General features: G+C 56.7%; 93 protein-coding genes (1 of these 93 running past the window's edge). 46 read left to right on the plus strand and 47 right to left on the minus strand.

Features of this window, described 5'->3' with window-relative positions:
- Positions 1-139: 139 nt before the first annotated feature.
- From ACGS9J_RS00005 to ACGS9J_RS00020, 4 genes are all read right to left on the minus strand, one after another.
- Positions 140-607 (minus strand): class I SAM-dependent methyltransferase, encoded by a 468-nt coding sequence (locus ACGS9J_RS00005; RefSeq protein WP_442229948.1) that lies wholly within the window; start codon positions 605-607, stop codon positions 140-142.
- Positions 608-770: 163 nt separating this feature from the next.
- A complete protein-coding gene (locus ACGS9J_RS00010) occupies positions 771-3,878 on the minus strand; it encodes an efflux RND transporter permease subunit (RefSeq protein ID WP_442229067.1) in 3,108 nt (1,035 codons plus the stop codon).
- Positions 3,875-4,981, minus strand: coding sequence for an efflux RND transporter periplasmic adaptor subunit (locus tag ACGS9J_RS00015; protein WP_442229068.1), 1,107 nt, complete (start codon positions 4,979-4,981; stop codon positions 3,875-3,877). The genes ACGS9J_RS00010 and ACGS9J_RS00015 overlap by 4 nt, the downstream gene beginning before the upstream one ends.
- A 73-nt stretch (positions 4,982-5,054) precedes the next feature.
- Entirely contained in the window at positions 5,055-5,669 is a 615-nt protein-coding gene (locus ACGS9J_RS00020; RefSeq protein ID WP_442229069.1) for a TetR/AcrR family transcriptional regulator, read from the minus strand.
- 563 nt (positions 5,670-6,232) lie between these two features.
- Here ACGS9J_RS00020 and ACGS9J_RS00025 point away from each other — a divergent pair.
- The 3 genes from ACGS9J_RS00025 to tehA all read left to right on the plus strand — a co-directional run bounded on the left by ACGS9J_RS00025 (position 6,233) and on the right by tehA (position 10,113).
- On the plus strand, positions 6,233-6,700 hold the full coding sequence (locus ACGS9J_RS00025) for a DUF2946 domain-containing protein (RefSeq protein ID WP_442229070.1): 468 nt from the start codon (positions 6,233-6,235) through the stop codon (positions 6,698-6,700).
- Between the two features lie 243 nt (positions 6,701-6,943).
- Entirely contained in the window at positions 6,944-8,998 is a 2,055-nt protein-coding gene (locus ACGS9J_RS00030) for a TonB-dependent copper receptor (protein ID WP_442229071.1), read from the plus strand.
- Between the two features lie 128 nt (positions 8,999-9,126).
- Positions 9,127-10,113: a dicarboxylate transporter/tellurite-resistance protein TehA gene (tehA, locus tag ACGS9J_RS00035; RefSeq protein WP_442229072.1), complete on the plus strand. Its 987-nt coding sequence runs from the start codon at positions 9,127-9,129 to the stop codon at positions 10,111-10,113.
- An 18-nt stretch (positions 10,114-10,131) separates the two neighbouring features.
- On the opposite strand, the gene ACGS9J_RS00040 is transcribed toward tehA, so the two are convergent.
- Positions 10,132-11,028 carry a LysR family transcriptional regulator gene (locus tag ACGS9J_RS00040; RefSeq protein ID WP_442229073.1) on the minus strand — a complete coding sequence of 299 codons (897 nt, stop codon included), beginning with the start codon at positions 11,026-11,028 and terminating at the stop codon, positions 10,132-10,134.
- Positions 11,029-11,113: 85 nt separating this feature from the next.
- On the opposite strand from ACGS9J_RS00040, the gene ACGS9J_RS00045 reads away from it, so the two are divergent.
- Positions 11,114-11,887, plus strand: coding sequence for an NAD(P)H-dependent oxidoreductase (locus tag ACGS9J_RS00045; protein ID WP_442229074.1), 774 nt, complete (start codon positions 11,114-11,116; stop codon positions 11,885-11,887).
- 43 nt (positions 11,888-11,930) lie between these two features.
- Here ACGS9J_RS00045 and ACGS9J_RS00050 read toward each other — a convergent pair whose 3' ends face one another.
- Together ACGS9J_RS00050 and ACGS9J_RS00055 are read right to left on the minus strand one after the other, a co-directional pair.
- Entirely contained in the window at positions 11,931-13,385 is a 1,455-nt protein-coding gene (locus ACGS9J_RS00050; RefSeq protein WP_442229075.1) for an FAD-binding oxidoreductase, read from the minus strand.
- A 69-nt stretch (positions 13,386-13,454) separates the two neighbouring features.
- Positions 13,455-14,240, minus strand: a complete 786-nt coding sequence (locus tag ACGS9J_RS00055; RefSeq protein WP_442229076.1) for an SDR family oxidoreductase — start codon at positions 14,238-14,240, stop codon at positions 13,455-13,457.
- A 393-nt stretch (positions 14,241-14,633) separates the two neighbouring features.
- Here ACGS9J_RS00055 and ACGS9J_RS00060 point away from each other — a divergent pair, with 393 nt between their 5' ends.
- Both ACGS9J_RS00060 and ACGS9J_RS00065 read left to right on the plus strand, forming a co-directional pair.
- A complete protein-coding gene (locus ACGS9J_RS00060; RefSeq protein WP_442229077.1) occupies positions 14,634-15,917 on the plus strand; it encodes an MFS transporter in 1,284 nt (427 codons plus the stop codon).
- Between the two features lie 25 nt (positions 15,918-15,942).
- Positions 15,943-17,391, plus strand: coding sequence for an FGGY-family carbohydrate kinase (locus ACGS9J_RS00065; protein ID WP_442229078.1), 1,449 nt, complete (start codon positions 15,943-15,945; stop codon positions 17,389-17,391).
- Here the strand turns inward: ACGS9J_RS00065 and ACGS9J_RS00070 are convergent, their stop codons facing one another.
- Together ACGS9J_RS00070 and ACGS9J_RS00075 are read right to left on the minus strand one after the other, a co-directional pair.
- A complete protein-coding gene (locus tag ACGS9J_RS00070) occupies positions 17,392-17,961 on the minus strand; it encodes a glycerol-3-phosphate responsive antiterminator (RefSeq protein WP_442229079.1) in 570 nt (189 codons plus the stop codon).
- 93 nt (positions 17,962-18,054) lie between these two features.
- Positions 18,055-18,972 carry a LysR substrate-binding domain-containing protein gene (locus ACGS9J_RS00075; RefSeq protein ID WP_442229080.1) on the minus strand — a complete coding sequence of 306 codons (918 nt, stop codon included), beginning with the start codon at positions 18,970-18,972 and terminating at the stop codon, positions 18,055-18,057.
- A 239-nt stretch (positions 18,973-19,211) separates the two neighbouring features.
- Here ACGS9J_RS00075 and ACGS9J_RS00080 point away from each other — a divergent pair, with 239 nt between their 5' ends.
- The 4 genes from ACGS9J_RS00080 to ACGS9J_RS00095 are packed head-to-tail and all read left to right on the plus strand — an operon-like array spanning position 19,212 to position 23,612.
- A complete protein-coding gene (locus ACGS9J_RS00080; protein ID WP_442229081.1) occupies positions 19,212-20,573 on the plus strand; it encodes an MFS transporter in 1,362 nt (453 codons plus the stop codon).
- Positions 20,574-20,603: 30 nt separating this feature from the next.
- The gene (fae, locus tag ACGS9J_RS00085) at positions 20,604-21,107 is read left to right on the plus strand and encodes a formaldehyde-activating enzyme (RefSeq protein ID WP_442229082.1); all 504 of its coding nucleotides are present in this window, start codon (positions 20,604-20,606) and stop codon (positions 21,105-21,107) included.
- A gap of 10 nt (positions 21,108-21,117) precedes the next feature.
- Positions 21,118-22,164: an aldo/keto reductase gene (locus tag ACGS9J_RS00090; protein ID WP_442229083.1), complete on the plus strand. Its 1,047-nt coding sequence runs from the start codon at positions 21,118-21,120 to the stop codon at positions 22,162-22,164.
- Positions 22,161-23,612 carry an NAD-dependent succinate-semialdehyde dehydrogenase gene (locus tag ACGS9J_RS00095; protein ID WP_442229084.1) on the plus strand — a complete coding sequence of 484 codons (1,452 nt, stop codon included), beginning with the start codon at positions 22,161-22,163 and terminating at the stop codon, positions 23,610-23,612. The genes ACGS9J_RS00090 and ACGS9J_RS00095 overlap by 4 nt, the downstream gene beginning before the upstream one ends.
- Here ACGS9J_RS00095 and ACGS9J_RS00100 read toward each other — a convergent pair.
- The 3 genes from ACGS9J_RS00100 to ACGS9J_RS00110 all read right to left on the minus strand — a co-directional run bounded on the left by ACGS9J_RS00100 (position 23,584) and on the right by ACGS9J_RS00110 (position 26,881).
- Positions 23,584-24,549, minus strand: coding sequence for a bifunctional helix-turn-helix transcriptional regulator/GNAT family N-acetyltransferase (locus ACGS9J_RS00100; RefSeq protein WP_442229085.1), 966 nt, complete (start codon positions 24,547-24,549; stop codon positions 23,584-23,586). The two genes, ACGS9J_RS00095 and ACGS9J_RS00100, sit on opposite strands and share 29 nt — an antisense overlap.
- Before the next feature lie 110 nt (positions 24,550-24,659).
- Complete coding sequence (locus ACGS9J_RS00105) at positions 24,660-25,292, minus strand: helix-turn-helix transcriptional regulator (protein WP_442229086.1); 633 nt, start codon at positions 25,290-25,292, stop codon at positions 24,660-24,662.
- Between the two features lie 131 nt (positions 25,293-25,423).
- Positions 25,424-26,881: an amino acid permease gene (locus ACGS9J_RS00110; RefSeq protein ID WP_442229087.1), complete on the minus strand. Its 1,458-nt coding sequence runs from the start codon at positions 26,879-26,881 to the stop codon at positions 25,424-25,426.
- A 619-nt stretch (positions 26,882-27,500) separates the two neighbouring features.
- Between ACGS9J_RS00110 and ACGS9J_RS00115 the strand changes: the two genes are divergently transcribed.
- Positions 27,501-28,775, plus strand: coding sequence for a Glu/Leu/Phe/Val family dehydrogenase (locus ACGS9J_RS00115; protein WP_442229088.1), 1,275 nt, complete (start codon positions 27,501-27,503; stop codon positions 28,773-28,775).
- Positions 28,776-28,874: 99 nt separating this feature from the next.
- Here the strand turns inward: ACGS9J_RS00115 and mvaD are convergent, their stop codons facing one another.
- From mvaD to ACGS9J_RS00135, 4 genes are read right to left on the minus strand one after another with little or no spacing between them, the layout of a single operon-like run.
- The gene (mvaD, locus tag ACGS9J_RS00120) at positions 28,875-29,876 is read right to left on the minus strand and encodes a diphosphomevalonate decarboxylase (protein WP_442229089.1); all 1,002 of its coding nucleotides are present in this window, start codon (positions 29,874-29,876) and stop codon (positions 28,875-28,877) included.
- Positions 29,869-30,930 (minus strand): mevalonate kinase family protein, encoded by a 1,062-nt coding sequence (locus ACGS9J_RS00125; RefSeq protein WP_442229090.1) that lies wholly within the window; start codon positions 30,928-30,930, stop codon positions 29,869-29,871. The genes mvaD and ACGS9J_RS00125 overlap by 8 nt, the downstream gene beginning before the upstream one ends.
- Position 30,931: 1 nt before the next feature.
- The gene (locus tag ACGS9J_RS00130; RefSeq protein WP_442229091.1) at positions 30,932-32,164 is read right to left on the minus strand and encodes a hydroxymethylglutaryl-CoA reductase; all 1,233 of its coding nucleotides are present in this window, start codon (positions 32,162-32,164) and stop codon (positions 30,932-30,934) included.
- 15 nt (positions 32,165-32,179) lie between these two features.
- Complete coding sequence (locus tag ACGS9J_RS00135) at positions 32,180-33,775, minus strand: hypothetical protein (protein ID WP_442229092.1); 1,596 nt, start codon at positions 33,773-33,775, stop codon at positions 32,180-32,182.
- Between the two features lie 396 nt (positions 33,776-34,171).
- Between ACGS9J_RS00135 and ACGS9J_RS00140 the strand changes: the two genes are divergently transcribed.
- Positions 34,172-34,741 carry a DJ-1/PfpI family protein gene (locus ACGS9J_RS00140; RefSeq protein ID WP_442229093.1) on the plus strand — a complete coding sequence of 190 codons (570 nt, stop codon included), beginning with the start codon at positions 34,172-34,174 and terminating at the stop codon, positions 34,739-34,741.
- Positions 34,742-34,775: 34 nt separating this feature from the next.
- On the opposite strand, the gene ACGS9J_RS00145 is transcribed toward ACGS9J_RS00140, so the two are convergent.
- Complete coding sequence (locus tag ACGS9J_RS00145; protein ID WP_442229094.1) at positions 34,776-35,690, minus strand: LysR family transcriptional regulator; 915 nt, start codon at positions 35,688-35,690, stop codon at positions 34,776-34,778.
- 232 nt (positions 35,691-35,922) lie between these two features.
- Here ACGS9J_RS00145 and ACGS9J_RS00150 point away from each other — a divergent pair, with 232 nt between their 5' ends.
- On the plus strand, positions 35,923-37,119 hold the full coding sequence (locus ACGS9J_RS00150) for an MFS transporter (protein ID WP_442229095.1): 1,197 nt from the start codon (positions 35,923-35,925) through the stop codon (positions 37,117-37,119).
- A gap of 10 nt (positions 37,120-37,129) precedes the next feature.
- Positions 37,130-38,158 (plus strand): alpha/beta hydrolase, encoded by a 1,029-nt coding sequence (locus tag ACGS9J_RS00155; protein ID WP_442229096.1) that lies wholly within the window; start codon positions 37,130-37,132, stop codon positions 38,156-38,158.
- Between the two features lie 105 nt (positions 38,159-38,263).
- Here ACGS9J_RS00155 and ACGS9J_RS00160 read toward each other — a convergent pair whose 3' ends face one another.
- From ACGS9J_RS00160 to ACGS9J_RS00180, 5 genes are all read right to left on the minus strand, one after another.
- The gene (locus ACGS9J_RS00160) at positions 38,264-38,641 is read right to left on the minus strand and encodes a DUF1493 family protein (protein WP_442229097.1); all 378 of its coding nucleotides are present in this window, start codon (positions 38,639-38,641) and stop codon (positions 38,264-38,266) included.
- 180 nt (positions 38,642-38,821) lie between these two features.
- Entirely contained in the window at positions 38,822-40,276 is a 1,455-nt protein-coding gene (locus tag ACGS9J_RS00165; protein WP_442229098.1) for an efflux transporter outer membrane subunit, read from the minus strand.
- Position 40,277: 1 nt separating this feature from the next.
- Entirely contained in the window at positions 40,278-43,433 is a 3,156-nt protein-coding gene (locus ACGS9J_RS00170) for an efflux RND transporter permease subunit (protein WP_442229099.1), read from the minus strand.
- 2 nt (positions 43,434-43,435) lie between these two features.
- Positions 43,436-44,578, minus strand: a complete 1,143-nt coding sequence (locus ACGS9J_RS00175; protein WP_442229100.1) for an efflux RND transporter periplasmic adaptor subunit — start codon at positions 44,576-44,578, stop codon at positions 43,436-43,438.
- A gap of 148 nt (positions 44,579-44,726) precedes the next feature.
- On the minus strand, positions 44,727-46,241 hold the full coding sequence (locus ACGS9J_RS00180; protein WP_442229101.1) for an MDR family MFS transporter: 1,515 nt from the start codon (positions 46,239-46,241) through the stop codon (positions 44,727-44,729).
- A gap of 82 nt (positions 46,242-46,323) precedes the next feature.
- On the opposite strand from ACGS9J_RS00180, the gene ACGS9J_RS00185 reads away from it, so the two are divergent.
- The 8 genes from ACGS9J_RS00185 to ACGS9J_RS00220 all read left to right on the plus strand — a co-directional run bounded on the left by ACGS9J_RS00185 (position 46,324) and on the right by ACGS9J_RS00220 (position 57,152).
- On the plus strand, positions 46,324-46,989 hold the full coding sequence (locus ACGS9J_RS00185) for a TetR/AcrR family transcriptional regulator (protein ID WP_442229102.1): 666 nt from the start codon (positions 46,324-46,326) through the stop codon (positions 46,987-46,989).
- Positions 46,990-47,141: 152 nt separating this feature from the next.
- Positions 47,142-48,191: a type II asparaginase gene (locus ACGS9J_RS00190; protein WP_442229103.1), complete on the plus strand. Its 1,050-nt coding sequence runs from the start codon at positions 47,142-47,144 to the stop codon at positions 48,189-48,191.
- A 767-nt stretch (positions 48,192-48,958) separates the two neighbouring features.
- Positions 48,959-50,632, plus strand: coding sequence for a gamma-glutamyltransferase (gene ggt / locus ACGS9J_RS00195; RefSeq protein ID WP_442229104.1), 1,674 nt, complete (start codon positions 48,959-48,961; stop codon positions 50,630-50,632).
- 223 nt (positions 50,633-50,855) lie between these two features.
- The gene (locus ACGS9J_RS00200) at positions 50,856-51,467 is read left to right on the plus strand and encodes a tyrosine-type DNA invertase (protein ID WP_442229105.1); all 612 of its coding nucleotides are present in this window, start codon (positions 50,856-50,858) and stop codon (positions 51,465-51,467) included.
- Positions 51,468-51,802: 335 nt separating this feature from the next.
- On the plus strand, positions 51,803-52,534 hold the full coding sequence (locus tag ACGS9J_RS00205) for a fimbrial protein (RefSeq protein ID WP_442229106.1): 732 nt from the start codon (positions 51,803-51,805) through the stop codon (positions 52,532-52,534).
- A 17-nt stretch (positions 52,535-52,551) separates the two neighbouring features.
- Positions 52,552-53,076: a CS1 type fimbrial major subunit gene (locus tag ACGS9J_RS00210; protein ID WP_442229107.1), complete on the plus strand. Its 525-nt coding sequence runs from the start codon at positions 52,552-52,554 to the stop codon at positions 53,074-53,076.
- Between the two features lie 228 nt (positions 53,077-53,304).
- Positions 53,305-55,935 carry a TcfC E-set like domain-containing protein gene (locus ACGS9J_RS00215; protein WP_442229108.1) on the plus strand — a complete coding sequence of 877 codons (2,631 nt, stop codon included), beginning with the start codon at positions 53,305-53,307 and terminating at the stop codon, positions 55,933-55,935.
- A 20-nt stretch (positions 55,936-55,955) separates the two neighbouring features.
- The gene (locus ACGS9J_RS00220) at positions 55,956-57,152 is read left to right on the plus strand and encodes a CfaE/CblD family pilus tip adhesin (RefSeq protein WP_442229109.1); all 1,197 of its coding nucleotides are present in this window, start codon (positions 55,956-55,958) and stop codon (positions 57,150-57,152) included.
- 63 nt (positions 57,153-57,215) lie between these two features.
- On the opposite strand, the gene ACGS9J_RS00225 is transcribed toward ACGS9J_RS00220, so the two are convergent.
- Both ACGS9J_RS00225 and ACGS9J_RS00230 read right to left on the minus strand, forming a co-directional pair.
- On the minus strand, positions 57,216-59,159 hold the full coding sequence (locus ACGS9J_RS00225; RefSeq protein ID WP_442229110.1) for a DUF3857 domain-containing protein: 1,944 nt from the start codon (positions 59,157-59,159) through the stop codon (positions 57,216-57,218).
- A gap of 132 nt (positions 59,160-59,291) precedes the next feature.
- Positions 59,292-59,861 carry a helix-turn-helix domain-containing protein gene (locus ACGS9J_RS00230; RefSeq protein ID WP_442229111.1) on the minus strand — a complete coding sequence of 190 codons (570 nt, stop codon included), beginning with the start codon at positions 59,859-59,861 and terminating at the stop codon, positions 59,292-59,294.
- 129 nt (positions 59,862-59,990) lie between these two features.
- Between ACGS9J_RS00230 and ACGS9J_RS00235 the strand changes: the two genes are divergently transcribed.
- Positions 59,991-60,896, plus strand: a complete 906-nt coding sequence (locus ACGS9J_RS00235; RefSeq protein WP_442229112.1) for a DMT family transporter — start codon at positions 59,991-59,993, stop codon at positions 60,894-60,896.
- 9 nt (positions 60,897-60,905) lie between these two features.
- Here ACGS9J_RS00235 and ACGS9J_RS00240 read toward each other — a convergent pair whose 3' ends face one another.
- From ACGS9J_RS00240 to ACGS9J_RS00255, 4 genes are all read right to left on the minus strand, one after another.
- Positions 60,906-61,799, minus strand: coding sequence for a LysR family transcriptional regulator (locus ACGS9J_RS00240; RefSeq protein ID WP_442229113.1), 894 nt, complete (start codon positions 61,797-61,799; stop codon positions 60,906-60,908).
- Positions 61,800-62,032: 233 nt separating this feature from the next.
- A complete protein-coding gene (locus ACGS9J_RS00245) occupies positions 62,033-63,331 on the minus strand; it encodes a c-type cytochrome (protein ID WP_442229114.1) in 1,299 nt (432 codons plus the stop codon).
- Entirely contained in the window at positions 63,328-65,610 is a 2,283-nt protein-coding gene (locus ACGS9J_RS00250; RefSeq protein WP_442229115.1) for a molybdopterin cofactor-binding domain-containing protein, read from the minus strand. The genes ACGS9J_RS00245 and ACGS9J_RS00250 overlap by 4 nt, the downstream gene beginning before the upstream one ends.
- Entirely contained in the window at positions 65,607-66,080 is a 474-nt protein-coding gene (locus ACGS9J_RS00255; RefSeq protein WP_442229116.1) for a (2Fe-2S)-binding protein, read from the minus strand. Before ACGS9J_RS00255 ends, ACGS9J_RS00250 begins: the two co-directional genes overlap by 4 nt.
- Before the next feature lie 627 nt (positions 66,081-66,707).
- Between ACGS9J_RS00255 and ACGS9J_RS00260 the strand changes: the two genes are divergently transcribed.
- The 14 genes from ACGS9J_RS00260 to ACGS9J_RS00325 all read left to right on the plus strand — a co-directional run bounded on the left by ACGS9J_RS00260 (position 66,708) and on the right by ACGS9J_RS00325 (position 82,056).
- Positions 66,708-67,946, plus strand: coding sequence for an SfnB family sulfur acquisition oxidoreductase (locus ACGS9J_RS00260; RefSeq protein ID WP_442229117.1), 1,239 nt, complete (start codon positions 66,708-66,710; stop codon positions 67,944-67,946).
- A gap of 11 nt (positions 67,947-67,957) precedes the next feature.
- The gene (locus tag ACGS9J_RS00265; RefSeq protein WP_442229118.1) at positions 67,958-69,163 is read left to right on the plus strand and encodes an SfnB family sulfur acquisition oxidoreductase; all 1,206 of its coding nucleotides are present in this window, start codon (positions 67,958-67,960) and stop codon (positions 69,161-69,163) included.
- Positions 69,163-70,533 (plus strand): LLM class flavin-dependent oxidoreductase, encoded by a 1,371-nt coding sequence (locus ACGS9J_RS00270; protein WP_442229119.1) that lies wholly within the window; start codon positions 69,163-69,165, stop codon positions 70,531-70,533. The genes ACGS9J_RS00265 and ACGS9J_RS00270 overlap by 1 nt, the downstream gene beginning before the upstream one ends.
- A gap of 33 nt (positions 70,534-70,566) precedes the next feature.
- Complete coding sequence (locus ACGS9J_RS00275; protein WP_442229120.1) at positions 70,567-71,379, plus strand: MetQ/NlpA family ABC transporter substrate-binding protein; 813 nt, start codon at positions 70,567-70,569, stop codon at positions 71,377-71,379.
- 3 nt (positions 71,380-71,382) lie between these two features.
- Positions 71,383-72,474, plus strand: a complete 1,092-nt coding sequence (locus ACGS9J_RS00280) for a methionine ABC transporter ATP-binding protein (protein WP_442229121.1) — start codon at positions 71,383-71,385, stop codon at positions 72,472-72,474.
- A complete protein-coding gene (locus ACGS9J_RS00285) occupies positions 72,458-73,111 on the plus strand; it encodes a methionine ABC transporter permease (RefSeq protein WP_261463506.1) in 654 nt (217 codons plus the stop codon). The genes ACGS9J_RS00280 and ACGS9J_RS00285 overlap by 17 nt, the downstream gene beginning before the upstream one ends.
- 26 nt (positions 73,112-73,137) lie before the next feature.
- Positions 73,138-74,088 (plus strand): sulfonate ABC transporter substrate-binding protein, encoded by a 951-nt coding sequence (locus tag ACGS9J_RS00290; RefSeq protein ID WP_442229949.1) that lies wholly within the window; start codon positions 73,138-73,140, stop codon positions 74,086-74,088.
- A 448-nt stretch (positions 74,089-74,536) separates the two neighbouring features.
- Entirely contained in the window at positions 74,537-75,487 is a 951-nt protein-coding gene (locus ACGS9J_RS00295) for a 2-hydroxyacid dehydrogenase (protein ID WP_442229122.1), read from the plus strand.
- A gap of 91 nt (positions 75,488-75,578) precedes the next feature.
- Complete coding sequence (locus ACGS9J_RS00300) at positions 75,579-76,886, plus strand: MFS transporter (RefSeq protein ID WP_442229123.1); 1,308 nt, start codon at positions 75,579-75,581, stop codon at positions 76,884-76,886.
- Positions 76,887-76,974: 88 nt separating this feature from the next.
- Positions 76,975-77,709, plus strand: coding sequence for a MurR/RpiR family transcriptional regulator (locus ACGS9J_RS00305; protein WP_442229124.1), 735 nt, complete (start codon positions 76,975-76,977; stop codon positions 77,707-77,709).
- Between the two features lie 136 nt (positions 77,710-77,845).
- Positions 77,846-79,282 (plus strand): 6-phospho-beta-glucosidase, encoded by a 1,437-nt coding sequence (locus ACGS9J_RS00310; protein WP_442229125.1) that lies wholly within the window; start codon positions 77,846-77,848, stop codon positions 79,280-79,282.
- Between the two features lie 390 nt (positions 79,283-79,672).
- Positions 79,673-80,401, plus strand: coding sequence for a protocatechuate 3,4-dioxygenase subunit beta (gene pcaH / locus ACGS9J_RS00315; protein WP_442229126.1), 729 nt, complete (start codon positions 79,673-79,675; stop codon positions 80,399-80,401).
- Positions 80,401-81,024 (plus strand): protocatechuate 3,4-dioxygenase subunit alpha, encoded by a 624-nt coding sequence (pcaG, locus tag ACGS9J_RS00320; RefSeq protein ID WP_442229950.1) that lies wholly within the window; start codon positions 80,401-80,403, stop codon positions 81,022-81,024. Before pcaH ends, pcaG begins: the two co-directional genes overlap by 1 nt.
- Positions 81,025-81,120: 96 nt before the next feature.
- Positions 81,121-82,056 carry a LysR substrate-binding domain-containing protein gene (locus ACGS9J_RS00325; protein ID WP_442229127.1) on the plus strand — a complete coding sequence of 312 codons (936 nt, stop codon included), beginning with the start codon at positions 81,121-81,123 and terminating at the stop codon, positions 82,054-82,056.
- On the opposite strand, the gene pcaC is transcribed toward ACGS9J_RS00325, so the two are convergent.
- The 7 genes from pcaC to ACGS9J_RS00360 form a co-directional block, all read right to left on the minus strand.
- Entirely contained in the window at positions 82,053-82,442 is a 390-nt protein-coding gene (gene pcaC / locus ACGS9J_RS00330; RefSeq protein ID WP_442229128.1) for a 4-carboxymuconolactone decarboxylase, read from the minus strand. The genes ACGS9J_RS00325 and pcaC overlap by 4 nt on opposite strands.
- The gene (locus ACGS9J_RS00335) at positions 82,435-83,799 is read right to left on the minus strand and encodes a 3-carboxy-cis,cis-muconate cycloisomerase (protein ID WP_442229129.1); all 1,365 of its coding nucleotides are present in this window, start codon (positions 83,797-83,799) and stop codon (positions 82,435-82,437) included. The genes pcaC and ACGS9J_RS00335 overlap by 8 nt, the downstream gene beginning before the upstream one ends.
- Before the next feature lie 133 nt (positions 83,800-83,932).
- Positions 83,933-85,111 carry a 4-hydroxybenzoate 3-monooxygenase gene (locus ACGS9J_RS00340; RefSeq protein WP_442229130.1) on the minus strand — a complete coding sequence of 393 codons (1,179 nt, stop codon included), beginning with the start codon at positions 85,109-85,111 and terminating at the stop codon, positions 83,933-83,935.
- Between the two features lie 10 nt (positions 85,112-85,121).
- The gene (locus ACGS9J_RS00345) at positions 85,122-86,477 is read right to left on the minus strand and encodes an MFS transporter (RefSeq protein WP_442229131.1); all 1,356 of its coding nucleotides are present in this window, start codon (positions 86,475-86,477) and stop codon (positions 85,122-85,124) included.
- A gap of 413 nt (positions 86,478-86,890) precedes the next feature.
- Positions 86,891-87,310 carry a DoxX family protein gene (locus ACGS9J_RS00350; protein ID WP_442229132.1) on the minus strand — a complete coding sequence of 140 codons (420 nt, stop codon included), beginning with the start codon at positions 87,308-87,310 and terminating at the stop codon, positions 86,891-86,893.
- Between the two features lie 397 nt (positions 87,311-87,707).
- Positions 87,708-88,607: an ATP-grasp fold amidoligase family protein gene (locus ACGS9J_RS00355; RefSeq protein WP_442229133.1), complete on the minus strand. Its 900-nt coding sequence runs from the start codon at positions 88,605-88,607 to the stop codon at positions 87,708-87,710.
- 29 nt (positions 88,608-88,636) lie between these two features.
- Positions 88,637-89,953, minus strand: coding sequence for a lysine N(6)-hydroxylase/L-ornithine N(5)-oxygenase family protein (locus ACGS9J_RS00360; RefSeq protein ID WP_442229134.1), 1,317 nt, complete (start codon positions 89,951-89,953; stop codon positions 88,637-88,639).
- A 1,130-nt stretch (positions 89,954-91,083) separates the two neighbouring features.
- Here ACGS9J_RS00360 and ACGS9J_RS00365 point away from each other — a divergent pair.
- Both ACGS9J_RS00365 and ACGS9J_RS00370 read left to right on the plus strand, forming a co-directional pair.
- A complete protein-coding gene (locus ACGS9J_RS00365; RefSeq protein ID WP_442229135.1) occupies positions 91,084-91,713 on the plus strand; it encodes a TetR/AcrR family transcriptional regulator in 630 nt (209 codons plus the stop codon).
- Between the two features lie 22 nt (positions 91,714-91,735).
- Entirely contained in the window at positions 91,736-92,569 is an 834-nt protein-coding gene (locus tag ACGS9J_RS00370) for an IclR family transcriptional regulator domain-containing protein (protein ID WP_442229136.1), read from the plus strand.
- On the opposite strand, the gene ACGS9J_RS00375 is transcribed toward ACGS9J_RS00370, so the two are convergent.
- The 3 genes from ACGS9J_RS00375 to ACGS9J_RS00385 form a co-directional block, all read right to left on the minus strand.
- On the minus strand, positions 92,566-93,903 hold the full coding sequence (locus ACGS9J_RS00375) for a D-serine ammonia-lyase (RefSeq protein ID WP_442229137.1): 1,338 nt from the start codon (positions 93,901-93,903) through the stop codon (positions 92,566-92,568). The genes ACGS9J_RS00370 and ACGS9J_RS00375 overlap by 4 nt on opposite strands.
- Positions 93,904-94,064: 161 nt before the next feature.
- Positions 94,065-94,535: a VOC family protein gene (locus tag ACGS9J_RS00380; protein WP_442229138.1), complete on the minus strand. Its 471-nt coding sequence runs from the start codon at positions 94,533-94,535 to the stop codon at positions 94,065-94,067.
- A gap of 14 nt (positions 94,536-94,549) precedes the next feature.
- Complete coding sequence (locus ACGS9J_RS00385) at positions 94,550-94,903, minus strand: DUF1428 domain-containing protein (protein WP_442229139.1); 354 nt, start codon at positions 94,901-94,903, stop codon at positions 94,550-94,552.
- A gap of 271 nt (positions 94,904-95,174) precedes the next feature.
- Between ACGS9J_RS00385 and ACGS9J_RS00390 the strand changes: the two genes are divergently transcribed.
- Complete coding sequence (locus ACGS9J_RS00390) at positions 95,175-97,307, plus strand: TonB-dependent siderophore receptor (protein WP_442229140.1); 2,133 nt, start codon at positions 95,175-95,177, stop codon at positions 97,305-97,307.
- Positions 97,308-97,350: 43 nt separating this feature from the next.
- On the opposite strand, the gene ACGS9J_RS00395 is transcribed toward ACGS9J_RS00390, so the two are convergent.
- The 6 genes from ACGS9J_RS00395 to ACGS9J_RS00420 form a co-directional block, all read right to left on the minus strand.
- Complete coding sequence (locus ACGS9J_RS00395; RefSeq protein WP_442229141.1) at positions 97,351-99,045, minus strand: glycoside hydrolase family 13 protein; 1,695 nt, start codon at positions 99,043-99,045, stop codon at positions 97,351-97,353.
- Between the two features lie 20 nt (positions 99,046-99,065).
- The gene (locus ACGS9J_RS00400) at positions 99,066-100,181 is read right to left on the minus strand and encodes an ABC transporter ATP-binding protein (protein ID WP_442229142.1); all 1,116 of its coding nucleotides are present in this window, start codon (positions 100,179-100,181) and stop codon (positions 99,066-99,068) included.
- 63 nt (positions 100,182-100,244) lie between these two features.
- A complete protein-coding gene (locus tag ACGS9J_RS00405) occupies positions 100,245-101,606 on the minus strand; it encodes a family 4 glycosyl hydrolase (RefSeq protein WP_442229143.1) in 1,362 nt (453 codons plus the stop codon).
- A 32-nt stretch (positions 101,607-101,638) separates the two neighbouring features.
- Complete coding sequence (locus ACGS9J_RS00410; RefSeq protein WP_442229144.1) at positions 101,639-102,484, minus strand: carbohydrate ABC transporter permease; 846 nt, start codon at positions 102,482-102,484, stop codon at positions 101,639-101,641.
- On the minus strand, positions 102,481-103,473 hold the full coding sequence (locus ACGS9J_RS00415) for a carbohydrate ABC transporter permease (RefSeq protein ID WP_442229145.1): 993 nt from the start codon (positions 103,471-103,473) through the stop codon (positions 102,481-102,483). The genes ACGS9J_RS00410 and ACGS9J_RS00415 overlap by 4 nt, the downstream gene beginning before the upstream one ends.
- A 46-nt stretch (positions 103,474-103,519) precedes the next feature.
- The gene (locus ACGS9J_RS00420; protein ID WP_442229146.1) at positions 103,520-104,785 is read right to left on the minus strand and encodes an ABC transporter substrate-binding protein; all 1,266 of its coding nucleotides are present in this window, start codon (positions 104,783-104,785) and stop codon (positions 103,520-103,522) included.
- 123 nt (positions 104,786-104,908) lie between these two features.
- On the opposite strand from ACGS9J_RS00420, the gene ACGS9J_RS00425 reads away from it, so the two are divergent.
- The 4 genes from ACGS9J_RS00425 (at position 104,909) to ACGS9J_RS00440 (ending at position 109,353) form a co-directional block, all read left to right on the plus strand.
- On the plus strand, positions 104,909-105,844 hold the full coding sequence (locus tag ACGS9J_RS00425) for a LysR family transcriptional regulator (protein WP_442229147.1): 936 nt from the start codon (positions 104,909-104,911) through the stop codon (positions 105,842-105,844).
- 91 nt (positions 105,845-105,935) lie between these two features.
- Positions 105,936-106,802, plus strand: a complete 867-nt coding sequence (locus ACGS9J_RS00430) for a class I SAM-dependent methyltransferase (RefSeq protein ID WP_442229148.1) — start codon at positions 105,936-105,938, stop codon at positions 106,800-106,802.
- Between the two features lie 105 nt (positions 106,803-106,907).
- The gene (locus ACGS9J_RS00435) at positions 106,908-107,951 is read left to right on the plus strand and encodes a GNAT family N-acetyltransferase (protein WP_442229149.1); all 1,044 of its coding nucleotides are present in this window, start codon (positions 106,908-106,910) and stop codon (positions 107,949-107,951) included.
- Between the two features lie 25 nt (positions 107,952-107,976).
- Complete coding sequence (locus tag ACGS9J_RS00440; RefSeq protein WP_442229150.1) at positions 107,977-109,353, plus strand: FAD-binding oxidoreductase; 1,377 nt, start codon at positions 107,977-107,979, stop codon at positions 109,351-109,353.
- 24 nt (positions 109,354-109,377) lie between these two features.
- Here the strand turns inward: ACGS9J_RS00440 and ACGS9J_RS00445 are convergent, their stop codons facing one another.
- Positions 109,378-109,647, minus strand: coding sequence for a PTS transporter subunit EIIB (locus ACGS9J_RS00445; protein ID WP_442229151.1), 270 nt, complete (start codon positions 109,645-109,647; stop codon positions 109,378-109,380).
- A gap of 173 nt (positions 109,648-109,820) precedes the next feature.
- Between ACGS9J_RS00445 and ACGS9J_RS00450 the strand changes: the two genes are divergently transcribed.
- Positions 109,821-109,994, plus strand: a complete 174-nt coding sequence (locus ACGS9J_RS00450; protein WP_442229152.1) for a hypothetical protein — start codon at positions 109,821-109,823, stop codon at positions 109,992-109,994.
- 84 nt (positions 109,995-110,078) lie between these two features.
- Here the strand turns inward: ACGS9J_RS00450 and ACGS9J_RS00455 are convergent, their stop codons facing one another.
- Positions 110,079-112,505, minus strand: a complete 2,427-nt coding sequence (locus ACGS9J_RS00455) for a DUF3772 domain-containing protein (protein WP_442229153.1) — start codon at positions 112,503-112,505, stop codon at positions 110,079-110,081.
- Positions 112,506-112,982: 477 nt separating this feature from the next.
- Between ACGS9J_RS00455 and ACGS9J_RS00460 the strand changes: the two genes are divergently transcribed.
- The gene (locus ACGS9J_RS00460; protein ID WP_442229154.1) at positions 112,983-114,716 is read left to right on the plus strand and encodes an ABC-F family ATP-binding cassette domain-containing protein; all 1,734 of its coding nucleotides are present in this window, start codon (positions 112,983-112,985) and stop codon (positions 114,714-114,716) included.
- A 51-nt stretch (positions 114,717-114,767) separates the two neighbouring features.
- Here the strand turns inward: ACGS9J_RS00460 and ACGS9J_RS00465 are convergent, their stop codons facing one another.
- Positions 114,768-115,343 carry the 3' portion of a TetR/AcrR family transcriptional regulator gene (locus ACGS9J_RS00465; protein WP_442229155.1) on the minus strand. 72 nt of this gene lie beyond the right edge of the window, so only the last 576 of its 648 coding nucleotides appear in the window; its start codon lies off the right edge, out of view; its stop codon occupies positions 114,768-114,770.

The following is a 115,343-nucleotide window of genomic DNA, read 5'->3' on the forward strand; positions in this document are numbered from 1 at the left end:
ATACACAATTTAAATTACAGTCTCCATGGACATTTGAACTTTGCCCCACCCCGGACATCTCTACTTAGCCTTGACATAGATAAGGTTATGTGGAATCTGAGGCTTTGGCCGTTATCATGGGCCTGATCTGCATTCTGTCTCAGATCGTGCTTTGCGCCAGCCACACTGTTCGTCCGCGGCATTCCGGATCTTCTAAAACCATCTTCACAACGCGAAAACTATTCTCGTGCAGCAATTGTCGATACTCTGCAGGCGCCAGGCTCGAATGATACAGTGCCTCTCCTTCAAATGTGCCAATCGCTTCGCCATCACTTGTGCCACTGGTAAACATCAATGCTGCTTTGCTGCCAGCATGCTTGCGGAAAACTTTGAACATCTGACGTTGGTCATTACGAGTAAGATGAAAGAAACTGTCCCAGGCAATCAGCCCACCAAAGGTTTCATCCAATGCCAACTCTCGCATATCTGCCACGCGCCACTGTTGCTGCGGAAATGTCTTCAAGCATGAGCCGATCATCGATTTTGAGCTATCAATCCCCAATACGCCAAAACCTTGTCTATTCTTTTTGATCGCGCTACGTGAAATCTGATAAGACCAGCACTCCATGAACCTTACAGATTTCATCAGAATGCATCGTTTAAAGGTCAAAAATTCACTCTTCTGGCCCCATTAGGTGACGTTGTCACCCATGATCACTCGTAGCAAGACAAAACCGAAACCACAGACCATCGCCATGCGACGACAGTCTGTGGTGAGATTAAATCTCCCGTTACTCCTCCAGAATTGGCTTGGCCGAGGCCGGCCTTTCGTTCCGCTGTTGTTGTTCAGGACGTATCTTGAACCAGATAGCATACATTGCGGGCAGGAATACCAACGTGACTATGGTGCCGCCAAATGTTCCGCCGATCAGCGTATAAGCCAGCGTTCCCCAGAACACGGAGTGCGTCAGCGGGATAAACGCCAGAATAGCGGCCATTGCCGTGAGCAATACCGGCCGAGCGCGCTGCACTGTAGCTTCGATCACCGCATGGAACGGCGCCAACCCATCTCGTTCGTTATGATGGATCTGTCCTATCAGGATCAAGGTGTTACGCATCAGAATACCTGACAGCGCAATCAGGCCCACAAGCGCATTGATACCAAACGGCTGGTTGAACAGCAGCAATGTCGGTACTACCCCAATCAACCCCAGCGGCGCGGTCAGGAACACCATCACCATCGCCGACATCGAGCGCACTTGCAGGATGATGATCAACAGCGTCATGGCAATCATGATGGGAAACAGCGGCACCATTGCCCCGGTGGCTTTTGCTGATTCTTCAATTGGCCCGGCCTGCTCAATACGATATCCGGCCGGTAATGTGTCGATAACGGGTTGCAACTGTTTCAGGATCGCCGTCGATACATCCGGCGGTTGCAGGTTTTCGGCAATATCACCGCGAACGGTTATTGTCGGGGTACGATCACGACGGCGTAAAATAGGGTCTTCCATTTGAACGCCAACATCCCCTATCTGTGATAAAGGAATACGCTGCCCGGCAGAGCCAACCAGGGTGAAGCCGGCTATTTTTTCAGGATCGAGCCGGATATTCCCCGCAGCGCGCCCCATAACCTGTACCGAACGGATATCTTCACGCACAGAGGTGATCGGAACGCCCGAGAGCAGGAACTGAAGCTGCTGCGCGACGGCATTTGATGTCAATCCTACCGCTTGAAGCCGGTCCTGATTGAGCGAAAAATGCAGCGTCGGCACCTTCGGCCCCCAGTCGGTATTGACGGTTCTCATCATCGGACTGCCCTGCATCACCTTTTCTACTTTGCCCGCAATCTCGCGGAGCTGAACCGGATCCGGCCCCATGATACGGTAAGCCACCGGATAGGGTGAGTTAGGACCAAACACCAGTTGAGTTACGCGAACCATAGCTTCGGGAGCCAGGCCCTCGGCAGCGACTTCACGAAGTCGGAACTTCAGCGCCTCACGCGCTTGCGGGGTATCCGTCAGTACAACAATTTTTGCAAACGACGGATCGGGCAGCTCTGGCGCCATGGCCAGGAAAAAACGGGGGGAACCTTGGCCAATGTACGACGTAACGATTTTGGCCTCTTTCTGCTTTCTCAACCAGTCTTCTATCTTCGCCGTGGCCGCACTGGTTTGCTCAATGGAAGTTCCATAAGGCATCTGCACTTCTACCAGTACCTCGGGGCGATCGGAGGTCGGGAAAAATTGTTTTTTCACCAGTCCCATCCCCAGGATCGCGACCGCAAAAAGGGTTATGACTGTGCCCGCCACCATCCACTTACGGGCAATGACGTACGTCAGCAATCGCCGAAAGCGGTTGTAATGGCGGGTGTTGTAGATGGCCGCGTGCCCACCCTCAACCTTTTTGATGTTCGGCAACATTTTCACGCCCAGATAAGGCGTAAACACCACTGCCACCACCCAGGAAGCAATCAGGGCGATGCCCACGATCCAGAACATGTTGCTGGTGTATTCGCCGGCGGTAGACTGCGCAAACCCGTTGGGCATAAAACCCACGGCCGTCACCAGAGTCCCGGCCAGCATTGGCGCCGCCGTGTGGCTCCAGGCATAGGCCGAGGCTTTGATACGGTCATAGCCCTCTTCCATTTTCACCACCATCATTTCGATGGCGATGATCGCATCATCGACCAGCAACCCAAGCGCCAGGATCAACGAACCCAGGGTAATGCGGTCAAAGTTTTTACCGGATGCCTCCATCACGACAAAAACGATAGCCAATGTCAGCGGCACTGCCGCCGCAACCACCACCCCTACGCGCCACCCCATGCTGACAAAGCAGACCACCATCACCACGAGCAGCGCGACGAAGAATTTGATCATGAATTCGTCGACGGACGAACTGATGTTTACTGATTGATCTGTGACTTTCGCAAGCGTCATACCAAGAGGCATACCCTCATTGATTTTGACCGTCTCGGCGTCCAGCGCCTTGCCCAAATCCAGCCCGTTCCAGCCCTCACGCATCACGATGCCCAGCAACAGCGCAGGTTCTCCCTGGTTGCGTACCAGAAAAGTCGCAGGATCTTCATAGCCACGCTCTACCGTCGCGATGTCCGAAAGCTGCAGGGTCCTGCCCTGAACGACGATCGGCGTCTCGCGAATTTTTTCCAGTTTGTCGAAGGCTCCCTCCAGTCGCAGGAACACCTGCGGTCCGTGGGTGTCAATCGAACCGGCAGGCGTCAGGACGTTCTGACTGTTCAACGCCGCGAAAATATCCTGTGGCGAAACGCCCAGCGTCGCCAGTCGATCATGCGAGAAGGAGACAAAAATACGTTCCGGCTGTTCACCGATAATATTGACCTTTTTCACGCCAGGAACGTGCAACAGACGCTGACGCAACTTTTCGGCATCGCGGACCAGCAAACGCTGCGGTTCCCCTTTCGCCTTCAAAGCAAAAAGGGCAAAGGTTACGTCGGAGAATTCATCGTTGACCATCGGCCCAATCACGCCAGTCGGCAGGTTTTTGGCCTCATCACCGAGTTTCTTGCGCGCCTGATAAAACTCCTCCTGCACTTGTGAAGGCGGTGTACCGTCCTGCAATGACAACTGGGTAAAAGCCAGGCCGGGACGCGTGTAAGTCTCACTGCGATCGTACCACCTGAGCTCCTGCATCCGTTTTTCCAATGGCTCGGCCACCTGATCCTGCATTTGTTGCGCGGTCGCACCCGGCCAGGCAGAAACAATGGTCATCTGTTTGACCGTAAAGGGGGGATCTTCTGCCCGTCCCAATTCAAAGAACGAGAGAATGCCGGCAACGGCAATCAAGAGGATTAGGAACAGCGTGATTGAACGCTCGCGGACGGCGAGCGCCGAAAGATTGAACCTGCCTTCGCTCATGGCTGGCTCCCTGAATCGCCGGCATCACTTTGAGCCAGTCGAACCCTTTCACCCTCATGCAGCAGATGCGCCCCCAGGGCTACCACCTGTTCCCCTGGGTTGAGGTTACCCGTCACCTTTGCGGTGTCGTCACTCAGGCCAAGCAACTGTACGGGGTGCCATAACACCTTGGCCGGCTTGCCTGAAATTCCCCAGACACCCGGCCCTTTGCCTGGGTCGTAGATAGCCGCCAAAGGCACCTGCAGTATCTGGCCCGATAAGTTATTTTCGGCAATATGGAGCGTCACGGTGGAGCCGAGCGGCGCGTTCGCCAGCGCCCCCTCAAGCACATATCGGGCTTCAAAGGTGCGCGTCAAAGGATCCGCGGCGTCGGAAAGCAGGCGTAGTGTCGCAGGAACCGGCTGTTTATCGGTGCCGTAGAGCGTTGCCCTGGCCTCGCTTCCGACTACAGGCCGCAACGTCTCGGGCAATTGTACGATGGCTTCACGCTGTCCTGCTCTGGCCAATCTGACTACGGCCTGCCCTGCACTGACTACCTGGCCGGGCTCGGCCAGCGTATCCATTATCACGCCATCCGCATCGGCAAGCAGCACGGCATAACCCGTTGCGTTTTGCGACACGTTTGCCTGCGCCTGGGCGGCGCTGAGTTCCGCTTTGGCCGTATCCGCTGCGGCCTTGATCTGATCGTAGGCTGATGCAGAGACTGCACCTGTCGCCACCAGGCCGCGATAACGAGCTTCATCCGAAGCCGTCTGTCTGGCTCGTGCCCGGGCCGCCGCGACGCCCTGCTGCTGTGCTTGCGCCTGAAGGCTCAAGTCAACGGGATCCAAACGCATCAATGGCTGACCGCGCTTCACGGTCTGGCCAGCATCCACCAGCCGTTCAAGAATTTTTCCTTGAACTCTAAAGCCAAGATCGCTTTGCGTTCGGGCGACTACAGTACCGGTGAATGCGCGGGCGGCATCAACAGCACTCGCCACGATTGCAGTCCTCACCAATGGAGGTTGACTACGAGGATCATCTACGCCGGAAGCGTCGCCACAAGCCGCCAGGGCGAGCGGGAACAGGCAAACAGCAAAGGAGACAGGTTTAAGCCTGAGCATGGGTTTCCTTGAACATTTAACAGAACAGTACCCGCATACTCATTCAAGTGACCAATTAAGTCAATAGTCACTACTATGGTGATAAGCTTCTCAGGATTAATGATGACAGCAGCACGGCCGCTGATGATGCCGTTTCCAGGTTATATTGCAGCTGTAAAGGGCAAATATAAGGCCGCATCACCAGGAAAATCGCCTCTGCCGTCTCATCCAGCGGAGTTTTTCGTTCAAACTCACCGGCCTGCCGACCTTCATGAATGATTTGCTGTATCAATTGACGAAGTCGCTCCTGATACGCCGCTGCTGAAGGCCAGTGCTCTCGGGATGCCACGGCAGCAATGTCATAAAGCTTGCGATCGTGAAAAAACAAATCACTACCGGCTTCAGTCAGTGCCCTGAATAAACGTCGCAGTTTTTCAGACGCAGTGGGTACATCGGCGAGTTCCTGATAAACAATCTCCGAGATGGTGGCCAACCTGTTGGCGCAGATAACCTCCCCAATAGCCTGCTTGGAATCGAAAAATTTATAGATATAGGCTTTGGAGAAACCTATAGCCTTGGCCAAATCGGACACGGTGGTTTTTTCGTAACCAAAATGGCTAAAGTGCTCGGTGGCGGCCTCTACAATCTGGTCACGAACATTATGGTCAGAAGGGCCTCGTGACAGGCTATCGTTTGTCTTTTTAGTCATTATACCAGCTTAGCTCAATGAGCCTTGATTGACAACGAGTGACCAATCGGTAATTGGGTCACAATTAAAATTCCACTATCAAGGCGATACCATAACTCATCAGGAATACTGATCGCGAATTTGCCGCCAAACTTGTGATGGTTTCCCCCTTCGAGACCAACATTCCTGACTCGCCGTGGCATGCTCCCTTCGGTGCGGGCGCTGATTGATTTCCTGTCCGAAAGTTTACCCTTGGTAGCGGTACATGAATCACCCTATTAATTAAAATAATCATTATTTAATCATGCCGGCTCAAAATACGTACTGAAAGCGTTATTATCTCATCGGCATGGTCGATAATATTCTCATCGAACCATCAAACTTTGTTGATATAACACCAGAGTTACCGATGGGGTTATTTACCGTCATGACGAAAATATATCCGAAGGGTTAAAATGGTTGATAATGTGAGACGAATGGTCACTCCCTTTATCAATAGCCTAACCAGGCATAAAATGTTTTAACATTTGCTGCATAAAACAGTACAATTCAATCCGTTAATTTCGCCCTGTTTTAGGATATATGTGTCGTTAATTCGGACTGCCACATCGCGAAGCCATCTTCCGGCCTGTTTGGGGATTTTTGCGATACTGATGTTGTTCATTGCCCCGGTGATCTCTCGATCGCTGGAGCATGCACGTGTCGGACAGTCTGAAACAACCGCCATGGCGGACTGCGGTATGGATATGTCTGCGCATCGGCATCACCAACCGCCGTCGGAGCCCGTCGGCAAGGCCAGTACGCAAAGCATGACCATGGCCATGCAGACCGGCAGCCATAACATGGCGATGATGATGGACGACAGCGCCTGTGGCTATTGCGTATTGCTGATCCATGTACCGCTGTTGGACTTAGCCTCTGCGCCGTTATTCTGGTCTGGTTCGCTGTTATCGCGTGCTCCGCCAACGCATTATATCTTCCCGTTATTCGCCCGTGTGATCCACTCTGAATCTCAGCCCCGCGCGCCTCCGGCATCACTTCCTCTGATTTAAAAATTAATCGACTGTAGTCAAATTATTCCTGTTGAGACTATTCAACCAGGCGGTTTACTCACGCCCGTCGGAATTTGACACTGCTTTCAATAAGCATCGCAACCCTACAGGCATTATTTTCGTGCCTTGCCTGGGCAATGCATTTATTAACGGCGGCATTATGCTCCGGGATTGGCTGCGCCTAAATCACCGCCGGTTGCGATGTGAAGCTATTTTTAGCGTCAAAATTTACATTAAGGAACGATGATGTTCGGAAAAACCAGGAACTATAAAAAACGCCCTCTGTCCCTGCATATCACGGCGGCGATGCCGCTGTTTGTCCTGACGGCCTTCAACGCCCACGCGGCGGAACAACACCAGCATGATGTTGCGGTGAAAGCCAACGACGGCGACGTGATCACCGTGACGGCGCCGCTCTACTCGCCGATGACCATAGTGACGTCACCGAAAACCCCGCGCCAGCCGGTACCGGCCAGCGACGGTTCGGATTATCTGAAAACCATTCCGGGTTTTTCGCAGATCCGTAACGGGGGCACCAATGGCGATCCGGTGTTTCGCGGCATGTTTGGCTCCAGGCTGAAAATCCTGACCGACGGCGGCGAAATGCTGGGTGCCTGTCCTTCCCGCATGGACGCCCCCACCTCCTATATTTCACCGGAAAGTTACGATCTGCTGACCATCACCAAAGGCCCGCAAACCGTGCTTTGGGGCGCAGGCTCCTCAGCCGGCACGGTGCGCTTTGAACGAGAACGTCCACGCTTTGATCAACCCGGCATTAAAGGCAATGCCAGCCTGTTGGCCGGTTCCAACGGCCGTTGGGATGAGAACATCGATGCCAGTCTTGGCGGCGAGCAAGGCTATCTGCGTCTGATGGGCAACAAATCGCGTTCTCACGATTACCAGGACGGTAACAGCGATCGCGTGCCTTCACGCTGGGACAAATGGAACGGTGATCTGGCGCTGGGCTGGACGCCAGACAGCGATACGCTGCTGGAAGTGACCATGGGCCGGGGTAACGGCGAAGCGCGTTATGCCGGCCGCAGCATGGATGGCTCGCAGTTCAAGCGTGAAAGCCTGGGGATGCGGGTAGAAAAATCCAACCTTGGCGAGGTGCTGGATAAGCTCGAAGCGCAGGTGTATTACAACTACGCCAACCACATTATGGATAACACCACCCTTCGCTCTCCCGGCCAAGGCGGCATGGCGATGGGACACATGGGGATGCCCATGCATGCCGGTATGACGATGCAACTGGATCGCCGTACCGTCGGTGGCCGCGTGATGGGCACCTGGCTGTGGCAAGATTTCAAACTGGAAAGCGGTATGGATACGCAAACCAACACCCATCGCAATAAACAGGGCAATGCCTGGCAAGAGGATGCGCAGTTCCATAACTACGGCGCTTTTGGCGAGCTGACCTGGACCGCGACCGAACAAAGCAAAGTCATCAGCGGCGCCCGTCTCGATCGCACCCTGGTGGATAACTATAAATCCGGCAACGATACCGAGCGCTCCGACACCCTGCCCAGCGGCTTTACCCGCATTGAGCATACGTTGGCGGGCATGCCGCTGATGGTCTATGCCGGGATCGGCTATACCGAACGTTTCCCCGACTATTGGGAGCTGTTTTCGCCGACGTTCGGGCCTGGCGGCAGCAAGAGTCCGTTTGACAGTGTGAAGAGTGAAAAGACCACGCAGATCGATATCGGCGCCCAATATACCGACAAGCGCTTTAACAGCTGGGTGTCGGCTTATGTTGGCCATGTGAATGACTTTATCTTGTTCAAATACGATCCGCACCACGCCCGCATCAGCCAGGCCGATAACGTCAACGCCACCATTATGGGCGGTGAAATGGGCATGGGTTATCAACTGGCCGAACACTGGAAGACCGATGCCAGCCTGGCTTATGCCTGGGGCAAAAATACCAGCGACAACCAGCCCTTGCCGCAGATCCCGCCATTGGAAGCCCGCCTGGGCCTGACTTACGAGCGCGGCGACTGGAGCGGCACCGGCCTGTGGCGACTGGTCAGCAGCCAGCACCGGGTGGCCATCAATCAGGGCAACGTGGTAGGCAAAGACTTTGCGGATAGCCCGGGCTTTGGCGTGCTTTCCGCCAATGTGGCGTACAAGGTTAGCCCGCAGGTTAAACTCAGCACCGGGCTGGATAACATCCTCAATAAAACCTACAGCGAACACCTGAATCTGGCGGGTAACAGCACCTTCGGTTATTCGTCGAATACCTCGGTGAACGAGCCGGGCCGCACCCTGTGGGCCAAGGTCAATATCACCTTCTAAACACTCGCGGGCGGTGGTGACACTGCCCGCAAACCACCCCATCGAAGATGACCCTCCCCTGGGTTCTATTGCGCCTGCCCGCCAAACTCGCTAAGATCGTTTAAAATATATTTTAAACTTTAAACAAAATGAATAATTCTACTCTGAATGATAACCCCCGCTTTCTTGATTTACCTGCGGGGTATTTCGGTATGGTGTTAGGCACCATTGGCTCGGGGTTTGGCTGGCGTTATGCCGCCACTATCTGGCCGGTCTCTCCGCTTATCGGTGAAGGCTTGGTGGCGATTGCCATCCTCCTGTGGTTACTGCTGGCCAGTGCTTTTTTGTACCGTTTACTGCGTTTCCCCCACAGTGTAAAAGCTGAAATCGAACATCCGTTAATGAGTAGCTACGTCAGTTTATTTCCAGCGACCACGATGCTGGTCGCCATTGGCGTTGCGCCCTGGTGGCGTTCACTTGCCGTGGCACTGTTTATTTGCGGTGCCGTGGCGCAGCTGAGCTATGCCGCCTGGCAAAGTGCCGGCCTGTGGCGTGGCGCACATCCTGTTGAAGCCACTACCCCCGGGCTTTATCTGCCTACGGTCGCCAATAACTTTATCAGTTGCATGGCCTGCGGCGCTTTGGGGTACCACGATCTGGGCCTGCTGTTTCTGGGAGCCGGCATCCTGTCCTGGCTGAGTCTGGAACCTGCTATCTTGCAAAGGATGCGCAACCAGGGGGAAATGCCTGCACCGGTCAGACTGTCCCTCGGCATACAACTGGCGCCGGCGCTGGTCGCTTGCAGTGCATGGCTGGCAATCAATGGCGGTGAAGCGGATGTGCTGGCAAAAATGCTTTTTGGCTATGGCCTGTTGCAGCTTTTGTTTATCATCCGCCTGCTTCCCTGGTATCTGAAAGGGCCTTTTAATGTCTCATTCTGGAGTTTTTCATTCGGACTATCCGCCCTTGCGACTACCGCTTTGCATCTGGGCCATGAAAGCCACGGGGGAATTCTGGCCACACTCGCGTTGCCACTTTTTGTCTTCAGCAATGCCCTGATTGGCTTGTTATTGATCCGTACGCTGAGGTTGTTATTCACGGGCAAGTTACTCAAATACAGCCGGTCGCGTAACTGAGCGCCGGGCTAAAATGACTTAGGCGACCGACGCAACAATATGCTCTCGCAGCCATTGATGCGCCGGATCGCGGTGGGCACGCTCATGCCAAAGCATGGTCATTTCGAAGCCCGGCAGCTCAATGGGCGGCTCCACCACCTGCAAGGCGTTGTTGTTGCGCACCAGACGTGAAGGCAGCATGGCCACCAGCTCTGAATTTGCCAGCACCGACATTACAAACAGGAAATGCGGTACCGAAAGCACCACTCGCCGGGTCAAACCCGCTTCTGCCAGCACTTTGTCGGTGATCCCAAAAAATCCCCCGCCGTCCGGCGAAACCATCACATGTTCCAGCTCGCAAAACTGAGCCAGTGACGGCGGCTTTTGCAAGCCAGGGTGCCCTGCACGCCCGACCAGGACATAGCGTTCACTGAACAAAGTGCGTTGCCGCAAATTGGGCGGCGCACCTTCACGCGTATGAAAGGCCAAGTCTATCTCACCCTGTTCCGCCTGTTTGGCGATGTGCGAAGGCACCGTCTCAATCACCGCCAGTCTGCTGTGCGGTGCTGCCGCACGTAGCCCGATCAGCGCCGGTTGAACAATGGTCGACTCACCATAGTCGAAAGCCGCTACGCGCCAGGTATGGTCGGCCAACTTGGGATCGAAGGGATCGGAAGGTGACACCGCACGTTCCAGTGCTTCAAGCGCCAACCGCAATGGCTCGCGCAACTCGTCGCCGCGTGCGGTGGGCCGCATTCCTCGTGGCCCCGGCAGCAGCAAAGGGTCGTTAAAAATGTCCCTGAGTTTGGCCAGATGCACGCTGACCGAAGGCTGCGAGAAGTTTAAGCGCTGCGCCGCCCGGGTCACATTGTGCTCAGAAAGCAAGGCGTCCAGCGTCACCAGCAGGTTGAGATCCAGCCGTCGGATATTATTCATGCTAATACCTGTAATATTAGAAATTCATTTCTAATATACCTGACAACCCCCTAACCTGCCTTTATCAATCAATGGAGGTCCCGCTATGAATGTTTTACTGGTCTATGCCCACCCTGAACCGCAATCATTGAATGGTTCACTCAGGGATTTTTCAGTGCAGCGGCTGGAAGCCGCCGGCCATGTGGTCCAGGTATCCGATCTGTATGCCATGCAATGGAAAGCCACGCTCGACGCTAACGACAGCACGGCACAGCCAGGCGCCCGCTTCGATCCTTCGCTCGATTCCCAACAGGCTTTTGCTCAGGGTTTGCAGAGCAAAGATATTGAACTCGAGCAGGAAAAGCTGCTCTGGGCCGATACGGTGATCCTGCAGTTCCCGCTGTGGTGGTTTTCGATGCCGGCCATCCTTAAAGGTTGGGTAGAACGCGTCTACGCCTACGGATTTGCCTATGGCGTCGGCGAGCACTCTGATTCACATTGGGGAGATCGCTATGGTGAAGGCACTCTTGCCGGCAAACGCGCGATGCTGATTGTCACCACCGGCGGATGGGAATCGCATTATGCCGCGCGCGGCATCAATGGCCCGATTGATGACATTTTGTTCCCTATCCAGCATGGGATCCTGCATTACCCCGGTTTCGATGTGCTGCCGCCCTTCGTTATTTATCGCACCGGACGGGTCGATGAAGTGCGTTATGCCGAGGCCTGTAACGCGCTGGGCCAACGCCTTGACGAGCTGGAGCACACTGCGCCCATTCCCTTCCGCCGGCAGAATGCGGGCGAGTACGAGATCCCGGCGCTGACCCTGAAACCCGATGTTGCACCGGGACGTATAGGCTTTAGTGCGCATATCGAATAAGTATCCTGATACCAAGGCCCGGCGAACCGGGCCAAAGGCAAGATTACTTCTCCAGAGGATAAATGGTGCCGGCGTTCATGATGCCGTTCGGATCGTAGACCTCTTTCAACGCCTTAAGGATGTAATAAGCGCTGCCGTGCTCCTCCTGGGTCCAATGTGTACGATGCTTGCCGATACCGTGGTGATGCACCATTGAACCGCCCTGTTTAAGGGTTTCTTCGACGATAATCTTGTTCAACGGATTATGGTACTTGTCGATCTCCTCTTCCGGTTTGCAATCCACCACGTTGTAATCGTAAACGAAGTACATATTGGTGCCATTGATGTAACTGTGGGACGAATGCCCGCCCAGCATGGTGATGTCATCGACATGCTGGAATTCCGCCCGTATCCGGCGGATCACGTTCTCATAAATGGCATGAATACTCGCCCAGTCGCTGGAAACCTCGGTGGTGAACCCCATATTGTTGGTTTTCATGATCTGCAAGCGTTCCGCCGCCACCTTCTCCGGCCCCCAGTTCAGGTTATTGAACCATTGCTCGATCAGTTTACTGTCCACTTTATGGCATTCGGCATGGCGCTGCACAATCGCCTCAATACCCGCACCTGTAGCCTGCGCAATACCCTTTGCCCCTTCGGCCATAAAGATCAGCACGCATTTACCCTCGGCAAAGTGGGTAAAATGCTGGGTGCCGTCCTCGGCGTCGTACAGACGGGCAATCGATGGGCGATAGCCATCCACCATCACCTCCCGCAGAATATCGAAGCCGGTTTGCATATTGTCTAGGGTATAACCGTAGAACAGGTTATTTTCCGGCGTGTATTTGAAAATCTTCACCGTCACTTCGGTAATGAAGCACAGTGCCCCTTCGTTGCCGATGATCACGTGGCGAATATCCGGCCCGGCTGCCCGGCGCGGCACATTTTTGATCCGCGTAATGGTTCCATTAGGGAAGACGGCCTCCAGCCCGACCACCATATCTTCGATTGCCCCGTACAGCGTAGAGAGCTGGCCGATACTGCGCGTCGCGACCAGCCCCCCCATTTGCGCCAGCGGTTTGGACTGTGGCGAATGCCCGGTGGTGTAACCCTGAGCCCGCAGTTGGTTCTCCAGCACTTCCAGCGACACGCCGCACTGGGCCGTGGCCTGCATATTGCGAATATCGATGTTGATGATCTGGTCCAGGCCCGAGCCATCGAGCACCACCGAGTTTTTGATTACTGTCTCCAGCCCGCCTTCGGTGGCGGAAGCCCCGGTGCGCGGCACGCAATTGATGCGATGCTGGTTCATAAATTTCAGCACGTCCGCCACCTGCTGGGTATTCTCCAGCTTTACCACGGCGGCCGGTAACGGCAGGGTGAAAACACCGTGAATATCGGCATATTTACGGAAACGGTCCACACTATTCTTTTTCAACGTTTCTTCGTCGGTAATGACCCGTGCCGGGCCCAGGATTTCTTTTAAATGAGTGACAATAGCTTCACGAGTCAGAGACATGATTACTCCTTCCTGATAATAAGAATATAAAAAGTGTTGTTGAGATAGCACGGGGAATACCCCGCTTATTTAACGAACCAGATACCCGCCATCCACCACCAGCAAATGACCATTAACATAATTGGATGCCCTGCTGGCTAAAAATACCATTGCCCCCATTAAATCTTGTGTGTCACCCCAACGGTTGGCCGGAATATGTTCCAATACACGCCGATTGGTTTCCGGATTGCTTCGGGTTTCTGCGGTAATATCGGTAGCATAATAACCCGGAGCAATACCATTGACCTGAATATTATATTGGCCAAGTTCATCGCAATAAGCCTTGGTAAAACCGGCCAGAGCATGTTTAGTGGCGGAATAAGCCGGTGACCATTGCCCGCCGAGGTAAGAAAAGAGCGAGCAGATATTGATGATTTTACCCTGTTGGTTGGGGATCATCACTTTGGCGGCTTCGTAGCTCATTTCAAAGGCGGCGGTCAGATTGATGTCGATCATCGGATCCCAGTCACCACGGCCAAAATCCAGTACCTTATTCAGTTTGCAGATGCCTGCATTGTTAACCAAAATATCCACGGAACCGAAGTCTGCCAGGCATTGGGCGATCACCCGCGCCGGAGCGCCTTTCTCGGTGATATCCACCTGCATAAACTCCACGCGCACACCCTGCTGCTCAATGATTTCGCGGGTTTGCCCCTGATCCATCACGAAGCTGGGAATAAAAAGATTCGCTCCGGCCTTGGCCAGCGCCACGGCAAACGCCTGCCCCAGGCCACTGTTGCCGCCGGTGACAATGGCCGTTTTCCCCTTCAGTGAGAAGAAATCCAGTGAGAACGCATTCAACGCATCTAGTGACATGTCCTGACTCCTTAGCCTGGAAAAAATGCAAAAAAAATGAGAAAAGTAAGCTCCTCTGCGCTTGGCAAAGAAGTTACTTTTCTCATCGGCTCTAGTAACTGAGAAGCAAGCTAACATGTCCACTCCGTGCTGTTCCGTGATTGACTTCACAAAATCATTTTATGCTAAAAATACCGCAATAATAAAAAACTCATCTCCCTGGTGAATTAGTTTACGATAAATCTCAGTAAATCCTCATTTTAGACTTTTGTGATAATAATCACGGATATTATTCCCGACGCCGTGCTATTTGTTAGTGCAGTTACTGAATGAGCCCAAGAGAAAAGTAACTTCCCGTTCTGCGGGGAGCTTGCTTTTCTCTTTTTTTGTTTGACAATTTAACGGGAATGCCGCATGAAAAAATCCAATTTCCACCGTTGGTTAACCTTGGCGATAATAAGCATTAGCGGCGGCGTTAGTTTTGACTTGGCCTATTTACGTTATATCTATCAAATTCCCATGGCGAAATTTATGGGTTTCTCCAATACCGAAATTGGGTTGATTATGAGCACCTTCGGTATTGCCGCCATTATTCTTTACGCCCCCAGCGGCATTGTCGCCGATAAATTCTCCCACCGTAAGGTCATGACTTTCGCCATGATCGCGACCGGCTTGCTGGGCGGGTTGATGGCGTTTTATCCCCCTTTTTGGGTGATGATCCTGATACAGGTAGCGTTCGCCATCACCACCATTTTGTTGCTGTGGTCAGTCTCCATCAAGGCGGCGTCGCTGTTGGGCGACCATGATGAACAAGGAAAAATCATGGGGTGGATGGAGGGTCTGCGGGGTGTCGGCGTCATGGCACTGGCGGTGTTCACCATGTGGATTTTCTCTTTATTCACCGCCGAGGATCCCAACAGCCTGAAAGCAGTGATCCTGATTTACAGCGGCGTGTATATTCTGCTCGGCGTACTGTGCTGGTGCTTCGTCAGCGAGGGGGTCCCCCAGGCGGCAAACAGTGCAGAGCCCTCACCTCCCTTTAGCCTCAGTGACATCCTGAGAGTGCTCAAGGTCAGCAGTACCTGGTATTGCAGCATGATCATTTTCGGCGTCTACACCATCTACGCCATTCTGAGTTACTCGACCAATTATCTGACCGAGATGTACGGCATGACATTGGTCGCCGCCAGCTACATGGGCATCGTGATCAACAAGATATTCCGCGCCATCTGTGGCCCGCTCGGCGGTTTGATCACCAGCCACAGCAGGCTGAAATCACCGACCCGGGTTATCCAGCTATTGGCGCTGGTCAGCCTGATCACCCTGGCCGCCTTGTTAGTCACCAATCAACAACCGGGCTCGGTCATCGTGGGTATCGGTTTGATCTTGTTATTGGCTTTTGCCTGCTACGCCTCACGCGGGCTGTATTTCGCCTGCATTGGTGAAGTCCGTACGCCTAAATTCATTATGGGCACCACCGTAGGCATCTGTTCGGTGATAGGTTTTCTGCCGGACGTATTCGTCTACCCGCTGGTAGGACACTGGCAAGACACCCTGCCCGCCGCCGAGGCCTACCGTAACCTGTGGTTGCTGGGGCTGGCTGCCACCAGCTTGGTGGTGGTGTTTACCTATCTGTTGTTCAACAAGATCAAAACGACCGACGCGAAAACGACAACCATAAAACCGGCCGTCGGGTAATGCATTTTCCTTGAGGAGCGATCGCATGAAGAAGCAATATTTAATGGGGGTGGACGTTGGCACCCAAAGCGCAAAAGTGGTGATTTTTGATTTGGACGGCAACGTCATTTGCGAAGGCAAGCAGCAACTGCGCAAGCTGGAGATCCCCGCGCCGCTGCTGGCGGAGCATCCAGATGACGATCTGTGGGATGCCCTAAAAGTGGCGTTCCGCCGTGTCATGCAACGCTTTGCCGAACTGGGGGGGCAGAAGCAGGACATTCTGTCGATGGGCATTTGTATCGTTCGCTGTTGCCGAGCGCTGCTGAAAGAGAACGGTGAACTCGCCTACCCGGTGATCAACTGGATGGATAAGCGCCTGAACAAGCCCTATGAGTCTATCGATGCCTACCGGGAGGTGCGTTATATCACCACCACCTCAGGGTATATCACCCATAGGTTGACCGGCGAGTTTAAAGACACCAGCGCCAACTACATCGGTTGGTGGCCGATGGACAATGACCGATTGGACTGGAGCACCGACCCGGCAGCCTGGCAAAGTTGCAACCTGACCCGCGATCAGGTGCTGGACGTGGTGAAACCAGGGGAAATCCTCGGTTATCTCAGTGAACGGGCGGCACAGCAGATCGGCCTGCCGGCAGGCATCCCGGTGGTGGCAACCGCACACGATAAAGCCGTAGAGGCCCTTGGTGCCGGTTCGCTGGACAAAGGTGTGGCGCTTATCTCCCTTGGCACCTATATCGGTGCCATGGTGCATGGCGATGCCAATGTGAAGAACGCGCAGCATTTCTGGCCATTCCAGGCGTCAATCCCCGGGCGTTATCTGTACGAATGCATGGGCGTGCGACGCGGGATGTGGACCGTAAGCTGGTTCCGCGACCAGTTTGGCGCAGCGGCTCTGTCTGCGGCCCATGACGCGGGGGTTAGCCTGGAAGAACTGTTGAATCATGAAGCCGAACGGATCCCCGCCGGGTGCGAAGGTTTAATCACCGTGCATGACTGGGCACCGCCGCCTGAAGCCGAGTTCCGCAAGGGCGCGATGATCGGCTTCGACGGCCGTCATACCCGGGCGCATATGTACCGCTCTCTCCTGGAAGGCATCGCTTTCACCATGAAGAACCATATGGACAAAATGGCGCAGGAGCTGAATACGCCATTCAGCAGCCTGATCATCTCCGGCGGCGGTGCCAATAGCGATGTGTTTATGCAAATTTTTGCCGACGTGTTCGGTATCCCGACGCGCCGTAATCTGATGAGCGGCTCTGCCGCGGTGGGGTGCGCCATCAACGCCGGTATGGCGATTGGCGTCTTCGACGACTATCAGCAGGCGACCGAAAGGTTAGTGAAAATCGGCGACAGCTTTATGCCGGATAACCGCAACCACCGTTTTTATCAGCAACTCAATGAGCGGGTTTATCAACAGGTGAACGCCCGGCTCGATCCGCTGTTACAGGCGCTCAGCCCCCTGGTGGATTAGTTATAGCGCCAATTTCCACACGTCATGGTTAGTGGTGGAGACGGCGATGGCCCCGGCTTTTAACGCAGTCTGGGCGTCGTCTTCATCACACACCAGGCCACCGGCGATGATCGGCAGGTCGATCTTGTCCGCCACCCAACCCAATACTTTCGGCATGCAGCCCGGCAGGATCTCGATGCAGTCCGGTGTGGATTGCGCCACCTGCTTGTCGACGTTATTAAAAGAGATGGAATCGAGGATAAACAACCGGTGAATGGCATAGAACCCCTGCTGACGCGCGGCTTTTACCATCGAGGTTTTGGTGCTGATGATGCCGTCGGCGGCGGTCACGATCTTCAGAAAGTTGATCACGATTTCTTTGTTGGAACTTCCCTCCAACAGATCGACATGCACGAAGGCGTATTTCCCGGCGTCTTTAATCTGCTGCACGATGCGCCCGATGTTGCAGATGTTGCCGTACAGCACCGAGATAATCCGACAATCTGACTTCACCGCCGCCTGCAGGCTTTCATTATCTTTTACCGCAGCAATCACCGGATGCAGTTTTAACAACTCAACAATTGAAGACACTTTATTCCCCTGGTCGACCCGCAGCAGGAACCGCGGGCAATGTTCATTAACAATAAGGTAACACACCCCCTCTACCGGTATCTCCACGTCTGCTCACACCGCAGCGATCATGCCCGGCATCGGTTCGGGATGTTGTGACAGCTGTTGGACTTCCTCCTGCAGCCAGTCATGAAAGTAGCCCACCCGGGGCATATCGCGCTTACCGGCAGGAATTTCCAGCCAGTAGCCATTGCGACTTTTCAGCTCCACCGGCGACAGCAGCACCAGCAGACCGCTTTGCAGTTCATTACGGATCATCATCCGGTCCAGCACCGCATAGCCTGCACCGGTAATGCAGGCGTTAATCACCTGATCCTGAGTACTGAACTCCAACCCGCTTTGCTGACCCACAATAATCTGCCCCGCCGCAGCCAGCCAACATGGCCAGTTATCCAAACGGATATCGCCATTCAGAATGTGCAACTGCGGCTGTGCCTGCAACGGCGGGAAGACACCATTCACCATCACCAAAGGACTACCGACCAGTACCAGGCGTTCATGGCATAACCATTCCCCCCTGGCGGCACAGTCATCCGAATCGCCAAAACGAATGGCACAGTCGAAATCGCAGTATTTTTGTCGGGTTTCGCTGATCAACGCGATCTGCAACTGGCTATTGCGACTGCGCAAAGCCACCAGCCGGGGAGCCAGCCAACGGGTAGCGAAGGTCGGAGCCACTTGCAAGCGCAGATGCTGCAACGGATTGTGCAGTTGTACATGCTGGATCCCCTCTTCCAGGATATCCAGCGACTGGCGCACGCGTGGCAACAATAAAATCGCGTCCTGCGTCAGCGCCAGACCACTGTGACTCCGGATAAACAGCAGTTTGCCCAGGAAGGCTTCGAGCTGTTTGATCTGCCGGCTGGCCGCGCTTTGCGTAATAAACAATGCCTCTGCCGCTTTGCTAAAACTCAGCGTTCGGCAGGTTTCTTCGAATACGCGCAACATACTGAGTGACGGAAGTTTTCTCACAATACGCGAAGCCTCTGTGCATAGAACAACATGTTAACTATATGTTGCTAATTTGCAGTTATTCGCCAGCGCACACTCCGCTTATTTCTGTAAAACCAGAAGTCGATCACATGCGTTTTCCACCTGAGGGTATGACTAAAACGCACTCGCCGAAGGGCGGGTCTGCTGCCACATTGTTTACGCATTCAAAACAAAAAACCAACAATAACCCCACACCACTCCAACTGGAGGACAGGGCAATGCAACACCTGACATCACAACAAATACGCATGGATGACGTGCCGTTAAACCGATTCCATCTCAAGATCGCCGGGCTGACTTTTGGTGCCCACTTCACCGACGGCTACGTGCTGGGAGTGATAGGTTTCGCCCTGGCGCAAATCAAACCGCAAATGGGGATCTCCGCCTTCTGGGAAGGCATGCTCGGCAGTTCAGCGTTAATCGGCCTGTTTATCGGCAGTCTGGTCCTCGGCTGGGTCGCCGATTACATCGGTCGGCAGAAAATATTCTGCTTTAGCTTTGTAGTGATCACCCTCGCCTCGGCGCTGCAATTTTTCGCCACCACGCCCGAACAACTCTTCTTGTTGCGGGTACTGGTCGGCATCGGACTGGGCGGCGATTTTTCCGTTGGCCACACCATGTTGGCCGAATTTTCCCCACGTAAACACCGGGGGGTACTGCTGGGATCCTTCAGCGTGATTTGGACCTTCGGTTACGTCGCCGCCGGGTTTGCCGGGCACTTCCTGACGGCGATGGGCCCGGACGCCTGGCGCTGGTTGCTCTCTTCTTCCGCATTGCCGGCCGTCATCATTCTGTTCATGCGTATCGGCACGCCGGAATCGCCCCGTTGGCTGATGGGGAAAGGCCGCCGCGAACAGGCCATGGCTATCGTACACCGCTATTTTGGGCCTAACGTCATGCTGGTCGACGAAGCACCAACGCTGAGCAAACAACGCTTTCTGTCGCTGTTCGGCCCGCTCTATCGTCGGCGTACCGCGTTCAACAGCCTGTTTTTTGTCTGTCTGGTGATCCCTTACTTCGCGATTTATACCTTCTTGCCATCCATTTTGCAGGTCATGGGCCTGGATCAAAACTTCGCCACCGACTTGCTGCTTAACGGTCTGCTGATCGTCGGTGCGTTGCTCGGCATTTTGCTGACGATGTTCTGCTCACGGCGAGGCTTTCTGATCGGGGCCTTTGTGTTTCTGGCTGCCTGTCTGGTCCTGCTCAGCCTGATCCCCGTCACCCAATCCGCCTGGTTGATCGCCCTGTTTGCCGCCTTCACGCTGGTGATGTCGGCGGTCAGTAATCTGGTCGGCGTTTTCCCGGCGGAAAGTTTCCCTACCGAGGTTCGTTCGATGGGCGTCGGGTTCGCGACCTCGATGAGCCGTCTGGGCTCTGCCATCGGCACCGGGCTGTTGCCACTGGCGATAGTCCACTACGGCATGCCTGCCACCACCGGCATTCTGGCCGTGATTTTAATTATCGGCGCGTTGGTTTCCATCGCCTGGGCGCCAGAAACCAAAGGCTTGACCCTGGTTGATGCCAGCCAGGATCCGGCGCAGCGCGCAGACAATGCGTTGGCCGCCTCGATTAAATAACACCATCTGACTGAAAACAGGAGCAATGACGTGGAAATGTATATCGGTGAAGGGTTTGAGGGTAACGGCGTTAACGCCTCGCACATCAATATTTTGATCGGCCCGCGTCATGGCGCGGTAGGTCAGGCGTTCTCTTCCAGCCTGGCATCCCCCAGCCAGGGACACTGCCCCTTTATGGTGGTGGTGAAACCCAATGTGCCGACCAAGCCGATGACGCTGTATGTCAACAAGGCCGAAATCAGCGGCGAACTGCACGGCAACGCGACCTGGGGCGCCTCGCAGGCGGCCATCGCCAAAGCGGTGGCGGAAGCTCTGCTGGAGGGTATCTTGCCGCCGGAGGCCGAAGATCAATGGTGCATCGTGACGGCCAACTGGGTCAATCCGGCCTGCGATGACCTGGATGAGGTGTACCGGAATAACTATCGCGCCTGCAGCCAGGCGATCCATGCGGCGATGAACCAATTGCCAAACCGCCGCCAACTCGCCCAGGCTCTGCCGCAGTTGGCCAACCCCTTCTATACGCCGCGTGCCTGAGGAGACTCCCATGGAATACATCAATCTTGGTCAGTGCGGGCTGAAAGTTTCCCGTTTGTGCCTCGGTACCATGAACATGGGCAGCAAACAGTGGAAACCCTGGATTTTTGACGAACAGCAAAGCGAACCGCTGATCCGCCACGCGTTCGAGTGCGGGATCAACTTCATTGATCTGGCGGATTTTTACTCCAGCGGCGCAGGCGAGGAAGTGGTTGGCCGCATCATTGCGCGCGTGGCTCAGCGCGACGAGCTGGTGTTGACCACCAAGGTCGGTTACCCGCTGGGTGGCGGCACCAATAATCAGGGGCATTCGCGCAAGCACATCATGACCAGCATTGACGCCAGCCTGCGTCGCCTGGGCACCGATTATGTCGATATCTACATGCTGCACTACTTCGACGTGAACACCCCAATCGAAGAAACCTGGTCGGCGATGAACGATATCGTCCGATCGGGCAAAGCCCGTTATATCGGCGTATCAACCATGTATGCCTGGCAACTGGCCAAAATCTTGTGGATCTGCGAGCGTCACGGCTTCGTCAAGCCGATCAACATGCAATTGCAACTTAACTGCGCCTACCGCGAAGAAGAACGGGAAATGATCCCCTTGTGCCGCGATCAAGGCTTGGGCGTATCGGTCTTTAGCCCATTGGCGCGTGGTTTATTAAGTTGCGATTTCAACTCGGTGCGTAACCAGACGGATTTCTTCACTCAGGAAATGTATGCCGATGCCGCTTCGCGCAATGTCGCCCACTCGGTCAGCCAGGTAGCCGCGCTGCGGGGGCTCCCGCCGGCGCAGATTGCCCAGGCCTGGGTGTTGGGTCACTCGGGGGTGGACTGCATGCTGGTCGGCGCCGACTCAGTACAACAAATAGACAGCGCCGTCAGTGCCTTATCAACCCCGCTTAGCGACGATGAACGTTATGAGCTTGAGCGTCACTACACCCCTTGCGACGTCATCAACGATTATACCGCAGGCAAACGCATCACGCGTGAGAGCCGCCCAACGCGCGGCCTGTTCACCCTGGACAACACCGACACAAGGAACATTGCATGACGTCCTATTCCTCCCTGTTGCGCACCGGCTGGTATTGCGATGGCCAATGGCGCAACACCTCACAGCAATACTCCGTGACTAACCCTGCCACGGACGAAAAGATCGCCGAGGTTGCCTTTGCCGGTACTTCGGAAACCGACGCGGCGATAGCGGCCGCCACCGCAGCGCTGCCAGGTTGGCGCGCCTTACCGGCTAAAACACGCTCGCAGATCTTGCAGCGTTGGTTTCAACTGATCATGGCGCATCAGACCCCTTTGGCGGAGCTGATGGTGGCAGAACAAGGCAAGGTGTTAAGCGAAGCACAGGGCGAAGTCGCCTACGCCGCCAGCTTTATTGAATGGTTTGCCGAACAGGCCAAGCGCGCTTACGGTCACACCATTCCGCCGACCAAAGCCGGCAACCAAATCATGACCTTTAAAGAGCCGGTTGGCGTCATTGCCGCCATCACGCCATGGAATTTCCCGCTGGCCATGCTGACGCGCAAGCTTGGTCCTGCACTGGCGGCCGGTTGCACCGCCGTGATCAAGCCGGCCAACGAGACGCCGCTTTGCGCCTTTGCGCTGATCGTGCTGGCAGAACAGGCCGGAGTTCCCCCTGGGGTGATTAACGCCGTCTCCGGCGATACCCCGGCTATCGGTGCCGCATTGATGGCCAGCCCGCAGGTGCGCAAGGTCTCCTTTACCGGCTCGACCCCGGTCGGAAAACTACTGATGCGTCAGGCGGCGGATACGGTGAAAAAACTGTCGCTGGAATTGGGCGGCAATGCGCCCTTTATCGTGTTTGACGATGCCGATCTTGATGCCGCGTTGGCCGGCGCCATGGCGGCTAAATTCCGCAACAGTGGCCAAACCTGCGTGTGCGTGAACCGCTTTTACATTCAGGACGGCGTTTATGACCGTTTTACACAGTTGCTGACCGAGGCCACCCTGGCGTTGAAAGTGGCACCCGGCATGACGCCAGGCGCCCAGCAAGGACCGTTAATCCATCTGAAGGCGGTAGAAAAAGTGGAGGCACACCTGCAGGATGCGTTAAGCCAGGGGGCACGGCTGATGTGCGGTGGCGAGCGCCACCCGCTCGGGGGGGCGTTCTTCCAACCGACGGTCTTGACGGAGGCCAACGAACAGATGCGGTTGGCGCATGAAGAAACCTTCGGCCCGCTGGCAGCCTGCTTCCGCTTCCATACCGAAGAGGAAGTGATCCGCCGCGCCAACGACACGCCCTTTGGTTTGGCAGCCTATCTCTATACCCGTGATCTGGCGCGCGCATTCCGTGTAACGCGCCAGTTGGAAAGCGGCATGGTGGGCATCAATGAGGGCATTATCTCAACCGAAGTCGCGCCCTTTGGTGGCGTCAAGGAGTCGGGGCTGGGCCGTGAAGGCGCAGATATCGGGCTCGAAGACTATCTCGAAACCAAGTATGTCAATCTGGGGCAACTGGGCGGCGAATGAATAGCTGCTCGGTCATCGGCTGACCCCATTGTGTGCCCGGCTGCTCTTGTGCAAGCACGAAACCGACGCTTTCATACAGATGCCGGGCCGCATCCAGTCCTTTGAAGGTCCACAGATGGGTTTCAGCAAAGGCGTGCTCGTCACAGAAGCTGACCGCCCGGTTCAGTAACTGGCGGCCGATACCGCTGCCGCGCAGGCTGTCATCAATGATAAATGCGCGCAGATGAGCACGGTTGTTACCCAAGGTTTCTCCATCAATCGAAACAGAACCGACAATGCGATCGCCCTTCAGCGCGGACCAGGTCTGGTTCAAAGGATGTGACAGTCGCCCGGCCAAATCGGCCAATGCCGCGCCCACCGTAGCTTCAAAAAAGGCGCCAAAGCCCACCGTGCGCGAATAATATTGCATATGCATTTCCAGCGTTCTGGCGGTAAATCCCGGCAGATAACCGCTGACAATCTCGATGGACGGCGCAGACACCGGCGTTTCCCCCAGGCGATGAGCCCGCAACGCCGCGGCATAGCTCTGCAGCCCATCGGCAATACCTGAACTGGCGTTTGTCGGCAGTTTCTCCAGCGCGTTAAGCACCTGATGGTCAGCAAAACGATTGATCCCCGCCAGAGTCCGACGGCCTTTCTCCGTCAGCAGCAGTATCTTCTCCCTGGCATCTCGCGGGCTGGCTTGCGTTTCCAGTTCCCCGCCTTTGATCAACTTGTTCAGCATGCGGCTGACGCTGGATTTTTCCAGATTAAGCACGCTGCAAAGCTCGGCGGCGGTATCGACATGCCTGTCGCCTATTTCAATCAGCGCATGCACCGCTGACGGCGGCAAATCGGTGCCTGCCAGGGTATTCCCCATAAAACCCAGTTCGCGCACCAGGTGGCGTGACGCATCCCTGATCGGGTGTAAATACGGACTCGGTTGGGTGATGGACATGATCGGCACTCTGATATGGTTGTATTGTGCAACCATATCAGAGTTATTCAGCAGCGCAAAGGGGCTTGGGTATTACGAGGTAGCCGGCAGGAAACCGGCACATTGGGTATTCAGGCAGTACCCTCGCCTTTTTTTAGCTCTTTCAGGTATTTGTAAACCGTGGCACGACCGAGGGATAACACGTTGGCGATATAGTCGGCGGCGCTTTTGCCTTTAAACGCCCCCTCGTTATACAGATCGCTCACCAGCTGCTTTTTCTGTTCGCGGCTCAATGAACCCAATGAAGTGTTTTGCTGGCGGATCCACTCGTGCAGGAAGGTGTTGATCTTCTCCTGCCAGTCGTCTTTGAATAACTGCTGCGGCTGGGGCTGCAAACGGGTCACCGACAGGAACATATCCAACGCATTTCTGGCGTCTTCAAACATCGCGGTGCTCAAATTAATGCACAGCAGATAGCGCGGAACGCCCTGTTCGTCTCGCGCGGCGATGCTGACCGAGCGCATTTTCTTGCCATCCCAATTGAGCTTTTCGTAAGGTCCGGTCACCAGGCCTTCGCTGTCGAGAGCAAAATCTTCCAAACCGGCATCATCACCCGGTTTACGTTTCGACAGATTATTGGCGAGGTAAGCCACCTTATTGGTAGAGAGATCCTGTATCACCACTTCCACATTGGGGAAAAACAGCGCTGCGATGCCGTCGGCGACCGACTGCAGTAAGTCTAATTGGGACGTGGGTTTCAGCACTCTGCTGTTTCTCCGTAACGGTAAGCCATGATGATATTGGCCAATTTTCATCATTGGGTCAGCCGCTTAGCATACCTTAAATGCCGTGGAATGCCGAGCAGGAGAGCGGCGTGCCGCCCTCCCAGGCTTGCTTACTCCGCCTCTTGGCGGCTTTGGTAAAACACATAGCCGTCACGGGCCACGCTGTCTTTGATTCTATAGCGCCAAACGATCGCCAGGGCGATAAACCACAGCGGCATACTGCACAGCGCAATCAAGGTGTCGCGGTCAAAAATCATCAGCACCAACGTGAACGCGAAGAACGCCAACGTCAGCCAGGTCATGATCACCCCGCCCGGCATTTTGAACCGCGAACGCGCATGCAGGTCGGGCCGTTGTTTGCGGTAAACCAGATAGGCCACCAGGATCATGCCCCAGCTGTAAACCACCAGTATCGCCGCCACGGTAGACACAATGGTAAATAGCGTCATGACGTTCGGCATCAGGATCAGCAGCATCGTCCCCACTACCATGCAAAAACACGAGAACATCAGGCTACGGATCGGAATGGCGGTGGTTCGCGACAGTATCCTGAATTGCCCATGCGCATGCTTCTCCATCGACAGGCCATACAGCATGCGGGTACTGGAATAGACGCCACTGTTGGCCGAAGACATCGCCGAGGTCAACGCCACGAAGTTGATCACCGCGGCGGCGGCGGGTAACCCGGCCTGATCGAACAGCATGACGAACGGGCTGCTGTCCGGCGAGATATGGCTCCACGAGGTCACGGCGATGATCGCCAGCATCGAGAACACATAAAAGATGATGATCCGCACCGGGATAACGTTGATGGCCTTGGGCAGCACCTTGTGCGGATCCTTGGTTTCGGCCGACATGGTGCCCAGCAGCTCGATGCCGGTGCAGGAAAAGATGGCAATCTGGAAGCCGGCAAAGAAGCCGAAAATGCCGTGCGGCATGAAAATGGCCGGATCGGTGATGTTGTTCACCGAGGCTTTAACGCCGTCCGGCGAGGTCCAGCCGATAAACACCATCCAGGCCCCGGTGACAATCAACGCGATAATGGCGATCACCTTGATGATGGCAAACCAAAACTCCGCTTCGCCGAACATTTTCACCGACAGCATATTGAACAGGCACAGCAGGCCCAACGTCAGCAAGGCCGGCAGCCAGGGCGAAACCTCGGGGTACCAGTACTGGACGTAGCCGCCGCACACCACCACATCGGCGATACAGGTCACCACCCAGCTCAGCCAGTAGGACCAGCCAAGAAAGAAGCTGGCTTTCGGCCCCAGGTATTCGGAGACGAAATCGGCAAACGAGCGGTAGTCGAGCTTGGTCAGCAACAACTCCCCCATTGCCCGCATCACCATGAACATAAAGAAGCCGACAATCACATAGGTCAATACGATAGAGGTGCCGGAAAGTGCGATGGTTTTGCCCGAGCCCATAAACAACCCGGTACCAATGGCACCGCCAATGGAAATCAGTTGAATGTGGCGCTCGCTCAAGCCGCGTTGCAATGTTTGGGCGCAGTCGGGCCCCTCGGTTGAAGGCGTATTCAACCGATGCTGCTTACTTTTTGTCATGGTGTTACCTGTCCGTCGTTAAGGCGATTAAGCAGCGGTCAACCGCTGCAGCAGGAGTGAAACGCATCGCGCGTTCTACCGGCAAAAAAGAAATTCAGGCAAAACGAAGCCGGCCCTTTTGTTAAAGGGAAGTAAAAAACTGTACGCATCAGAAAACGACTGTTCGAACTGCGCTGTAGCCCACATTTAGCATGCGAAGCATGAGCGTGGCGGATGATTCATTTACTATCAGTAAGTTGCGATTATTTCCGTTCAAGAATAAAACGCTGTCGGCGCCGATTTAACATGAATTTAACTCTGGCGTCAGGAAACGGCATTGTCAACACGACACTTAAATAAAATGAAACTTTTTGATCACATTCAAGCTTCTGAAAAATAGATAAAAACGGGTTTTATGCACTTTTTATGCATAAATTATGATTAGCCCACGCAACCCCTGTGTAAAAGTAATTAACTATTCATTTTTGCACTTCGAAACCCGCCGACAACCGGCCTGTGGCCCGATGAGGGGGGGCTAACAAGCCTCGTTTTTAATGGTAAATTTAGCGTCGCAAAAGTGTTATGCACTTAGTAATCCACGGTTAAACAAAATAAATACCTATATATAAAAAGGTTGGTTATGGAAAAGCTATCCTACGCTTCAGAAAGCAGCACAACGGCCTGGGCCACCTATTTGCAACAAATCGACCGCGTTGCGCCTTACCTGGGTGAGCTGTCACGCTGGATTGATACCCTGCGTCACCCTAAGCGTGCGCTGATTGTCGATATCCCTCTGCAAATGGACGACGGTTCAATCCGCCACTTCGAAGGTTTCCGCGTTCAGCACAACCTGTCGCGCGGTCCGGGTAAAGGCGGCATCCGTTACCACCCTGACGTTGATCTCGATGAGGTTATGGCGCTGTCAGCCTGGATGACCATCAAATGTGCGGCAGTCAACCTGCCCTACGGTGGCGCCAAAGGGGGGATCCGCGTCGATCCTTTCAAACTGTCTGAAGGCGAGCTGGAAAGATTGACCCGCCGCTACACCAGCGAAATCGGCTTTATCATCGGGCCACAGAAAGACATCCCCGCTCCGGACGTCGGCACCAACTCCAAAGTCATGGCCTGGATGATGGATACCTACTCCATGAACCACGGCACCACCATCACCGGCGTGGTGACCGGCAAGCCTATCCACCTGGGCGGTTCTCTGGGTCGTGAAAAGGCCACCGGTCGCGGCGTATTCGTTACCGGCTGTGAAGTGGCCAAACGTTTGGGCGTGCCACTTGAAGGGGCCAAGGTTGCGGTACAGGGCTTTGGTAACGTAGGCAGCGAAGCGGCTCGCCTGTTCGTCGGTATCGGCGCACGCGTGGTGGTGATCCAGGACCACTCGGCTACCCTGTCCAACCCGAACGGCATCGACCTGGCCGCGTTGACCGAATGGCAAGCCAAGAACAAGCAAATCGCCGGTTTCCCTGGCGCCAGCGAAATCGAAAGCGAAGCCTTCTGGTCGGTTGACATGGACATTCTGATCCCAGCGGCGCTGGAAGGTCAGATCACCCGTCAACGTGCAGAAATCCTCAGCGCCAAACTGGTTCTGGAAGGGGCTAACGGCCCAACCTACCCAGATGCGGATGACGTTCTGCGTTCACGCAACATCACCGTGGTGCCTGACGTTATCTGTAACGCCGGCGGCGTGACCGTCAGTTACTTCGAGTGGGTGCAGGACATGGCCAGCTACTTCTGGAGCGAGAGCGAAATCAACGAGCGTATGGACAAGATCATGACCGACGCTATGGTTCACGTTTGGAACAAGTCCGAAGAGAAGAAATGCAGCCTGCGCACCGCGGCCTATATCGTCGCCTGTGAGCGTATCCTGACCGCACGTAAAGAGCGTGGCATTTACCCAGGTTAATGCGTTATCCCTCCCGGCTTGCTCAGCAGGCCGGGATGTTCTTTCCCCTGCAGCTAACCGTTCTCCTATGGCGAACTCCCGCTTGCCTGCCCCAGCATCTTAGAGTAAGTGTCGTTCGGTCAAAGACGGGCCATTTCCCGTGCAATCAACGATCACCCGCCTTACGCCTGGAACACGTTCTATCACCTCCTGTACTTGCGAATGACTGCCCTCCGGGCAAATAACATGCACATTGGGCCCGGCATCAATGGTTGCGCACGCAGGTACGCCATCCAGTCGCAGTTGTCGCACCGCCGCCAATACCGCCAACGTGGCGGGCTGCCAGTAAAAAATGGCGGGTGATGACGTCATGGCGATGACATGCAAATCGATGGCTTCGGTTTCTACTGCGTCCGTCAGTGCATTGAAGTCGCGGGCCAAAATGGCTTCCGTCGTCTGATCCAAACGTTGCGGCAATTGCTGCTGTCGTTGTTGATAGTAGGGGCTGCCAGGCGCACGCCTATGACCCTCTCGTGAACTGACGGCTTTATGTTCATCGTCCACGATGGCAATCACATCATATAACGGCCAATACTCAGCCGGGGCGAGCTGGCACGCAGCAGAGTCTGGCCGTTGAGCGTCACCCGGCCAGGTTACATAGCCACCGAACGCCGAACGGGCGGCCGAACCGGAACCGGACAACCGTGCCAGTACCGAAAGCCGGGCCGCATCCGGCGCAGCTTGCCACATATGGCTGGCGGCCAGCGCCAATGCCGAAAAACCGGAGGCGGAAGAGGCAATACCCGCACCGGTAGGAAAATTGTTGCTCGTCGCCACCCGCACAGGCCTACCCCCCCCACATTCGGCGCGCAGACGTTGCAGATGCCGCCGTACCCCCAGGCTAAAGGCCGCTGTCGCCGGTTGCAGTGTTCCTGCGGGAGTTTGCCACCACACCTCATCCGGCTGCCCTTCCTCCAGCCCTTCCAGCGTGCAGTGAGACAGACACTGACTCAGCGTCATTGAAAGGGACACGTTGTTGGGTAAAACCGCCGTTTCATCCTGAATGCCCCAATATTTAATGAACGCAATATTGGCAGCCGAAATCGCACTGACTTTAACCATTGTCTTCCTCCACCCGCAGGCCATCCGCTGCCAACCCGCTACGAATTTCAGGCCAGCGCACCAATGCGTCTGGCACGCCATAAGGGCAATAAGCCATCACACAACCGGCGCCACTGCCAGATAACGCTCCTGCGCCGGATATTTTCGCCGCACCGCCGGCCGCTTCCACTGCCCGGATAACCCGTTGCACGGCAGGCGGCACCACCCCTAACAGTTCCAGCTTCGCCTGATAAGCACGTAGCAGTTTCATCAGTTGGTCGGGTACCGGCGATTGACGCGTCAACAGCGCCAGCATTTCTTCCGCCAAGCCTTGCATAACGGGTAATGGCGAGCGCTGCGGATCGCACATCAGCCTCCGCACTGCCGCTACCGTGTTACCGGTGGTTTCAGCCGCGATGCCGGAATGGAAAATACGCAACGTTTGAAGGTGCAGGCTAGCCTGCGGTAAGGGTGTCACCAGTAACTCGCCCCGCTGGCGATGCGTCATTTTCAGCATTCCGCCGTAATAGGCTGTGTGATGATCAATGCCGGATGGTGCACCATGCTGACGTTTTTCACTTTCACCGGCGAGAAACAACACCCGCTCCGCTGTCAAAGGATGGCGGAAATAGCTCAGCAGCGCCGCTACCGTGGCCGTCGCCAACGCGGCTGAACTGCCAAACCCCGCATTCAATGGAATATCGCCGGTAACCGACAAGCGGAACCCTGGCGAAGGGACCGACAACGCAGCCAGTGTTTCGCCAATAGCACATTTCACCAGATGATCGGCATCCCCGCTGTGCAAAGCCAGCGTCGTGTCGGGCGTCGGCCGCTGGTCATAGCGTTGCCAGCGGGCGCGCATTTCCCTGCTATAGGCCAGCACTTCGCTGCTGGCGTATGTTTTCCTCCAATGCAGCGTCGGTAATATCAGTTCAATGTTGCCCGACGCGCACGGCGTCACACTGACCGTACAGCGCAGTTCCAACGCACTGGTCACCGCCGGGCAACCGTATGGCGCAGCATGTTCGCCAATGAGTATCAGCTTCCCTGGCGCAGAAACCCGCACAAGGCGCATCTCACCCCCGCCCCAGCTGTTGGTGCGCCGATCCCAGATGGTGCGCCGCCTGGGCCGCCAGAATTGACAGCTCGCCCGCCAACACCGCGCCCCCCAGAATTTCAGCCAGCCGCAGAGTATCGGCTCCCGCTGCGCGTTGACCGGGCTGAATACCCATGATTGCCAGCGCTTCACGTTGCGTTGCCAGTGACGTGCCGCCTCCCACGGTTGCCAATGGCGTATCCGGCAACAGCACCGAAATGTAGACCGCCCCCTGGTCCCGTTTTTCAATACAGGTCACCCCCGCCGCACTTTCCGCAATCTGCGCGATGTCCTGCCCAGTGGCGAGGAAAAATGCCGCCAGCACGTTAGCATGGTGTGCATTAAAACCGGTGGCGCCGGCCATGATCGATCCCAGCAGATTTTTGCGGTATTGCACTTCATACAGGGGATCTGCATGGGTTTTCAGTATCTGCGTCAGCGTGACACTATCAATTTCCACCTCAGCGAATATCCGTTTACCGCGCCCGTGCAAAAAATTGACGGCAGCGGTTTTCTTATCGGTACAAAGGTTGCCCGAAACGCTGACGCAAACGGCGCCGGTAGCCGGTTCGATGACGTCGCGAACGGCGCGTTCGCAGGCAATCGTCGCCATGTTCATGCCCATCGCATCGCCACTGTTGAAACGAAAACGCAAATAAAGCGACGTGCCGACCAAACTGGGGGTTATTTCCAGCAGTTTGAGGAAACGACTGCCGCTTTCGCATGCCTGCTTTATTTCGCTGAAATGCGCATTAACCCAGGCCAGGCATTCGCGGCTATGAATGATGCCTCGGGTACGCAACACCGGTGCCCGGGTAATGCCGATATCGTCGACCCGCACCGTTGCGCCACCTGCGGCTTCTATCGCCCGGCAACCGCGCGCAATACTGGCTATCAATGCGCCTTCCGTGGTGGCCAACGGCACGAAAATCGCTTCATCCTCGCTAACCTGTTCGCCGTGCAGCCGCAGCGGCCCCGCCACGCCCAACGGGATTTGGGTGGTGCCGATCATGTTTTCACAATGGGCTTGTGCCGCATTCAGTCGATAGTCGCCAGTCACCGGCAATCCAACACCCAACCGTTTTTCCAACGCCCGACGCCTCAACATCACCGCCTGCTCCGGGGCCATCTCCGGCGGTAACCGGTGCAAACCTATCCGTCCCTGCGCCAATGCATCAACCCATTCATCGTCCGTTAGCGAATACGTCATCATTGCCCCCACGTTCAGTCAGTTGACATAGGCGTAATATTCAATGCCCAAATCCTGAAATTGCCGGTCATAATGCTGGCCGACATGAGAAATAATGAACTCCTGCGCCGGCTGATAGTTCACCCCGATTAACCGGCCACTGTCATGCAGGTTTTCATACGCGACACGGTCAAGTACAACGGCCTTTTCCATCGCCTGTTTCAAGCGAATATTGCCGGCGGCCAGCCGCCATTGTTCACACAAAAACAGGGGCAACGCTTCGGCGGCATCACCGCTGCCGTAACCGATAGCGGTGAGCCACCCGTCGGTAAATTCCTCGCCGTCACCGCAGGCGTCTTCCAGCATCGCCGCCAAATTAGCCGGCAGCGAAGCGCTGTACAGGTTGCCCAACTCCTGCATCAGATGGGAACCGCGCCCCATTTTCTGTTGCAACCAGCGCTGATAAACCGGCTGCGCCCGTAATGCATCAGCAACTTTATTGGTTGACGGGAAAGGATCCTGCTCATAGTTGAGTGAGGTGGCCGCAGCCAGTTCGGCCGGCAGAACGCGTTCCGCCAGCAAACTCTCGGGGCTGATCCCCGCAGCATGGCAAAGCGCTGCCAATTCGGTGTTGGTTTGCGGTTCGCACATCATTGCGCGTACATAAAGAAAAGCTAACATTTTCATCGGCATTTGCTGGAACGGGCGGTGAAAGCACAATGAGGAGGATTGGCGATAAAAGGTGTATGCGGGAATGCGCAAGCGGCTGACCATATGCTCAACGGCATGCGCCACTTCATCAAGATAGGCATAGGTGGAATAACGTCCGTTGAACACGGGGAAATCATGACGGCGCTGCGTTCTGGCAGCATAAACGTCATGATCGTAACGGCCAACCGGCTTTCTGAAGTCCGTGCTGCGATAAGCCGAAGCGGAACCGGCATGTTGCAGATCAACAGCAAGTAGCTGTGGCACAGACTCGATCAACATCGCCACCGCCCCGGCCCCCTGGGTTTGTTCACCGCTGGAGCCGCGTTCGTATTCGGCGATATCGGCACTGACAACAATGGCTTTTTTTCCCTGCCCGTCATAAGCCACGTAGCGCAATGCGGCTTTCAATCCGTATACGCCTCCCAGACAGGCATGTTTAAACTCCGGCACTTCCAAATGACGAGATAAACCGGGTAATTTTAATTGTTGCAACGCTTGATCGACCATCCCTCGGATAATCACCGCCCCGGCGGAATTATCGGTACTGGACTCGGTTCCCAAACCTAGAAAACCGATCTCCGCAGGGTTAATGCCATTTTGTTTAATTAAGCGCAGTACCGCATTGGCCGCCATGGTATAGACGTTTTCATGTGGCCCTAGCATACGAAAGCTGTTTCCGGTAACTTTGCTAACCTTTTCCCAATTATTCCCCGTCCATTGGCACCAATCTTCCAGTCTTACCTTGAAGGGAGGAATATAGGCCGCTATAGCACTAATCCCAGGCAGTGACATCGATGATACTGTTGGCATAGGTTTCCAAATTTTAAGTTTTTGAGAAACTCTGAGTTTGCAAGTATAGAACAGCATTGACACCGTCACATGGAAAACGTCATCCATTTGATTTTCTACTACCATTATTCCCATCCAGTAACCAACCAAAAATATAAGATACTAATTATCCTAAAATTACGACGTAAGTATCAGCATGGCTGTTTAGAAAAAATATAGAGGGTATCGCGAGGAAATGGACATCTATTGTTTTTAATCGCAGCCGGCGATTAAATTAATTATGTGTTCTAGTTTATAGATCACCGGGAACTCCCAGTTGTTTGGGCAGGCTAACGCCACCCGTTCCCCCGGTTGTACTCCCAGGGGGTCAGCAAATTGGTTACCCGATTGGCTCGCATAGCTAAGCTGAAATTCGTCCTGCACAACACCAGACGCTCGGGAAATATAGATGCATCGGCGTCAGGAGTGAGTTCGCGTTCCACTTGCCGATAGGCTATATGTTAGGGACTCATTTCCCCCGGAGATCCCCTCATGAGCAAGAAAAAGATCCTGATGCTGGTCGGCGATTACGCTGAAGATTATGAAACCATGGTGCCCTTTCAGGCGTTGCAGATGATTGGGCACCAGGTCGATGCCGTCTGCCCGGACAAGGCCAAGGGTGATTACATCATGACGGCGATCCACGATTTCGACGGTGCGCAAACCTACAGCGAAAAACCCGGTCACCGCTTCACCCTGAACGCGGATTTTACCGCAGCGAAAGAAGAAGACTACGACGCCCTGTTGATCCCCGGTGGCAGAGCGCCCGAGTATTTGCGTTTGAACTCGCAGGTCATCAAGTTGGTGCAGGCCTTTGATGCCGCTCGCAAACCTATCGCCGCCGTTTGTCATGGCCCGCAGCTGTTGGCCGCCGCCGGGGTGTTGAAAGGCAGAACCTGCAGCGCCTATCCGGCCTGCGCCCCTGAAGTGCAACTGGCCGGTGGGCATTTTGCGGATATCGGTATCGATCAGGCGCATGTCGACGGCAATCTGGTGACTGCCCCGGCATGGCCGGCACACCCGCAGTGGCTGGCGAAATTTGCCGAGGTATTGCAGCAATAACGTGACGTCGTCACATAATCTGCGAAGGAATAAACTATTGGCTTCTTGCCGGTCTGCGCGTTCGGGTCACCTGGAGCGCTTCCACGACCAGTGAAAAGGCCGGCGAAGGCTGTTTACGGCTGGGATAATACAGATAGTAGCCGGGAAATGGGCGGCACCAGGGTTCCAGTACCCGAATCAGCCGCCCTTCTTCAATATGGCGACCGAACTCCTCCTCGGGTAAAAAGGCGATGCCCAACCCCGCCAGTGCCGCATCGATAATGTGTTCCGAAGTGTTGAAGGTGAGTTGACCGCTGACGCGGACATTTAAATCCCCGCCGTCCTGATCAAAGTCCCAGACGTACAGTCTGCCAGATTTGACCATACGTTGATTTATGCATTGGTGTTGCGTCAATTCATGGGGGGTCTGTGGCATGGGGTAACGTTCAAAGTAGTCCGGCGAAGCCACCGCCGCCATCCGTAACTTGGGGCCAATGGGGACGGCAATCATATCTTTATCTATGGTATCGCCCAAGCGCACGCCGGCATCAAATCGGTCTGCCACAATGTCTCTGAATCCATAATTGGCGTCGAACTCAATATTAATGTCCGGGTATTCGCGCAGCAGCGGCATTAATTTCGGCAGCAGCGTGGTGTGCAGAACGTTCGGCCCACAGGTGATACGGACGGTGCCTGCCGGCTTATCGCGCAGCTCCGTCAATATATCCAGCTCTGCTTCAATCCCATCGATACGCTCACCGATGGCCAGCAACAACTGCTCTCCGGCCGCGGTGAGCGATACACTGCGGGTGGTGCGCGTCAACAGCCGAATTTGAATGCGCTCTTCAAGTGTGGAAATCGCCTGGCTGAGCGCGGACTGCGTCACGCCCAACTGCGCCGCTGCACGGGTAAAACTGCGTTCACGAGCGACAGTGACAAAATACAGCAGGTCGTTAAGGTTTCGCTTCATCGGGGATACCCACCTATTAATTAGTAACGCTTATAAGCTCATTAAGCATTCATTAGCTAGTAACGTAGCGCCCAGCGTGTAAAAATTCCAGCAAGAAATCAATATGCAATGACGATTAAACGTGATTGCCCTTCTCATTCTTTCCCGGTTCATTTTTGACGTTATTCCCATGAATGGCGTCCGGCCCCGGCTTGCCTGAAAACAGCGGGGATTTATTCGGAGTTGAGTCTTTATGTCTACATTGGCGAGAGCGGAATTACCCGCTAAGCAACTTGCGTACTGGAGTGGCGTGTTCGCCATGACGCTGTGCGTCTTTGCATTAATTGCGTCCGAGTTTATGCCTGTCAGTCTGCTGACCCCCATATCACAGGATTTGGGCGTCAGCGAGGGCCGGGTCGGGCAAGGGATCGCCCTTTCCGGGGCGCTGGCCGTAGTGACGAGCCTGTCGATCTCAACGCTGGCCGGCGCGCTCAATCGCAAGACTTTACTGCTGAGCATGACCCTGTTGATGGCGTTTTCCGCAGCCGTTATCGCGCTGGCACCCAATTATGCGATTTACATGGCCGGACGCGCCCTGATCGGCGTGGCTATCGGGGGGTTCTGGTCTTTGTCTGCCGCCACGGCTATCCGTCTGGTGCCGCTGCATCAGGTGCCGCGCGCGCTGGCCATTTTTAACGGCGGTAATGCGTTGGCTACCGTCATCGCAGCCCCGCTCGGCAGTTATCTGGGGTCGATCATCGGCTGGCGCGGCGCATTCTTTTGCATCGTTCCGCTGGCGCTAATGGTCTTTATTTGGCAAGGCTTCAGCCTGCCCTCCATGAAAACAGAGAAAAACGCTAAACCTGCCGGTTCCGTTTTTCGCCTCTTCTCAAACCCGCTGGTGGTGTTGGGCCTGGCGGCCTGCGGGGTGTTCTTTATGGGGCAGTTTTCATTGTTTACCTATTTGCGTCCGTTCCTCGAAACGGTCACGCGGGTCGATAGCACCACCCTGTCGCTCATTTTGTTGACCATAGGCCTTGCCGGTTTTATCGGCACGCTGGTGATTGGCTCATTCTTAAAATCTGGCTTTTATCGCACGCTTATTGCCATTCCCTTGCTGATGGCCGTCATCGCCGGTGCGCTGATTGCTTTCGGTCACAGCGTCTGGCTGGTGGCACCGCTGCTCGGGTTCTGGGGGCTTATCGCCACGGCGGCCCCGACCGGGTGGTGGATGTGGGTAGCCAGAACCCTGCCGAACGATGCCGAAGCGGGCGGCGGCCTGATGGTGGCGGTAGTGCAACTGTCTATCGCGCTGGGCTCCACCGTCGGCGGATTGGCGTTTGACCACCAGGGTTACCAAAGCACTTTCGCGATCAGCGGCATGCTGTTGCTGATTGCGGCCGGCCTGGCTTTCTTCACATCACGGAAAGACCGTGTTCACCCCCACTGAGGATCCTCCAATGAGAAAGTTTTCCCTGCTGTTAGGGCTGTTTATCAGCTCCTTTGCGGCCACAGGCGCCGATATGTCTAACGGAGCCGATAATTTTTACCGAAGCGATAAGGTTACGCAACAGAAGGTGACCTTTAAAAATCAGTATCAAATGAACGTCACCGGCAACTTGTTTATGCCCAAGGAGAGCACCCCGAACGCCAGGTATCCGGCCATTATCGTTGGGCACCCAATGGGGGCCGTGAAGGAGCAAAGCTCTAATCTGTATGCCCAGAAACTGGCGGAACAGGGCTTTGTGACGCTGGCTATCGATCTCTCGTTTTGGGGGGAAAGCGAAGGACAACCGCGTCACGCCGTCTCGCCGGATATCTATGCGGAAGATTTCAGTGCGGCGGTGGATTATCTTGGCACCCGTTCGGACGTCGATGCTAACCGTATCGGCGTACTGGGCATTTGCGGCAGTGGCAGTTTCGTTATCAGCGCGGCAAAAATCGACCCTCGCATGAAGGCCATCGCCACGGTCAGCATGTATGACATGGGTTCCGCGAACCGCAACGCTCTGAATCATTCGTTAACCCTGGAACAGCGCAAGCAAATCATTGCCGCCGCGGCTGAACAAAGGGACAAGGAGTTTAGCGGCGGGGAAACGAAATACACCAGCGGCACCGTGCACAAAATCGATGAAAACTCCTCGCCGATTGAGAAAGAGTTTTATGATTTTTATCGCACTCCGCGGGGCGAGTTCACCCCGAAAAGCACCACTTCACAGCTGACCACGCACCCGACGCTAACCAGCAACGTGAAATTTATGAATTTCTATCCGTTTAACGATATCGAGACCATCTCACCTCGCCCTATGCTGTTTATCACCGGCGATCAGGCCCATTCGAAAGAGTTTAGCGAGGACGCCTACCAGCGCGCCGGCCAACCGAAGGAACTGTATATTGTTCCTGGTGCAGGCCATGTCGATCTCTATGACCGAACCGACCTGATCCCCTTCGCCAAGTTGGCAACCTTCTTTAAAACCAACCTGAAGTAATGTTAAAAAGCCGCATCGACTCCGATGCGGCTAATTTTAATAATCTGCCGGGTATGAATTATCGCTGGCGAACCGTGAAGAAAACATTCATCAGCCAACCGCGCGTCATTTTAATTGCTCAATCAGAAAATGGATATCATACAGCCAACGTTTGGCCCGGGCGGATCGTACCAGCATATAAACATACAACGGGCGGATCCTTTCCATCTCAAGATCCCAATGATTTACGCGTCGGTTTGATGAAGAGAATAATAACGCCGACTTTGACTCCTGACGGAAATACAGCTCATGATTGTAATTGCTGCTGTCGATTCGAAAAGCGTCGAAGTAGCCGCGCATCAGCGTTTCCGACATTGGCAAGGACAGGTGCAGCTCTTTGTTTATTTCCGTATTGAGGGTGACCGCCACCCCTTTTTTAAGCAGGCCGGGGGCGTTATACCGGTCGACCACTGAAATGACCTGTTGCTGAATATCACTTTCCATTTCAACCTCAATATATTTGGCCGCGGGAATGATGCAATACCCTTCAGACATTTCTGATGGTAGTGAGTTCTGCACCTCAGGGTTATTTTCCTTTTCTTTACACTTTCGGCACAAAATCAATATAAAAAACGCAGCGTGATATCACCATGCTGCGTAATAGATTATTGCCTGCGATAAATCTTATTGGGTCAAGGTACTATTATTGGCAATCACGCCGTCACCCTGCTTTTCTGCCGTAATGCCGCCCCCCAGGACCTTATACAAGGTGATCAGGTTCTGATACTCGGTTTGCTGTGCAGCAATCAACGACTGGCGCGCGGTATACAGCGTTCGCTGCGCGTCCAGCATCACCAGATAAGTATCCACTCCGTGACGGTAACGCAACTCCGCCAGGCGGTAATACTCCTGCGAAGCCGCCACATAGCCGGTTTGCGCCGCTAACTGCTCCTGAATCGTGCCCTTGCGCGCCAAGGCATCGGCGGTCTCCTGGAATGCCGTCTGCACCGCTTTTTCGTAGGTGGCGACGTACAGGTCTTTCTGCGCCTTGGTGTAGTTCAACTGCGCGGTGTTATAGCCGCCGGTGAAGATCGGCAGGCTGATGCTGGGTGCAAACGACCAAACGCCGGCCCCCTGGCTAAACAGTGACGACAGTTGCCCGCTGCCGACTCCACCGCTGGCGGTCAGGCTGATCGACGGGAAGAACGCCGCACGGGCAGAACCGATGTTGGCATTGGCCGCCTTCAGGTTATGCTCGGCCTCCAGCACGTCCGGCCGGTTCAGCAACACCTGCGACGACACATTGGCCGGCATGTCCTTCATGATGCCCGATAACGACTCGATATCTGTCGGCAACAGGCTTTCCGGCACGCTTTGCCCGACCACCAGATCCAGCGCATTTTTTGCCTGCGCCGCGCTGGTGGTGTAACTGGCGACGTCCGAACGCGCCTGCTGATACACCGTATCCGCCGAGGCCACATCGACCATCGACAGGATGCCGTTCTGCTGGTTTTTACGCGTCACCGCCAACGACAGCTTGGCGCTTTCCATGGTGCCTTTGGCGGCAGCCAGGTTACTGCGTGCGGCCGCCACATTCACCCAGTCAGTCACAATATCGGCGATCAGCGTCAAACGGGTGCTTTTCGCCGCCTCGGACTCCGCCAGATAGCTCTCGAATTTCGAACGTGTCAGGCTTCGGGTTTTCCCGAACAGATCCAACTCGAAAGCGCTGGTGCCGGCGGTCGCCTCGTAGCTCTGGCTGATCGCGGTGGCATTGCCATCGCCGGTCAATGCCCGGCCACGGCTGCCATCCACACCGGCATTAATGGTCGGCAACAGGTCGGCACGTTGCTCACCGTATAACGCCCGCGCCGATTCAATATTGGCAATCGCCTCACGCAGGTCGCGGCTGCTGCTCAGCCCCTGCTCCACCACCTGTCGCAGCCGGGGATCGACCACATAGTCGCGCCACGGGATATCCGGGTAACTCAATGACAATTTACCGGAAGGCGCCGCATAGGCGGCCCCCTGTGGCAGCGTGGTGGGGACCGGCGCCTGCGGGCGCTGATAGTCCGGATCCAGCGAGATGCATCCCGCCAGCAACAGCGGAAATGTCAGAGTGATTAAACGTTGCAGCACATTATTCTCCTGCCTGTGGCGCAGTGTTTTCCAGCGGTTTGGCGGGCGTTGTTTTGCGGGAAAACATCCGGCGCACCAAGACATAGAACAAAGGAACGAAGAAGATCGCCAGTAAGGTCGCCGTGATGGTACCGCCGATGATCCCGGTACCGATGGCGATCCGGCTGTTGGCCCCGGCACCGCTGGACACCGCCAGTGGCAACACACCGGCGCTGAACGCCAGAGAGGTCATCAGAATAGGACGCAAACGCATGCGGGAGGCCTCAACGGCCGCGGCGATCAAGGCTTCGCCCCGCTGGTAGTTCTCCTCGGCGAACTCGACGATCAGAATGGCGTTCTTGGCCGACAGGCCGATAATGGTCAACAGCGCCACCTGGAAGTAAATGTCGTTTTCCAGACCACGCAGCGTGATCGCCAACAAGGATCCGACCACGCCCATCGGCACCACCATCATCACCGCAAACGGGATTGACCAGCTCTCGTACAGCGCCGCCAGGCACAGGAAGACCACCACCAACGAAATGGCATACAGCGAGGCAGCCTGCCCGCTGGTCAGTCGTTCCTGATAAGACAACCCGCTCCAGGAGAAGCTGCTGGTTGAGGAGAACTGCGCCGCCAGTTTTTCCATCTCGTCCATCGCCGTGCCGGAGCTGGTGCCGGCTGCCCCCTCGCCGGTGATCTCAAACGAGGACAGACCGTTGTAGCGCGACAGATTTTCCGGCCCGTAAATCCAGTGGGAAGCGGCAAAGGCCGAGAACGGCGTCATACTGGTGGTCGAGGTGCTGGAGGTGCCACGGACAAACCATTTGTCCAGGTCTTCCGGCTTCGACCGGTACTCGACGTCGCCCTGCATATAGACTTTTTTCACGCGGTTGCGGTCGATAAAGTCGTTGACGTAGGTGCTGCCGAACGCGCTGGTGAGCGTGCTGCTGACATCACCGGCGCTCAGGCCCAACGCCTGCAGTTTGTCGTTGTCGATCTCCACCTGCAACTGCGGGGTATCCGGCAAGGTATTGGCGCGCACCGCGCTCAGGCTCGGATTTTTCCCCGCTGCGGCGATAATCTGGTCACGCATCACCTGTAACTCCGCGCGCGTGGTCGCCCCTTTGGCCTGCAGCTCGAAGGTGAAACCGTCGGACTGACCAAAACCGTCAATCGCCGGGGGACTCATTGAGAACACCTGGGCATCACGGATGGTGGCGAAGTGCGCCATCGCGCGTTTGGCAATCGCGTCGGCAGTATTGGCGCTGCCGGGGCGTTGGCTCCAGTCTTTCAGGCTGACGAAGGCCATACCGGCGTTTTGCCCGCTGCCGCTGAAACCGAAACCGTTGATGGTGAAAATGGTGCTGACGTTGGCCTTCTCGTCAGTGAGGAAATAATCTTTTACCGTATCGCTGACCGCCGACGTGCGGGCATCGGTGGCACCGGCCGACAAGGTGTATTGCACCATCACCACGCCCTGATCTTCATTGGGCAGGAAGCCGGTCGGCAGCCGCATATACATCACGGCGGCGGCGATCAACAACAGTCCGTACAGCAGCAGATAACGCATCGGGCTGTGGATCACCCGGGCCACTTTATCGGCATATTTCTCCTGCAGGCGGTTATAACCACGGTTGAATTTGCCCAGCAGGCCCTTGTCGGTCAGATCATCATGAGCGGGTTTGAGCAAAGTGGCACACAGCGCCGGTGCCAATGTCAGTGCCAGGATCACCGACAGCACCATAGACGCCACGATGGTCACGGAGAACTGGCGGTAGATAACCCCGGTGGAGCCCCCGAAGAACGCCATTGGCAGGAACACCGCCGACAGCACCATGGCGATGCCGACCAGCGCACCGGTGATCTCCTTCATTGATTTTTCCGTCGCCTCGCGCGGCGACAGTTTCTCTTCCCGCATCACACGTTCGACGTTCTCAACCACCACAATGGCGTCGTCCACCAACAAGCCGATCGCCAGCACCATGCCAAACAGCGTCAGGGTGTTGATCGAATAACCGAAGGCGGCGAGAACGCCAAAGGTCCCCAACAGCACCACCGGTACGGTAATGGTCGGGATCAGCGTGGTGCGCAGGTTTTGCAGGAACACAAACATCACGATCACCACCAACACCACCGCTTCGATCAGCGTTTTCACCACTTCTTCGATCGAGATATTAATAAAATCGGTGCTGTCTTTCGGGTAGGCCACCTTGTAACCGTTCGGCATCGAGGTCTGGTATTCCGCCACCTTGGCTTTGACCAGCTTGGCGGTATTGAGCGCATTGGCCCCGGCGGCCAGTTTGACCGCAATCCCTGAGGCCGGATGACCATTCAACCGGGCGCTGGAGGAGTAATCCTCGTTACCCAGTTCCACCCGTGCGACGTCGCCCAGGCGCACCAACGCCCCGCTGCTGTCACTTTTCAGGATGATATTGCGGAACTGCTCCGGCGTTTGCAGACGCGATTGCGCTTTTACCGTGGCGGTCAGTTGCTGATCGGCCCCGGACGGCAAATCGCCGACTTTACCGGCGGAAACCTGGGTATTTTGCGCTTCTATCGCCGTGGCCACATCCGACGGCATCAGTGAAAAGGACGCCAGTTTGGTCGGATTCAGCCAGATGCGCATGGCGTATTCCGATCCGAACACCTGCACGTCGCCGACGCCTTCAATGCGCGACAGCGGATCCTGAATGTTACTCACCAGATAGTCGGAAATATCTGCCATGCTGGCCTTGTCGGTTTCATCATACAGGCCGACGATCAGCAGGAAACTGTTCTGGGATTTCTTGACCGTCACCCCCTGGGCCGTCACCTCGGTAGGTAAACGGCTTTCCGCCTGCTGCACCTTGTTTTGCACCTGCACCTGAGCGATATCCGGATCGGTACCCTGATCGAAGGTCACGTTAATTTTCACCGAGCCGTCGGAGCTGCTGGTCGCAGAGAAATAAAGCAGCCCATCCAGCCCGGTCAGCTGTTGCTCAATCACCTGGGTGACGCTGTTTTCCAGGGTTTGCGCATCCGCGCCCGGATAGGTGGCGGAAATGGAAATCTGCGGTGGGGATACGTCCGGATATTGCGAAATGGGCAGCGAGTTGATCGACATCAGCCCACACAGCATGATGATGATCGCAATCACCCAGGCGAAGACCGGCCGTCGAATAAAGAACTGCGCCATGGTTACTGCTCCCCACCGTTAGCCGTCGGTTTTTTCACCTCAACCGCTTTGACCTCAACGCCGGCAGCCACCTTATTGGTGCCTTCGACAATCAGGCGGTCGCCCTCATTCAGGCCCTTGCTGACCAGCCAATTGCTGCCGATAACCTGCTCGGTGATGACCGTCCGCTGCTCCACCTTGTTTTGTGCATTGACCACCAGTGCGGTCGCCTCGCCCTTGGCATTGCGGGTGATCCCCTGTTGGGGGGCCAAAATACCTTTGGGATCGACGCCATTGTCTACGCTGGCGTGAACATACATGCCGGGCAGTAATTGATGCTCGGGATTGGGGAACACGGCGCGCAGGGTGACGGAGCCGGTAGACTCGTCCACCGCCACTTCCGTCAGCTCCAGTTTGCCAGGGTGGCTATAGGGCGTGCCGTCCTCAAGCTTGATGGCGACCGGTGTGACATCGTCATGTTGCAGTGAAGCCTGCTGTTTACGCAGCTTGAGCAATTGGCTGCTGGACTGCGTGAGATCGACATAAATCGGATCGAGCGCGCGAATGGTCGCCAGGGCATCGGTCTGGCTGGCGGTCACCAGCGCGCCCGGAGTCACCGAGGAAATGCCGATACGGCCGGAGATCGGCGCACGCACCTGGGTATATTCGAGATTGATTTTGGTGGTTTCCAGCGCGGCCTGATACTGTGCGACCGCGGCAACCGCTTCCAGATAGGTCGCCATCGCGTCATCCGCATCCTGTTTGGAGACGCCATTCTCTTTCACCAGTGCGGCATAGCGCTGCGCCTTCAGGCGGCTGGATTTCACCGTAGCCTGAGCGCTTTTCAACTGGGCGGCGGCCTGATCGTAGCTGGCCTGATAGGTGGCGGGATCGATTTGATACAACACCTGCCCGGCCTTGACCTCGGCACCTTCGGTAAACAGGCGTTTTTTGATGATACCGTCCACCTGTGGCCGCACATCAGAGGTCATGGTGGCGTTCACCCGGCCGGTCAAATCGCTGCTTAGCGTTACCGGTTGTGCCTGCAGCGTCGCCACGCCAACCTCTTGTAGCCCGCCTGCACCGGCAGGTGCGCCGCCGCTTTGGCCATCACAGGCGGCCAGCAACAACGACAGGCTGACCAGTAAAACTCTTTTCCTTTGCATCGACTTTCTATCCTATTGAGAACGTTTATTCTCAATATATAGAAAACGCTGTTTTTAGTCTGACAGGGTTATGTAAGGATTCAGTAAAATTGCATCGCTGAGCATGAAGGGAGCCGGTGCGCACGCGCTGTACGCACCGGAGGGTGACTTATTTCTTGCGTAGGGGAACGTCTTTCAATAGCCAGGTCAACGCAAAGGCCAATGCCATCACCCCGGCGGCAATTTGGTACACCGAGTGGATCGCGCCGCCAAAGGCCTGCAAATAATCCTTCTGTAGCGTCACCGGCAGTTGGTGCACTGCCGCCGCCCCCAGTGAACGCGGCAGTTCCGTGCCCTCAGGCAGCAGACTGGCCAAACGGCTGTGCAGCACATTGGTGAAAATCGCGCCAAACACCGCCACGCCGATGGAGCCGCCGATCGAACGGAACAGCGTGGCGCTCGAGGTGGCAACCCCCATGTGTTTGGGTTCGACGCTGTTTTGCGCCGCCAGGATCATCACCTGCATCACCATACCCAATCCCAACCCCAGCAGGCTGATGTAGAGATACAGCAAATGCACCGGGGTTGAATTGTTCAGCGTCCCCAGCAACACCATTCCGGCCAGGGCGCACAGGGTACCGATAATCGGGAAGATGCGATATTTGCCGCGTTTACTGATTAACCGGCCGCTGACTATCGAACTGATCATGATCCCCCCCATCAGCGGCAGCAATTGCATCCCGGCCTGGGTCGGCGTGGAGTCCTTCACCACTTGCAAATACAGCGGCAGGAAAGTCACCGAACCGAACAGCGACATCCCCACGATAAAACCGATCAGCGCGCATAACACAAAGGTGCGGTTGCGGAATAACCCGAGCGGAATGATCGGCTCGCTCGCCAGCCGTTCCTCATAGATAAAACCGCCCAAAGACACCAAGCCAAAGGCCAAAATGCACCACAGTTGCCCGTCCGACCAGGCCATTACCGTGCCGCCCTGGCTGGTAAACAGGATGATGCAGGTCAGCGCGGCGGCAAGATAGCTTGCCCCCAGAAAATCGATTTCATGCTTAACCCGATTGACCCTGGATTGGAACACCGCACCAATCACCAACAGGGCAAAAATCCCCAGCGGCAGGTTGATATAGAAAATCCAGCGCCAGGAGAAGTGTTGCACCAGCAGCCCGCCGATCAGCGGGCCAACCACCGTCGCCAGGCCAAAGACTCCGCCAAACAGCCCCTGGTAACGCCCACGTTCGGCCGGTGGGATCACATCGCCCACCACCGCCATGGTGACGACCAACAACCCGCCACCGCCCAGCCCCTGTAACGCACGCATCAGGATAAGCTGGGTCATATTTTGCGCCAACCCGCACAGCACCGAGCCGAGCAGGAACACCACAATGGCGATCTGCAACACGATTTTACGGCCGAACAGATCGCCAAACTTGCCATACAGCGGCACCACAATTGTCGATGCCAACAAATAGGCGGTCACGACCCACGACAGGTTCTCCAGGCCGCCGAATTCGCCAACGATGGTCGGTAACGCGGTGGAGACAATAGTTTGGTCGAGCGCCGCCAGCAGCATGACCAGCAGCAGCGCGGAGAACAACAAACGGATCGAAGGTGCCTGGTCGGACGCCCTGCCGCTTTCTTCGTTGCTTGCCAGATGACTCATACCCATTTAGCTGAGCTCACTTGTAATTAATTAATCGAGTAATTAATATATGAGTTATTCTTTTCTCCGGTCAATGGATCTCACCGCGATGACAGCACAAAACGTTCAAACCCCACGCCGCCCAGGTCGGCCAAGCGGCGCCGCCAAAGGCACAGAAAAACGCGAGCACCTGCTGGACACGGCGCTTAATTTGTTTGCCCGTCAAGGCATTGCCGATACTTCACTGAACGCCATCGCCCGTGAGGCCGGGGTCACCCCCGCCATGCTGCACTACTACTTTCACAACCGGGAACAGCTGCTGGACGTGTTGATCGACGAGCGTTTCCTGCCGGTACGGCTCGCTGCCGGCAACGTTTTTGACGCCAATACGGACGATCCTGTCGCCGCCTTCACCCAACTGGCCCAGCGGTTTATCGATCTTTCTACCGCTCATCCCTGGTTCGCCCCCCTGTGGCTGCGGGAAGTGATGAGCGACAACGGCATACTGAAACAGCGGATGGACGAGCGTTTTGGCGATGCACAGCGCAAAACGGCCCTGACGTCGATTATTCGCTGGCAGAAGGAAGGCAAACTGCATGCCGATCTGGAGCCTTCGCTGCTGTTTATCACCCTGTTCGGCATGACCCTGTTGCCGCTGGCCACCGCACCGAAATGGCACCGCGACCACAATAATCCCCACAGCCCGCAGAGCGCCGAGGTCATCGCCCGTCACGCCATTGCGCTGTTAAGCCACGGGCTGGGGCCACAGCGCTGAAAGAAGATCTATTTTGGTGCGGTGCGCTCCCGCAATGAGCGTCACTCGCCGCCACGGCGGCCCTTTTCGCCCTGCTACCGCCCCTGGCCTGACTGGCACCCTTTTTGCTTTGGCTACTCCTGCCAGTTTGGCTTGTTAATCAGGGGTAGCTTATGTTTCAAACAATTAGAGTGGCGTTGATCTGTTTCACCTTCAGCTTTGCCGGTGTGGCGAGCGCCGCCGGGGACTTACCCCACATCGTAATTTTGGCCACCGGGGGCACCATCGCCGGCTCTGCGGCCAGCAACACGCAAACCACCGGTTATAAGGCTGGGGCACTGGGTGTGGAAACGCTGATTGCGGCGGTGCCGGAAATGCAGAAAGTCGCCCGCGTAGACGGCGAGCAGATTGCCAATATCGGCAGCGAAAACATGACCAGCGAAATACTGCTTAAACTGTCCAAGCGGGTCAATGAACTGCTGGCACGCAGTGACGTGGACGGCGTGGTGATCACGCACGGCACCGATACGCTGGATGAATCCCCGTACTTTCTCAACCTGACGGTAAAAAGCAATAAACCGGTGGTGTTTACCGCCGCCATGCGCCCGGCCACCGCCATCAGCGCTGACGGCCCGATGAACCTGCTGGATGCGGTCACCGTGGCTGCCGACAAACAGTCTGTGGGGCGCGGCGTGATGGTGGTGCTCAACGACCGCATCGGCTCTGCCCGCTTTAGCACCAAAACCAACGCCACCACGCTGGATACCTTCAAAGCGCCGGAAGAAGGCTATCTGGGCGTGATCGTCGGCGGCAAGCCCTACTTTGAAACCCGGGTAGACAAGATCCACACCAGCCGTTCGGTGTTTGACGTTCGCGACGTCAACGCATTGCCGAAAGTCGACATTATCTATGGCTATCAGGACGATCCTGAATACATGTACGACGCGGCCATTCAGCACAAGGTGGATGGCATTGTTTATGCGGGCACCGGTGCCGGTTCGGTTTCGGTGCGCAGCTCGGCCGGGATCAAAAAAGCGGAGAAAGCCGGTGTGTTGGTGGTGCGCGCCAGCCGCACCGGCAGCGGCATTGTCCCCGAAGACAGCGGACAGCCTGGCCTGGTGTCGGATTCACTCAACCCGGCCAAGGCACGCATTCTGCTGATGCTGTCGCTGACCAAAACCCATAATCCTCAGGTCATTCAGGATTACTTCCACACTTACTGATCCACTTTACCCAGCAGGGCCGCAACCGGCCCTGCTCTGTTGTCATGACGTTGCCCCTCCCCACGATTAAAGACCAGGCTTGCAGGAGAATAGGAATGATGGGCTGACCTTAAATATGATAAATTATCGGCTTGGCAGTTACGCGGACTTGTCAGCCATCTGAGGATAGATTGACATCGCTCCTCCTGAGAATAAAAGGTTTAGCTATGAAGCCGGAAAGGTTCAAAAGATTAAGATTAGTCGCAGGAATCGCTTTTGCCGTTTATTTGCTGACGCATCTCAGAGAGTTTAACTTTCCCATCTCCTTGATTAAAGCCTGTGTTGCCTCCCTCCTATGCACGTCGATTTATGCCTTCCTTTCCAGCCACTTCTGGAAGAAGTATGTTTTGAAGATAAATGACGATACATAGCAGCCAAAATAGAACGCGCACTTAGCAAAGGTTCTCCCCACTGAGCTAATCGATAACCTACTGCCTGGGGGGATTGCAGCCTCTAACGGAACAAAGCGTGCAAGCCCCCCACTGAGCGTGGCTTATTCATCCTGATAGCGAGAACACCCCGCGTCCCCCGCATTTTTGTTAGTGATTACTAACCCCCATTACCGTCGGAGATTTAACGTTCCACCTCACGCTTCCAAACGCCGGATAAAGCGCGACGGATTGAGCGGTGCTACTTTCAATCAAGCGCCTGACAGCGTTAAACAATGGCGCTAAGTGGTTGTTGAGATTGAATTCACCTGTCATCGTTCAATTCGAAAAGGAAAGGCTATGCATTCCGGTATATTGAAAACATTAGCACTCAGCGTGGCGCTGGCCACCCTCAGCCCTGCGGCATTCGCCGCTAATCTGAACGCCGGGGCCGTGGCGGCGCCGGATCAATACAGTGCCAAAGTGGCCGCACAAATCTTGCAGGCCGGCGGCAATGCCGTCGATGCTGCGGTAGCGACCGCCTTTACGCTGGCGGTGACCTACCCGGAGGCCGGTAATATCGGCGGCGGCGGTTTTATGACGCTGTACATCGAGGGTAAACCCTACTTCCTCGACTACCGTGAGATCGCCCCTAAAGCCGCCAGCAAAACCATGTACCTGAACGAAAAAGGCGACGTTATCGAGAACCTCAGCCTGGTGGGAACCAAGGCCGCCGGCGTACCCGGCACGGTGCTCGGGCTGTGGGAAGCGCACAAACGCTTCGGCAAATTGCCCTGGGCAGAGTTGCTGACCCCGGCTATCGGTTACGCGCAACAGGGCTTTAAGGTGGCCGGCCAGCAATATCAGTACCGTGAGGACGCCAACAAACTGTTCGCCGATAAAACCAACTTCGGCGATTACTTCGGCAGCATGAAACCCGGTGCGGTGTTTAAACAGCCGGAACTGGCCAAAACGCTGGAGCGCATCGCCGACAAAGGCGCGGATGATTTCTATCAGGGGGAAACGGCCAAACTACTGGTGGCACAGATGCAGCGCGATGGCGGGTTAATCACCCCGGCGGATCTGACCGATTACCGGGTGAAATGGCGTGAACCGATGAAGATCGTCTGGCGCGGCAACACCCTTTACACCGCCCCGCTGCCCAGCTCCGGCGGCATCGCGCTGGCACAGCTGCTGGGCATCAAAGAGGATCGTGCCGCCGATTTCAAAGGCGTGGAGCTGAACTCCGCACGCTATATCCACTTACTGTCGGAGATTGAGAAACGCGTCTTTGCCGATCGCGCCGACTACCTCGGCGATCCGGACTTCGCCAAAGTGCCGGTAGATCAGTTGGTCGCCCCGGATTATCTGCAAAAACGCGCGGCGGAAATCAACCCCACCGCCATTTCACCGACCGAAAAAGTGCGTCCGGGGCTGGAACCCCATCAAACCACCCATTTCTCGATTGTGGATGCCCAAGGCAACGCCGTCAGCAACACCTACACGCTGAACTGGGACTTCGGCAGCGGCGTGGTGGTGAAAGGCGCCGGCTTCCTGCTGAATGACGAAATGGACGACTTCAGCGCCAAACCGGGCGTGGCCAATGCCTTCGGCGTGGTCGGTAGCGACGCCAACGCCATTGAGCCGGGCAAACGCATGCTTTCATCCATGAGCCCGACCATTATCACCCGTGACGGCAACGTTAGCCTGGTGATCGGTACCCCCGGCGGTTCTCGCATTTTCACCTCGATTTTCCAGGTGATCAACAATCTCTATGACTACCAGTTGCCGCTGGACAAAGCGGTGGCCGCCCAGCGCGTTCATCACCAGTTACTGCCGAAAGACACCATTTTCTACGACAGTTTTGCCCCACTGACCGGCAAAGTGGCCGAACAGTTAAAAGCCATGGGATACACACTGGAGGATCAAGGCTGGTTCATGGGGGATATACAGGCGATCCGCGTCAATGGCGATACGCCGGAAACCGCCGCCGATCCACGTGGCCGTGGTGTCGGACTGGTGGTGAAGAAATAACCAAAAAAAACCGGGCGCCTTGGTCAGAGGCTTGCCCGGTTTCTGTAAGTGGCTTGGCGGCGCAGGCAGCGTTGGTTTTATTGGCGCGCCCAAATCAGCCAATTCCTGGTCAGTCACACAGTTTATTCCTAATTCCCGGCACGTGACGCCTTCATTTCTTATACTCTCCTGCCGGCCCATTAACGGGCCGCTTTGCTTTTTTACCCCACCAACAGGAGTCACGATGAAGAAAAATGAGCGCAAGCACCTGACGCGCGCGGAGATCGAACGCATGCTCACCGCCGCGGGCGACAGCCTCGATCCGGAACGCAACACCTGCCTGCTGTGGATGTGTTTTGTCCACGGTTGTCGGGTCAGCGAACTGACCGGCCTGCGCCTGGCGGATCTGGATATGGCGGCAGGCAGCCTGTATGTCCGCCGCCTCAAAAACGGGCTGTCCACCGTGCAACCCCTGCATCCCACGGAGCGGGAGTTACTGACACGCTGGCTGGAACGCAGGCAAAGCTACCCGGGGGCAGCCGCTTACGACTGGCTGTTTTTGTCACACAAGGGCGGAAGATTATCCCGTTCACGCATCTACCGGATATTGAAGCAATTGGGTGAACGTGCGGGTCTGGCGATTGCGGTACATCCGCATATGTTAAGGCATGCTTGCGGTTACGCGCTGGCGGATAAAGGGGCGGATACACGACTGATTCAGGATTATCTCGGTCATCGCAACATCCAGCATACTGTGCTGTATACGGCCAGTAATGCAGGACGATTCAAGGCACTTTGGTTCGAGGATAATGTAACATTTTTGAGCCAAAGTGTTACATCGTGTATTTATGCCTAAATAGACAGATAATGGCGTGAGATATTGCTGATAACTGGCCATGGATGGCCATTTTTCAGCAGAATAAACTAGAGATCTGAGGGGGAGTTCAACGGAGTCATGTGACGATAAACAAGATAGTGAAATATGCTGGCGAGATCGTTTTTATGCAGGATATTATAATTAACTGATATTTAATAATAAAAATTATATAAGGCGATATCTTTAAAAAAATATTGACGATTTTATCAGCACAATCTTAGTATAGTGACACTTTGGCTCAAAATGTTGCGTTATTACCGGCCGCAAACCGGGCCTTTTTTAGACCTTTCATGCATCACAGGGAGTGTGCAGACATGTCAAAACTCAACCGCCTCGCGGGGTTCCCCCGCTGCAAACTCGTCGCGCTGACGGTCTCCCTGATACTGGTCAGTACCGGTAGCCTGGCCAATCTGACGGTCTACCCGATCAGCAAGGATATCGGTGCCGGCCAGGAGGCCACCACGTTGCAGGTACTGTCCAAATCGCCGCAGACCCAATACGTCCGCGTCGGCGTCAAACGCATTCTCAACCCCGCCACCCCACGCGAAACCGAAGTGGATGCCGCCAGCCAACAGGGGCTGGTGGTGTCACCGGACAAGTTTGCCTTGCCGGCCGGCGCCACCCGCACGGTGCGACTGATCAGCCTGGCAACGCCGCAGCAGGAAGAAGCCTGGCGAGTCTATTTCGAACCGGTGGCCTCGTTGAACGACGACGACGATAAAGCGCAAAACGCGCAGGTGAACGTCAACCTGGTGTGGGGCGTGCTGATCCGCCTGCTGCCTGCGGTCATCCAGCCGAAAATGGCGCGCAGCGCCGACGGCAAAGAATTACTCAACCAGGGCAACGTGCGCCTGGGTATTTTGAAAGTGGGTCACTGTACGCCGGCGTGTCGCTGGCAGCAGATTGACCGCAGTGTCTATCCCGGTGAAGCCCTGGTGCTGCCCGCCGGGATGTCAGGTGGCGTGGTTCGCGTGGAATATCGCGACGGCGCTGCCACTCCGGTGACGGCGGATCTGCCGGCCGGAGCCTCAACCCAAAAACCATGAAATAATAAGGATGTTGTATGAAAAAGTTGTATGCATTTACACCAGTAGCTCTGGCCACCCTGTTCTCCCTGTCTGCCATGGCGGTACAGAAAGACATCACCATCACGGCAGATATCGACCCGATGGTCGAACTGCTGCAAAGCGACGGCACCGCGCTGCCTTCCAGCCTGAAAATGACCTACCTGCCTGGCGTCGGTCTGCAAAAACAACGCATCAGCACCAAAATCTTCACCAACGATGCAACCAAACAGGTTGAAATGCGTCTGTTGACCGCGCCGGTGCTGGCGTCCAACACCAAGCCGACGGCGGTGGCTATCCCGCTGAGCGTCAGCTACAACGGCAAAACCCTGACCACCGCAGTGACCAAAGACTCCACCCTTCAGCCGACAGAACTGTTCCCGAACGGGCGTCTGGATTCCGGCTCCGTGCCCTTTGACCTGGTGATTTCGCAAACCACGCCGGGCGTCATCACCGAGTCCGGCAGCTACCAGGGTGTGGTCAGCCTGGTGCTGAATACCGCTACCGCTGCTGTCACGCCATAACAAGCCTGCAGGGCGCACGTTAGGTGCGCCCTTAGCCTGATGGCAAACCCCCGAAAAATGGGATTTTCGGGGGTTTGGGTAAACCAGAGGACATAATTCTTTGTTTTTATTAGCCCCGTAGCAGGGCTTTTAACCGCAAATGACTTTGTCAGCACTCTGAGGGCGCACTGAGGTGCGCCCTTTTCCCGGGTCTGGATGACCCCGGTTTGACCAAGGGAACTGATCGCCATGAACACCCGCTACCACCCACTGTATCTGGCCCTGTTGGTGGCCTGCCAGGCTGCGGCTACGTCGCAGGTACCGCCGGGATTCGAATCACTGCTGCTGGGGCAAACGGAACGGCTGGAAGTCCGGCTGCCGGGCCGTTCGCTCGGGCTGTTTGTCGTCGAAGTCAAACCCGACACCCTCACCTTTGAAGAACCGCAGACGCTGTTGGCCGCCGCCGGCCTGGAAACGCTGCCTGAACAACAAAAACAGCAGGTGCTGCAAGCCCTGAGCCAGCCGCTGGCGCGCCATGGCAACCTTGCCTGCAACGGCAGCGTGACACCGGGGTGCGGCTATGTCGCCACCGACAGCGTGGCCGCCATTCTGGATGAAAGTCTGGGGGCGGTGCTGTTATTTATGAAGCCGGCCTGGCTGGCCAGCCTGAAACAAGACCAACGCTGGCTGACCCCAACCCCGGCAGCGAAGAACGCCTTTATCCATCGTCAGACCGCCAACTACAGCGGCGACAAGGACAGCCAGAATCTGGCGTTGAACGGCACCGGTGCGCTGGGGCTGGGCGAACGCCGTTTCCTGGGCGGCAACTGGGCCTATACCTGGAACCGGGTGCGGGACGCCAGCGTCAGCCGCTTGTGGTTCGACAATCTGTATGCGCGCCAGGACATGGGCAACCGCTACTACCTGCAGGCGGGCCGCATGGACCAGCGCAACCTCTCCAGCCCGCTGGGCGGCAACTTCTCCTTTACCCTGCTGCCGCTGACCCGCTTTGACGGTCTGCGACTCGGCACCACCGAGGCCTACGTCAACAATAGCATCAGCCGTGACGCTACCCCGGTGATGGTTCAGGTCAACCGCAATGCCCGGGTGGATATCTATCGCGGCACCCAGTTGCTGGGCAGCCAGTATTTTGCGCCGGGCATGCACAACCTGAACAGCGACAGCTTTCCGCCCGGCAGCTACCCGCTGGAGCTGCGGGTATATGAAGACGGCGTGCTGCAACGCAGCGAAAGCCAGCCGTTCAGCAAGGGCGGCAGCACCTTCAGCGACCGCTGGCAGTGGTTTTTTCAGGGCGGTAAGGCCTCCAGGGAAAACGTGGCCTCGCAACCCTCTTCCTCGCAAAGCACCGGCGCAGCCGGGGTGCAGTTAGCGCTGTGGCGCAACCTGCAACTGACCAGCGGCGTGGCCAAAACGCAAGGCACCGCCTATAACGAAACCCGGCTGGATGCCCAACATGCCTTCAGTTTCGGCGTACTCACCCTGGCGGCCAGTGGGCTGGCTGGCAACGATGGCACCCGCGGTGACAGCCAGCAACTGAGCTTCGTCGACGGCTTTTCCGCCAGCCTGTACCGCTTCCACATCGGCGGTGCCGACTGTGGCCAGGCCGACGCCAACCGCAACAATGACATGGGGTGTTATACCTCGCTCAACGGCTCGTTTTCTGTGCCGATTGCCGGATGGAGCGCCACGCTGGGATACAGCGACACCCAAAACACCGGGCGCAGCTACCAACGCCCGATGTCGGCAGACGGCCTGGTGCCCGCGCAAACCCTGCGTTCCGACAACCAGCGCAACCGTGCCTGGCAACTGGGATTATCGCGCGCCTTCAACTGGGGCGGCACCACCGTCAGCACCCGGCTGGGGGGCTTTCGCAACCGCAACGGGCAGACCACCGACAACGGTGTTTATCTCGGCTTCACCCTGTCGCGGGCCGACAATGCGGCCACCGCCGGCGGCAGCGACAGCTACAGCAACATCGGTGTGGACTGGCGCAACGGTGGTGGCCGGTCGCAGACCAGTTACAACCTTAACCATACCCGCATGTGGCAGCAGGATACCTACCGCGAACTGGCCCTCAACTTCGCCGGCTACAACGACGAGAGTTACAGCGGCAGCGTCGGTGGCCGGGCCAACGGGCGCTATGGCGACCTGACCGGCACCTTGAGCGACAGCCAACGCCGTGGCGGTGGCAGCCGCAGTGCGCTGACTGGCGGGTATTCCTCGGCGCTGGCGGTGTCTGCCGATGGTCTGTTCTGGGGCGGTAATGGCGGCGGTGAACCGTCCGCCGGACTGGTGGTGCGCGTGGCACCGGCAGAGGAAGACGGCGCGGCCGCGCAGGTGAACGGCGGCAGTGGCCGTCCGCTGACGCTGGGCTTTGGCCAAAGCACCCTGCTGCCGCTGGAAGGCTATCAACTGTCGAACGTGGCGGTGCGGGACATCACCGGCACCTCCGGCGGCGGGGTCGCCAACGTGAACGGCGGCGCCGGCGAAAGTAATTACTTCTTGCCGCCGGGCCGGTTACTGGTGCGAGAAGTCAGCGCCAATATCACCTGGGTGTATATCGGCCGGGCACTGGGGCCAACCGGCCGACCGTTGGCCAATGCGCAGGTGCTCAATCAGGCGTTACCGGCGCTGGGGGCCGACGGCGGCTTTACTTTGCAGGCCAAACAGAAGGTGCCGGCGCTGTGGCTGTTGAGCGACGGGCAACTGATGCGCTGCCCGCTGCGGGTCAAAACGGTCAGGGACATTTTGCAAATCGTTGGCGAAACACGCTGCACGGCGGCCGGTGCCGAGGGGCTGCCGCAGTCGCTGCTGATGACGCCGCGGGTGATGAAACTGCTGGCGACCGCCAAACGCTAACCACAGGACGGAAAAACACCATGAATGCGATGTTAGAAAGGACGTTGAAAAAATTATTGCGCCGCAGCCTGTTGCCGCTGTTGATGGTAGCGGTCAGCCTGCCTGTACAAGCACTGATCATCCCGCCGGCGGACAACCATCAGGTAATCACCCTGAACTATGACAAGAGCACGCCACCGGCGGACAGTTATATCTGGAACCGAACTTCTGGCGGATATAATGATTCAAATAGAAAGTATGGAGATTGGGATTGGCGCAATGGTGTCTGGCAGTGCCTCTCTGCCACCGATACGACAAATGGTGCCTGTACACCTGTAGGGACATGGGTATGGGTGGCGTCGGGTCCTGTGCCGTCAGCTCTGATATTGCGTTTTACGGAAAAACGTTCCCACTTGTCGGTGGATATAAAATTACTGGGGTTTAGTGAACGGCAAGTTAACGGCTCTAATTGCTGGGGAGCTGGCTACCTGGGCAAAAATCCTTTTTGGAGTGGTGCTTATAAAGGATGCAAGGATGGTGCTACTGAGGTTGGATTAGCCCTAACACTCTGGCTCCCTCAGTCTGAACTGGCCAAAATCCCTACCGGCGGCAGTTGGCAGGCAAAATTGGTGCTCAGCCAACAGGATTGGGTTCTGGATGTCGGCCCGATTAACAAAGTCGCCACCTTCTCCGCCGATATCACCCTGAACGTCACCGATAAATACAACGGCGCGATTTACTTACCGGCCTTTGGCAGCGCCACGCCGCGCGTCGATCTCAACCTGCGCACCACGCCCCTTTCCAGCGCCCCCGGCGGCCAGGTCTCCGGCCAGGCCAATATCGACATGTGCCTGTACGACGGCTACAACAGCAACAGCCCCTGGCTGAAAGTGGCATTTTCCGATCTGCATACCATTGCCGGCCGCGCGGCGGATGTGTTCTCGGTCAGCCGCGACGGCAGCAGTGCCACCGCCACTGCCGATCGCATCGATTACCGCGTCACCCTCAATTACAACAACCAGCCGCAAAAGGTCAACAACGGCCAGGCCATCACCCTGACCGGCGTCAATACCGCGCTGATTCGCCCGGTGGTGCTGCCCGGCATTTCATTCCCGGTGGTCTGCACCCCGACCCCGCTGACACTGGACGTCATGCCGTTCGCCAAGCTGAGCAAGGCCGCCGGTCATTTTACCGGCACGCTGCGCGTCACCCTCAGCGCGGATGCCCTGGCCCCTTAATAGCCCAAAAAAACCGGGCGCCTTGGTCAAAGGTACGCCCGGTTGGTCTTTTCTGCTTTATTGCTAGCGGGTGGCACCGGCAGGCGCAATACCGGCATTCGCCAACTCGCCATACACCACCTGCCCACGGAAGCCGCGACGCACCTGCTGGAACAAGGCCCGGAAGGCCGGGTAATCCTGCGCCTGGCAGAGCGCGTCCTTGCCGCGCACCGCATTCATCTGCAGCTGATGCTTGACGATCACCTGTTGCCCTTCGAGCTGCCATTCAACCTGGTATTTACCGGCCGCATTGCTGAACTGCTGGTTCTTTGGAATGGCAATAATCGGCACACCGGCGGGCAAGTGCAGACGGTAGGTTTCGTCATACTGCTGCGCGGTGCAGAAGAACGGGGTTTCGTTAGTTAGTGCCGACGTCGTCGAGTAAAGCGAGCGGAAGGACTTGCCGCCAGGCGGCGTCGGTACCGTCATCCCGCCCACCACGCCAAAATCGACATAATCCTCGGCTTTGAAGCGGTAGCTGTAGGCGAACGGCTGTTTGAGATTGAACGCATCGCCGTGCATCGCGATTTGCCCACGGCCATCAATCCCTGAGGACGCCATAATGTTTTCTTCGATCCGCGCTCGGTTTTGCTGATTGATCTGCGAGAAATAGCCTCTCAGGTCGATCTCGTCCACCTCTCCCAGTTTGCGTTCGGTTTGCCCGCGCATATTGCCCGATTTGTCGAAGAAGAAGTCCACGCTGAGGGAGGTATTGTTGCGCTGTTCGTCGTTGTCCGGAGTACGCGCCAATTTCGCTTCGCGCGTCAGCAGCACCGGCGCCCCGAGATCCGCCCCCGGCAGTTGGCCAAAACGCGCCCAGGGATTGGTCGAATCCAGATACAGTTTGAACTCGGGTACGTAGGTAATTGCATGGTTAAAGCGGCCCAGCAGCGGCACCTTCGGCAATAGCGGCCCTTGATCCATGCCGATCAGCACCGGTGAGCTGACGATACCCTTGGCGGCTAACAGCGCCTCGAGCACCACCACATGATCCTTGCAGTCGCCATAATGGTTATCCAGAATGCTCTGCGCCGAATTCGGCTCCAACCCGCCGTTGCCCAAATAGACGGCCACGTAACGAATATTCTGCGCGACCCAGCGATAAATCGCCGCCGTCTGCTCACGGCGGTCGCTGATGCCGGCGGTAATTTTATCCGCCAACGCCTGGATCGCCGGAGTCACTTTCGCCGCCTGGTTGGCTTTACGTTGATAGGCTTTGGCCAACTGCGGCCATTCGCGATAGGTGCTGGCCATAATGGTTGGGCTGAAGGTCCAACTGTTGGCCGACCAGTTTTGCGCCTTCAGCGGTTCGCTGCGTTGGTAATGCCAGCGCCAGTGCGCCTGACCGTCGCGGATCTGCGGCTTGTCACCGCCCTCCACTCCCCGGATAAAGACCTGCATCGGCAAATTGGCCGGTGCTTGTAAATTGACCTCGGCATCATCAAATTGGTCAAAGACGCTAAAGGTCTCCCACAGGCCGAAGTAGTCCGGGAAGTACGGAGTATTTTGCGTGCGAACTACCTGATACACCACGCGAGAACCGGGGGCCAGGTTGGAGAACACAATCACCCGCACCTTGCGATCGGCATACAGGGGCGCCGAGGCACTGGAGTAGCTTTCCTGGGTATAAATGCGATCGGGTGCGACGTCGTGGCGCTTGCCATCGGCAGTCAACGTATAGGCGGAGACCACCTCCAGCGTTTCCATTTTTTCGCTGTAGCTCAGGCGGATCTGGCTGAATTGTTCTACCGCCGCCTTGGTTTTGAGCAGAACTTCGTAGCTTTCAGTCTTGGTGTTACTGGCATTGGCACGGACCTGGTAGTCTGCCCGGTAGCGCACAAAGCTGTAATCATTGCTGACGGCGGCATCCTGAGCCGCGGCTGCGGGGGCGACGGCGGCCAGCAGCGTAGCCGGCTGCGTCGCCGTCAGTCCGGCGACCAACATAAGAGAAGGGATAGCAATTTTCATCTTCGATCCTTGAAGTTTTTTAAACGATAACAGTGACATTGATGGCGCAGTGGCCACCGGTGCAACAGCGGCACACTAATACAATTGAGAATTATTTACAATAAAATGCCGACGCCGCAGGGCAATCCCTCTCTAACCTTGCTCGATCAACATGACCGCCGTGGTATCCCTCTCCAGAGCGTCGAAAATATGCTCCCGATCGGCGGAGTAACTGATGTAGTCCCCCGCACTCAACTCTACCTGCTGGTCCGTCGGCCCAACCCGTGCCCGGCCGCTGCTGATAATTACATGTTCAATGGTACCCGGCATGTGTGGGCGGGAAATTCGCGCTTCACCGGGTTGAACAGACAGGCGGTAAATATCGCGCTGCGCCCCCGGCGGACAGGTCGCCAGCAAGGTGGCGGCATAGTTGGCCTGCTCGGAAACGGTGGTCACCCCCTCATGGGCGCGGATCACCTGAACGTGCTGACGCGGCTGGGAGATTAACCGACTGACCGGCACATCCAGCGCCATCGCCAACGCCCACAAGGTTTCCAGGCTGGGGTTGCCGCTGCCGGTTTCCAGTTGCGAAAGCGTCGATTTTGCGATGCCGGCCCGGCGGGCCAGTTCGGTAACAGAGAGTCCCAACCGCTCGCGTTCGCGGCGAATGGCGGCCGAAAGCAGGCCGATGGGCGTGGCATTACTGCTGGCATTGTCGCTCATTGTTCACCATATCGTTCATTTGTTCGACTTGACGAACAGCGGCGAGCTGTTCATCATAATGTTCAGTTGTTCATTTTAATGGTAACCGCAGACGGCGGCAAGCGCTGAGCGCAATCAGGGGGAAGGCAAATGAAGGTAAAAACCGGCGGCGTGTTACAGATGACCCTCGCCATGATCATTTCCGGTACCGTGGGCTGGCCGGTGGTGATGCTGGGACAACCGCCAACCACGGTGGTTTTCTGGCGCTGTGCGTTTGGTGCGTTAGCGATGTTGATCGCCTGCGCCCTGCTTGGCCTGCTGAAAAAAGGGATGTTAACCCGCCGTGATGCGGTTATGGCGGTGCTGGGTGGCGTCGCGCTGGTGCTGAACTGGGTGCTGCTGTTCGGCGCTTACTCCTACGCCTCGATTGCGGTGGCCACCGTCACCTACCACGTTCAGCCGTTTATGCTGGTTGGGCTGGGAATGCTGTTTTTCGGTGAAAAAATGACGCTAAACAAGTTTGGCTGGCTGTTGCTGGCCTTCGGCGGCATGCTGCTGATCATTACCGGCAAACAAAATACGGGCGATGCCAGTGCCGATTATCTCACCGGCGTGTTGCTGGCGCTGGGGGCCGCCTTTATGTACGCGCTCGCGGCGGCGATCGTTAAACGTTTGCAAGGTGTGCCACCGCACCTGATTGTGCTGATTCAGCTCAGCGTCGGTGTCGTTCTGCTGGCCCCTTTCGCCGGGCGGGCCGATCTGCCGTCAACCTCCGATACCTGGCTGCTGCTGGCGACTATTGGGCTGGTACATACCGGGCTGATGTCCTCGCTGTTGTACAGCGCGATCCAGAAAATCCCCACCGCCCTGGTCGGGGCCTTGTCGTTCATTTACCCGGTGGTGGCGATTATCGTCGACTGGGCGGTATTCGGTCACCGCCTGAGTCTGATGCAACTGTTGGGTGCCGCTGCCATCTTGTTGGCGGCGGCTGGCATGAACTTTGGCTGGCGGCTGATGCGGGCGGGGAAAACGGTGCGCTGGGGAGATAGTCGGTAACTCGCCGGGTTATTTTTTAAACCCGTTCAGCCCGGCAATCACCTTCTGCAACGCCCGGTTGAGCGGTTTATCCTGACGCAACGCCATGGCCAACGTGCGTTCAAGCGTCGGCGTCAGCGGGTTCCCCCTGGCGCCGGACAACGCCATGCGTGGGACAATGCTGTACCCCAGCCCGGCGGCCACCATCTCTTTGATCGCTTCAATGCTGCCCAATTCCATCACCGGCGTGGCTTTCACCCCGGCGCTGAGGAACCAGGCGTCAATCAATCTGCGGGTGCTGCTGCCGGCCTCAAAGGCGACCCAGGGCAACGCGCCCAACGTCTGCGGGGTGAACAGCGTGGGCGCATTCGGATCCTCAGCAGGGAAAATAGCCACGAATTCGTCCTGCAACAGCGGGGTTAACTGCAGATTGCGGCCGCTGGCCGGTAAGGTCACCAGGGCGATATCGAGCCGGTTTTCCTCCACCGCTTTCACCATGTCGTCGGTGTTGCCGGTACGCACGCCGATGTTCAAGAGCGGGTAAGCCTGTTTCAATTCACGCAGCAGCGGTGGCAGCAAATGAATACAGGCCGTTGCGCCAGTGCCCACCGTGATCGCCCCGGCAATCTCCTGCGCATGGTCAGCCATGGCACGCAGCGCATCATCCACCGCCGTATTGATACGACCGACGTGCTCGAGCAACACTTCACCGGACGAGGTCGGCCGCACACGTTTGGCCACCCGTTCCAACAGCCGAACCTGCAGGCGCTGCTCCAGTTGACGGATTTGCAGGCTAACGGCAGGTTGGGTTAGCCCCAACACGTCACCCGCCGCAGAAAAACTCCCTTGCCTGACCACCTGCACAAAAGTGTTCAGCTGATCCAAATTCAATTTTTCCACCGTGAAACGCCCCTCAAACCCCATTTATCTGCGAATCATAAGCCAAAAGGCTATCCCAAAAATATCAAAAGCTAAGCGAATTAACGTATTCGCCCTGGCTGGGAAGAGCTGTTATTTATTTAACCCGACACGGGAGGGATTAACGATGGCAGGATACGTGTGGAATGACCGCCTGAAACAGAGCATTCGTTTCAGCTACTGGAATGAACTGTGCGTTACTGACGATAAAGGGGCCGTTGCGGCCCCTCTCTCCAGAACTATTTCTCCGCCGTTTGGGCTCGCAAGCGACTGACCTGCGCTTGCAGATCGGGCCACGGGGCTTTCCCCGCATAGCTGTGTCGCAGGTAATTAAGCAACTCGGCAATCTGCCGATCATTCAGGTTATGACGAAATGCCGGCATATACCCCAGATTGACATTGGCCGGTTGCTGAATGCCGTCCAGTATCACCCGAATGGCGTTGTCCGGCGTATCGGCATACAGATTGGTGTTCAACGCCAGTGAAGGCCTGACCCCAGCCATCTGCGCGCCCTTTTCCTGCGCATGGCACGCCATGCAGGCACCGGAGAAAATGCGTGCTCCTTCCGTGGTTAGCGGCTCCGTGTGCAACTCGGCCCACTGATTCAGGCGCCTGGCTTGCGCCACCTTCGGCTCCGCCGGATGATAAGAGCGCAGATAGGTGGCGATGGCCTGCAAGTCTTGCTCCGGCAACCGCGAAAGCCCCTCCTCGATCACCGGTGCCATTGGCCCTGCCGCCACGCCGTGATTCGCCGAATAGCCCGTGCGCATAAAGCTGAGCAAATCCTCGCGTTTCCACGCCAGCGGAGCCAAAGAGCTGCCGGTTAACGACGGGGCAGTCCAGTCTTCCGCTACGCCGCCGGTCAGGTGCGCAGCCCCGCCTTTCTCGCCAAACATAAGATTACGCGGCGAGTGACAGGCACTGCAGTGTCCGAGACCTTCGGTCAGATAGGCCCCCCGGTTCCACTCGGCGCTTTGTGCCGGATCGGCCTTCATCGCGCCCGGCGTCAGGAACAGCCAGTTCCAGGTAACAATGCCCTGGCGAATGTTAAACGGAAAACTCAGCGCAGTGACCGGCGGCTGATAGTTCACCGCCGGTTGCGACATCAGATAGGCGTACAACGCCTGCAAATCTTCATCGCTGGTGCGGGTAAATGCCGTATATGGGAAGGCCGGATAGAGATAATGCCCTTCACGATCAACCCCATGGCGCATTGCTCGCTCAAAGGCGGCATAGGACCATTTGCCAATGCCGGTTTCGTTATCCGGCGTAATATTGGTGCTGTAAATGGTGCCGAACGGGATCTCCATCGCCAGCCCCCCGGTGTTGCGTACACCGCCCGGACGGGTATGACATACCGCACAGTCGCCCAGATCGGCCAGCATCTTGCCGTGGGCGATCTGTTGCTGACTGAAAACGTGGGACTCCTTTTCATCTCGCGGCGCAATTTCCGGCTGCCAACTGGCTATCGCCCCGGCCACTACCACGGCGACTGCCGCCAGGCCGCCCCAACCGGCGACTTTCTTTATGCTGCTCATAATGACTTATCCCTTTCTGCCTTGCCGGAAGCCGGTTGTTTTAACGCCTGCAACACCCGTTCAGGGGTGAATGGCACTTCTCGCAGACGCACGCCCAGTGCATCGAACAACGCATTGGCGATCGCCGCCGCACTCGGCACCGAAGCGGATTCCCCTGCGCCCATCGACGGCTCATCCGGGTAGTCCAGCAGTTGGATATCCACCTGCGGCAACTCGTCAAAGCGCAGGATCGGGTAACCGCCCCAGTCCAGCGACGTCACCGCCGTGGCGTCAAAGGTGACGAACTCCTTCAGCACCCGGCTGGCGGACTGAATGATATTGCCATGCACCTGATGGCGAACCCCGGCCGGGTTGATGATGCGGCCACAGTCATGGGCAACGAAGATTTTATCGAGCTTGATCTGGCCGCTGTGGCGATTGACGCTGAGATCGCACACCCAGGCGGCCCAGGCCGCGCCAAATCCGGGGAATTTGCTGTGAAAATAACGCGCATAGGCAAAGCCGCGTCCCTTCACCCATACCGGGTCGCCGGATACCGGGCGACGATGCGCCGGGCCATCCTGCCAATCAGCCTGCTTTTTCAGCGCCTGGATCAACGCCACGGCGCGCGGATCTTTCAAATATTGCAGACGAAAAGCTATCGGATCCTGCCCGGCACGCCATGCCAGTTCATCAATCCAGGATTCGTGGGCGAACACGTTAGGCAACGCCGAAACCCCACGCATCCACGAAGCGCGCACAATCGGTGCGGCGTCCTGACAAATCACCCGCATGTTGGGATATTCATACTGCGGAATGGCGGTTCTGTCGCCCATCTGCTGCACGTCGGCCCGGTTCGGCACCTTGCCGGCCAAAACCAGTGACAGTGTCACCGCGTTATTGGAGGGATAACTGGTTTTCAGTTCGTATGCCGCCACCTGGTGGTGCTCGTCCAGCCCACCGCGCACTCGCATCAGTTGCCCGGTGCCTTTGGGTTCCCAACCCGACTCCTGCTCACGCATCAACTGCACCCTGACCGGCTTGCCGGTGGCCTGCGACAACAGCGCAGCGTCGGCCGACACGTCATCGGCGCAGTTGCGGCCATAGCAACCGGAGGCTTCCATGCGGTTGATATGCACCTGTTCCGGTTGCCGGTCGAGCAAGTGGGCGATGTCTTTGCGCAGATCGTGAGGATTTTGCGTTCCGGACCAGATTTCCGCGTGATCGCGGCCAACATCGGCTACCGCGCAGGACGGGCCGATCGACGCGTGTTGATGGTAAGGCCAGACGTAATCGGCATTGACCTGGGTATGCAGCGAGGCCAGTGCGGCATCTACCCCGGCATCGTCACGCAGCACGCGGTCGGTTTTGGGGTTGTCCGCCAATGCCGTATGCAGCCCGTTAAGCGAAAGATCCGGCAGACCGGACCAGGGACGCCACACGGTTTTCAGTTGCCGCATGGCTTCGATGGCCTGTTCTTCGCGCTCGGCGACGATGCCGATAAAATCGTTAATCACCACCAGTTTGACAATGCCGGGCAGATGGGCGATGGAGTCCCGGTCTACCGACAGCAAACCGCTGCCCAGAGGCGCACTGCTGTCCGCCCCGATATAAGGCGGCCGCACCACCCTGCCATGCAGCATGCCCGGCAGCCGCAGGTCGTGCACATAGGTTAACTGACCCGTGACCTTGGCCGGGATATCCACCCGTGGCACCGCTTTGCCGACGTAGCGGCTCTCCGCCACGCTTTTCAGTTCGATGGTTTTATCCAGCGCCACCTGTAAATTTTGTCCGCGGGCCAGATCGCCGTAACTCAAGCTGACATTCGGCTGATTGATTGCAAACACCCGGCCATTTTCAGCCTGCAGTCGCTCCACCGGTAATGCAAAGGCCTTGGCGGCCAGCGCCAGCAGCAATTGCCGCACCTGTGCGGCGGCCTGGCGCAGCGGTATCGAGGTGACCTGGATGGTGGCGCTGGCGATGGTCGGCCCCTGATCCGGCGTGCGTTGGGTATCGCCCAAAATCACCGTGACATGGTCGAAAGGCACGCTGATTTCATCGGCGACAATCTGCGCCAGCGCCGTGCGAATGCCGGTACCGAGATCCACATGGCCGTTAAAGGCGGTGACCCGGCCGTCGGCGGTCAGGCCGATAAAGCTGTCCACGCGATCCAGCGGCAGATTGCCGGCGATCGCCGGGGCGGCGGCCAGGGCGTTCAGTGAAACGGGCAGCAAACTGCTGACCATAACCAGGCCACCGGCCTGCAACAGGCGGCGGCGGGTGATTTCCAGACGGCTCATGCCTGCCCCCTTTCCGCCAGCAACTGGCGGGCTTTGGCGGCCGCACGCAAGATCTCGATATGGGTACCGCAACGGCACAGGTTATAGGCCAGTTCGTTTTTGATCGCTTGCTCGTCAGCCTGCGGATCACGCTCGAACAGGGCCACCAGGGTCATGATCATGCCGTTGGTGCAATAACCGCACTGCGCAGCCTGCTCATCGATAAAACCTTGTTGAACCGGGTGCAGTTGCCCCGCCTCGCCAAGGCCTTCGAGCGTGGTAATGGACTTATTGAGGGCGCCGCTGAGTGGGATGGAACAGGAACGGGCGGCTACGCCGTCGATCAGCACCGTGCAGGCACCGCACTCCCCCAGACCGCAGCCATATTTTGGGCCATTGAGGCCCAGATCGTTACGTAATACGTAGAGCAGAGGCGTTTCGGGTGAAATTGCCCCCAGTGCGACCATCCGGCCGTTTATTTTAATTTCCATGGTGAATATATACCCTTAACCAAACGGATTTCTCCGTAATATCACTGCGGTGAATGATTCGCAGCATGCTAATTATAATCATCAAAAGACTTGGTAATGTTAAGGGTATGTAGCGCCAAATGCTTTACCGAAAAGTGGGTATTTATGATCAATTTCTGACAACGGAAGATAGTAACGCCAGCCCCCCTGCTGAGGGAGAACAAAAAACAATCAACCCTGCCCCATGAGCGGCCGAAATCGAGTTTATATTTTGGAAAGTGATCCGCTATTAACCGGGGAAATATCAGCCGGCGTATATTTCGCCTCGGTAATTGCCGTTATTTTCGCTGGCTAACAGGCTACCCCGGGTTCCATAGCTGCTTATATTCTTCATGAGGGTCCAAAGGCCTTGCGCCGCCCAGCCGGCAAGGGCTGTCGCCCTGGAGTGGCGGCAAATTTCCTTAAGCTAATTAATCGCTAAGCAAGGCACTATTTATAATAAGCCACCGCTTTACACTTCCGCGCGCAAATTATTATTATCGAAACGTACCCCACCGCAGAACCGAGTTAAATTTTAATTATATTTCATAGCGCTACGCTCAATGCGGCGCGCTATTGACTGCTGTCTACCGTATTGAGGACATCGTTATGGTTGTTTCTGTTTCGCCTGCACCGGATGCGGCCACCGTTACCCCTGCCGATCAGCCGGTTCGCTACATCACGGACGATCGCCAGGCACTGGACGCGGCACGCCAGGTGGCCAGGGCTGCGGCCCCCCACGCCATGCTGCGTGACCGCCAACGGCAATACCCACGGCAAGAGCTGGCACTGTTTAGCCAGTCCGGCCTGGGGGGCATCTCTGTCCCGCGTCAATATGGCGGCCCAGGCTTGTCTTTTGCCACCGTGGCGGAAGTCTTTCGCCTGATCTCCGCCGTTGACCCGGCTCTGGGGCAAATTCCGCAAAACCATTTCGGCCTGATCCAACTGCTGCGTGATGCCGCCGGCGAATCACAGAAACAGCGCATTTTCAGCGAGGTGCTGGCCGGCCGACGCATCGGTAACGGTGGCCCGGAGAAAAACAGCAAACACACGCTGGATACGCACACCCGTCTGCAACAAACCCCCGACGGCCTGCGCCTGAATGGCGACAAGTTTTACTCTACCGGCGCGCTGTTCGCGCAGATCGTCGCCGTTAAGGCGCTCGACGATCGGCAACAGCCGGTACTGACACTGCTTGCAAGCCCAACGACCGGCCTGGAGATTGTCGACGATTGGTCCGGCATGGGGCAACGCACCACGGCCAGCGGCACCCTAAGATTGCGTGACGTGGCGGTCGATCCCGACAATGTGATCCCACTGCTGCCGCTGACGGAAAAACCCACTATTCAGGGGGCGGTCTCGCAGCTGATTCAGGCGGCTATCGATGCCGGTATTGCCCAGGGCGCACTGGATGAAGCCGCACAGTTTATTCGCGAGCGCTCTCGTCCCTGGGTGGATGCCGGTGTCGAACGCAACGCCGACGATCCCTACATTCTGGCCGACGTCGGTCGGCTTAGCGTCGAACTGTGTGCGGCAAATGCCCTGCTGCGCCGGGCGGCACGCACCTTGGATGATGTCGACAGCCAACCGATCACCGCCGAAAGCGCGGCAGCGGCGTCGATCGCGGTGGCAGAAGCCAAGGTGCTGACCACCGAGGTGGCGCTGCTGGCCAGTGAAAAACTGTTCGAGTGGTCCGGCAGCCGCGCCACGCTGGCAGAGCATGGCCTCGACCGCCACTGGCGCAATGCCCGCACCCACACCCTGCACGATCCGGTGCGTTGGAAATACCACGCCATTGGCGATTACTACCTCAACGGCCGTTTTCCGGCACGCCACTCGTGGATTTAAAGGAACCGACCATGACAACCCAAACCGCCCCTCAACGGGCAGCGCAATACATTACCGATGCCGGGCAGGCGCTGGAAACCGCCCACCGGCTGGCGGCGCGGTTCAGCCCCGGGGCTGCCGAACGTGACAGCCAACGACGGTTGCCGATTGCCGAGCTGGCTGAGCTGTTCGCTTCCGGCCTTGGCGCGATCACCGTTCCGCGTGAATTCGGCGGCCCGGCGCTGTCAAACCGCGTGCTGGCACAGGTCATCGCCATTCTCAGTCAGGCCGATGCCTCTATTGGTCAGGTGCCGCAAAATCACTACTACGCACTGGAAGTGTTGCGGGTCAACGGAGCACCGCACCAGCAGCAACGTTTGTATCGGGAAGTGCTGGCAGGGGGGCATTTCGGCAACGCACTGGCGGAATTCACCAGTAAGGCCGCCCACCACCGCAGCACCGCGTTATCGCGCCATGAAGGGCAATGGCGGCTGTCCGGCCAGAAATTCTACGCCACCGGCGCGCTGTACGCCGGACGCATCCCCACCGCCGCGTTAGGTGAGGACGGCAAAGAGCAATTGGTGTTTCTGCCGCGCAACACGCCCGGGCTGACCATTACCGACGACTGGTCGGGGTTTGGCCAACGCACCACCGGCAGTGGCAGCGTGGCGCTGGACCGGTGTCCGGTCGATGAGCAGGATATCGTGCCTTTCCAGACTGCATTTGAACGGCCAACGCCGGTTGGCCCGCTGGCGCAGATTATGCACGCCGCCATCGATCAGGGTATTGCCAAAGCGGCCTGGCAGGACATGTTGCAGTTTGTCCGCTCCAGCTCCCGTCCGTGGATTGACTCCGGTGTCGAGCGTGCCGCCGATGATCCGCTCACGCTGGATCGCATTGGCAAGATTTCCGCCCGTATCCAGGCCGGTGATGCATTACTGGAGGTGGCCGGTGAAGCCATCGACGCCGCCCAGCGCCACAGCGATGCGCAGTCGGTGGCGGAGGCCTCGGTTGAGGTCGCCAGAGCCCGCGCCTGGACTACCGAAGTCTCACTGGCCGCCGGCAATCTGCTGTTTGAACTGGCCGGCAGCCGCGCCACCCTGCAGGAATACAATCTTGACCGCCACTGGCGCAATGCCCGTACCCATACCCTGCACGATCCGGTGCGCTGGAAATACCCGGCGATCGGCAATTACGTGCTGAACGGGGTGTTGCCACCGCGTCGGGGGACAGTGTAATGAGCGCCGTTGCCAAAGAAGTTTTGCTGAACGCCTTCAACATGAACTGCGTCGGCCACATTCATCACGGCATGTGGACCCATCCGCAGGACCGTTCCACCGAGTTCAACCAACTGGGCTACTGGACCGAACTGGCACAGCTGCTGGAGCGCGGCCTGTTCGACGGGCTGTTTATCGCCGATATTCTCGGCGTTTACGATGTCTATCAGCAGAACATCGCCCTGACCGCGCGCGAGTCGATACAGCTGCCGGTCAACGATCCGCTGCTGCTGGTGTCGGCCATGGCGGCGGTCACTGACCATCTGGGGTTTGGCATCACCGCCAACCTGAGCTATGAGGCCCCCTATCCCTTTGCCCGGCGGCTGTCGACGCTGGATCATCTGACCCAGGGCCGCATTGGCTGGAATATCGTCACCGGTTATCTCGACAGCGCCGCGCGCGCCATGGGCCTGACCGAGCAGGTGAATCACGATCGCCGCTATGATCAGGCCGATGAGTTCCTCGACGTGGCCTATCAACTGTGGGAAGGCAGTTGGGAAGACGGCGCGGTGCTGGCTGACCGTCAGCGGCGAATTTATGCCGATGCGCAGAAGATCCACAAGGTGATCCATCGGGGAGAATTCTATCAGGTCGAGGGGTATCACCTGTCGTCACCTTCACCGCAGCGCACCCCACTGCTGTTCCAGGCGGGCAGCTCGGGGCGTGGCATCCAGTTCGCCGCCCGTCATGCGGAATGTACCTTCGTTAATCACGCCACACCCGCGGTGATGAAAGCTCAGGTCGACAAACTGCGCAGTGCCGCGGTCGCCGCCGGACGTCAGCGCCAGGATTTGAAAGTGTTTATGGGGGTCGGCGTTATCGTCGCGCCCACAGCCGCAGAAGCGCAGGATAAATACCGTGAATATCTGCGCTATGCCAGCCCGGAAGCCGGCCTGGCGCATTTCTCCAGCTCGACCGGCATCGACCTTTCGCGCTTCGGGCTGGACGACCCGATCCACACCGGGCCGACCCAGGCCATTCAGTCGGTAAGCCAAACCTACAGCGGCTGGACCCGCCGCCAACTGCTGGATCAGCACGCCATGGGCGGGCGCTATCCTCTGGTGGTCGGCGATCCGCAACAGGTGGCCGATGCCTTGTTGCAGTGGGTTGATCAGGGCGATATCGACGGTTTTAACCTGACGCGCATCGTTAACCCCGGCAGCTACCGCGACTTTATCGATCTGGTGGTGCCGGAACTGCAATCACGTGGCCGTTACAAGACCGCGTACCGTACCGGCAGCCTGCGGCAAAAACTGTTTCAGCAACAAGACCGGTTACCCCCGAGTCATCCGGCAGCCGGCTGGCGTGCGGGCGCGCCAGTCGCGATTTGAACCACTGACTTTTTCTTTTAAAGGGACAACACCATGACCATACCCAATCTGGCATTAAAAATACTGATCCCGGCGCTGCTGGCCTTTTCCGGCACGGTGGCGGCGGCCAATGACTACAGCGGCGCGTTGAAGGTCGGTACCACCGCCGCCTTCGCTCCGCCGCTTGAGGTGGCGGCGCAAGAAGCGCGCAAACAAGGATTGAAGGTGGATATTATCGAATTCAGCGACTGGACGGCCCCTAACGTCAGCCTGGAAAACGGCGATATCGACGTCAACCTGTTCCAGCATCTGCCGTTCCTGCACAACGCCAATAAAGAAGGCAATTTCCACCTGGTGGCCTATGCCCCGGCGATCATCAATAACGTCGGGCTGTACTCTAAAAAGCACAAGAGCATTGCCGAACTGCCGGACGGCGCCAGCGTGGCGATTGCCAATGATGTGATTAACGGCGGACGCGGTTTGCTGCTGTTGCAAAAGGCCGGGCTGATCAAGCTGAAAGCCGGTGCCGGTATTCAGGCGACTCAGGCCGATATCGTCAGCAATCCCAAACACATCAAGATTATCGAGGTAGAAGCGGTGCAACTGGCGCGCACCCTGGAAGAAGTGGATCTGGCGCAGGGCTATCCGCACTACCTGCGGCTGTCCGGCACCGTCGATCCCAACAGCGCCCTGCTGTTCGACGGCCTGGAGAACCCGGAGTACGTGATCCAGTTCGTGATCCGCGACGGTCATCAGGACGATCCGCGCTTGCGCCAGTTTGTCGACGTTTACCAGCATTCGCCGGTGGTTCGCGCCAAGTTGGACAGTTTCTACGGCAAGCTGTACCAGCCAGGCTGGAGTCAATAAGCGATGTCCAGTTTGGTGTTGCCTAACCCAGGCGAGCTGGTCGCCGATCAACCGGTTCACCGCCACGATGACACCCACCTGCGCTTTACCCGGCTCAGCAAGCGTTATCCTGGACAGCTGACCGACGCGCTGAAGGAAATTGACCTCAGCATTCGCCGAGGGGAAATCTTCGGCATCATCGGCCGCAGCGGTGCGGGGAAATCCTCGCTGATCCGTACCATCAATCGGCTGGAGCGCCCCAGCGGCGGTAGCGTGGAGGTCGATGGCGTCGATATCGACCGTCTGAACGAAGATCAACTGGTGGCCTACCGGCGGCGCACCGGCATGATTTTCCAGCACTTCAACCTGCTGTCGGCCAAAACCGTTCGCCAGAACATCGAGTTGCCGCTGCGGGTGGCGGGCGTGCCGATCGCGGAGCGGCGCAGCCGGGTGGATGCGCTGCTGGCGTTGGTGGGGTTGTGCGACTACCCGGACGCCTACCCGGCACAGCTTTCCGGCGGACAAAAACAGCGGGTCGGCATCGCCAGAGCGCTGGTACACAACCCTGAATTGCTGCTGTGTGACGAAGCCACCTCGGCGCTCGATCCGGAAACCACCCGCGCCATTCTGGCGTTGCTGCAACGCATCAACCGCGAGTTCAACATCACCATCGTGCTGATTACCCATGAAATGGAGGTGATCCACGATATTTGCCACCGGGTCGCCGTGCTGGAGCGCGGTGAAATTATCGAATACGGCCCGGTATGGCAGGTGTACAGCAACCCGCAACAGGAAACGACGCGTATCCTGCTGACCCCGGCGCACGACAGCCTGCCGGAGAACCTGGCCGGTCGAATTACCGCCACGCCGACGACGCCGGACTCGCCCCGGTTAATCCGGTTACGTTATCGCGGCCAGGGGGCTTCGCTGGAACTCAACCAGGTGCTGGCGGCCTTTCAGGGCAACGTCACCTTGGTGGAGAGCGCCATTGAACATATTCAGGGGCACGCCATCGGGTATCTGTTGTTGAGCGTGACACCGTCACACCTTGAGCAAGTTATTCCGCAGACGCTGGCCGACAGCGTGGAGGTACTGGGCTATGTCGCTGTTGCTTGACCGGCTGTGGGCCGGATTTCTCGATACGCTGCTGATGGTGGGGGTTTCTTCCCTGCTGGCATTGGCGTTGGGGTTGCCGCTGGCGATTGTACTGGTGGTCAGCGAGCGCGGTGGGCTCTACGAGCAGGTTGGCGTTCAGCGGGTGCTCGGGTGGCTGGTGAACCTGTTCCGTTCGATCCCCTTTCTGATCCTGATGGTCGCACTGATCCCGTTCACCCGCATGCTGGTCGGCACTTCTTATGGCGTGTGGGCCGCCGTGGTGCCACTGACGGTCGCCGCCATGCCGTTCTTTGCGCGTATCGCCGAAGTCAGCCTGCGGGAAGTGGATCACGGGCTGGTCGAAGCGGCGCAGGCCATGGGGTGTCGCCGTGGGCATATCATCCGCCACGTGCTGCTGCCGGAAGCCATGCCCGGCATCGTCAGCGGTTTTACCATTACCCTGGTCACCATGATCAACGCCTCCGCGATGGCCGGGGCCATCGGTGCCGGTGGCCTGGGGGATTTGGCTTACCGCTATGGCTATCAGCGTTTCGACACGCAGGTGATGCTCACCGTCATCGTGGTGTTGGTGGCGCTGGTCACCCTGCTGCAATTTTTTGGCGATCGGCTGTCACGCCGACTCAACCACCGACAATAACCCCTTTATTTTATTGGACCTTGATGATGAAAAAATGGAAAGCCGCTTTGATTGCCAGCTCGCTGCTGTTGGGCAGCGCCGGCCTGTCGAGCGCCTCGGCACAGGAAACACCGCAGCAAATCACCATTGGTTATCAGAAAGCCAATATTTTCGCCCTGCTGAAATACCGGGGCACGCTGGAGAAGGCACTGGCGCCACAGGGCATCAAGCTGCGATGGATTGAGTTCCCCGCCGGGCCGCAAATGCTGGAAGGTCTGAACGTCGGCAGCATTGATCTGGCGGCGACCGGCGATGCGCCGCCGGCTTTCGCTCAGGCGGCCAAGGCCGACCTGATCTACCTGGGGCATTCGCCGGCCAGCCCGAAAACCGAAGCCATTGTGGTCGCGCAGGATTCACCGATCAAAACCGTAGCCGACCTCAAAGGCAAACGGGTGGCGCTGAACAAAGGCTCCGACGTCAACTATCTGCTGGTCAGCGCGCTGGAACAGGCCGGGTTGAGCTATAAAGATGTTACGCCGGTGTATCTGCCGCCAAGCGACGCCCGTGCCGCCTTCCAACGCGGCAGCGTCGACGCCTGGGTGATTTGGGATCCTTACTACGCCGAAGTGCAAACCCATGCCAATGCCCGTCTGCTCAAGGACGCCCAAGGCCTGGTGCCGCATTACACCTTCTATCTCGCCAGTCGCCACTTTGCCGAAACCTACCCGGACAGCGCCAAATTGGTGATTGAACAGTTGGCGGAACTGAGCGCCTGGGCCAACGCGCATCAGGACGAAGCGGCGAAAATCCTGGCGCAAAGCACCGGGCTGGAACAGGCGATCTGGGCCAAAGCCCTGGCGCGCATGCCTTTTGGCAGCCAGCGCATGACGCCGGAAGTGTTGGCCGAGCAGCAGAAGCTGGCCGATAAGTTTACCGCGATCGGCCTGCTGCCGATCAAAGTGGATGTCAGCGCCGCGCGCTGGTCCGAGGATAAGTAAGTGACTGATTATTTATCTATTAATTCGACTAGCAAAGCCATATTCGGCATTTAACACCCAGGAACATTTTGATTATGATCCTCACCAGTCTCTGAGGTTGGTTTCAGGGCCTGTCTACCGGAATTTTTGTCCTTGTTTTGTTCGTTGTGAACGCCTGGCCGCATCTCTGTGCGGCTTTTCTTTTTGCGCTACCCCCGCAGGTGTTACGCGCCCATGTTACCCATGCGTTAAATTGTCACTGTCGGCGCAACTGCCCCAATTTTTCCCGGCTGCACCGGAGTTTTTGCCGCTAATCCCCCGCAACAACAGCCCTTTTCCCTCCGTCGATCACATTACCGGTAACACCTTTTTTTAACATCCTTCAGCGTGATATCTGTCGCAAAACCGCCTGCCGAAAACCGCTTTTATAGCATTAACGAAGCAACGCTAATTTTATACAGGTGAAACCATGACGACCTCTACGCCCAATGAAGTGCTGTTAATTGCCCCAGTGATGGAAAACCTGCTGGCCCGCCTTGAGGCTGACTTTGTGGTCCACCGGCTGTATGAGCAGGCCGATCCGGTCGCCTTTCTGGCCGACAAGGGCGACGCCCTGCGGGCGGTCGTCACCCGCGGCGATATCGGCGTCGCCACGCCGGTGCTGGAACAATTGCCCCATGTGGGGCTGATTGCGGTGTTCGGCGTAGGCACCGATGCCATTGACCTGAACTACACCCGCCAGCACGGCATTGCGGTCACCATCACCTCGGGGGCCCTGACGGAAGACGTGGCGGATATGGCGCTGGGGCTGCTGCTGGCCACCGCGCGCCAGCTGTGCCACAACGATCGTTTTGTCCGTGAAGGCCGCTGGCTGCAGCAAGCGCCGGGCCTGTCGGTGCAGGTCAGCGGCAAGCGTCTGGGGATTTTCGGCATGGGTAACATCGGCCGCGCCATCGCCCAGCGCGCCGCCGGTTTCAACATGCGCATTCAATACGCCAGCCGCACGCAGGACAGTTCGCTGCCCTACACCTATTTCCCGGACCTGTCGGCATTGGCGCGGGAAAGCGACTTCCTGATCATTGCCATTTCCGGCGGCAAAGACAGCGCCGGTCTGGTGGACAAGGCGGTGTTCGACGCCCTGCCGTCGCACGCGCTGGTGATTAACATTGCTCGCGGCAGCATCGTCAACGAACCCGACCTGATTGCCGCCCTGCAAAACGGGGCCATCGCCGGTGCCGGGCTGGACGTTTACGCCCACGAGCCGCAGGTGCCTGCTGAACTGATCGCCATGGAGAACGTGGTGCTGCAACCGCATATCGCCAGCGCCACCCAGGAAACCCGGCAAAAAATGAGCGACATCGTGTTTACCAACGTCGAAGCCTTTTTTAACCAGGCACCCTTGCCTCACGCCATCGAATAATTAACGCGTTTTCTTTTCGCTTTTATACCCGCTGAATCACAGGACCTCTTTATCGAGAGGTTCTCCCTGCGCCCTATAAAGAGAGATCGCCATGGATAATAAAATACCCAACACCCGCTGGCTGCGGGTTATTGCCCCGATCCTGATCGCCTGCATTATTTCCTTTATGGACCGGGTTAATATCAGTTTCGCGCTGCCCGGCGGTATGGAAAGCGATTTGGGCATTACCAGTCAGATGGCCGGACTGGCCAGCGGCATCTTCTTTATCGGTTATCTGTTTTTGCAGGTTCCCGGCGGGCGCATTGCGGTCAACGGCAGCGGCAAACGCTTTATCGCCTGGTCTTTGTGCGCCTGGGCAGTCGTTTCGGTGGCGACCGGCTTTGTCACCAATCACTACCAACTGCTGGTGTTGCGCTTCGTATTGGGCATCTCCGAAGGCGGCATGTTACCGGTGGTGCTGACCATGATCAGCAACTGGTTCCCGGAGAAAGAACTGGGCCGCGCCAACGCCTTTGTCATGATGTTCGCCCCTTTGGGGGGCATGCTTACCGCACCGATTTCCGGCGCCATCATTAACCAGTTCGACTGGCGCTGGCTGTTTATCATCGAAGGGCTGCTGTCGTTGGTGGTCTTGGCCATTTGGTGGCTGTTGATCAGCGATCGCCCACAGGAAGCTCGTTGGCTGCCGGCCCGTGAACGCGAGTATCTGATCGCCGAACTGACGCGTGAACGGCAAGCACGCAGCAAAATGCAGCCGGTCAGCAAAGCGCCGCTGAAAGACGTGTTCCGCAACAAGGGGCTGATGAAACTGGTGCTGCTGAACTTCTTCTACCAAACCGGCGACTATGGCTACACCCTGTGGCTGCCTACCATTTTGAAAAACCTCACCGGCGGCAATATGGCCTCGGTGGGCTTCCTGGCGATCTTGCCGTTCGTCGCCACCCTGCTGGGGATTTACCTGATTTCGGTGCTGACCGACAAAACCGGCAAGCGCCGCCTGTGGGTAATGGTGTCCCTGTTCTGCTTCGCCGCGGCACTGTTGGCTTCGGTGGTGCTGCGCCATAACGTGGTGGCGGCCTACATTGCGTTGGTGGTGTGTGGCTTCTTCCTGAAAGCGGCGACCAGCCCGTTCTGGTCGATGCCGGGGCGCATCGCCTCGGCGGAGGTTGCCGGTGGGGCCCGCGGCGTGATTAACGGTCTGGGCAACCTGGGCGGTTTCTGCGGGCCTTATCTGGTGGGCGTGATGATCTATCTGTACGGCCAGAACGTGGCGGTATGCGGGTTGGCGGTGTCGCTGATCATCGCCGGGATCATCGCCTGGCGCTTACCGAAGGAGTGCGACCTCACCGGCAGCGAACCGACGCACGACAAGCTGCTGGACAGCGCCAAACGCGCCTGAATAACAACGAAAACCACGAGCGGGCTACGGCAAAATTTGCTATGTTAGCCCGCTGATTAAGGTCTGTTGTTACTCGCCGGATAGGTCTATGTTTACCCATAAAGCAATCGCCGAACTCAATACGCTGGAATTGATGGTTTATAATTACATCATCAAAAACAAGAACCCGGTGATGTATATGACCATCCGCGAACTGGCCGAAGCCGCCGGGGTCTCCACCACCACCGTACTGCGCTTTTGCAAGAAAATGGGCTGCGACGGTTATTCCGAATTCCGCATCCGTTTTAAGCTGTATCTTGAGCAGACCGAAGCGCCACCGGTGGATTTCGGCACCAGCGAAATCATCAGTTTCTTTAAAAGCATCAACAACGACGAATTTAATCAACTGATAGACCAGGCGGTGCAGCATATTGCAGCCGCCGAACGTATTATTTTCGTCGGCGTAAGCACCTCGGGCGCTTTGGGTAAATATGGCGCCCGCTTCTTTTCCAACGTCGGGAAATTCAGCACCCACATTGACGATCCTTATTACCCGATCAATAGCGACATGTATAAAAGCGCGGTCGCGATAATGCTTTCCGTGTCCGGCGAGACCGAAGAAATCCTGCGTCTGGCCAGCCAGTTCAGCCTGCACCACTGCAAAATCGTCAGCATCACCAACAACGAAACCTCGTCGCTGGCGCGCATGGCGGACTTCAACCTTTCCTATCACGTTCCCCCGCAGCTGATCGCCGGGCAACATAATATCACCACCCAAATCCCGGTAATTTACATTATTGAAACCATCGGCAAACGGTTGGGGCATATTAATTCCGCAAAATAAAACAGCCTGTTTTTTTAATGTGACACGTCACCTGCGCGGTGATTTGTTATATCGTGACATTCAATTCCAGCTTGCTACTATATTCTCATTCCGGAAGTTCGGTGTTTTCCAATAATAACCCGATGAGAAACCTACGATGAAACAGCAACAGTTACCGAAAGATTTTCTGTGGGGTGGCGCCGTGGCGGCGCACCAGGTTGAAGGCGGTTGGGATCAGGGCGGCAAAGGCCCAAGCATTGCCGACGTTCTGTCGGGCGGCTCTCACGGCGTGGATCGCGTCATGACCGACGGCGTGCAGGAAGGCTATCGTTACCCTAACCACGAGGCGGTGGATTTTTACGGCCGCTACAAGCAGGACGTGGCGTTGTTCGCCGAGATGGGCTTTAAATGTTTCCGTACCTCGATTGCCTGGACGCGTATTTTCCCCAACGGTGACGAACAGGAGCCGAACGAAGCCGGCCTGCAATTTTACGACGATCTGTTTGATGAGCTGCTGAAATACAATATCCAGCCGGTGATCACCCTGTCCCACTTTGAAATGCCTTACCACCTGGTGAAGGAGTATGGCGGCTGGAAAAACCGTCAGGTGGTCGATTTCTTCGTGCGCTTCAGCGAAGTGGTGCTGCGTCGTTATCAGCACAAAGTGAAATACTGGATGACCTTTAACGAGATCAACAACCAGAGCAACTACCAGTATCCGCTGTTTGGTTATTGCTGTTCCGGCGTGGTGTATACCCAGGAAGAGAACCCGGAGCAGACGTTGTATCAAGTCTTGCACCATCAGTTTGTCGCCAGCGCCCAGGTGGTGAAGCTCGGTCACCAGATTAACCCGGAATTCAAAATCGGCTGCATGCTGGCCTGCGTCCCCTTCTACCCGTTCTCCTGCAAGCCGGACGACGTGATGTACAGCGTCGAAGCCATGCACTCGCGCTACCTGTACACCGACGTGCAGGTGCGCGGCTACTATCCTTCGTACCTGCTGCGCGAGTGGGAGCGCAAAGGCTTCCAGATTGAGATGCAACCGCAGGATGAGCAAACCCTGCGTGAAGGCTGCGCGGATTACATCGGTTTCAGCTATTACATGAGCCATGCCCTGCAGGCCGATGCGGTGAGCAGCGACAACGAGATGTTCAGCTTCCCCGGCAACGTGCCGAACCCTTATGTCAAAGCCTCCGATTGGGGCTGGCAGATTGACCCGGTTGGGCTGCGTTACTCGCTGAACGTGCTGTATGAGCGCTACCAGAAACCGCTGTTTATCGTCGAGAACGGCTTCGGTGCCTTCGATACCGTCGAGGCTGACGGCCAGATTAACGATGACTACCGCATCGACTACCTGCGCGCACACATCGAACAGATGAAAAAAGCGGTGATCGAAGACGGCGTGGATCTGATGGGTTACACCCCATGGGGCTGCATCGACTGCGTGTCCTTCACCACCGGCGAGTACAGCAAGCGCTACGGCTTTATCCACGTCGACAAACACGACGACGGCACCGGCACCCTCGAACGCTCGCGTAAAAAGAGCTTCGATTGGTACCGCACCGTGATCGCCAGCAACGGCGAACAGCTTTAATTTATGAGGGCGGACTTACCCTAATGCTTTTCAATTAAGGCGATATTGTCCCCTCTCCTTTGGGAGAGGATTAGGGTGAGGGGATATATACCAACGCAAAAGCCCCCTCACCCCGGCCCTCTCCCTCTGGAGAGGGGGACGCCCACTTAAACAACGTCGTACATTCTTATTCAGAACTTTGCTTAACTGACCGGCATTACGAACTTACCGCCCTTTTTTACGCCCACCACATAACCTCAGGTTATGTAAAGCACCGCTAAATTTCACTTTATTGTAACACTCTGGCTTGCGAGACTCAGACTGGGGAAAGGTACTCACGCCCCTTCGCGCTGACAAAACAACAAAACAGATCAGCCCTCTGCACCCTGCCTACGCCATGAGGATTTCCGCATGAGCCAGATTAACGAACTCTATCACCGTAACTATGACCTGCACCCGCCGGTACTGGTGCCGGAATACAAAACCAGCGTGTTACGCTCGCCGAAAAACGCGTTGATATCCCTGCAAAATTCACTGTCGGAGATCACCGGCCCGGTGTTCGGCCAGCATGAACTCGGCCGGCTGGATAACGACCTGATCCTCAATTACGCCAAACAGGGCTTGCCGATCGGCGAACGGATTATCGTGCACGGCTATGTGCGCGACGAAAATGGCCTGCCGATGCGCAATGCGCTGGTTGAAGTGTGGCAGGCCAACGCCGGTGGGCGTTATCGCCACAAGAAAGACCAGTATCTGGCACCGATCGATCCCAACTTCGGCGGCTGCGGCCGGGTGTTGACCGACGATAACGGCTATTACTTTTTCCGCACCATCAAACCCGGCCCCTATCCCTGGCGCAACCGGGTCAACGACTGGCGCCCGGCTCATATTCATTTCTCGCTGTCCGGCGACGCCTTCGCCCAGCGCCTAATCACCCAGATGTACTTCGAAGGCGATCCGCTGATTGCCAGTTGCCCGATCGTACGTGCCATCAAAAATGACGATGCGGTACGCACACTGATCGCCGGACTGGACAAAACCGCCTCGGTCCAACTGGACAGCCTGGCCTACCGTTTCGATCTGGTGCTGCGCGGCCACCGCGCCACCTTGTTTGAAAACCGTCTACAGGGGAAAGCATGATGCCATTACAGTATCTTCCGGAAACGCCGTCGCAAACCGCCGGACCCTATGTGCACATCGGCCTCGCGCCCCTGGCGGCCGGCTTCGAGATCTTCGAAAACAACTTCGGCCACGTGTTGACCCAGCCGGAGACCCAGGGCCAGCGCATCACCGTGGAAGGCCGGGTGTTCGACGGCAGCGGTACCCCGATCCGCGACGTGCTGCTGGAAATCTGGCAGGCCAATACCCATGGCCGCTATAACCACCCGGGCGATCTGCAACAGCACAAACCGCTCGATGCCGCATTCCGTGGCTGGGGGCGCAGCTGTTCCGACTTCGACACCGGGCTCTACCGCTTTGAAACCATCAAACCGGGTGCCGTTTGTGGCCGTGACGGGCGAATGATGGCCCCGCACATTAACCTGTGGATCGTCGCACGCGGCATCAATATTGGGTTGCATACCCGGCTGTATTTCGCCGATGAGGATGCGGCCAACCAGCAGGATCCGGTGCTCAATCTGATCGAACTGGAAGTACGGCGTAAAACGTTAATTGCCCAGCCGGAAACGCGCGGCGAAGAACGGGTATACCGTTTTGACATTGTGATCCAGGGGGAAGGCGAAACGGTATTTTTCGACCTTTAGCCCTCGCCGGGACGCGGCCGTAAAATTTTGCACGTCAGGACAAATATACGGCCGCCGTCACTTGTTACCGGTGGGGAAAACTTCCTACACTGAGGTATGAAAAAAGCCAATTTATTTATTCAACGCATGCGCTTACGCCACATCAACGGTTTTGTCGCCGTCGCGCAAGAGCGTTCGCTAAGCCGCGCCGCCGAGAAACTGAGCCTCAGCCAACCGGCGCTGTCAAAGACGCTGACCGAACTGGAAGCCCTGACCGGCAACCGGCTGCTGGTGCGTCATCGCCAGGGCACGCTGCTGACCGATCAGGGTGAGCAATTTCTTGGCTATGCCACGCGGGTACTGGAGGCGTTAACCGCCGCCGGGCATGCGCTCGACCGGCTCGACGACGCCCCGGCACGGGTGTTGCGTATCGGCGCGCTGCCGACCACCGCGCTGGGCATGCTGCCGCAGTCCATCGGCCAGTACCAGCAGGCAAACCCGCATTCGCGAGTCCAGGTGATCACCGGGACCAATACCGAGCTGCTGGCTCAACTTAAGGCGGGCGAGATTGACGTGGCGATGGGTCGCATGGCCGACCCGGAAATGATGAGCGGACTGGCTTTTGAACTGCTGCTATTGGAGTCGTTGCTGATGGTGACTCGGCCGGGGCACCCGTTGCTAAGCGAAACCATCACCCTGGAGCGGGCGCTGAGTTATCCGGCCATTGTCTCGCCAAAGGGCACGGTACCGCGCCACAATACCGAGAACCTGCTGTCAACGCAGGGGTTCAGCCTGCCCAGCCAGTATATCGAAACGCTATCTGCCTCGTTGGCCCGTCAGATGACGCTGCAATTCGACTATCTGTGGTTTGTGCCGTCCAGCGCGGTGAAAGCCGATATCGCCACCGGCCAGTTGGTGCCCTTGCCGCTGCCTACCCAGGGGATGGAGGAAGCGGTGGGCCTTTTGACCCGCAATGACGGCCAATTGAGCGAGACGACGCTGGCGTTTATCGCGACGGTACGGGGGATCGCCGGGCCAACGCGATCGGCCTAGTCGGCCTGCGCATCCTGTTCGGCGAACACCTCCGCCGCCAGATGAAACGCCGAGTTTGCCGCCGGCAGGCCGCAGTACAGCGCGCTTTGCATCAGCACTTCTTTAATTTCCTCGCGAGTCACCCCGTTGTTGACCGCCGCTTTCAGGTGCATGCGCAATTCGGCCTCGCGGTTAAGGGCGATCAACATCGCAATGGTGATCAGGCTGCGGGTATGACGCGCCAACCCTGGCCGGGTCCAAATCTCCCCCCAGGCGTAACGGCTGATAAAATTCTGGAACTCTTCGTTTAATGGGGTGAGCTGGTTGAGACTGCGATCCACATGCGCATCCCCCAATACCGCCCTGCGAACCTCAATGCCCTGCTGATAACGTTGTTCATCATTCATGTCGATGGTTCTCTGAAGTGGATGCAGTCGCCCGTTGCAGCACCTGCTGGGTAAAATGTCGCGCACTGCCAAGGTACCGCTGCGGATCCAGCAGTTCGTTGAGCCGTTGTGCGGTGAAATGCGCCATGACAAGCGGGTCATCCAGCAACACCTCGTGCAACGTGAGGCCCTGCGCCAACGCCTGATGACACTGCTTTTCGATGTGCTGATGCGCCGGCTGACGGCCAATGGCTTCGCCCAAAGCCATTGTCACCGCTTCCGCCATGATCAGACCGTCAGTTAACTTCAGGTTATGCTGCATCCGTTGTGGGAACACCTGCAGCCCGGCGACCAAATCGCCGGTGGTGTGTAACGCACCCGCCGCCAGCATCACCAGCTCCGGCAAACTTTCCCACTCGGCATGCCAGCCGCCCAGACCGCGTTCGTGTTCTTGCACCATGGCGGCATACAGCCCGCCGACCAGCGCCGGTACCCGATTCGCCGCCGAGAGGATCACCGCACAGGCCACCGGATTGCGCTTGTGCGGCATCGTGGATGAGCCCCCGCGCCCCGCCGCCGTCGGCTCGGCCACTTCCGCCACTTCGGTTTGCGTCAGCAATGAGATATCGCGCGCCAATTTGCCCAGCGTGCCGGTTAAACCGGCGTACCAACCGGCGATCTCCAACAGGCGATCGCGCTGGCTGTGCCAGGGCGTCTGCGCCGCGGTCAGTTGCAAGCCGGCCGCCAGCGCGGTGACCAGCTCCGCGCCCCGCTCGCCCAATGACGCCAGCGTACCGGCGGCACCGCCCAACTGTAACGCCAACACCCGTGGCCGCATTTCATCCAGCCGTTGCCGATAGCGCAACAAGGCATCCAGCGTGCCCGCCAACTTTAAGCCGAGTGTGGTCGGCAGCGCATGCTGCATCCAGGTGCGCCCGACCAGCACGCAATCCTGATGACGCGTAATTTGCTGCACCAACGCCGCGATCAGCCGCTCCAGGTCGCTGTGCGTTAATGCCAGTGCGTGCCGCAGTTGCAGCACCAGGCCGGTATCCAGGGCATCCTGGCTGGTTGCCCCCCAATGCACGAAACGGGCGGCTTGCGCATCTTGCTGCGCCACCCGCGCCGTTAGCTGCTTCACCAGCGGGATCGCCAGATTACCGGCCTGCGCCGCGGCCTGCGCCAGATCCGCCGCATCGAATGCAGGATGGTGGCAAACAGCAGCGATCTGCTGGGCCGCCTCGCGGGGAATGATGCCCAGACCGGCTTGGGCCGTGGCCAATGCGGCTTCGAAATCCAGCATTCCCTGCAGCGTGGCGGCATCGCTAAAACAAGCGCTTACCGCTGAAGATCGCAGCAACGGCGTCAGTAACTCCATAGGTACTCCGGGCAAAGGACGATTTTCCCGATGATGGCGCGGCGCGGTCGGCAGCGTCAAGAGCGGTAAACGCTAGCTTGGGCGATTATCGAAACATTGGTCAATTTTGTTGAGTTTTGTGATGCCGGCCGACTTACATCATCTGAAATGGCGAGCCGACGTAGTTTTCCGCCAGCACCGTCATGGCGCTACGCGACTTTACGGTGTATTGCAGTTCCGACAACTGGAGCCGTTGCTGGAAGGCGCTGTCGTCCTGATGAGTGTGCAGCATATTGGTCATCCACCAGGAGAAATGCTCCGCGCGCCAGACGCGTTTCAACGCATCGTCGCTGTAGCTGTCCAGTCGCCGCCAACTTTGGTGCCGGTAAAACTCCTCCAGCGCCTGTGACAGCAGGCAGACGTCCGCCATCGCCAGGTTCAATCCTTTGGCCCCGGTCGGTGGCACGATATGCGCCGAATCCCCCGCCAGCAGCAGGCGTTTGCAACGCATCGGCTCGGTGACGAAGCTGCGCATGCCGACCACATTTTTCTGAAATATGCGGCCCTTTTTCAGTGACCAACCGTCATGATTCTCCAGCCGGCTTTCCAATTCGTTCCAGATACGGTCATCCGACCAATGGTCGACATTTTCCGCCGGATCACACTGGAAATACATTCGCTGCACGCCCGGCGAACGGGTGCTGATCAGCGCAAAGCCGCGTGGGTGGCGAGCGTAGATCAACTCGTCGCTGGACGGCGGCGCTTCCACCAAAATGCCGAACCAGCCGAAGGGATAAACCCGGGTATAATCCTGACGCAGCCCACCGGGCATCGCGGCCCGGCTGATACCGTGAAAGCCATCGCAGCCAATGACAAAATCACAGTCGAGCCGCCGTTGTTCGCCCTGGTGGCGGTAATGTACCTGCGGCCGTTCCCCGTCCAGCCCTTTCAGCGCTACTGCCTCGACGTCAAAATAGAGCTGGCCCTGCACCGCCTGCCGGGCGGCAATCATATCTTTCAATACCTCGTGCTGGGCGTAAACGGTGATCGCCCGGTCGGTCAGTTCAGTCAGGTCGATCCGATGCTGTTGGCCGCCAAATGCCAACCGGATGCCATGGTGTTGCGCCCCTTCTCTGCGCATGCGTTCGCCCAGCCCGGTCTGGTTGAGCAAATCTACGGTTCCCTGTTCGAGCACCCCGGCGCGAATGGTGGACTCTACCGCCTGCTGGCTGCGTGATTCCAGCACTACCGACTCGATACCCTGCAAATGCAGCAGGTGTGACAACATCAATCCGGCCGGGCCGGCGCCAATAATCGCTATTTGTGTCCGCATGGGTATCTCCTTATAAGGCTTTATTGAGTGAACCGGACAAGGCCGACGCCTTGGCGGCAAGGTGTTTGACCACCAACGCCAGCGCCGCCACCAGCGCGGGGATCGCCAGCAGGGTAAAAATGGTGCTGAACGACAGCTGCATTTGCATCAGCACCCCGCCGCTCATGGCCCCCAGGATGCCGCCGAAGCGCCCCAACCCCAGCATCCAGGCGACACCGGTCGCCCGCCCCTGAGTGGGATAGAAACCGGCGGCCAGCGCCGGCATGGAAGACTGTGCGCCGTTCATGCAGGTCCCGGCGATAAACACCGTCACCGCCATCAAGAGCGGGTCGCTGTAGACGTAGCCAATCGCGCAGACGAACACCCCCGTCAACAGATAACCCACCGCCACCACCTTGTGCGGGTTCATGCGGTCCATCAGCCAACCGATGATCAGCACGCCAATGCCGCCGCCCAAAGGGAACAGCGCAGTGATCAGCGAGGCCTGACGGATCGAAGCGCCGGTTTCACGGATCAACAGCGGCAGCCAACTGGTCAACAGATAGAAAATCATCAGCCCCATAAAGTAGGTCAGGCACAGCATCAGGGTGCCGAGCAGGTAGCGTGGGGAGAAAATCACCCCGAGCGCCGACTTGTTCTTCACCTGCCCCTCTTCGGTCAGGCTAAAGTGCAGCGGCTCGGCCAGGTCAAGCGGTGCAATGCGTTTAAGCACGGCGGCGATACGCCGTGCCGGATAACCGTGCACCACCATAAAACGGGCGGACTCGGGCAGTGCGATAATCAGCACCACCGCCAGCAGCAGTGGCATCACCCCGCCCAGCACCATCACGCTCTGCCAACCGAAATGCGGGATCAACCAGGCGGACACGAAACCGCCCATCGATGACCCCAGCGGAAAGCCGCAGAACATCAGGTTCACCAGCAGTGCGCGTTTGCGTTCCGGCGCATATTCCGACATCAGGGTGGCCGCGTTAGGCATCGCCGCCCCCAGCCCCAGACCGGTTAAGAAACGCAGCAGTGTCAGCATCGGCAAGCTGGTGGCAAAGGCCGTCAACAGGCTGAAGCCCCCAAACAGGATCAGCGACAGGACCAGCACCTTCTTGCGGCCAATGCGGTCCGCCAGCGGCCCGGCGGTTAACGCACCGACCGCCAGCCCAACCAGTGCGGCACTCATCACCGGCCCCAGCGAGGTCTTCTCAATCCCCCAGTCCTGGACCAGCGAAGTGGCGATAAACCCGATAATGGCGGTGTCGAAACCGTCCAGCGCCACGGTCAGAAAGCACAGCACCAGGATCAGCCACTGGTAGCGAGAAAAGGGTTTTTCATTGATAAACGACTGAATTTCTATGGTGTTTGGCTGGGACATAGAGCGCTTCCTAGGTTGGCCTGGCGAAATTAAACCCGGCGGGAACGGCCAGGCGGTCCCTGGCAAAGTCGCTAGTTGTGCGATTATCGAAACTTGGTTCGTTAATCGCCAGAATCATCAAAGCATCGCCGCCAATAAGTTTCAATATTGTTAAATTAATTAGCGTGCGATAACCGAACGAGAAAAAAGGGGTATTTGGAGAAGATAAATATTTTCAGTGAGATAGGTTAATTTCGCGTAAAGCGATGGGCTTTGGGTTCTGTGAGCTGATTAACATTGATGAAACATGTGCCGTTGGGCCACTAACAAAACACCCGCTAAGACCGTTGGCAAAATACTCTGTTGTTTAATGGTAGGGGCGCTGCATACTGCGCCCAATAACATAGACCTCCGGTTTTGCCGGAGGATACTGGCTAATAATTATTTCGGTTATCCAGACTAAACCCGCCAGGCCCGAAGAGAAACAGGGCTATAAAACCACCGGACATCGTGATGTTCTTCATCAGCATAAACTGGCTTTGCTGGTCGGAACCACTATGAAAAATCAGCCCTGAGATGATGCAGAATCCAAAGAATAGAATGGCGACAACTCTCGTCTGGAAACCCAGTAACAGAGCCAGACCACCCCCTAACTCAGTTAAGATCACTAAAGGCAAAAACTTTGCTGGTACTCCCATAGACGCCATATACCCTGCTGTCGCGGTATAAGCTGAAAGTTTACCTATACCCGCAACAATGAAAACTGATGAAAGAAGCAACCTCATTAAAACAGACACTAAGCCGAAGAATAATTCGTTAGCGATCAGGTTGTTAACTTTGCCTTTTATAGACATTATCCTTTCCTCATGACATTACGGAATAAAAAAATTAAAAACGCACGACCCGTTAAAGCTCGATCATCCGTGTTGAGCCTGGTGGCGCTTGTAACTACTGCAAGTTGCTGATTCATATCTCATCTCCGGGTTTATTTTCTAATTGTATCTGTATCAATAATGATTAATAAGATGCTAAATCATGGACATCCAGGCCCAAAAATGAGACAGCAGATGAATATCAATGCATTGCAGGGTTTCATAAGGGGGATTACACACGGGGTTTTAGCGCGGCAAGTCGCGCAACAATAATGATCTCTCGAACAAGATTTATTCATTTAAGCCAAAAAAAGCCTGATGACACCATCAGGCTTTTTTAAGGTTCATCGCATATTAACGTGCAGCATCCAATCCCAGCTTAAGATTGGCTTTCCGGCGTGGTTTTTAGTTTTAGCATTTCCCCAAGCAAGATATCCGTGGGTTCGAGTATGTCCGTGTCAATCCCGGCGGAGGGAGTGAAGGTCAGCTCGCCAAAAATGACTTTGCCATTGGAGATATAGAAATCGACCCGGACAAATTCAAAGGGAGCCGATAGCTTCCTGGCGTACTCAAAGAGGTCATCGTAACCTTCGGGTTTGACAAAGGCTTCGATCTCTTCCGGACTCAACGCCAGACAATCCTGGCTGTAACACAGGAACTTAAAATCCTTATCGAAAAAGTAATATTTTGGCATGCCCTTATCTCTGCCGACACAAAGTAACGTGCAGTAAGGAACACCATTGAAACAATATATTTTATAGTCTTCCGGGCCATGGCCCCCCGGTGACTCTATATACTTTTCGCCGATTATCTTTTTATTGATTCTCTTGTAGTTTAATTCCGCGTAGACCTTCCAGTAGTCTTCGTGCATCCAGTTATCGATGACTTTAGCGGCCTGCCCAATGTCCAGCTTGCTTTTATCCTGGCAAATCAGGTTGTAACCCGAACCATGGTTACCCTTGATCACAAACTTTTCAGGTAAGGCCGCCCAGGGGATCTCCTGTACCGAATCGCAGGCGAAGTAAAGCTCATTGAGAATTTCTTCGCAGCCCTGCGCCTGCAAATATTCTCTCACGGCGTATTTATCCGCACATTGCGTCACCAGCGCGTTATTGCTGTAATCGTGAAGTTTGAGATAGTTTATTTTCTCGTTCCAGGTCACCGGCGGGTTTAGATTTAATTTTTTCCCAAATGCCTTTTTGTAGATAAATTTGGTCTTGAAGGTCGGCGTAAAGGTCGCCAATTGATTCATGATAAATTTATTGATGTGTTTTCTCATACAACCTGTCTCATCATTTGACGAAAATATTAAAACGGTGACTGATAGGCACCCAAGGAGGTTGAAGCGATGGGCTGTTCCAGCTCACTACGCCATTGGATCATTGCCGGGGTGGCGCTCAAATCAAACTGGTTTTGGCCTAAAGCGCGGTTAAGAATACGGGCCGAACGCCAGGCCATCAGGCTAAGCTGAGGATCGGCAATGCCGTGGTGGTGCATGCTGGCGTTGACCGCAAACACACAATTCTCAGCGGCTCCTTCCCAATCAAGCGTAAAATCCGAGGTAATACGGTATTGCCCATCGGGGCCGGTTAGCGCCAGGGATTCAAGAAATGCCGGACGCGCCTGTTGATAGCCGGTAGCAAAGATCACCACGTCGGCGTCAACAGTTTCTCGGCCCAAATCAAGGTGATGCTGTGTCTCTAATTGATAAAAATTATCCTGGGCATTCAATGCCATTACCGAACGGCTGGGCAGCAGTTGTACCCAGCGCTTCTCGCGGAGCACATCGAAGCGGTGATACATGGCGCGATAAATGGCCAACAGCGACTCGCTGGTGATGCCATCGGAAGTCAGTTTTTGTTCGTGCAACATGTGTTGTTTGGCGGCGTTGTTCAGCGTGCAGAACTTCTCGACATAATCAGGTGTAAAATACTCGTTAGCAAAAGCCGCTTCATCCAGGGCGTTGTAATTGTTACGCCGGGATATCCAACTCAGCTGTGCCGGCTGGCCCCATTCCCCCTGAAAAATGTTCAGGAACAGATCGGCGCCGCTTTGGCCCCCGCCCACAATCGCCACGCGTTTTCCAGCAAGCTTTGGCTGGCGTAACATCATTTCGCTGGCGTGGAAACAGTGATCATTTTGCTGGGTCACGCAGTCCGGCAGTTTGATTTGCTTGCCAATCCCCACACACAGGTGTTTAGCGTAAAACACCTCATTCTGGGTGGTGACGACAAACTGCCGCTGTTGGTCATCAAACTCTACCTGCTGAACCTCTTGGTTAAACGCCAGTGAGCCCAGGCCGGTTGCCGCCCAGTTGAGATAATCGGCAAACTCTTCGCGCGATGCGGTACGTTGTTCGGTCGTCAGGAAACGGTAGAACTTCTTCCTCTTCACCAGATAGTTAAGAAAACTATAAGGATTGGTCGGCGAAACGGCAGTGACCAGATCCTTCAAAAAATGGGTCTGCATACTGCTGTCCGCCAGGATCATACCTGGATGCCAGGAAAAGTGCGGTTTGCGCTCGAGGAATTGGCAACTAAACCCTTCGATTTCGCTTCCAAGCGCGGCAATACTGAGGTTGGACGGACCGATGCCAATACCGATAAAGTCCAAACGCTGGTTCATTGAGTGTGCTCCTGAGTGAGTAAATCCATTTTCCAGATAAATAATATTGGCCTGGTAAAATAAGCTTAAGATTGAAACAACCGCATCATCTCGTCGTTTTTATTCTCATGAAAATCCGCACCTGTCTTTTTTAGACTGTCGACCTTTCGTTAAAATAAAACAATATTTTGCAGTGTTATAAAACGAGAATGTTTTGGGAGAGATATTTAAAGCAATAAAATCTGATGAATTAACCGAGTAATTCATAACCTATCCCTAGGTTAACCGGCCCATGACGCATGGCATCTTCCTTAATGAAACATTGCCAAATAAGAGTAGCGCCAAAGCGGCAGTCTGGCATGTGAAAAAAAATAATATTAAGGCTGCTGGCGACGTTGTTAATGTAAAATTAAAAGTGAAATCGTAAAAAATGCTAAAATTTCACTTTGGTTTAGCTACTGTTGCAGGTTGAGTTCATCAGGTAAAACCCCGCCCTACGCGGCTTCCTGCCTGACACGCCGGTTCGCCATTCGCGTTGCCCGGGGGCCATCTCAAGATCGACCTTGCCTGCTTCGGGTCACCGGAACCGTTTTACGCGAGCAGTAAGCTTGAATATTTCACCTGTCATTATGCCTGCTTTCGCCCCATGAGGTTTTTTTGGCGCTAACCTGACTTTTCAAAACACTTTATATCTGCTTACTTATTTTCGTCCCAACCCTAATATTGGCACCCGGACCTGTGGGAAAATTGAATCAGACCCACTTGGCTGATCAAATTACCGCCAATCGTCGAGGGCGTTTTTTTCTGATTTAGCTTAGGATTTTTATGTAAGGCTTAATGTCATGGCGAAATAATGGGGCATCCATCCGCAGCGATAAATTAGAAATACGTGCAGTTGAATCTTGCATCCCTTTGTTCGGGTTATTTAACTCCGCCCTATTCCCCAGGGGTGTTTAGCCGCAGATAAGGCTATATTGAGAGCCGCAGGTATTATCCCAACGCACCATTATTCCTGTCTCAACTGCCCCTTGAGCTACATGAAGGCGTTTACAAAAGCGCTGTCGCATCAGATTGTATTGCCGGCTGACCCCGGTTAATCTTAACCGGCATATTCCCAAAGATAAGTGACTGATGTTTTGAAGAATGATGAAATGCCCGCCACCAAACGCAAAAATGACCCCGTTGGCCTGAAGCAGCGCATTTTCGCTGCGGCGCTGAGCGAGTTTGCCGAGGCCGGCCTGAAAGGCGGCCGCATGGAGAACATTGCCGAGCAGGCGGCCACCACCAAGCGCATGGTGGTTTATCATTTCAAGAATAAGGAATCGCTCTATATAGAGGTGCTGGAACACGTCTATCAGCATATCCGTGCTCACGAAACGGGGTTGGATCTGCACGCCTTGCCACCGGTGGAAGCCATGACCCGGCTGGTAGAAGAAAGTTTTAACTACCACGCGGAGCATCCGGATTTCATCCGCGTGATTTGTATGGAAAACATGATGCGCGGTCAATACATCCGCCAGTCGCTGCGCATCAAGGCTTTGAATCAAAGCGCATTGACCCTGCTGGAAGATATTTTGCAACGCGGTAAACAAGCCGGGCAATTTACCCCAGACGCCAGTGCCACCGACGTGCACCGTTTGATCAGCAGCCTGTGTTTCCACTATGTTGCCAACCAGTACACCTTTAATACGCTGTTTGAAAGCCATGAACCGCCGGAAGATCAGGTGATCCGCAACCGTCGGTTGGCCGTCGTGGCGACACTGCGCTATTTGGCGCTGTAACTACCAACCCCGGGAGCCGGTGATGACCAAAACCTCTGGCGGCGAAGAAATCGCCGCGCCTGATGCTTTACTGTCCGCCGCCAGTGGCGATCCTTTCAAGGGCGACCCCAATTTTATGGCGTCGCTGGCCCGAGGGCTTGAGGTTATCCAGGCCTTTACCCCGCAGCGCCGTTTGATGTCCATTTCGCAAATCAGCCAAAAAACCGGCATTCCGCGTGCGGCGGTGCGTCGCTGTCTGTATACGTTGAACAAGCTGGGGTTTGTCTATGCGCAGGACGGCAAGAACTTTGAGCTACGCCCGCGTATTCTGACGCTGGCTCACGCCTATCTCGGCGCCACGCCGTTGGCCAAAGCCACCCAGCCGGTGCTGAAACACATCAGCCAGTTGTTGAATGAGTCCTGCTCTATCGCCACGCTGGACGGCGACAATATCCTTTATATCGCCCGCGCCTCTGCCGAACGCATCATGACCATTGATCTGAACATAGGCAGCCGCCTGCCGGCATTCGCCACTTCAATGGGCCGCGTGCTATTAAGCCATTTACCGGCAGATAAACTTGACGATTACCTGCAACGCATCACCCTGATACGTTATACGCAATACACCCTTGGTTCGATCGACAAACTGCGCGACGAGTTGGACAAGGTTCGCACGCAGGGTTATGCGATCAACGATCAGGAGCTGGAAATCGGCCTGCGCTCGATTGCAGTGCCGATTACCTCGGTCAACGGTGGGGTCACCGCCGCGTTAAACGTGGGTGTGCAGGCCGGCCATGTTCCGCTGAGCGAACTGACCGAGCGCATCCTGCCGATCCTGCTGGAAGGCGCGCAGGAACTCTCACTGCTGACTCATTAGATGGACTGCTGGGCGGTCGCCAGGTATTTCGCCATCTCCGCTTCTGGCACCATGCCGCCGCCGGTTGCCCACACCAGATGGGTGGCATTGCGCCTCTGCTCTTCACTCAGCCCCTGGCTTGCCAACCACGTCTGACTGGCCATGACCCGCCACGGGCCAGGCATGCCCGCCAACGCCGAAGGTTCGAGCTGAATATGCTCATGCTTGTCCAACAGCCCCAGCAGCGCAAACATCTCGGTATCGCTTAAGGTATAAAACCCGGCCAACAGGCGTTCCATCGCGCGGCCAACAAAGCCGGAGGCACGCCCCACCGCCAGCCCGTCCGCCGCGGTCAGGTTGTCGATGCCCAGATCCTGTACGGAGATACCGTCATGCAGCCCGGTGTGTACGCCAAGCAGCATGCAAGGCGAATGCGTCGGCTCGGCAAAGAAGCAGTGTACGTGGTCGCCGAAGGCCAGTTTCAAGCCAAAGGCCACCCCGCCCGGACCGCCGCCCACGCCACAGGGCAGATAGACAAACAAAGGATGCTGAGCATCGACCCGGATGCCGCTCTCGGCAAACTGGCGTTTCAGCCGACCACCGGCCACGGCATAGCCCAGGAACAGCGTTTGCGAGTTTTCGTCATCAATGAAGAAACAACGCGGATCGCTCGCCGCCTGCAAGCGGCCCTGTTCGACGGCGACGCCATAATCTTGTTGGTACTCCACCACGTTGACGCCATTCTCACGCAGCTTTTGTTTTTTCCATTCGCGCGCATCCGCCGACATGTGGACGCTGACGCTGAACCCCAGCCTGGCGCTGATAATGCCGATCGACATTCCCAGGTTGCCGGTCGACCCGACGGCAATCCGGTAACCGCTGAAAAATTCGCGGAACGCCGGCGAAAACAGCCTGGCATAGTCGTCCGTCAATGACAGTAACCCGGCTTCAAGCGCCAGTTTTTCCGCATGCGCCAGCACCTCGTAGATACCGCCCCGCGCCTTGATCGAGCCGGAGATCGGCAGGTGACTGTCCTTTTTCAGCAGCAAACGGCCGCCGAGCGACAGGCCATAACGCTGATCCAGTGCGCTTTGCATCGCAGGCAGCGCAACGACCTCAGACTCGATCACTCCTTTGGTGGCCTGGGTTTCGGGAAAGGCCAGGCTCAGATAAGGCGCGAACCGGGCCAGACGCTGTTGCGCATCGGCCACGTCGTTGGCATCCAGCCCGACATAGGGCAGCCCGGCCTGCAAAGAGGTCGCGCGCGGGTTGAACCAGGTCACCGGCTCAAGGTCGATCAGCTCCTGCAACAGCGGGTACTGTTTAACCCACTGCTGAATCTGTGTTTTTTCCATTGTTGTTCTCTGCGCTGCGTAAGGGGAAGCCTAGGGTGCAGCGATTCGCCCAGGCTGACAACTGATAAAAACTCAACTTTGCATGAACTGCATTGATACAACAGGATGATTTACCTGAAATAATGCCCCGCCGCCGAGGAGGCCGCGGGGCCAGGGCAGTTTTACCCGCGCGCCGCCGCTTCCAGCTTGGCGATATCCAGTTTGACCATCTGCAGCATCGCTTCGGTGACCCTTCTCACCTTTTGGCTGTCGGTATCACTCATCAACTCAGTCAACCGCCGGGGGACAATCTGCCAACTCAGCCCCCATCGATCACGCAGCCAACCGCACTGCTCAACTTGGCCACCGTCACTCAGCGCCGCCCACAGCCGATCCACTTCCGCCTGATCCGCGCATTCCACCATAATGGAAAAGCTGTGATTGAACGGATCCAGAGGACCGGCCTCAATCGCCGCATAGCGCTGATCGCCGAGGATGAACGTCGCCAGCTTGACGCTGCCGGCCGGGCCGCTGGGGGTGTCGGCGGGCAAGGTAGAGTGCCAGGTCAGGGAGGATCCGGGGATCAAATCCGTGTAGCAGCGCAGCGCCGCGTCCATGTCTTTTTCAAACCACAGGTGTTGGGTGATTTTCACGATATCCCCCTCCGTTACTGGTCCAGGATAGGTTCGAAGCCGCCGAAGATCATGCGCTTGCCGTCAAACGGCATTTGGTCGCCTAGCGCCTTCATGCGCGGATCCGCCATCATCTTCTGGTTGGCGTCGTCACGCACTGCTTTGGAGGGATATTCTATCCAGCTGAACACCACCACCTCATCGGCTTCGGCCTTCACGGCACCGCGAAAATCGGTAAGTTTGCCGTCGGGGACGTCATTGCCCCAACATTCAACGATCCGCGTAGCACCGAACTCTTTAAACAAGGGTGCGGCCGCCGCAGCCAGTTTCAGGTACGCCTCCTTATTGGCGGCCGGCACCGCCACGACAAAGCCATCAACATATTTCATAGGAGATTCCTCTTGTCTGTTCGACAGTCGGGGTGGCGCCGGCGGAGCTGCCTGCGCCCTCTACCATTTTAGACCCCATTGGAGGGGGCAACCATTAAGGGCACCGGCGGACGGTGATCTCCAGATAAAGATCCCATCGGGCGGGTACGGCGCGGCATAAAATGGCTAAATCCTCCCGCCGGCCCTTCTTGATAAACATTCACTACACAAATGTCACATATGAGAATAATAATGATAATCGTTATTATTTATTAATTTGATATGGAACGGTATGCACCAGGTAGAAAATCCCCATCTGAATACAACAAAAAAGCGTCGGGCTCTTCGTTCACTTCCCCTTATCGTCAGCGTGTTACCGGCATTGCCTCTCGCTGGCGCATGGGCCGACGAGGACGCACTCACCGTCACCACCAGCGCATTGCCTGCCGAGGGTTACAGCGCCGACACGGCTTCAACCGGCAGTAAAACCGCCACCCCACTCAGCGAAATCCCACAGTCTGTCAGCGTCGTCACCCCAGAGGTGATTAACGACTTTCAGGTCAAAAGCGTCAACGACGCCATGAAATTCGTCAGTGGCGTGACTCAGGGCAATACCCTCGGCGGCACCGAAGACGGTTTCGTCAAGCGCGGCTTCGGCGTCAACTCAGACGGTTCGGTATTTATCGACGGTGTCCGCAGCAACCAGGGATTGAGTATGGACGCCACCACCGAGCGCGTTGAGGTGCTGAAAGGCTCAGCGTCGCTGCTGTACGGCATTCTCAGCCCTGGCGGCATCATCAATCTGATCAGCAAAAAGCCGCAGTACGACTGGAATACCCGTATCAGTGGCGCCACCAGCAGCTTTGGCGGCGGCAGCGGCACCCTCGACGTCACCGGTCCTTTGGGCAATGGCTTTGCTTTTCGTTTTATCGCCGAACGCCAACACCAGGATTACTGGCGTAACTTCGGCACCAACGAACATACGCTGTTGGCCCCTTCGCTCAGTTGGTTCGGCGATAAAGCCTCCTTCAACCTGGCCTACAGCGAATATAAGTACGATATCCCTTATGATCGCGGCACCGCCTTTATCAATGGCAAGCCGGTCGATGTTCCCTATAACCGCAGGCTGGACGATTATGCCAACCACGCCTGGGGCAAGAACAAACGCCTCAACGCACACTATGAGTACGCGCTGGACAGCACCTGGACCACCCGTTTCAACTACGCCTGGATGCAGCGTCGCTACGACAGCAACGAGGTACGCGCCACCGCTATCGACACCACCACCGGGATCGTTTCGCGCCGGGCGGACGCCAACCGCGGCTTTAACCATCAGACCGACTATTATTCCTGGGATTTGAACGGTTCGCCGGTCGCACTGGGTATGCAGCATGACCTGCTGGTGGGCGTCGACTATGAAAAGAATGAAACTTACAAAGCCTACTCTTACCGGGGCAAGGTTTCGAATACCTTCAATATGTATGATCCGGTCTACGGCGAAACGCCGGTGACCGACAGCAGCACCTACTCGGATACACAGAGCAATCTGCGCAGCACCTTATACAGCCGCTCGGTTTATGCCAAAGACAGCATTCATTTGACAGACAAGTGGATCGCCGTACTCGGCGCGCGCTACCAGTCTTACTATCAGAACAACAGTAACGGGTTCCAGGATCCGCAAAACACGCTGAATGACAAAGACAACAAATTCCTGCCGCAGGCCGGCGTGGTGTATAAGCTGACGCCAGGCGTTGCCCTGTATGCCAACTACAGCCGTTCCTTCACCCCGTCTACGGCGGTGGATGACAACGGCAACGTGGCGACGCCCGAAACCGGCACCACCTACGAGGTGGGCGGCAAATGGCAAGTGACTCCGGCGGTGGATGCCACATTGGCGCTGTACCGCATAGATGAAGAAAACATGTCGATCTTCATCAACGGCGTGACCCGCAGCATTCCCAAGGCGCGATCCACCGGCATTGAGCTGGAGCTGAACGGCGAAGTGGCCCGCGATTGGGATCTGACCGCCAATTACAGCTACGACAAAACCGAGATTGTCGCCGACAACCTCACCCCGGATAACGTCGGTAACCGACTGGTGAACGCCCCAACCAATATGGGCAGTCTGTACCTCAGCCACCGCATCACGCTGCCGTTGGTGCCTGGTGATGTGCGCCTGGGCGGCGGTGGGCGCTATGTCGGTCGCCGCGCCGGCGATCCGGAAAACAGTTTTACCCTGCCGGCTTATACCGTGGCGGATGCGTTTATCGCCTGGGACAGCAAACTGGTGGGCAAACACACCCAGATCAAGCTGAACGTCAAGAACCTGTTCAACCGCGAATATTATGAGTCCAGCGCGGGCAACCTGCGAGTGATTGAGGGTGAACCCCGTAGCCTGAGCTTGCAAGCGACGGTAGATTTCTGAGGATGTTTCCCCGGATGCCGCCGATGGCATCCGGGGATCCGGTTCAAACCAGGCCGATGTTTGCTCCCCGCTGGTAGATCCGGGCTTCATAAGGACGCAACTTTTGCCGCTCGCCGCTAGCCTGATAATTCCCCAACTGCCACCGCCAATCGCCCAGCGTCAACGCCTGGGGCTCGACCTGCTGCGTGTCGCCGCTGAGATTGCACAACACCAGCACTTGCTGTTGATCCAGGGTGCGGGTATAGGCGTAAATGTGCGGATGCGCCGCCAATTGCAATTGATAGCTTCCGTCGATCCACACCGGGTCCTGTTTGCGCAGCCGGATCAATGCCCGGTAGAAGTTCAGCACCGAGTCGGCGTCTTCGTGCTGACGCGCCACGTTGATCTGCGGATAGTTGGCATTTACCGCAAACCAGGGGCTCGCTGAGCTGAAACCGGCATTGTCCCCCGCGTCCCACTGCATTGGCGTGCGCGAATTGTCGCGTCCGCTGCGGCCGAGAAACGCCAGGATCTGCGCCTCGTCCATGCCCTGCTCGCGCAGCTTGGCAAAGCGGTTTCTGGCGGCAATGTCATTAAAGTCCGCCAGGCTCTCGAAGCGGGTATTGGTCATGCCCAACTCCTGCCCCTGATAGATAAACGGCGTTCCCTGCATCAGGAAATACATCGCGGCGATGGCGGTAGCGCTTTCGCGCCAATACTGCTTATCGTCCCCCCATTTCGACACTACGCGCGGGATATCGTGGTTTTCGACGTACAGGGCATTCCAGCCTTTGCCCTCCAGCAGAGTCTGCCAGCGGGTAAAAATCCGTTTCAGGCCGATCACGTCTACCCCGGCGTCCGGCGACTGCTGATGGTCGTTTTCCCACAGTTTGACGTGCTCAAACTGGAAAATCATGTTCAACCGGCCGTGTTGTTCGCCTACCCAGTCTTCGCCCTGTTCCGCGGAGGCGCCGTTCATTTCGCCCACCGTCATGATGTCGTAACGGTTAAACACCTGTTCACACAGGTCATCGACATAATCCAGCAGCCCCTCATGGTTAAGGTGCCGCTCGAAAGACGGCACGTAACGCAACCCCAGCGGGTTGGGCATATCGGTCAAGCCAGGCTGTTTTTTCATATGGCAGATCGCATCGATGCGGAAACCGTCAATGCCCTTATCCAGCCACCAGCGCATCATGTCATACAGCGCCGTACGCACCTGCGGGTTTTCCCAGTTCAGATCCGGCTGACGCGCCGAGAACAGGTGCAGAAAGTATTGTTCGCTGCCGGGGTCATACTTCCAGGCCGAGCCGTTGAAAATACTCTCCCAGTTGTTGGGCTCCGCGCCATTTTTGCCGTCGCGCCAAATATACCAATCGCGTTTGGCACTGGTTTGGGATGATCGGGATTCGATAAACCACGGGTGTTCGTCCGAGGTGTGGTTCACCACCAGGTCGAGTATCAACCTCATGCCCCGGGCATGCACTTCCGCCAGCAGGCGGTCAAAGTCCGCCATGGTGCCGAACTCCGTCATAATGGCCTGATAATCGCTGATATCGTAGCCATTGTCGTCGTTCGGCGAGCGGTACATCGGACAGATCCAAATCACGTCGATGCCCAGCCACTGCAGGTAATCCAGCCTGGCGGTGATACCATTCAGGTCACCTATACCGTCCCCGTTGGAATCCATAAAGCTACGCGGATAGATTTGATACACCACCGCCTGTTTCCACCAACGCCCTTGTTGCCCACCGCTCATGCTGCTGCTTCCTTCATAAATTAATGCGCCTGTTCCGACGCCAAAATGCGCTGAAACGCCCGGCCCTGTCGGTCAAACAGGTAACAACATTCCACCGGCAACCGCACACCCACCGTATCACCGGCCTGAATGGTCGAACGTTCGGGATTACGCAGCACCCAGGGCTCACCGGCGTTGCCGTTGTCCAGATAGAGGTAGGTTTCATTGCCCATATGCTCGACGAACATCACTTCGCCCTGAAACTCGCACTCCGCCCGTTCGCCACCGCGAATATGCTCAGGGCGAATACCGACGTTAACGCTCTGGCCTTCCGCCTCGGCAGGGGTGGAAATCGGCAGCACCAACGCCTTGCCATTGTCCAGTTCGACCACGCTTTGGCTTGCACCGGCACGCCGCAAAATCGCCGGGATCAGGTTCATCTTCGGTGAGCCGATAAACTGTGCGACAAATTCGTTGGCCGGTTGATCATAGAGTTCCAGCGGCGTACCCACCTGCTCCACATGGCCCTGGTTCAACACCACGATACGGTCCGCCAAGGTCATGGCTTCAACCTGATCGTGGGTAACATAAATAATGGTCGACCCGAGCCGCTTGTGCAGCGACGCCACTTCCATACGCATTTGCACCCGCAGCGACGCATCGAGGTTGGACAGCGGTTCATCGAACAAAAACAACTTGGGTTCGCGCACGATAGCGCGGCCTATGGCCACCCGCTGCCGCTGGCCGCCGGAAAGATCTTTAGGGCGACGGTCCAGTAGCGGTTCGAGCTGTAAAATACGCGCGCTTTCGCGTACCCGGCTGTCGATGTCAGCCGCCGAATGGCCCGCCAACTCCAGCGCAAAAGCCATGTTTTTGTACACGCTCATGTGCGGATAGAGCGCGTAGGACTGGAACACCATGCCGATGCCCCGTTCCGCCGGCGTATCGTCGTTGACGTAGTTGCCGTCGATATACATGCCGCCGCTGCTGATTTCCTCCAGCCCGGCGATCATCCGTAACAGAGTGGATTTGCCGCAGCCGGAAGGCCCGACGATCACCACAAATTCCCCGCTGTTGATTTGCAGGTCCAGCGACTTGATCACCTCGGCGTTAGCGCCGTAGCGTTTTTGCAGTTTTTCCAGCGTGAGTTGCGCCATATTCCCCCCGTTTCCGCCACCATTGGCATTCAGCGGGGCGCGACACGCGCCCCGCCATCCGGCTTATTTCAGGTAATCAAGCCACGGGCTCTGGCGTGAGATCATCACGTCCACCAGCTCGGGGATCGCCCGGCATTTGTCGTTGACCGAATCCACCAGCAGCGCCTGGATCACCAGATCGCGCGAGCCTTCAATCACCGCGTCGGCGGTCAGGTCGTGAATGGCAATCTGGTTACTGAGCAGCCCGCCGATCCCGGCCGGCATATCCACTTTAATGCCGTGCACGCCTTTGCGATCGATAATCGCCGGCACTTCCACCGCAATAAAGTCCGGCAGCTGTTTGATAAAGCCCAGGTTCGGAATGTTGACCGCCGACTCTTCATAGCCGGAATCGGTCAGGATCCCTTCCATGATCGGCACCACGCGTTCTTTCAGCTTCAATTCAATTTTCGGCTGCACGTGCCCCAGGTAATTGCGATAGAAGGTGTAGAAATCGAGGATGCCGCGATGATCGCTGACCTCGCTGGCCCAGCGGATGTATTCGCCGAAGTGGCTGTCGCCGGTGATCGGCAGATGGTGGAATTTCTCCAGAATCTCCTTGAACAACGTGCGGTCGGCCCAAGGGTAAGCGCTGTCTTTGCCGCCCAAGGCATCACGTTCGGTGCTGCCTTCGGTCTGCACCAGTTTGCCGTGGGTGCGGGTGTAAGCCAGGATGTCGCTGTAGCCCGGCAGACGGGAGAAATAGTCCGGTGCCTTGGCGCGCACGTCACCATAAGCGTCTTTGCCGCTGTCTTTGTAGCTGGCCTCCAGCAACACGCTGAAGTGGTTAAGCCCGGCGGCGCGCAGGTTCAGGTTTTCAAACGAAGTGCCGAGCATTTCCGGCAGATAACGTTCAAGTGATGCAATTTCGTGGCACATGCCGACAAAATTGAGCTGCGGGAAGCGACGGTGCACGGTGGTGCAGATGCGGCTCATCGGGTTGGAATAGTTAAATACCCAGGCGTTTGGGCAAATGTCGGCCACGTCGGCGCAAATGTCGAGGATCGGCGGAATAATCCGCAGCGAGTGGAACAGCCCGCCGGGGCCACCGTTTTCACCGTACACCTGCTGGATACCGTACTGCTGCGGGATCTGCCAGTCGAGATCCCACAGCGCAAAGCGGTCGCCCACTTCGATGGAGATAATCACGAACTCCGCCCCTTGCAGCGCGGTTTTACGATCGGTGGTGGCGCTGACGGTAAACGGCAGATCTTCTGCGGCCAAAAAGTCTCGGGCCGTTTTCTCGGTCACCGCCAGGGCGGCTGGGTTGATGTCGTGCAGCACAATTTCACTGCCGTACAGCGTGTTGCTCTGGAAGATGTCCCCCAGCGTGCCGTAGCCGAATTGCGCGCTGCCTGCACCCACTAAAACGATTTTTGTAGCCATTGCTTTTCTCCTGCTTCAGGGTTAATCGAAAATCAGCCTTTTACTGCGCCGTTGGTTAATCCGCTGACGATGCGGCGCTGGAAAATCAGAACCAGTGCGATAATCGGCAGTGTGACGATCACCGAGGCCGCCATGATGGTGCCCCAGGGAAGTTCGAACTGAGAGGCGCCCTGCAGCATGCCGATCGCCACCGGCACGGTGCGTTTGCCGCTGGAGATGACAAACGTCAGGGCGAACATGAATTCATTCCAGGCGCCGATAAAGGCCAGCAGCCCGGTGGTCACCAGCGACGGCCCCATGATCGGCGCAAAGATGCGGGTGATGATGGTCCAGGTGCCGGCGCCATCGACAATTGCCGCCTCTTCCAGCTCCGCCGGAATGGCCTTCATAAAGGTGGTCAGCACCCAGACGGTAAACGGCAGCGAAAAGGTGGTGTAGGACAGCACCAGCGCCCCCAGTGAGTCGTACAGCCCCATAAACCGCACCAGCTCGAACATGCCGGACAGCACCGCGACCTGCGGGAACATCGAGACGCACAGGATGGTGAACAGCAGGTATTTGCGACCGCGAAAACGGATCCGCGCCAGGGCGAAAGCGGCGGTGATCGATACCAGCAGGCAAATACCTACCGTCAGCGTCGCCACGACGATGGAGTTCAGCAGGCTGCGGGCGATGCCATTTTCCATCAACGCCGTCAGATAATTGCCCCAGTGCAGATGCTTCGGCAAATAGGCGACCTGGAACAGATCCTGCCCCGAACGCAAGGAGGTGATCAGCGCGTAGTAGAACGGAAACAGGCAGATCACACTGGCCAGCGCGGCCCCGGCGAAGATCAGCGTTTTATGGCCGTATTTTTGCTGTTGGCGGCTCAGTTTCATGCTTGTTTCTCCTTGTCGTTCAGGCGGCCCAGCGTGAGGAAGCAAGCGGCGATACCCGCCACCATCATAAAGACCAGCACCGAAGCGGCCGAGCCGGAGCCCATTTCCTGGTAGCTGACCATGCGATCGCGGGCATAACCGGACACCGACACCGTGGCCTCGCTGTTTGAGGTCAGAACGTAAATCAAATCAAACACCCGCAACGCATCCATCACCCGGAAAATCAGCGCGACGATCATCGCCGGCATAATCAGCGGCAAGGTGATACGGCGAAAGCGCTGCCAGGCATTGGCCCCGTCGACCCGGGCCGCTTCATACAGATCGCCGGGGATCAGTTGCAGCGCCGCCAGCAGCATCAGGGCCATAAACGGCGTGGTCTTCCAGACGTCGGCAATCACCACCGCCCACATCGACAGCCCCGGCTCCGCCACCCAGGCCAAAGGCGTGGCGATAAGGCCGGTTTTGAGCAGCAGGTCATTCACTACGCCGTACTGATCGTGGAACATCCACCCCCACATTTTGGCCGACACTATGGTCGGAATGGCCCAGGGCACCAGGATGGCGGTGCGCGCCAGCCCCTGACCGCGGAATTTTTGGTTCATCAGCAGCGCCAACAGCATGCCGAACACCAACTCCAGCGATACCGACAACAGGCTGAAGCGCAGCGTATTGCCCACCGCCAGCCACCACAACGGATCCGCCAGCACGCCGTAATGGTGGCCGCCTTCGGTCAGGTCGAGATAGTTGGCGAAACCGACAAAGCGGTAGTCGTCCGGCGCATCCAGCATGGCGTCGGTAAAGCTGTAAAACAGGGTGCGCAGCAGCGGCCAGCCGGCGACCACCGCCAGCAGCAACATCGCCGGTGCTACCAGTAACCAGGCGATGCGACTGCGTCGCTGCTGGTGATTAAGCTTGCTGCGCCTGGCCGGCCGCACCTGCGTAGATTCAGGGGTAGCCGTCAGGGATAAAGCGTGCGTATCGCGTTTCATGCATCAGACTCCGGCAGTTAATGGGGGATGACACGGCCTTGGGCTTTCAGCGCCATCCTCTGGCTTTGATCCGTTCCAGTCGTTGCTGTAAATCCGCCACGGCCGTGACACCGTCACTGTCACCGCGCAATACGTTAAAGGTGGCGTTGTAAATGGCTCTGGAGACTTGCGCATACTGCCGTTTGGTTTGGGTGGCCGGGCGTGGCAAGGCCTGCGCGAAAATGCCCTTGAAGTCCGCCAGATAAGGCGCCTGCGCCAACACCTGCGGATCGTCATACAGCGCGGTACGCGAAGGAGCCTGCCCCAACAACGCCAGCGCCCTTTTTTGCGATTCGGCGTCGCTGACGATTTTCAGCAGCGCAATCGCCGCCTCGGGGTGTTTGGTATAACCGTTGATCGCCCACTGCCAACCGCCCAGCGCGCTGACCGAGTGGCCGTCAGCCCCTTTCGGCAGCGGCATCACGCCCACCTTGCCGCGGATCGCGCTGCTGCTGTCCTGCGACAACACGTAGGCGTAGGGCCAATTGCGCATAAACAGCGCATCGCCGTTTTGGAATACTGCCCGCGACTCTTCTTCCATATAACCCAGCGTGCCCTTCGGCGTGATTTTGCCAATCCAGCCGGCGGCCATATTCAGCGCCTGCGCCGCCTGCGGGTTATTGATGGTGATATTGCCCTGGGCATCGATGAAACTGCCGCCGTTCTGCGAAGCCACCCATTCCAGTGCGTTGCAAGTCAGCCCCTCATAGGATTTGCCCTGGAACACCAGCCCCCAGAAGTTTTTATGGCCGGCGGCCCGTTCGCCCTGCTGAATACGGCTGGCGATGCGGGTCAGATCGGCCCAGGTTACCGGCGGCTGTTCGCCGTATTTCTCCAGCAGATCCTTGCGGTAGTAGAGCGCGCCGCTGTCCAGATAAGCCGGCACCGCTTTGACCCGGCCGTTAACCACGTTGTTTTGCCAGGCGGCGGGGAAGAAATCCTGTTTGATGTCGCCCACGCTGTCGGTCAGATCCAGCAGGTGTTTGTTCAATACGCCGATCCATACGGTATCGGCCTGAAACAGATCGATGGCGCTGGCGTCTTTGGCGGCAAACAGTTGCTGGAACAGCGACAGCTTTTCATCGGAGGCAGGAGGCAGATCGATAAATTCCAGGGTATGGCCAGTCTGAGCCTCAAAGCGCTGTTTGATCTCGTTGCAGTATTGGCGCCCTTCTTTGCTGGGCGCGCATTGCATACGCAGCGTGTCGGCCAATACTTGCCCGGACATCAACGCCAGTGCGGCGGCAACCATACTCGGTATCAATCTTCTCATTGCGTCCTCTCTGGTGGCGGCTGGGAATACCGGCATGGGAGCAAGCTATCGAAGGCAGGTCATTGGCGGAAATCGTTTTTCACCGCTACGATATAGAAACTTTCTATACCACCAGTGGAAAATATGATCGTGGACAAAATTCTGCGGCAGTTTATCGAAGTGGCGATGTTCAAAAATGTGAGTCATGCAGCAAACAAACTTTGCCTGAGCCAGCCAACGCTGACCCACAACATGAAAAAGCTGGAAGAGAATTTAGGGGTGCAACTGCTGGAACGCACCTCGACCGGGGTGAAAACCACCGAGTACGGCGATTTGCTGCTGGAACAGGCGCAGATGATGCAGCGCATTTATGACAATACGCTGATCAAACTGGCATTTATCAAGGCACGCCAGGAGCAGAGCCTGCGAATGGGCACCGGCCATGCCTGGTGGTATATGTTCGTGCGCGACAGCTTCAACGCCTACCGTGGGCTGCACCCGATGGTGAATATTCATATCGATCTGGGCAACCACCTGCGCCTGATGGACCTGCTGTTGGGCGGCGATATCGATTTGTTTATCGGCCATGAAATTCAGGGGCTGAACCCCAAGGCAGGCATCAGTTTTCTGCCGCTGTTCGGCACCACCGACTGCATGTTCGTCCGGCGCGGGCACCCGCTGCTGGGGCAAACCGTCGGGCCGGATGCGCTGCTGGACTACCCCTGCGTTGAGCTGACGCCGGATGAAAGCCGCTATCACCATATGGTGGAAGATATGCAGCCGAAAAAATTGGCGCGCAACCGCCTGCACCTGGCGGAACGGGTGATTTGTTCGACCAATTCCATGATGTCGGCAGTGGACATGATCAATGACTCCGATGCGGTGCTGTTGAGCTACCCCTCCTGCATGGCGGGATATTTTGCCGATTACGGCATTGAACCACTGCAGCTGATGCAGCCCGGCCAGCGCTGCACCGTCGGCATCTATCTGATGCGCGAAAAGGCGGATGCGCCCCACGTGGTGCAGATGCAGGCATTGATGCGGCAACACCTGGAACAGATCCGCCCCTTGCTGTCGTAGATCCCCATGCGGGTTCGGCCCGCAAATTACGCCGGCAGGCCACCAAAATATGATTAGCAAACAATATTATTACTTCCTCGAATAATTAAAAATGCAACCCATTCCCCATACTTACATTCCTCATTATTTATTTGTGGTTTTTTTATTCATTGTCTATAAATTATTTACGCAATATATAATTGGTAGCATTAGTCCTATGACAGATAATAATCATAATCCGCAATTTGATTCATTGGCTTCTTTGTATGATGACATGGCTAACTGGCCATTCCGCAAGGACATAGAAATACCTGCGGTATTGGCGAGACTGGGCGACATTTCCGGATTGCGCATTCTGGACTTTGGTTGCGGGTCCGGGCATTACTCGCGCTTATTGAAAGCTAAAGGTGCGGAACGCGTCGTGGGTTATGACGTCGCCGGCGGTATGTTGCAGTACGCCCTTGAACGTGAAATGCAAGAGCAACGAGGCATCGAATACGTCAGCGATCTCGAGGGACTTGAGGCACAGTTTGATCTGGTGCTCGGTGTTTATGTCTTGCCCTATGCTGCAACGCGTGCGCAGTTAATCGGCATGGTTCACAGCATGGTCGCCTTGCTGCGCCCGGGAGGACGCTTGCTCACACTGCCGCTTAATCCGGCCTATGCGCCGCAGGCTGACTACTATGCGCCCTATGGGTTCCGCCTGACGACGGCCACCCCGCATCAAGAAGGCACCGAGGTCCACCTGCATCTGCCCAGCGGCGATAAGCATGTCGATATCACCGCCTGGTATTGGTCCAGGGAAACCCTGACGCGCACTTTGGAGACGGCCGGACTTTCTGAAATCCAATGGCATGCGCCGCATCTGCAAGGGCCGGCGAACGCGATGCCATCATCTCTGGATGCCTATCTTCAACAACCGCACACTATGCTGGTAGACAGTTATTATTATGGAAATAATGAAATTTTAATAAGGTAGCCCGTCACGTGAATTCTATTTAATTTAATTGAATATTTATATTTGATCGATTTGTAGCGCCTATACCCCAGGGAATGTTGTTATCACAATAATCACGGGGGATAAATGGAAATAACGATTGAAGTCTTCTCATCGATAAATCAACTGGCTGAATCTGAATATCACCAATTTCATCACTACCGTAATGGAACTTTGTTTTATGACTGGCGTTTTCTGCTTGCCGCCGAGCAATCGCCTTTATTAACAGTAAGAAAGACTTTTTACCTCACCGCCCGCAGCCACGGACAACTGATGGCGGTGCTGCCGGTCTATTTGCAGGATTTGAGCGTGGTGGATCCGTTCCAGATATTGGCGGAAAACGCCGGCCTCCACAATCAAGGCGCTGACTACGGGCTGTTTAGCCATATCATGCATTGCTTTGATAGCACCATCCCCAGCCGCCAGGCTTCTCTGGCACTGCACGACGCCCTGCTCAGCCGGTTGCGCGAACTGGCCGTAGCGGAAGGCGCCAGCTATTTTGGCCTGCTGAACGTGCAGGACCCCTTTTTGCTGCAACATGCCGGTGCGCTGGGCTTAAACGTCAATTTCATGCTGGATCGCTGGTACGTGGAGCTGTCTGAGTACCGCGATTTTGACCATTTCATAGAAAAATTGCCCTACGACGGGCGCAATGAAATGCGGCGACAGCTGCGCAAATTTAACGCCGGCCAGGCAACGCTGTCGATGTTGGCACCGCCATTCGATGAGCGCCTGGAACAACTCGCCGAACTCTGCCAACAAACCACGGCGCGTCACGGAACGCCCCATTATTTCCCCGCCGCCCCGTTGGCCCGCTTTAGCCGTCTGTGTGGCGACCTTATCCGGCTGAATCTGATCGAACAAGAGGGCGAACTGGTTGCCGGCATAGTGTGTTTCTTGCAGCAGGATACGCTGCACCTATGGTCCGCCGGCATGAGTTACGATCGCATCGACTTCAGTCCCTATACGCTCGCTTTCGCTAACGCTTATCGCTACGCGTTTGAACAGGGCTTGAAACGGATCGAGGCCGGTCGACTCAACGCCAAAATCAAAACCCGCCTGGGGCTGCAACCCGAACCTTTGTATACCGTAACCAGTGAACGGCTGAACCACTCGGCATTCCGCCTTTAATCCCCCGTATTTACAGGAGCTGTATATGACAGCAAACACATGTGGCGCAGATGACCATCGTCGTTTTGTTCACCAACTGTCGGGACGGGTTCGGTCCCGCTACCATGCAGAATATGCCGGGTGGCTGCGACAATCCGCCTGGAACCAACGTGACTTTGGCCGCACGCCGGAAATGATTGTTCGTGCCGAGTCTGTCGAAGATGTCGTGGAAACGGTGAGTTTCGCCAGTCGGCACCAGCACGCGATCAGCGTTCGGGCTGGGGGACACAGCTACGGTGGCTGCTTCCTGCGCAACAACAGCATTCTTTTGGATATCTCCGCGTTGAACGAACTTGAGGTCAATCCGGCGGCCAGTAGCGTGCGGATCGGGCCGGGGGTCACCGCGCGTGAACTGAGCGCGGCCTTGATGAAGCACGGACTGGCCTTCCCGACCGGACATGGCGGTAACGTGGCACTGAGTGGATTTCTGCTGGGCGGTGGCATGGGGATCAACGCTACCGCCTGGGGGGGCATGAGCGTGTTCAACATCGACGCTCTGGACCTGATTACCGCCGATGGGCAACTCCGCCACGCCAGCCGCGATGAAAATCCGGATCTGTTTTGGGCCGCTCGCGGCGCAGGCCCCGCCGCATTTTTTATCGTGGTGCGTTTTTACCTCAAGTGTCATCCTCTGCCTGGGGCCATCGCCAATCACGTTTACCAACTTCCTTACGCCGAACTGGGTCCGCTGCTGGAGATCATCGAAGGGCGAACCTGGGATCCCCGGTTGCAAATCATGATGGCGCTCACGCCGCCACAGGCCAATCAGCCGCATAACATCACCTTGAATACCCTTGCCTTCACTGACACTCCAGAGGAAAGTGCCAGGCTTCAACGCGAATTTATTCAACAGCTTCCCGGCAGCGCCATCACGCCGCTGCTTGAAAATCCGCACGGAAGTTTTGAGGAGATTTATCAGCAGGGAGAAGGCATGCTGATTGCGCGCCGTTTTCGCAGCGATAACATCATCACCAACGCCATTCATCAGGTTAAGCAGGTGCTCGATACATTATTACCGCAACAGCCTTCCCCTAACGGTATCACGCTGATCGTGTGGCGCGGTGAACAACACTTTCCTGACGCAGCCTATTCCGTCACGGGGCGATTCTTCGTCTCGACCTATCTGCAATGGAACGACGCCGGCAGCGATGAACAGCATCGCCGCTGGCTGCACAAACTTTATGATCAACTGGAACCCTTTGCTTGCGGCTGCTATATCAACGAATTCGACCTCGAGGCGAGATCCGGTCAGCTCCGGCGCTGTTATGCCCCCGATAACTGGCAGCGTCTCAATCAACTGCGCCAGGACTATGATCCGCACGGGGTATTTGTCGATATCCAGTTGCTACAACGTGAATCATAAAAACGCCGAGATCGGGGGGACGGGTTATTTTTCACCGCTCAACGCGATCAACGCCTGATACAGCGGCCGGGCATTGCCTGGCCCCACTACCAGTTGATATTCGGTGGTCAGCCGTGGGGTTTCGACCTCCAGCAGGGCTTTGACGCCGGGCAGACCCTCGATACCCGACCGATCGAGTCTCCCGCCATCGCGCAGTTCCGCCCTGATGCGACTGGCGCAGTAACGCAGTTTGACCAGGTTTTCCGTGCCGCCAAACGCTGCCAGCACCGATGCCGCAAGCTGATGTGTTTCCATGGTGTCTCCTGAAAAAGATTGCCTATGCAACAACAGCATAGAGCCGCTCAGCTCGGTTGTGAAATTGGTTTCACCCGGTGCGATATAGACTCTATCTATAACGCATCATTGAGCGGCCTCCTCCTGTTTCAGGACATATACTTAAAGGAGTGTTCAGATCGGAGGTAAGTGAGATGAAAACGATTATCCCCCTGTTTTTGATGCTGATGCTTTCCGGCTGTATGGGCGGTGGCGGCCCACAGGATGTGCCGCCACCGCCGGTACATAATGATCCACAAACCTGCAATAACACCTCCGCCAGCGCCAACAGCGACTGTTCCCAGTCCGTGGTGCCGGCCATGCACTGACGCACAATGCGGGCTGCGGTCAGACTTCTACCCGCAGGCCCGCCGCTTTTCCGTCTTTCGTCGCCCGTGCGTTGCGGCACCGAATTACGACGACTGTTCCTCGTCATTGATCAGGTTTTTCGCCTGCTGTTTCATAAACACCACTTCCTGCGGGCTAGACATGCTGACGCGGTGCGCCCGCAGCAACTTGAGGATATTGAACAGCAGTTCGCTTTTGGTCGAGCCGACCATACGCGGGCTGGCCACATAGCCGGTCACGCTGAGGATAATGCCCTCCGGGCCGAGCTGGCTGAAGCGAACATAGGGCGCCGGGGCATCCAGAATGGCTTCATAGTCCTGGTAAGCGCTCAGCAAGATATTGCGAACCTGCTCCGGATCGATATCCGTCGGGAAGGTCAGCGCAATGGTCACGACGCCCTGTGCGTTCCCCATGGTGGCGTTACGCACGTTCTGCGAGATGAGCTGGGAGTTCGGCACAATCATCGTCGAACGGTCGCTCAACTGAATTTCGGTGGCGCGCACATTGATGCGACGCACATCCCCCTCCACGCCGCCGATGCCAATCATATCGCCGACTTTTACCGGCCGTTCGGTCAGCAGGATCAGACCGGAAATAAAGTTCTTCACGATTTCCTGCAGACCAAAACCGATACCGACCGACAGCGCACTGACGATCCACGCCAGGTTGCTCCACTGGATGCCCAGCGCCGCCAGGGTGATCAAGATCAGCAGCACATAGCCCACATTGCTGAACAACGTCACCAGCGAGGCCCGGATCCCGATGTCCGCAACAGTTTTTGGCAACAGTTCCTGGCTTAACCAGCGCTGGGTCACCCGCAGAATATAGATGCCAATGGCCAGGCAAATGACCGCATTGATCAGGTTGCCGGGCACAATGTTCAGCCGCTGTAGCCCTTCACCGCTCAGGATGGCGATGATCTTGTCCAACAGCGAATTAGGCGTTGTGGTGCCGAACGAGCCGTTGAACAGCGAGACAATCATCAATAACAGCAGCGAACACTTGGCGATGGCGGTGAAGATGATCGCCATCTGCTCCAGGTGGCGCTCCTTAAAATTAAGCGACTTCTTCAGCATTTTGCCGCTGGCAGTCTGCGGCGAGAAAAGCGCCCCGCACAGGTCAGTGACGAACAACAGCAAGAAATAGAACGCCATCAGCACCAGCGAGATCCAAATCACCTGATAGGTCAGAAAGCGAGCAAAGGCAATATACCCTATCAGCAGCGAGAACAGGATCACCGTCGAACACACCAGGGTGCTCATGTGCAACAGGCCGCTGATGGTGGAGCGTTTTTCTACGTGCTCGCCCTGCTGTTCCAGCCGGCGACGGATACGCTGGGAGCGTAATGGCATCGCCAACAGCACCATGCCAATTAAACCGGCAACCAATCCATTGCCGAAAATGGTGGTGCTGAGGCTGGCGCTGACCACGTTGTTGATCAGCTCCACGGTGCCGAACGCCAGCGCCAGTCCCGCCAACAGCGGCGAGAAATAACGCAGGCCGGAAGCCACGGCATTATCCAGCGAGGCCAAACGCCATGACGGCCGGTTGAGGGATAGCGTCGCACGGCCCAGTCCGGCGATCAGCGCGCAGAAGATCCCCAGCCGGTTAAAGCCCTCGGCAAAGTCTTCCAGCATCACCGGCAGCGGTTCCACACGAGTAAAAGTGATATACAACAGATTCAGCGCAATGCTGGTAGTGATCACCGTAACGCTGACGGTCATCATCGCCATAAAACTGCGGCGTAAACGCCCGTCCGGCAAGAAACGAATGCTCGCCCAGGCCAGGAAACGCTCGGAAAAATAGCGCCCCCAGGACCAGATAACTACCGCCAACACCAGCAGCCCCAGGGTGCCGTAACGGAACTCATCCTGCCAACTGGCGTCCCATGCCTGTTTCATCGCGGTATTAAACTGATCCAAGCGCTGAACGTCGTTATCCGCCGGCTTCACCACCGGTGACCAAAACTTGGCGCCCAGCACGCTTCCGGTGTTCAATGCCAGTTGAGTTTTGAACGCCACACGCCGTAAATCACTGATTTGCTGCCCCAGATCCAGCACGCCGGTTCTCATGTCCTGAGCCCGTTTTACCGCGTCGTCGAGTTGCTTTTTACTGTTATTCAAAGCATTGCGCTGCTGCACCACCGCCGCTGTTTCCGCCAGCGAGCCGGCGGCAGGTTGTGGGCCCAGCACGTCCAGTTGTGCCTGCAGCTTTTCTTGCGCCGGTTGCAAATCGGTGGCCAGCTTATCCAGCCCTGCCGCCAGATTGTCGGTGGTCAGCTTCAGTTTACTGAGCTGGTTATCGTTACTGGCTTTAGAAACCTGTTGTTTAATACTGTCCAACTGTTTCTGGTAGTTTTTCAGCGCGGTGGCCGGATCCGGCTGGCTTTCGGCGACCGGGGCATCATCCTGTGCGGCGACGCTGGTCAGCGGCACCCACTGCAAGCCAAACAGCAGGAACAGGAAAAGAATAATCTGGCGGGGCTTTAACATAAATTCGGTGCTCAGCGTTTGCATGATAGACAGACGAAACAAGCGGGCCGGTATTTACCGACCCGCTTGGCTAATCATAAACTGAGATTATGATAACTGCTTAATCTCCGCTTAAATATCAGTATTACTCCCATTCAGCACGATTCTCATTGTGACAACGTCACTCTCTGTGCACTGGCTTGTAATGCCTGATAATCCGACTAATACGCAGTAGCGCAACCGGACAAAGCCCCCTATACTCAGCTCATTCATTAACCAACGTTATAAAAGGAGGATTACTATGCCGATGTGTGAATTGTTTTTTTACTCACACTTCTATAGTAATTGCCGCTGCTCAAGCATTACCGGTATCGTGCTGCGATAACCCAGGCTTGAGCGAAGCTTACTAAAATTTGAGTCCCTTCCCTCCGGCTTACCGGGTTGTCGTCAGCGATGTTTGACGATAGGCAGTTGTCTGCCTGTAACTCTGAGTAAGCAATGAGCACACTACTTTCCGCATTATCTGTCGGTTACGACAACAATTTCGGCCCTCTGTTGGTTGAGGTTTCCTTCAGCCTGAAAAAAGGCGACCGCATCGGTTTAATCGGCCACAACGGCTGCGGCAAAAGCACCCTGCTGAAGATCCTCAGCGGCGATCTGCCCGCCGGCTCCGGCAGCGTGACCCCCGCTCAACAGTGCCTGATGGCACGGGTGGAACAGCACCTGCCTGAAGACCTGCATGATTGCAGCCTGCTGGATGCGGTACTGGCGCGCCTGCCGGACAACCAACGCGTCAGTGAAAGCTGGCAAGCTGAAGTCCTGCTCGGCAGTCTGGGGTTTGCGCCACCGTCATGGACGCTGACCGCGGGCACACTGAGTGGCGGGCAGCATACGCGCCTGCTGCTGGCGCGTGCGTTAATTCGCCAGCCCGACCTGCTGCTGCTGGATGAGCCCAGCAACCACCTGGATTTACCCACGCTGCTGTGGCTGGAGCGGTTTTTGCAAAACTGGTCCGGCAGCTTCGTGCTGGTTTCCCACGATCGTCAACTGTTGGATCAGGTCACCAACTGCACCTGGATCCTGCGTGACAAAACCCTGCAGTTCTTCCGCTTGCCCTGCACCGCCGCACGCAAGGCACTGGAGGAACAGGATGAGGCGGATGCGCATCGTCGCCAGGCGGAGCAGAAGGAGATCGACCGGGTGGCGAAAAGCGCCCAGCGGCTGGCCGTGTGGGGCCAGGTTTACGATAACGAGGATCTGGCCCGCAAAGCCAAGCAAATGGAAAAGCGCGTTGATCGGTTGAAAGAACAGCAAACCACCTTGAGCGCAGGCAGCCAGTGGCGGCTCAGGCTAAAGGGCGAAGCGCTGGAGGCCGATCGCCTGCTGGCACTGCCGCCACTGGGCGTGCGCCCGGCGCCGGATGCACCGGTGTTGTTCAGGCTGGCGTCGTTGCGGGTCAAAAGCGGTGACCGTATCGCCATTGTTGGCCGCAACGGCTGCGGTAAATCTTCGCTGCTGCATCATCTGTGGCGGGAATACCAGGACCCGAGACAGCGCGAAACGGTTTTCCATCCCAGAGTGCGCATCGGTTATTACGATCAGAGCCTGCAGCAACTGCACGACAACGACAGGCTGAGCGATGCCCTGTCGCGGTTCGCGCCGTTGACGGAGGAACAGCGAAAAATGGCGTTGATAGGTGCCGGATTCCCTTATCTGCGCCATCACCAGCGTATCAGCACCCTGAGTGGCGGCGAGCGCTCGCGCCTGCTGTTTGTCGGCCTGACGCTGGCCAACCACTCGCTGTTGTTGCTCGACGAGCCGACCAACCACCTGGATATGGAAGGCAAGGAAGAGCTGGCAGAGACCCTGCGTCAGTTTGAGGGCGCGGTGATGCTGGTGACGCACGACCGGATGTTGATTGAAAATAGCTGCAACCGTTTCTGGCTGATTGACCACCAACAGCTGGAAGAGTGGCAGGATCTGGAACCGGTCTACACCCGGCTGGCAGCAGAGCCTGACGCCGTGCCGATGGCGGCCGCGAACCTGCATCCCATCGGCAATAGGATGCAGCATGACCATGAAAACGAGGAACGGCTGTTGGCCGCGCTGTTTGAACTGGAAAGCAAATTGCAGGAGGATCTGGCGCGTAAACCCAGGCATCAAAAGGTGCAGTTGCACCAGCAATGGCGCGATGAGATTGCGACGCTGACCGCCCGGTTAAATTTGGACTAACCTTCACAGGTCGCCTGCGGGCGACCTTTTAGTCTGCCTGAATCAGAGGCCTCACCGGGCGCTGTCATTCTCTGTTGGCACTTCATTCCGATAGCCCCAACCACGCAGAAAAAGAGCCACCGCGACGTCGGCCAACTTTTGCAACTCGGCTTTGCCCGGCAGTTCGTCAGACAACAGCGCAGCAGGAAACCCATACCCCATCACCGCACCCAAAAAAGCCTGCGCCTGCAAATCGACATTGCTCAGCGTCAGTTGCCCTCGTTGCTGCGCACGCTGCAATAAGACAACCAATCCCTGCAGCACTCGCCCGGACTCGCGCTGTTGCAGCGTGGCGTACAATTCCGGCCGTTGCTGCAACAGTTGGATCAACAGCCGCTGGAAATGAATGTTTTTCTTTTGGTAAAAATGATCCTGCACCACCGCAGCGAAACGCCCCAGCACCAGCGGAAGATCCTGCGTATCTCCGGCCATAATGGCATTCAGCGGTGGCTGCATCATCTCCTTCATGTAGCTGAAGGTCTCGAGCACCAGCGCATCTTTCCCCGGGAAATGGTTATACAGCGTTTGCCTGGTGGTTCCGGCCTCGGTGGCAATCATATCCAGCGAAATGTCCAATCCCTGAGTCAG

It is taken from the genome of Serratia quinivorans, assembly GCF_052113645.1.
Lineage (GTDB): Bacteria > Pseudomonadota > Gammaproteobacteria > Enterobacterales > Enterobacteriaceae > Serratia > Serratia quinivorans_B.

Excerpts from the sequence above, each read along its gene's own strand:
- ACGS9J_RS00005 (WP_442229948.1), bottom strand. The coding sequence starts at position 607 with ATGGAGTGCTGGTCTTATCAGATTTCACGTAGCGCGATCAAAAAGAAT.
- ACGS9J_RS00010 (WP_442229067.1), bottom strand. The coding sequence starts at position 3,878 with ATGAGCGAAGGCAGGTTCAATCTTTCGGCGCTCGCCGTCCGCGAGCGT.
- ACGS9J_RS00015 (WP_442229068.1), bottom strand. The coding sequence starts at position 4,981 with ATGCTCAGGCTTAAACCTGTCTCCTTTGCTGTTTGCCTGTTCCCGCTC.
- ACGS9J_RS00020 (WP_442229069.1), bottom strand. The coding sequence starts at position 5,669 with ATGACTAAAAAGACAAACGATAGCCTGTCACGAGGCCCTTCTGACCAT.
- ACGS9J_RS00030 (WP_442229071.1), top strand. The coding sequence starts at position 6,944 with ATGATGTTCGGAAAAACCAGGAACTATAAAAAACGCCCTCTGTCCCTG.
- tehA (WP_442229072.1), top strand. The coding sequence starts at position 9,127 with ATGAATAATTCTACTCTGAATGATAACCCCCGCTTTCTTGATTTACCT.
- ACGS9J_RS00040 (WP_442229073.1), bottom strand. The coding sequence starts at position 11,028 with ATGAATAATATCCGACGGCTGGATCTCAACCTGCTGGTGACGCTGGAC.
- ACGS9J_RS00045 (WP_442229074.1), top strand. The coding sequence starts at position 11,114 with ATGAATGTTTTACTGGTCTATGCCCACCCTGAACCGCAATCATTGAAT.
- ACGS9J_RS00050 (WP_442229075.1), bottom strand. The coding sequence starts at position 13,385 with ATGTCTCTGACTCGTGAAGCTATTGTCACTCATTTAAAAGAAATCCTG.
- ACGS9J_RS00055 (WP_442229076.1), bottom strand. The coding sequence starts at position 14,240 with ATGTCACTAGATGCGTTGAATGCGTTCTCACTGGATTTCTTCTCACTG.
- ACGS9J_RS00060 (WP_442229077.1), top strand. The coding sequence starts at position 14,634 with ATGAAAAAATCCAATTTCCACCGTTGGTTAACCTTGGCGATAATAAGC.
- ACGS9J_RS00065 (WP_442229078.1), top strand. The coding sequence starts at position 15,943 with ATGAAGAAGCAATATTTAATGGGGGTGGACGTTGGCACCCAAAGCGCA.
- ACGS9J_RS00080 (WP_442229081.1), top strand. The coding sequence starts at position 19,212 with ATGCAACACCTGACATCACAACAAATACGCATGGATGACGTGCCGTTA.
- ACGS9J_RS00090 (WP_442229083.1), top strand. The coding sequence starts at position 21,118 with ATGGAATACATCAATCTTGGTCAGTGCGGGCTGAAAGTTTCCCGTTTG.
- ACGS9J_RS00095 (WP_442229084.1), top strand. The coding sequence starts at position 22,161 with ATGACGTCCTATTCCTCCCTGTTGCGCACCGGCTGGTATTGCGATGGC.
- ACGS9J_RS00100 (WP_442229085.1), bottom strand. The coding sequence starts at position 24,549 with ATGTCCATCACCCAACCGAGTCCGTATTTACACCCGATCAGGGATGCG.
- ACGS9J_RS00110 (WP_442229087.1), bottom strand. The coding sequence starts at position 26,881 with ATGACAAAAAGTAAGCAGCATCGGTTGAATACGCCTTCAACCGAGGGG.
- ACGS9J_RS00115 (WP_442229088.1), top strand. The coding sequence starts at position 27,501 with ATGGAAAAGCTATCCTACGCTTCAGAAAGCAGCACAACGGCCTGGGCC.
- mvaD (WP_442229089.1), bottom strand. The coding sequence starts at position 29,876 with ATGGTTAAAGTCAGTGCGATTTCGGCTGCCAATATTGCGTTCATTAAA.
- ACGS9J_RS00125 (WP_442229090.1), bottom strand. The coding sequence starts at position 30,930 with ATGCGCCTTGTGCGGGTTTCTGCGCCAGGGAAGCTGATACTCATTGGC.
- ACGS9J_RS00130 (WP_442229091.1), bottom strand. The coding sequence starts at position 32,164 with ATGATGACGTATTCGCTAACGGACGATGAATGGGTTGATGCATTGGCG.
- ACGS9J_RS00135 (WP_442229092.1), bottom strand. The coding sequence starts at position 33,775 with ATGGGAATAATGGTAGTAGAAAATCAAATGGATGACGTTTTCCATGTG.
- ACGS9J_RS00140 (WP_442229093.1), top strand. The coding sequence starts at position 34,172 with ATGAGCAAGAAAAAGATCCTGATGCTGGTCGGCGATTACGCTGAAGAT.
- ACGS9J_RS00145 (WP_442229094.1), bottom strand. The coding sequence starts at position 35,690 with ATGAAGCGAAACCTTAACGACCTGCTGTATTTTGTCACTGTCGCTCGT.
- ACGS9J_RS00150 (WP_442229095.1), top strand. The coding sequence starts at position 35,923 with ATGTCTACATTGGCGAGAGCGGAATTACCCGCTAAGCAACTTGCGTAC.
- ACGS9J_RS00155 (WP_442229096.1), top strand. The coding sequence starts at position 37,130 with ATGAGAAAGTTTTCCCTGCTGTTAGGGCTGTTTATCAGCTCCTTTGCG.
- ACGS9J_RS00160 (WP_442229097.1), bottom strand. The coding sequence starts at position 38,641 with ATGGAAAGTGATATTCAGCAACAGGTCATTTCAGTGGTCGACCGGTAT.
- ACGS9J_RS00170 (WP_442229099.1), bottom strand. The coding sequence starts at position 43,433 with ATGGCGCAGTTCTTTATTCGACGGCCGGTCTTCGCCTGGGTGATTGCG.
- ACGS9J_RS00175 (WP_442229100.1), bottom strand. The coding sequence starts at position 44,578 with ATGCAAAGGAAAAGAGTTTTACTGGTCAGCCTGTCGTTGTTGCTGGCC.
- ACGS9J_RS00180 (WP_442229101.1), bottom strand. The coding sequence starts at position 46,241 with ATGGGTATGAGTCATCTGGCAAGCAACGAAGAAAGCGGCAGGGCGTCC.
- ACGS9J_RS00185 (WP_442229102.1), top strand. The coding sequence starts at position 46,324 with ATGACAGCACAAAACGTTCAAACCCCACGCCGCCCAGGTCGGCCAAGC.
- ACGS9J_RS00190 (WP_442229103.1), top strand. The coding sequence starts at position 47,142 with ATGTTTCAAACAATTAGAGTGGCGTTGATCTGTTTCACCTTCAGCTTT.
- ggt (WP_442229104.1), top strand. The coding sequence starts at position 48,959 with ATGCATTCCGGTATATTGAAAACATTAGCACTCAGCGTGGCGCTGGCC.
- ACGS9J_RS00200 (WP_442229105.1), top strand. The coding sequence starts at position 50,856 with ATGAAGAAAAATGAGCGCAAGCACCTGACGCGCGCGGAGATCGAACGC.
- ACGS9J_RS00205 (WP_442229106.1), top strand. The coding sequence starts at position 51,803 with ATGTCAAAACTCAACCGCCTCGCGGGGTTCCCCCGCTGCAAACTCGTC.
- ACGS9J_RS00210 (WP_442229107.1), top strand. The coding sequence starts at position 52,552 with ATGAAAAAGTTGTATGCATTTACACCAGTAGCTCTGGCCACCCTGTTC.
- ACGS9J_RS00215 (WP_442229108.1), top strand. The coding sequence starts at position 53,305 with ATGAACACCCGCTACCACCCACTGTATCTGGCCCTGTTGGTGGCCTGC.
- ACGS9J_RS00220 (WP_442229109.1), top strand. The coding sequence starts at position 55,956 with ATGAATGCGATGTTAGAAAGGACGTTGAAAAAATTATTGCGCCGCAGC.
- ACGS9J_RS00225 (WP_442229110.1), bottom strand. The coding sequence starts at position 59,159 with ATGAAAATTGCTATCCCTTCTCTTATGTTGGTCGCCGGACTGACGGCG.
- ACGS9J_RS00230 (WP_442229111.1), bottom strand. The coding sequence starts at position 59,861 with ATGAGCGACAATGCCAGCAGTAATGCCACGCCCATCGGCCTGCTTTCG.
- ACGS9J_RS00235 (WP_442229112.1), top strand. The coding sequence starts at position 59,991 with ATGAAGGTAAAAACCGGCGGCGTGTTACAGATGACCCTCGCCATGATC.
- ACGS9J_RS00240 (WP_442229113.1), bottom strand. The coding sequence starts at position 61,799 with ATGGGGTTTGAGGGGCGTTTCACGGTGGAAAAATTGAATTTGGATCAG.
- ACGS9J_RS00245 (WP_442229114.1), bottom strand. The coding sequence starts at position 63,331 with ATGAGCAGCATAAAGAAAGTCGCCGGTTGGGGCGGCCTGGCGGCAGTC.
- ACGS9J_RS00250 (WP_442229115.1), bottom strand. The coding sequence starts at position 65,610 with ATGAGCCGTCTGGAAATCACCCGCCGCCGCCTGTTGCAGGCCGGTGGC.
- ACGS9J_RS00255 (WP_442229116.1), bottom strand. The coding sequence starts at position 66,080 with ATGGAAATTAAAATAAACGGCCGGATGGTCGCACTGGGGGCAATTTCA.
- ACGS9J_RS00260 (WP_442229117.1), top strand. The coding sequence starts at position 66,708 with ATGGTTGTTTCTGTTTCGCCTGCACCGGATGCGGCCACCGTTACCCCT.
- ACGS9J_RS00265 (WP_442229118.1), top strand. The coding sequence starts at position 67,958 with ATGACAACCCAAACCGCCCCTCAACGGGCAGCGCAATACATTACCGAT.
- ACGS9J_RS00270 (WP_442229119.1), top strand. The coding sequence starts at position 69,163 with ATGAGCGCCGTTGCCAAAGAAGTTTTGCTGAACGCCTTCAACATGAAC.
- ACGS9J_RS00275 (WP_442229120.1), top strand. The coding sequence starts at position 70,567 with ATGACCATACCCAATCTGGCATTAAAAATACTGATCCCGGCGCTGCTG.
- ACGS9J_RS00280 (WP_442229121.1), top strand. The coding sequence starts at position 71,383 with ATGTCCAGTTTGGTGTTGCCTAACCCAGGCGAGCTGGTCGCCGATCAA.
- ACGS9J_RS00285 (WP_261463506.1), top strand. The coding sequence starts at position 72,458 with ATGTCGCTGTTGCTTGACCGGCTGTGGGCCGGATTTCTCGATACGCTG.
- ACGS9J_RS00290 (WP_442229949.1), top strand. The coding sequence starts at position 73,138 with ATGAAAAAATGGAAAGCCGCTTTGATTGCCAGCTCGCTGCTGTTGGGC.
- ACGS9J_RS00295 (WP_442229122.1), top strand. The coding sequence starts at position 74,537 with ATGACGACCTCTACGCCCAATGAAGTGCTGTTAATTGCCCCAGTGATG.
- ACGS9J_RS00300 (WP_442229123.1), top strand. The coding sequence starts at position 75,579 with ATGGATAATAAAATACCCAACACCCGCTGGCTGCGGGTTATTGCCCCG.
- ACGS9J_RS00305 (WP_442229124.1), top strand. The coding sequence starts at position 76,975 with ATGTTTACCCATAAAGCAATCGCCGAACTCAATACGCTGGAATTGATG.
- ACGS9J_RS00310 (WP_442229125.1), top strand. The coding sequence starts at position 77,846 with ATGAAACAGCAACAGTTACCGAAAGATTTTCTGTGGGGTGGCGCCGTG.
- pcaH (WP_442229126.1), top strand. The coding sequence starts at position 79,673 with ATGAGCCAGATTAACGAACTCTATCACCGTAACTATGACCTGCACCCG.
- pcaG (WP_442229950.1), top strand. The coding sequence starts at position 80,401 with ATGCCATTACAGTATCTTCCGGAAACGCCGTCGCAAACCGCCGGACCC.
- ACGS9J_RS00325 (WP_442229127.1), top strand. The coding sequence starts at position 81,121 with ATGAAAAAAGCCAATTTATTTATTCAACGCATGCGCTTACGCCACATC.
- pcaC (WP_442229128.1), bottom strand. The coding sequence starts at position 82,442 with ATGAATGATGAACAACGTTATCAGCAGGGCATTGAGGTTCGCAGGGCG.
- ACGS9J_RS00335 (WP_442229129.1), bottom strand. The coding sequence starts at position 83,799 with ATGGAGTTACTGACGCCGTTGCTGCGATCTTCAGCGGTAAGCGCTTGT.
- ACGS9J_RS00340 (WP_442229130.1), bottom strand. The coding sequence starts at position 85,111 with ATGCGGACACAAATAGCGATTATTGGCGCCGGCCCGGCCGGATTGATG.
- ACGS9J_RS00345 (WP_442229131.1), bottom strand. The coding sequence starts at position 86,477 with ATGTCCCAGCCAAACACCATAGAAATTCAGTCGTTTATCAATGAAAAA.
- ACGS9J_RS00350 (WP_442229132.1), bottom strand. The coding sequence starts at position 87,310 with ATGTCTATAAAAGGCAAAGTTAACAACCTGATCGCTAACGAATTATTC.
- ACGS9J_RS00355 (WP_442229133.1), bottom strand. The coding sequence starts at position 88,607 with ATGAGAAAACACATCAATAAATTTATCATGAATCAATTGGCGACCTTT.
- ACGS9J_RS00360 (WP_442229134.1), bottom strand. The coding sequence starts at position 89,953 with ATGAACCAGCGTTTGGACTTTATCGGTATTGGCATCGGTCCGTCCAAC.
- ACGS9J_RS00365 (WP_442229135.1), top strand. The coding sequence starts at position 91,084 with ATGCCCGCCACCAAACGCAAAAATGACCCCGTTGGCCTGAAGCAGCGC.
- ACGS9J_RS00370 (WP_442229136.1), top strand. The coding sequence starts at position 91,736 with ATGACCAAAACCTCTGGCGGCGAAGAAATCGCCGCGCCTGATGCTTTA.
- ACGS9J_RS00375 (WP_442229137.1), bottom strand. The coding sequence starts at position 93,903 with ATGGAAAAAACACAGATTCAGCAGTGGGTTAAACAGTACCCGCTGTTG.
- ACGS9J_RS00385 (WP_442229139.1), bottom strand. The coding sequence starts at position 94,903 with ATGAAATATGTTGATGGCTTTGTCGTGGCGGTGCCGGCCGCCAATAAG.
- ACGS9J_RS00390 (WP_442229140.1), top strand. The coding sequence starts at position 95,175 with ATGCACCAGGTAGAAAATCCCCATCTGAATACAACAAAAAAGCGTCGG.
- ACGS9J_RS00395 (WP_442229141.1), bottom strand. The coding sequence starts at position 99,045 with ATGAGCGGTGGGCAACAAGGGCGTTGGTGGAAACAGGCGGTGGTGTAT.
- ACGS9J_RS00400 (WP_442229142.1), bottom strand. The coding sequence starts at position 100,181 with ATGGCGCAACTCACGCTGGAAAAACTGCAAAAACGCTACGGCGCTAAC.
- ACGS9J_RS00405 (WP_442229143.1), bottom strand. The coding sequence starts at position 101,606 with ATGGCTACAAAAATCGTTTTAGTGGGTGCAGGCAGCGCGCAATTCGGC.
- ACGS9J_RS00410 (WP_442229144.1), bottom strand. The coding sequence starts at position 102,484 with ATGAAACTGAGCCGCCAACAGCAAAAATACGGCCATAAAACGCTGATC.
- ACGS9J_RS00415 (WP_442229145.1), bottom strand. The coding sequence starts at position 103,473 with ATGAAACGCGATACGCACGCTTTATCCCTGACGGCTACCCCTGAATCT.
- ACGS9J_RS00420 (WP_442229146.1), bottom strand. The coding sequence starts at position 104,785 with ATGAGAAGATTGATACCGAGTATGGTTGCCGCCGCACTGGCGTTGATG.
- ACGS9J_RS00425 (WP_442229147.1), top strand. The coding sequence starts at position 104,909 with ATGATCGTGGACAAAATTCTGCGGCAGTTTATCGAAGTGGCGATGTTC.
- ACGS9J_RS00430 (WP_442229148.1), top strand. The coding sequence starts at position 105,936 with ATGCAACCCATTCCCCATACTTACATTCCTCATTATTTATTTGTGGTT.
- ACGS9J_RS00435 (WP_442229149.1), top strand. The coding sequence starts at position 106,908 with ATGGAAATAACGATTGAAGTCTTCTCATCGATAAATCAACTGGCTGAA.
- ACGS9J_RS00440 (WP_442229150.1), top strand. The coding sequence starts at position 107,977 with ATGACAGCAAACACATGTGGCGCAGATGACCATCGTCGTTTTGTTCAC.
- ACGS9J_RS00445 (WP_442229151.1), bottom strand. The coding sequence starts at position 109,647 with ATGGAAACACATCAGCTTGCGGCATCGGTGCTGGCAGCGTTTGGCGGC.
- ACGS9J_RS00450 (WP_442229152.1), top strand. The coding sequence starts at position 109,821 with ATGAAAACGATTATCCCCCTGTTTTTGATGCTGATGCTTTCCGGCTGT.
- ACGS9J_RS00455 (WP_442229153.1), bottom strand. The coding sequence starts at position 112,505 with ATGTTAAAGCCCCGCCAGATTATTCTTTTCCTGTTCCTGCTGTTTGGC.
- ACGS9J_RS00460 (WP_442229154.1), top strand. The coding sequence starts at position 112,983 with ATGAGCACACTACTTTCCGCATTATCTGTCGGTTACGACAACAATTTC.